Origin of the sequence: Streptomyces sp. NPDC096311 (assembly GCF_044763085.1) — a bacterium.
In the GTDB taxonomy this organism is placed as follows: Bacteria; Actinomycetota; Actinomycetes; order Streptomycetales; family Streptomycetaceae; genus Streptomyces.
Map to the genome: position 1 here is coordinate 54,607 of NZ_JBIWFN010000010.1, position 115,343 is coordinate 169,949.

The 115,343-nt window shown below is 69.6% G+C and carries 98 protein-coding genes and 9 pseudogenes (2 of these 107 only partly in view); 45 read left to right on the top strand and 62 right to left on the bottom strand.

Features of this window, described 5'->3' with window-relative positions:
• Positions 1 to 24: the beginning of a class I adenylate-forming enzyme family protein gene (locus tag ACIRA5_RS25255; protein WP_403693953.1), read on the bottom strand. It extends 1,521 nt beyond the left edge of the window; the window shows 24 of its 1,545 coding nt (coding positions 1-24); the start codon lies at positions 22 to 24; the stop codon falls past the left edge of the window.
• 253 nt (positions 25 to 277) lie between these two features.
• On the opposite strand from ACIRA5_RS25255, the gene ACIRA5_RS25260 reads away from it, so the two are divergent.
• From ACIRA5_RS25260 to ACIRA5_RS25285, 6 genes are all read left to right on the top strand, one after another.
• On the top strand, positions 278 to 1,492 hold the full coding sequence (locus ACIRA5_RS25260; protein WP_403693954.1) for a thiolase C-terminal domain-containing protein: 1,215 nt from the start codon (positions 278 to 280) through the stop codon (positions 1,490 to 1,492).
• A gap of 40 nt (positions 1,493 to 1,532) precedes the next feature.
• Complete coding sequence (locus ACIRA5_RS25265; protein ID WP_403693956.1) at positions 1,533 to 1,997, top strand: Zn-ribbon domain-containing OB-fold protein; 465 nt, start codon at positions 1,533 to 1,535, stop codon at positions 1,995 to 1,997.
• A gap of 22 nt (positions 1,998 to 2,019) precedes the next feature.
• The gene (locus ACIRA5_RS25270) at positions 2,020 to 3,666 is read left to right on the top strand and encodes a hydantoinase B/oxoprolinase family protein (RefSeq protein WP_403693958.1); all 1,647 of its coding nucleotides are present in this window, start codon (positions 2,020 to 2,022) and stop codon (positions 3,664 to 3,666) included.
• Between the two features lie 47 nt (positions 3,667 to 3,713).
• The gene (locus ACIRA5_RS25275) at positions 3,714 to 5,816 is read left to right on the top strand and encodes a hydantoinase/oxoprolinase family protein (protein ID WP_403693960.1); all 2,103 of its coding nucleotides are present in this window, start codon (positions 3,714 to 3,716) and stop codon (positions 5,814 to 5,816) included.
• Positions 5,813 to 6,697, top strand: a complete 885-nt coding sequence (locus ACIRA5_RS25280; protein WP_403693961.1) for an HpcH/HpaI aldolase/citrate lyase family protein — start codon at positions 5,813 to 5,815, stop codon at positions 6,695 to 6,697. Before ACIRA5_RS25275 ends, ACIRA5_RS25280 begins: the two co-directional genes overlap by 4 nt.
• A gap of 200 nt (positions 6,698 to 6,897) precedes the next feature.
• A complete protein-coding gene (locus tag ACIRA5_RS25285; RefSeq protein ID WP_403693962.1) occupies positions 6,898 to 7,638 on the top strand; it encodes a GntR family transcriptional regulator in 741 nt (246 codons plus the stop codon).
• 130 nt (positions 7,639 to 7,768) lie between these two features.
• Here ACIRA5_RS25285 and ACIRA5_RS25290 read toward each other — a convergent pair whose 3' ends face one another.
• A complete protein-coding gene (locus ACIRA5_RS25290) occupies positions 7,769 to 8,218 on the bottom strand; it encodes a nuclear transport factor 2 family protein (protein WP_403693964.1) in 450 nt (149 codons plus the stop codon).
• A 1,044-nt stretch (positions 8,219 to 9,262) separates the two neighbouring features.
• On the opposite strand from ACIRA5_RS25290, the gene ACIRA5_RS25295 reads away from it, so the two are divergent.
• Positions 9,263 to 10,225, top strand: a complete 963-nt coding sequence (locus tag ACIRA5_RS25295) for an amidohydrolase family protein (protein ID WP_403693965.1) — start codon at positions 9,263 to 9,265, stop codon at positions 10,223 to 10,225.
• A 161-nt stretch (positions 10,226 to 10,386) separates the two neighbouring features.
• Positions 10,387 to 11,442: an alpha/beta hydrolase family protein gene (locus ACIRA5_RS25300; protein ID WP_403693967.1), complete on the top strand. Its 1,056-nt coding sequence runs from the start codon at positions 10,387 to 10,389 to the stop codon at positions 11,440 to 11,442.
• Between the two features lie 106 nt (positions 11,443 to 11,548).
• On the opposite strand, the gene ACIRA5_RS25305 is transcribed toward ACIRA5_RS25300, so the two are convergent.
• Both ACIRA5_RS25305 and ACIRA5_RS25310 read right to left on the bottom strand, forming a co-directional pair.
• Entirely contained in the window at positions 11,549 to 13,786 is a 2,238-nt protein-coding gene (locus ACIRA5_RS25305) for an MMPL family transporter (RefSeq protein ID WP_403693969.1), read from the bottom strand.
• Between the two features lie 137 nt (positions 13,787 to 13,923).
• Positions 13,924 to 14,781, bottom strand: a complete 858-nt coding sequence (locus ACIRA5_RS25310) for an ABC transporter permease (protein ID WP_403693971.1) — start codon at positions 14,779 to 14,781, stop codon at positions 13,924 to 13,926.
• A 540-nt stretch (positions 14,782 to 15,321) separates the two neighbouring features.
• On the opposite strand from ACIRA5_RS25310, the gene ACIRA5_RS25315 reads away from it, so the two are divergent.
• From ACIRA5_RS25315 to ACIRA5_RS25345, 7 genes and pseudogenes are all read left to right on the top strand, one after another.
• Positions 15,322 to 15,966 carry a (2Fe-2S)-binding protein gene (locus ACIRA5_RS25315; RefSeq protein ID WP_403693972.1) on the top strand — a complete coding sequence of 215 codons (645 nt, stop codon included), beginning with the start codon at positions 15,322 to 15,324 and terminating at the stop codon, positions 15,964 to 15,966.
• A 10-nt stretch (positions 15,967 to 15,976) separates the two neighbouring features.
• Positions 15,977 to 16,888 (top strand): FAD binding domain-containing protein, encoded by a 912-nt coding sequence (locus tag ACIRA5_RS25320; RefSeq protein ID WP_403693973.1) that lies wholly within the window; start codon positions 15,977 to 15,979, stop codon positions 16,886 to 16,888.
• 32 nt (positions 16,889 to 16,920) lie between these two features.
• Positions 16,921 to 17,202, top strand: a pseudogene (locus ACIRA5_RS25325) (xanthine dehydrogenase family protein molybdopterin-binding subunit); the annotation flags it as partial.
• A gap of 9 nt (positions 17,203 to 17,211) precedes the next feature.
• A pseudogene (locus ACIRA5_RS25330) lies at positions 17,212 to 17,553 on the top strand (molybdopterin cofactor-binding domain-containing protein); the annotation flags it as partial.
• 73 nt (positions 17,554 to 17,626) lie between these two features.
• Positions 17,627 to 17,818 (top strand): annotated as a pseudogene (locus tag ACIRA5_RS25335) (XdhC family protein); the annotation flags it as partial.
• Positions 17,819 to 18,427: 609 nt separating this feature from the next.
• A complete protein-coding gene (locus ACIRA5_RS25340; protein WP_403693975.1) occupies positions 18,428 to 19,384 on the top strand; it encodes an SMP-30/gluconolactonase/LRE family protein in 957 nt (318 codons plus the stop codon).
• 214 nt (positions 19,385 to 19,598) lie between these two features.
• Positions 19,599 to 20,531 (top strand): sugar-binding transcriptional regulator, encoded by a 933-nt coding sequence (locus tag ACIRA5_RS25345; RefSeq protein WP_403693977.1) that lies wholly within the window; start codon positions 19,599 to 19,601, stop codon positions 20,529 to 20,531.
• Between the two features lie 61 nt (positions 20,532 to 20,592).
• On the opposite strand, the gene ACIRA5_RS25350 is transcribed toward ACIRA5_RS25345, so the two are convergent.
• The 5 genes from ACIRA5_RS25350 to ACIRA5_RS25370 all read right to left on the bottom strand — a co-directional run bounded on the left by ACIRA5_RS25350 (position 20,593) and on the right by ACIRA5_RS25370 (position 27,341).
• Entirely contained in the window at positions 20,593 to 21,612 is a 1,020-nt protein-coding gene (locus ACIRA5_RS25350) for a zinc-dependent alcohol dehydrogenase family protein (RefSeq protein ID WP_403693978.1), read from the bottom strand.
• Between the two features lie 353 nt (positions 21,613 to 21,965).
• A complete protein-coding gene (locus ACIRA5_RS25355) occupies positions 21,966 to 22,619 on the bottom strand; it encodes a transaldolase family protein (protein ID WP_403693980.1) in 654 nt (217 codons plus the stop codon).
• 216 nt (positions 22,620 to 22,835) lie between these two features.
• Positions 22,836 to 23,624 carry an SDR family oxidoreductase gene (locus tag ACIRA5_RS25360; RefSeq protein WP_403693982.1) on the bottom strand — a complete coding sequence of 263 codons (789 nt, stop codon included), beginning with the start codon at positions 23,622 to 23,624 and terminating at the stop codon, positions 22,836 to 22,838.
• A gap of 4 nt (positions 23,625 to 23,628) precedes the next feature.
• A complete protein-coding gene (gene xylB, locus ACIRA5_RS25365) occupies positions 23,629 to 25,185 on the bottom strand; it encodes a xylulokinase (protein ID WP_403693984.1) in 1,557 nt (518 codons plus the stop codon).
• A gap of 656 nt (positions 25,186 to 25,841) precedes the next feature.
• Positions 25,842 to 27,341, bottom strand: a complete 1,500-nt coding sequence (locus ACIRA5_RS25370; RefSeq protein ID WP_403693986.1) for an aldehyde dehydrogenase family protein — start codon at positions 27,339 to 27,341, stop codon at positions 25,842 to 25,844.
• 107 nt (positions 27,342 to 27,448) lie between these two features.
• On the opposite strand from ACIRA5_RS25370, the gene ACIRA5_RS25375 reads away from it, so the two are divergent.
• Complete coding sequence (locus ACIRA5_RS25375) at positions 27,449 to 28,048, top strand: TetR family transcriptional regulator (RefSeq protein WP_403693988.1); 600 nt, start codon at positions 27,449 to 27,451, stop codon at positions 28,046 to 28,048.
• 280 nt (positions 28,049 to 28,328) lie between these two features.
• Positions 28,329 to 29,153, top strand: a pseudogene (locus ACIRA5_RS25380) (enolase C-terminal domain-like protein); the annotation flags it as partial.
• Positions 29,154 to 29,178: 25 nt separating this feature from the next.
• Here the strand turns inward: ACIRA5_RS25380 and ACIRA5_RS25385 are convergent.
• From ACIRA5_RS25385 to ACIRA5_RS25415, 7 genes are all read right to left on the bottom strand, one after another.
• Positions 29,179 to 29,799, bottom strand: a complete 621-nt coding sequence (locus tag ACIRA5_RS25385; RefSeq protein ID WP_403693990.1) for an ATP-binding protein — start codon at positions 29,797 to 29,799, stop codon at positions 29,179 to 29,181.
• 365 nt (positions 29,800 to 30,164) lie between these two features.
• A complete protein-coding gene (locus tag ACIRA5_RS25390) occupies positions 30,165 to 30,590 on the bottom strand; it encodes a hypothetical protein (protein ID WP_403693992.1) in 426 nt (141 codons plus the stop codon).
• A 70-nt stretch (positions 30,591 to 30,660) separates the two neighbouring features.
• The gene (locus ACIRA5_RS25395; RefSeq protein WP_403693994.1) at positions 30,661 to 30,813 is read right to left on the bottom strand and encodes a response regulator transcription factor; all 153 of its coding nucleotides are present in this window, start codon (positions 30,811 to 30,813) and stop codon (positions 30,661 to 30,663) included.
• A gap of 100 nt (positions 30,814 to 30,913) precedes the next feature.
• Positions 30,914 to 31,759, bottom strand: a complete 846-nt coding sequence (locus ACIRA5_RS25400; protein WP_403693996.1) for a ketose-bisphosphate aldolase — start codon at positions 31,757 to 31,759, stop codon at positions 30,914 to 30,916.
• Between the two features lie 51 nt (positions 31,760 to 31,810).
• Complete coding sequence (locus ACIRA5_RS25405) at positions 31,811 to 32,752, bottom strand: 1-phosphofructokinase family hexose kinase (RefSeq protein WP_403693998.1); 942 nt, start codon at positions 32,750 to 32,752, stop codon at positions 31,811 to 31,813.
• Positions 32,749 to 33,564, bottom strand: coding sequence for a DeoR/GlpR family DNA-binding transcription regulator (locus tag ACIRA5_RS25410; protein ID WP_403694000.1), 816 nt, complete (start codon positions 33,562 to 33,564; stop codon positions 32,749 to 32,751). Before ACIRA5_RS25410 ends, ACIRA5_RS25405 begins: the two co-directional genes overlap by 4 nt.
• A gap of 160 nt (positions 33,565 to 33,724) precedes the next feature.
• Positions 33,725 to 35,131 (bottom strand): L-fuculokinase, encoded by a 1,407-nt coding sequence (locus ACIRA5_RS25415; RefSeq protein WP_403694002.1) that lies wholly within the window; start codon positions 35,129 to 35,131, stop codon positions 33,725 to 33,727.
• Between the two features lie 347 nt (positions 35,132 to 35,478).
• On the opposite strand from ACIRA5_RS25415, the gene ACIRA5_RS25420 reads away from it, so the two are divergent.
• The 5 genes from ACIRA5_RS25420 to ACIRA5_RS25440 are packed head-to-tail and all read left to right on the top strand — an operon-like array spanning position 35,479 to position 40,801.
• Positions 35,479 to 36,831, top strand: a complete 1,353-nt coding sequence (locus ACIRA5_RS25420) for an ABC transporter substrate-binding protein (RefSeq protein ID WP_403694004.1) — start codon at positions 35,479 to 35,481, stop codon at positions 36,829 to 36,831.
• Positions 36,832 to 36,878: 47 nt separating this feature from the next.
• Complete coding sequence (locus ACIRA5_RS25425; RefSeq protein WP_403694006.1) at positions 36,879 to 37,862, top strand: carbohydrate ABC transporter permease; 984 nt, start codon at positions 36,879 to 36,881, stop codon at positions 37,860 to 37,862.
• Complete coding sequence (locus tag ACIRA5_RS25430) at positions 37,859 to 38,740, top strand: carbohydrate ABC transporter permease (protein ID WP_403694008.1); 882 nt, start codon at positions 37,859 to 37,861, stop codon at positions 38,738 to 38,740. Before ACIRA5_RS25425 ends, ACIRA5_RS25430 begins: the two co-directional genes overlap by 4 nt.
• Positions 38,740 to 39,747, top strand: coding sequence for a zinc-dependent alcohol dehydrogenase family protein (locus tag ACIRA5_RS25435; protein ID WP_403694009.1), 1,008 nt, complete (start codon positions 38,740 to 38,742; stop codon positions 39,745 to 39,747). Before ACIRA5_RS25430 ends, ACIRA5_RS25435 begins: the two co-directional genes overlap by 1 nt.
• 25 nt (positions 39,748 to 39,772) lie before the next feature.
• On the top strand, positions 39,773 to 40,801 hold the full coding sequence (locus tag ACIRA5_RS25440; RefSeq protein WP_403694011.1) for a zinc-binding dehydrogenase: 1,029 nt from the start codon (positions 39,773 to 39,775) through the stop codon (positions 40,799 to 40,801).
• A gap of 967 nt (positions 40,802 to 41,768) precedes the next feature.
• Here ACIRA5_RS25440 and ACIRA5_RS25445 read toward each other — a convergent pair.
• From ACIRA5_RS25445 to ACIRA5_RS25485, 9 genes are all read right to left on the bottom strand, one after another.
• Entirely contained in the window at positions 41,769 to 43,094 is a 1,326-nt protein-coding gene (locus tag ACIRA5_RS25445) for an alpha-L-fucosidase (RefSeq protein WP_403694012.1), read from the bottom strand.
• 70 nt (positions 43,095 to 43,164) lie between these two features.
• Positions 43,165 to 44,205 carry a glycoside hydrolase family 43 protein gene (locus tag ACIRA5_RS25450; protein WP_403694014.1) on the bottom strand — a complete coding sequence of 347 codons (1,041 nt, stop codon included), beginning with the start codon at positions 44,203 to 44,205 and terminating at the stop codon, positions 43,165 to 43,167.
• A gap of 36 nt (positions 44,206 to 44,241) precedes the next feature.
• Positions 44,242 to 45,783: an alpha-N-arabinofuranosidase gene (locus ACIRA5_RS25455; RefSeq protein ID WP_403694015.1), complete on the bottom strand. Its 1,542-nt coding sequence runs from the start codon at positions 45,781 to 45,783 to the stop codon at positions 44,242 to 44,244.
• Positions 45,784 to 45,903: 120 nt separating this feature from the next.
• Positions 45,904 to 46,047 carry a hypothetical protein gene (locus ACIRA5_RS25460; protein ID WP_403694017.1) on the bottom strand — a complete coding sequence of 48 codons (144 nt, stop codon included), beginning with the start codon at positions 46,045 to 46,047 and terminating at the stop codon, positions 45,904 to 45,906.
• Positions 46,044 to 49,010, bottom strand: a complete 2,967-nt coding sequence (locus ACIRA5_RS25465; protein ID WP_403694019.1) for a glycoside hydrolase family 2 TIM barrel-domain containing protein — start codon at positions 49,008 to 49,010, stop codon at positions 46,044 to 46,046. The genes ACIRA5_RS25460 and ACIRA5_RS25465 overlap by 4 nt, the downstream gene beginning before the upstream one ends.
• A gap of 78 nt (positions 49,011 to 49,088) precedes the next feature.
• Positions 49,089 to 49,952 (bottom strand): carbohydrate ABC transporter permease, encoded by an 864-nt coding sequence (locus ACIRA5_RS25470; protein WP_403694021.1) that lies wholly within the window; start codon positions 49,950 to 49,952, stop codon positions 49,089 to 49,091.
• Complete coding sequence (locus tag ACIRA5_RS25475; RefSeq protein ID WP_403694023.1) at positions 49,949 to 50,791, bottom strand: carbohydrate ABC transporter permease; 843 nt, start codon at positions 50,789 to 50,791, stop codon at positions 49,949 to 49,951. The genes ACIRA5_RS25470 and ACIRA5_RS25475 overlap by 4 nt, the downstream gene beginning before the upstream one ends.
• A 194-nt stretch (positions 50,792 to 50,985) precedes the next feature.
• Entirely contained in the window at positions 50,986 to 52,350 is a 1,365-nt protein-coding gene (locus ACIRA5_RS25480; RefSeq protein WP_403694025.1) for an ABC transporter substrate-binding protein, read from the bottom strand.
• A 278-nt stretch (positions 52,351 to 52,628) separates the two neighbouring features.
• Positions 52,629 to 53,630: a LacI family DNA-binding transcriptional regulator gene (locus tag ACIRA5_RS25485; RefSeq protein ID WP_403694026.1), complete on the bottom strand. Its 1,002-nt coding sequence runs from the start codon at positions 53,628 to 53,630 to the stop codon at positions 52,629 to 52,631.
• Between the two features lie 807 nt (positions 53,631 to 54,437).
• On the opposite strand from ACIRA5_RS25485, the gene ACIRA5_RS25490 reads away from it, so the two are divergent.
• From ACIRA5_RS25490 to ACIRA5_RS25505, 4 genes are all read left to right on the top strand, one after another.
• Entirely contained in the window at positions 54,438 to 54,833 is a 396-nt protein-coding gene (locus tag ACIRA5_RS25490) for a hypothetical protein (RefSeq protein WP_403694027.1), read from the top strand.
• Positions 54,830 to 55,396, top strand: coding sequence for a TlpA family protein disulfide reductase (locus ACIRA5_RS25495; RefSeq protein ID WP_403694028.1), 567 nt, complete (start codon positions 54,830 to 54,832; stop codon positions 55,394 to 55,396). The genes ACIRA5_RS25490 and ACIRA5_RS25495 overlap by 4 nt, the downstream gene beginning before the upstream one ends.
• A gap of 66 nt (positions 55,397 to 55,462) precedes the next feature.
• The gene (locus ACIRA5_RS25500; RefSeq protein WP_403694030.1) at positions 55,463 to 57,907 is read left to right on the top strand and encodes a ricin-type beta-trefoil lectin domain protein; all 2,445 of its coding nucleotides are present in this window, start codon (positions 55,463 to 55,465) and stop codon (positions 57,905 to 57,907) included.
• A 128-nt stretch (positions 57,908 to 58,035) separates the two neighbouring features.
• Positions 58,036 to 59,514 (top strand): arabinofuranosidase catalytic domain-containing protein, encoded by a 1,479-nt coding sequence (locus ACIRA5_RS25505; protein ID WP_403694032.1) that lies wholly within the window; start codon positions 58,036 to 58,038, stop codon positions 59,512 to 59,514.
• Positions 59,515 to 59,571: 57 nt separating this feature from the next.
• On the opposite strand, the gene ACIRA5_RS25510 is transcribed toward ACIRA5_RS25505, so the two are convergent.
• Positions 59,572 to 59,931 carry an MMPL family transporter gene (locus ACIRA5_RS25510; RefSeq protein WP_403694033.1) on the bottom strand — a complete coding sequence of 120 codons (360 nt, stop codon included), beginning with the start codon at positions 59,929 to 59,931 and terminating at the stop codon, positions 59,572 to 59,574.
• Positions 59,932 to 60,313: 382 nt separating this feature from the next.
• Here ACIRA5_RS25510 and ACIRA5_RS25515 point away from each other — a divergent pair, with 382 nt between their 5' ends.
• Together ACIRA5_RS25515 and ACIRA5_RS25520 are read left to right on the top strand one after the other, a co-directional pair.
• Entirely contained in the window at positions 60,314 to 60,658 is a 345-nt protein-coding gene (locus ACIRA5_RS25515) for a hypothetical protein (RefSeq protein ID WP_403694034.1), read from the top strand.
• A 74-nt stretch (positions 60,659 to 60,732) separates the two neighbouring features.
• Positions 60,733 to 61,176, top strand: coding sequence for a tyrosine-type recombinase/integrase (locus ACIRA5_RS25520; protein ID WP_403694458.1), 444 nt, complete (start codon positions 60,733 to 60,735; stop codon positions 61,174 to 61,176).
• On the opposite strand, the gene ACIRA5_RS25525 is transcribed toward ACIRA5_RS25520, so the two are convergent.
• The 10 genes from ACIRA5_RS25525 to ACIRA5_RS25570 form a co-directional block, all read right to left on the bottom strand.
• The gene (locus ACIRA5_RS25525; protein WP_403694035.1) at positions 61,142 to 62,692 is read right to left on the bottom strand and encodes an NCS1 family nucleobase:cation symporter-1; all 1,551 of its coding nucleotides are present in this window, start codon (positions 62,690 to 62,692) and stop codon (positions 61,142 to 61,144) included. The two genes, ACIRA5_RS25520 and ACIRA5_RS25525, sit on opposite strands and share 35 nt — an antisense overlap.
• 145 nt (positions 62,693 to 62,837) lie before the next feature.
• Positions 62,838 to 63,116 carry a hypothetical protein gene (locus tag ACIRA5_RS25530; RefSeq protein ID WP_403694036.1) on the bottom strand — a complete coding sequence of 93 codons (279 nt, stop codon included), beginning with the start codon at positions 63,114 to 63,116 and terminating at the stop codon, positions 62,838 to 62,840.
• Between the two features lie 186 nt (positions 63,117 to 63,302).
• The gene (locus ACIRA5_RS25535; RefSeq protein WP_403694037.1) at positions 63,303 to 64,322 is read right to left on the bottom strand and encodes a TIGR03842 family LLM class F420-dependent oxidoreductase; all 1,020 of its coding nucleotides are present in this window, start codon (positions 64,320 to 64,322) and stop codon (positions 63,303 to 63,305) included.
• Between the two features lie 18 nt (positions 64,323 to 64,340).
• Complete coding sequence (gene hydA / locus ACIRA5_RS25540; RefSeq protein WP_351306761.1) at positions 64,341 to 65,744, bottom strand: dihydropyrimidinase; 1,404 nt, start codon at positions 65,742 to 65,744, stop codon at positions 64,341 to 64,343.
• Positions 65,745 to 65,898: 154 nt separating this feature from the next.
• On the bottom strand, positions 65,899 to 66,741 hold the full coding sequence (locus tag ACIRA5_RS25545) for a nitrilase-related carbon-nitrogen hydrolase (RefSeq protein ID WP_054230371.1): 843 nt from the start codon (positions 66,739 to 66,741) through the stop codon (positions 65,899 to 65,901).
• A 145-nt stretch (positions 66,742 to 66,886) separates the two neighbouring features.
• Positions 66,887 to 68,449, bottom strand: coding sequence for a PucR family transcriptional regulator (locus ACIRA5_RS25550; RefSeq protein WP_403694040.1), 1,563 nt, complete (start codon positions 68,447 to 68,449; stop codon positions 66,887 to 66,889).
• Between the two features lie 25 nt (positions 68,450 to 68,474).
• Positions 68,475 to 69,758 carry an aspartate aminotransferase family protein gene (locus ACIRA5_RS25555; RefSeq protein WP_403694042.1) on the bottom strand — a complete coding sequence of 428 codons (1,284 nt, stop codon included), beginning with the start codon at positions 69,756 to 69,758 and terminating at the stop codon, positions 68,475 to 68,477.
• Positions 69,755 to 70,597: a nitrilase-related carbon-nitrogen hydrolase gene (locus ACIRA5_RS25560; RefSeq protein WP_403694044.1), complete on the bottom strand. Its 843-nt coding sequence runs from the start codon at positions 70,595 to 70,597 to the stop codon at positions 69,755 to 69,757. The genes ACIRA5_RS25555 and ACIRA5_RS25560 overlap by 4 nt, the downstream gene beginning before the upstream one ends.
• A 300-nt stretch (positions 70,598 to 70,897) precedes the next feature.
• Positions 70,898 to 72,550 carry a hypothetical protein gene (locus tag ACIRA5_RS25565; protein WP_403694045.1) on the bottom strand — a complete coding sequence of 551 codons (1,653 nt, stop codon included), beginning with the start codon at positions 72,548 to 72,550 and terminating at the stop codon, positions 70,898 to 70,900.
• 56 nt (positions 72,551 to 72,606) lie between these two features.
• A complete protein-coding gene (locus tag ACIRA5_RS25570) occupies positions 72,607 to 72,879 on the bottom strand; it encodes a helix-turn-helix domain-containing protein (RefSeq protein WP_067362435.1) in 273 nt (90 codons plus the stop codon).
• 32 nt (positions 72,880 to 72,911) lie between these two features.
• On the opposite strand from ACIRA5_RS25570, the gene map reads away from it, so the two are divergent.
• Complete coding sequence (gene map / locus ACIRA5_RS25575; protein WP_403694046.1) at positions 72,912 to 73,679, top strand: type I methionyl aminopeptidase; 768 nt, start codon at positions 72,912 to 72,914, stop codon at positions 73,677 to 73,679.
• Positions 73,680 to 73,724: 45 nt separating this feature from the next.
• Here the strand turns inward: map and ggt are convergent, their stop codons facing one another.
• Positions 73,725 to 75,536, bottom strand: coding sequence for a gamma-glutamyltransferase (gene ggt / locus ACIRA5_RS25580; RefSeq protein ID WP_403694047.1), 1,812 nt, complete (start codon positions 75,534 to 75,536; stop codon positions 73,725 to 73,727).
• 104 nt (positions 75,537 to 75,640) lie between these two features.
• Here ggt and ACIRA5_RS25585 point away from each other — a divergent pair, with 104 nt between their 5' ends.
• Positions 75,641 to 76,399, top strand: coding sequence for a hypothetical protein (locus ACIRA5_RS25585; protein WP_403694048.1), 759 nt, complete (start codon positions 75,641 to 75,643; stop codon positions 76,397 to 76,399).
• Positions 76,400 to 76,534: 135 nt separating this feature from the next.
• On the top strand, positions 76,535 to 78,103 hold the full coding sequence (locus ACIRA5_RS25590) for a CocE/NonD family hydrolase (RefSeq protein WP_403694049.1): 1,569 nt from the start codon (positions 76,535 to 76,537) through the stop codon (positions 78,101 to 78,103).
• 51 nt (positions 78,104 to 78,154) lie between these two features.
• Here the strand turns inward: ACIRA5_RS25590 and ACIRA5_RS25595 are convergent, their stop codons facing one another.
• The 13 genes and pseudogenes from ACIRA5_RS25595 to ACIRA5_RS25655 all read right to left on the bottom strand — a co-directional run bounded on the left by ACIRA5_RS25595 (position 78,155) and on the right by ACIRA5_RS25655 (position 87,857).
• Positions 78,155 to 79,045 (bottom strand): amino acid ABC transporter permease, encoded by an 891-nt coding sequence (locus ACIRA5_RS25595; RefSeq protein WP_352044607.1) that lies wholly within the window; start codon positions 79,043 to 79,045, stop codon positions 78,155 to 78,157.
• Positions 79,042 to 79,686 (bottom strand): amino acid ABC transporter permease, encoded by a 645-nt coding sequence (locus ACIRA5_RS25600; protein WP_054230381.1) that lies wholly within the window; start codon positions 79,684 to 79,686, stop codon positions 79,042 to 79,044. Before ACIRA5_RS25600 ends, ACIRA5_RS25595 begins: the two co-directional genes overlap by 4 nt.
• Positions 79,687 to 79,697: 11 nt before the next feature.
• Positions 79,698 to 80,615: a glutamate ABC transporter substrate-binding protein gene (locus tag ACIRA5_RS25605; protein WP_403694051.1), complete on the bottom strand. Its 918-nt coding sequence runs from the start codon at positions 80,613 to 80,615 to the stop codon at positions 79,698 to 79,700.
• 16 nt (positions 80,616 to 80,631) lie between these two features.
• Positions 80,632 to 81,375: an amino acid ABC transporter ATP-binding protein gene (locus ACIRA5_RS25610; protein ID WP_352044605.1), complete on the bottom strand. Its 744-nt coding sequence runs from the start codon at positions 81,373 to 81,375 to the stop codon at positions 80,632 to 80,634.
• 140 nt (positions 81,376 to 81,515) lie between these two features.
• On the bottom strand, positions 81,516 to 81,956 hold the full coding sequence (locus ACIRA5_RS25615) for a DUF6278 family protein (protein ID WP_054230384.1): 441 nt from the start codon (positions 81,954 to 81,956) through the stop codon (positions 81,516 to 81,518).
• Between the two features lie 56 nt (positions 81,957 to 82,012).
• A complete protein-coding gene (locus ACIRA5_RS25620) occupies positions 82,013 to 82,792 on the bottom strand; it encodes an exodeoxyribonuclease III (protein WP_403694053.1) in 780 nt (259 codons plus the stop codon).
• Between the two features lie 70 nt (positions 82,793 to 82,862).
• The gene (locus ACIRA5_RS25625; RefSeq protein ID WP_352044604.1) at positions 82,863 to 83,498 is read right to left on the bottom strand and encodes an MBL fold metallo-hydrolase; all 636 of its coding nucleotides are present in this window, start codon (positions 83,496 to 83,498) and stop codon (positions 82,863 to 82,865) included.
• A gap of 70 nt (positions 83,499 to 83,568) precedes the next feature.
• On the bottom strand, positions 83,569 to 84,864 hold the full coding sequence (pcaC, locus tag ACIRA5_RS25630) for a 4-carboxymuconolactone decarboxylase (protein ID WP_403694461.1): 1,296 nt from the start codon (positions 84,862 to 84,864) through the stop codon (positions 83,569 to 83,571).
• Between the two features lie 32 nt (positions 84,865 to 84,896).
• Positions 84,897 to 85,058, bottom strand: coding sequence for a hypothetical protein (locus ACIRA5_RS25635; protein WP_403694498.1), 162 nt, complete (start codon positions 85,056 to 85,058; stop codon positions 84,897 to 84,899).
• 4 nt (positions 85,059 to 85,062) lie between these two features.
• Positions 85,063 to 85,341: pseudogene (locus tag ACIRA5_RS25640) on the bottom strand (permease); the annotation flags it as partial.
• A gap of 119 nt (positions 85,342 to 85,460) precedes the next feature.
• A complete protein-coding gene (locus tag ACIRA5_RS25645; protein WP_403694054.1) occupies positions 85,461 to 86,495 on the bottom strand; it encodes a hypothetical protein in 1,035 nt (344 codons plus the stop codon).
• Entirely contained in the window at positions 86,492 to 86,929 is a 438-nt protein-coding gene (locus tag ACIRA5_RS25650) for a hypothetical protein (RefSeq protein WP_403694055.1), read from the bottom strand. The genes ACIRA5_RS25645 and ACIRA5_RS25650 overlap by 4 nt, the downstream gene beginning before the upstream one ends.
• 229 nt (positions 86,930 to 87,158) lie before the next feature.
• Complete coding sequence (locus ACIRA5_RS25655) at positions 87,159 to 87,857, bottom strand: TetR/AcrR family transcriptional regulator (protein ID WP_403694056.1); 699 nt, start codon at positions 87,855 to 87,857, stop codon at positions 87,159 to 87,161.
• A gap of 121 nt (positions 87,858 to 87,978) precedes the next feature.
• On the opposite strand from ACIRA5_RS25655, the gene ACIRA5_RS25660 reads away from it, so the two are divergent.
• From ACIRA5_RS25660 to ACIRA5_RS25675, 4 genes are all read left to right on the top strand, one after another.
• The gene (locus ACIRA5_RS25660; RefSeq protein WP_403694058.1) at positions 87,979 to 88,674 is read left to right on the top strand and encodes a class I SAM-dependent methyltransferase; all 696 of its coding nucleotides are present in this window, start codon (positions 87,979 to 87,981) and stop codon (positions 88,672 to 88,674) included.
• Positions 88,675 to 88,758: 84 nt separating this feature from the next.
• A complete protein-coding gene (locus tag ACIRA5_RS25665) occupies positions 88,759 to 89,469 on the top strand; it encodes a DUF2218 domain-containing protein (protein WP_403694059.1) in 711 nt (236 codons plus the stop codon).
• Positions 89,470 to 89,592: 123 nt separating this feature from the next.
• Positions 89,593 to 90,408 (top strand): ATP-binding protein, encoded by an 816-nt coding sequence (locus ACIRA5_RS25670; RefSeq protein WP_403694060.1) that lies wholly within the window; start codon positions 89,593 to 89,595, stop codon positions 90,406 to 90,408.
• A 37-nt stretch (positions 90,409 to 90,445) separates the two neighbouring features.
• Positions 90,446 to 91,066 (top strand): DedA family protein, encoded by a 621-nt coding sequence (locus ACIRA5_RS25675; protein WP_403694062.1) that lies wholly within the window; start codon positions 90,446 to 90,448, stop codon positions 91,064 to 91,066.
• Positions 91,067 to 91,078: 12 nt separating this feature from the next.
• Here ACIRA5_RS25675 and ACIRA5_RS25680 read toward each other — a convergent pair whose 3' ends face one another.
• From ACIRA5_RS25680 to ACIRA5_RS25690, 3 genes are all read right to left on the bottom strand, one after another.
• A complete protein-coding gene (locus ACIRA5_RS25680) occupies positions 91,079 to 92,230 on the bottom strand; it encodes an MFS transporter (protein ID WP_403694463.1) in 1,152 nt (383 codons plus the stop codon).
• A gap of 26 nt (positions 92,231 to 92,256) precedes the next feature.
• Complete coding sequence (locus ACIRA5_RS25685; protein ID WP_403694064.1) at positions 92,257 to 92,823, bottom strand: Chromate resistance protein ChrB; 567 nt, start codon at positions 92,821 to 92,823, stop codon at positions 92,257 to 92,259.
• A gap of 93 nt (positions 92,824 to 92,916) precedes the next feature.
• Positions 92,917 to 93,075 carry a hypothetical protein gene (locus ACIRA5_RS25690; protein WP_403694066.1) on the bottom strand — a complete coding sequence of 53 codons (159 nt, stop codon included), beginning with the start codon at positions 93,073 to 93,075 and terminating at the stop codon, positions 92,917 to 92,919.
• 325 nt (positions 93,076 to 93,400) lie between these two features.
• Here ACIRA5_RS25690 and ACIRA5_RS25695 point away from each other — a divergent pair.
• Positions 93,401 to 93,667 (top strand): annotated as a pseudogene (locus ACIRA5_RS25695) (MFS transporter); the annotation flags it as partial.
• 121 nt (positions 93,668 to 93,788) lie between these two features.
• Here ACIRA5_RS25695 and ACIRA5_RS25700 read toward each other — a convergent pair.
• Complete coding sequence (locus tag ACIRA5_RS25700) at positions 93,789 to 93,998, bottom strand: DUF6243 family protein (protein ID WP_403694067.1); 210 nt, start codon at positions 93,996 to 93,998, stop codon at positions 93,789 to 93,791.
• 411 nt (positions 93,999 to 94,409) lie between these two features.
• Between ACIRA5_RS25700 and ACIRA5_RS25705 the strand changes: the two genes are divergently transcribed.
• The 3 genes from ACIRA5_RS25705 (at position 94,410) to ACIRA5_RS25715 (ending at position 98,901) form a co-directional block, all read left to right on the top strand.
• Positions 94,410 to 94,880, top strand: coding sequence for a transposase (locus tag ACIRA5_RS25705; protein WP_403694068.1), 471 nt, complete (start codon positions 94,410 to 94,412; stop codon positions 94,878 to 94,880).
• Positions 94,817 to 95,332: a hypothetical protein gene (locus ACIRA5_RS25710; protein WP_403694070.1), complete on the top strand. Its 516-nt coding sequence runs from the start codon at positions 94,817 to 94,819 to the stop codon at positions 95,330 to 95,332. Before ACIRA5_RS25705 ends, ACIRA5_RS25710 begins: the two co-directional genes overlap by 64 nt.
• A gap of 191 nt (positions 95,333 to 95,523) precedes the next feature.
• Entirely contained in the window at positions 95,524 to 98,901 is a 3,378-nt protein-coding gene (locus ACIRA5_RS25715; RefSeq protein WP_403694072.1) for a S8 family peptidase, read from the top strand.
• A gap of 143 nt (positions 98,902 to 99,044) precedes the next feature.
• Here the strand turns inward: ACIRA5_RS25715 and ACIRA5_RS25720 are convergent, their stop codons facing one another.
• Entirely contained in the window at positions 99,045 to 100,043 is a 999-nt protein-coding gene (locus ACIRA5_RS25720; protein ID WP_403694074.1) for a helix-turn-helix domain-containing protein, read from the bottom strand.
• A 198-nt stretch (positions 100,044 to 100,241) separates the two neighbouring features.
• Between ACIRA5_RS25720 and ACIRA5_RS25725 the strand changes: the two are divergent.
• The 3 genes and pseudogenes from ACIRA5_RS25725 to ACIRA5_RS25735 form a co-directional block, all read left to right on the top strand.
• Positions 100,242 to 100,717, top strand: a pseudogene (locus tag ACIRA5_RS25725) (SMI1/KNR4 family protein); the annotation flags it as partial.
• Between the two features lie 137 nt (positions 100,718 to 100,854).
• Positions 100,855 to 101,034, top strand: a complete 180-nt coding sequence (locus tag ACIRA5_RS25730) for a beta-propeller fold lactonase family protein (protein ID WP_403694075.1) — start codon at positions 100,855 to 100,857, stop codon at positions 101,032 to 101,034.
• A gap of 709 nt (positions 101,035 to 101,743) precedes the next feature.
• A complete protein-coding gene (locus tag ACIRA5_RS25735) occupies positions 101,744 to 102,964 on the top strand; it encodes a metallophosphoesterase (protein WP_403694077.1) in 1,221 nt (406 codons plus the stop codon).
• A gap of 166 nt (positions 102,965 to 103,130) precedes the next feature.
• On the opposite strand, the pseudogene ACIRA5_RS25740 reads toward ACIRA5_RS25735, so the two are convergent.
• From ACIRA5_RS25740 to ACIRA5_RS25760, 5 genes and pseudogenes are all read right to left on the bottom strand, one after another.
• Positions 103,131 to 103,451, bottom strand: a pseudogene (locus ACIRA5_RS25740) (DUF488 domain-containing protein); the annotation flags it as partial.
• A 92-nt stretch (positions 103,452 to 103,543) separates the two neighbouring features.
• Positions 103,544 to 107,257 (bottom strand): S8 family serine peptidase, encoded by a 3,714-nt coding sequence (locus ACIRA5_RS25745; protein ID WP_403694079.1) that lies wholly within the window; start codon positions 107,255 to 107,257, stop codon positions 103,544 to 103,546.
• Between the two features lie 773 nt (positions 107,258 to 108,030).
• Positions 108,031 to 108,461, bottom strand: a pseudogene (locus ACIRA5_RS25750) (transposase); the annotation flags it as partial.
• 9 nt (positions 108,462 to 108,470) lie between these two features.
• Positions 108,471 to 108,701, bottom strand: a complete 231-nt coding sequence (locus tag ACIRA5_RS25755) for a HEAT repeat domain-containing protein (RefSeq protein ID WP_403694080.1) — start codon at positions 108,699 to 108,701, stop codon at positions 108,471 to 108,473.
• A 199-nt stretch (positions 108,702 to 108,900) separates the two neighbouring features.
• Positions 108,901 to 111,834, bottom strand: coding sequence for a BTAD domain-containing putative transcriptional regulator (locus ACIRA5_RS25760; RefSeq protein ID WP_403694082.1), 2,934 nt, complete (start codon positions 111,832 to 111,834; stop codon positions 108,901 to 108,903).
• A gap of 155 nt (positions 111,835 to 111,989) precedes the next feature.
• Between ACIRA5_RS25760 and ACIRA5_RS25765 the strand changes: the two genes are divergently transcribed.
• The 3 genes from ACIRA5_RS25765 to ACIRA5_RS25775 all read left to right on the top strand — a co-directional run bounded on the left by ACIRA5_RS25765 (position 111,990) and on the right by ACIRA5_RS25775 (position 113,926).
• The gene (locus ACIRA5_RS25765; RefSeq protein ID WP_403694084.1) at positions 111,990 to 112,340 is read left to right on the top strand and encodes a hypothetical protein; all 351 of its coding nucleotides are present in this window, start codon (positions 111,990 to 111,992) and stop codon (positions 112,338 to 112,340) included.
• Between the two features lie 88 nt (positions 112,341 to 112,428).
• On the top strand, positions 112,429 to 113,349 hold the full coding sequence (locus tag ACIRA5_RS25770) for a hypothetical protein (protein ID WP_403694085.1): 921 nt from the start codon (positions 112,429 to 112,431) through the stop codon (positions 113,347 to 113,349).
• Positions 113,350 to 113,641: 292 nt separating this feature from the next.
• On the top strand, positions 113,642 to 113,926 hold the full coding sequence (locus ACIRA5_RS25775) for a transposase (RefSeq protein WP_403694087.1): 285 nt from the start codon (positions 113,642 to 113,644) through the stop codon (positions 113,924 to 113,926).
• A 393-nt stretch (positions 113,927 to 114,319) separates the two neighbouring features.
• Here ACIRA5_RS25775 and ACIRA5_RS25780 read toward each other — a convergent pair whose 3' ends face one another.
• Complete coding sequence (locus ACIRA5_RS25780; protein ID WP_403694089.1) at positions 114,320 to 114,475, bottom strand: hypothetical protein; 156 nt, start codon at positions 114,473 to 114,475, stop codon at positions 114,320 to 114,322.
• A gap of 261 nt (positions 114,476 to 114,736) precedes the next feature.
• Positions 114,737 to 115,343, bottom strand: partial view of a DUF3566 domain-containing protein gene (locus tag ACIRA5_RS25785; RefSeq protein WP_403694091.1) — the 3' portion only. It continues 164 nt past the right edge of the window; the window shows 607 of its 771 coding nt (coding positions 165-771); its start codon lies beyond the right edge, outside the window; the stop codon is at positions 114,737 to 114,739.

Below are 115,343 nucleotides of genomic sequence, written 5' to 3' on the forward strand. Positions count from 1 at the left end.
GTCAAGGAGCGTTTCAAGACCCATTCGCTCGGGCCTCCCTCAGTGGTCAGCAAGTGGCGCGGAACAATTTTGGATCCAATTTTAGGATGCCACACGCCCACCAAGATGAACAGAAAAATACTGTGAGCTGCAATTTTGCATGATCAGGAGCGTCCATACGACCTTTGACCTTGACGCGAACATCGAGCATTTGTAGCCTCATCAACACGATTGTGGATGTGACACTTGGATCCAATCAGCAGGCCACCCGCAACGCAGCGAGGAAGAGGAGCCAGCGATGGGCAGTGATGAGTACCGCGACAAGTTCGCGATCGTGGGGATCGGCCAGACGCCGACCACCCGGACCCATGGCGAGGGGAAGAGTGCCCAGCAGCTGGAGGCCTGGGGCGCCCGGCTGGCGATCGAGGACGCGGGCCTGAGGCGCGAGGACATCGACGGAGCCATCCACGTCGGCCCGCGGGGCAACGGAGTCGACGGCTACTCGCGCAAGATCGGCCTCCGGACGAACTTCTTCATCCCCATCTTCCGGGGCGGCGCCAGCACGATCGAGGCCATCCTGCTCGCCACCGAGGCGATCTCCACCGGCAACGCCACCAACGTACTGATCACCGTCGGTACGACCGCCTACTCGGACACTCACTCCGCGACCAAGGGCGAGGGAAACCAGATCATCCGCTGGTCGGTGGGCGGCGACTCGCAGACCGGTCTGGAGGAGCTCGGCTTCTACGCGGCACCGGGCGCGGCCACGGTCCACGGCTGGTGGGCCTCCCGCCACATGCACGAGTACGGCACCACGCCCGAGCAGCTGGGCGCGGTCGCGATGGCCGGGCGGGCCTGGGCCAACCTCAACCCGGAGGCCCGCTTCTACGAGAAGAAGCTGACCCTGGACGAGTACATGAACTCACGGATGGTCGTGCATCCGTACCGGCTCATGGACCACTGCGTCATGGCCGACGCCGGCGCCGCCTTCATCGTCACGTCCGCCGACCGGGCGAGCCACATGAGGAAGCAGCCGATCTACATCAAGGGCGTCGGTCTGGGCGACGGGGTGCGGGAGATCTGGTGGAACAAGACCAACTACACCCAGAGTGACGCCCGCCACGCCGGACAGGTCGCCATGCGGCAGGCCGGCATCAAGCTCTCCGACATCGACCTGGCGAACTTCTTCGACCCCTTCACGATCGAGATGATCTTCTGGGCCGAGGACTACGGCTGGTGCGAGAAGGGCGAGGGCGGGGCGTTCATCGAGTCGGGCGCCACCGCACCCGGCGGCTCGATCCCGATGCAGACCTACGGCGGCCTGCTCTCCGGCTACCACATCGGCGACATGGGCAACATCATCGAGTCGGTGCGCCAGCTGCGCGGCGAGCGCGGTGACAACCAGATCGAGGGTGCCGAGATCGCGATGGCCAACGGCAGCGGAGGCGAGTACGTGCTCCCCTACATGGCCCCGATCAACGGAACCGCCATCTTCGGCAACACCCTGTCCTGAACCCCGCCACCCCCGCAATCGGCCGTAGAGGAGACGCACCATGGCAACCGTACTGACCCAGAGCGAGGCCAAGCTCGGCGACTGGGTGCACCGGAAGATCCAGAACATCGATCCCGACCTGGCCCCCTTCTGGCAGGGCTTCAACGAGCACGAGTTCAAGCTGTGCCGCTGCTCGCGCTGCGGCAGCTGGTGGTTCCCGTACGCGGTCTGCGACCGGCACCCGGAGATCCCCGACTTCGACGTGATGGAGTGGGTGCCCAGCAGCGGCCGCGGCACCATCTTCGCGATGCTGGTCATCAACCAGGTCGTCGACATGGCGTTCGCCGGCGAGGTCCCCTACGCCATCACCATCGTCGCCCTGGACGAGGGCCCGCACTTCCCCGCCCGCATCATCGGCGACCCCAGCCAGGTCGCGATCGGCTCGCCGGTCGAGGTCGTCTTCCTCGACAGCGCCGAGTCCGGCCAGACGCTACCGCTGTTCCGGCTGCGCCAGGACGCGGCCTAGAGCGCGCGAGGAAGGCCGTCGAATGAGTGCCACCCCGAACACGCAGAACCCGGCGCCGGCCCGCACATCGAGCGACGCCCTGGAACCGGAGATCTTCCGCTACTCGGTCGCCTCGATCGGCGAGGAGCTGGAGATCAACATCACCCGGACCGCGTACTCCCCCCTGGTCTACGAGTGCAAGGACTACAGCGTCGGCTTCCTGACCCGGGACTTCCGGCTCTTCGCACAGTCGCAGGCCAGCATCCCGATCTTCGTGTCGGTGCTGGGGCGTCCGGTCCGTGACGCCGTGGAGATCATCGGCGAGGAGAACCTCGACCCGGGCGACGTCCTGGTCACCAACTTCTCCGACGTCACCGGCGAGCACATCAACAACACCATCCTCGCCTCACCGCTGTACGACGCCGAGGGCCTCGTCGGTTATGTGGCGATCCTCGTGCACTGGGCCGACCTGGGCGGGATGGTGCCGGGCGGCATCTCGTACGCCTCGCGCAGCGTCTTCCACGAGGGCACCCGCTACCGCGGTCTGCGCGTGATGCGGCGCGGGGAGATCGTGCCCGAGGTCCTGGCGACGATCCAGGCCAACACCTGGCAGAAGGAGGCCCTCACCGGCGACCTGATGTCACAGGTCGCGGCCTGCAAGCTGGCGACCCTGCGGTGGACCGAGCGGATCGCCTCGCGCTGGACGCCCCGGCAGGTCCGCGAGCTGATCGAGAACAGCCTGCTGGCCAGCGCGGCCTACGCGCGACGCCAGGTGGCCGCCTTCCCCGACGGCGCGTACGAGGCCACCAAGCCCTGGACCTTCCAGGCGGACGGGATCACGGTCGACCTGACCTCCACGATGCGGCTGACCATCGCCGGCGACCGCGTCACCGTCGACCTGTCGGGTCTGCCACCGCAGACGGTGCTGCCCATCAACTGCGGTGCCGACGGCGGCGGCGCGGCCTCCATCCGCGTCGCCTTCAAGCTCCTCTTCGGCCCCGACTGGCCGGTCGACGACGGCTTCTTCGAACCGCTGGACGTGGTGATCCCGGACGGGACGATCGCCAGTGCCGGGCCCAACGCGCCGATCTGCCAGTGGAACGCCATGGTCCCGCTGCTGATCGACCTGTTCCTGCACGCGATCGGACAGCAGCACCCCGACCTCGTGCCGGCCTCGCACTTCGCCTCCCAGGCGGCCGCCGGCATCCTCGGACAGCACCCCGACGGCACCCGGTGGATGGCCCACGCGGGCGACTTCTCCGGCGGTCTGGGCGCGGACCGGCACGCCGACGGGTTCGGGCCGGTGAAGAACCTCATGTTCGGCGACTTCCCCAGCGTCCCGATCGAGATGATCGAGAAGACCGCCCCCGTGGTCGTGCACAGCTTCCGGCTGCGCCGCGACTCGGGCGGGGCCGGACTGCACCGGGGCGGACCGGGCGTGGAACGCGTCACCGAACTGCTCGCCGACGCCGGCTACATCAACCTCGGCGAACAGACGCATCCGGCGCAGGGGCTGGCCGACGGGCAGCCGGGCGAGCTCGGCGGGGTCCACATCCTGCCCGCCGGCGAGACCGAGTGGCAGTCGCCCCCCGAGCGGGACTCCGACAAGCGGCTCTCCGCGGGCTCCCTGCTGCGCTTCCGCAGCGGCGGTGGCGGCGGCTGGGGAGCCCCGCCCGCGGCCGCCGGCTGACGGCCGTGCCAGACACCTCCCCGAACCGAGGCTGGAAGAGAGCCGAGATGGGATCTGACAAGCAATCAGGATCCGTCAGCCGCGTCGGTTGCGACATCGGTGGCACGTTCACCGATGTCGCGGCCGTCGACGAGGACGGACGGCTGGTCGTGGGCAAGCGACTGACCACACACGGAACCGAGTCCCAGGCGGTGCTCGCCGCCGTACGCGACACGGGCGTGGACCTCACACGCGATGGAACGATCGTCGCGCACGGGACGACACTCGTCATCAACGCACTGCTGGAGCGACGGGGTTCCGCCGTCGGCCTGGTCACCACCGAGGGGTTCTCCGACGTCCTCGACATCGCCCGCGCGAACCGGCAGGAGGGCTTCAACCTCCGCTTCGTACGCAACCCTCCTCTCGTGCCGCCGGAGCTGCGCTTCGAGATCCCGGAGCGGACCCGGGCCACCGGAGAGATCACGCGCCGGCCGACCGAGGCGGAACTCGACGCACTCGCCGAGAAACTCAGGACCGCGGGCGTCGAGGCGGTGGCCATCGCGCTGCTCAACGCGTACGTCGAGCCCGCGAACGAGACCTATGTCGCCGAGTACCTCACCCGCGTCCTGCCGGGCGTCCCGGTGACGACGTCGTCCTCGCTCAGCCGGCAGTGGCGGGAGTACGAGCGCTTCACGACCGCCACCGCCAACGCCTATGTCGCCCCGGTCGCCGACCGGTACCTGCGGCAGCTGCTGTCCGGGCTGGGCGAGGACGGGTTCGACGGCCAGTTCGTCGTGCTCGACTCCAGCGGGGGCGCGATGACGGTGGACGTCGCCACGCGCTTCCCGATCCGCGCCGTCGAGTCCGGTCCGGTCGCGGGCGTCATCGGTGCGCGGACGCTCGCGGCGGGCCTGGGCATCAAGAACTTCGTCGTGTTCGACATGGGCGGTACGACGACGAAGGTCTCGTTGGTGGAGGACGGTGACTACGCCACCATCGACCAGTACTGGGTCGGCGGCAGCTCGCGCGGCCTCCCCCTCCAGGTCAACACGGTCGACGTGGTCGAACTCCCCATCGGCGGCGGCTCGATCGCCTGGCTCGACGACGCCGGCCGGCTGCGCGTCGGCCCGCGCTCGGCGGGCTCGCAGCCCGGGCCGGCCTGCTACGGCCTGGGCGGCACCGAGCCCACGGTCACGGACGCCAACCTCTACTGCGGCCGCCTGGACAAGGACCACTTCGTCGGCTCGCTCACGCTCGACGTCGGCGCCGGGGCGGCGGCGATCGAGCGCCTGGCGGCCAAGGCGGGCATGACGCCGATGCGGCTGGCCCTGGGCATCCTGAAGCTGGCCAACCTCCAGATCGCCGCGGGCATCCGCCGCCAGACCCTCGAACGAGGGCGCGATCCGCAGGAGTTCGCGATCCTGGCGACGGGCGGCGCGGGGCCGATGCACGGCTGCGAGGCCGCCATGGAGGCGGATCTGGGCGAGGTCCTGGTCCCCCTCTACCCCGGTCACTACTCGGCCTTCGGCATGCTCGGCGCGAATCTGCGCCTCGACCGGCGCGAGGTCATGCTCGGCCTGCTCCGCGACGTCGATCCGGCGAGCCTGACCCAGACCCTGGAGCGGATCTCCGGCGAGTTGGCGAGCGAGCTGACGGGCGGCACCAGCGGAGTCTTCGACATCCACGTCCGGCACTCGCTGGCCATGCGCTACCGGGGCCAGGACCACACCGTCAAGATCGACGCCCCGTACGAGGGACAGAAGCCCCCCGCCGACGTGGCCGACCGGTTCCACCGCGCCTTCGAGGAGGAGTACGTCCGCCGCTACGGCCACCTGGACCCGTACTCCGACGTCGAGGTCGTCGAACTGGAGGTCGTGGCCGAGCGGGAACTGCCGCAGGTCGTCGCCGTGCACAAGGGCGGCACCGAAGGGACCACGGGTGAGATCGAGTCGCGCTGGGACGACAGCGAGGACCCGGTCGTCTCGAAGGTCGTGCCACGCGGCACGCTCACCGTCGGCGACCGCATCGAAGGCCCCGCAGTCGTATACGAAGAGGGGTCCACCACCGTCATCCCGCCGGCCGCGACGCTGGAGGTCGTCGAGGGCGGCACGCTGCGCATCCGTTTCGCCGGGTCGCGGGTGCTCGCCCCCGCGGAGGGAGAACAGCGATGACGAGGCTCAACAATTTCATCCGGGCCCTCGATGCGGGCACGTCGCAGGTGGTCGGCGTGCACGCCGAGAACAGCGACCATCACCGGATACGACGGCTCGGCGAATCGGATCTCGACTTCGTCTGGCTCGACATGGAGCATGTGGATTTCGATTTCCCGATGCTCGGCGAGAGCCTCCAATGGCTGATCAGCCGTCGTCATATCCGGAACACGGGTGATCCACTCGCCGGACCGACACCACTGGTAAGGGTCCCGACAAACGCGTCGGAGCACAATCAGTGGATTATCAAGCACGTACTGGATTACGGCGCCTTCGGGATTGTTCAGCCACGCGTCCAGACCGCCGACCAGGCCGCCTCGTTGGTCCGGTACAGCCGCTATCCGCAGGGGCTGGAAGGCTCAGGCCCCGAGGGTGAGCGCGGATTCTACGGCGGAACCGCCGCGCGTTATTGGGGCACGTCTCTGTCCGACTACGTGAAGCTGGCGGACCTGTGGCCGCTGAACCCTGACGGCGAGGTGATTCTGAAGCTGACCATCGAGGACCATGTCGGCGTCAAGAACATCGAGGACATCGTCAAGGTGCCGGGTATCGGTGCCCTGATCTTCGGGCAGGGCGACCTGAGCCTCTCCATGCTGGGGCGGCTGGATCCCAATCATCCGGACCTTCGCGAGTCGCAGGAGATCGTGCTGCGTGCCGCTCGGAAAGCAGGCGTGGCGGTCGGAACCACGGTCATTCCGCAGGCGACTCTCGCGGGCAGGCGCATCATGCCGGGCGACGGCTACGAGGAGGACGTCGCGCGGGAGTTCGAGCGCGGATTCCAGTTCGTACTCATCCCCGAGGACGAAAGGCCCAACGAAGTCACCTCGCCCGCCCGTCCGTAGCCGGCCGTGCGGGGCGACCCGGTGTGAGACGGCGCGGGACGCGCACGGGTGAAGTCCAGGGCGGTGCGGAGCCGTCCTGGACTCATTTGTTGCATATAGATGTCGTATCCAATCGTTGGATGACCCATGCTATCGTTTCCAGATCGTTCCCTCCCGCGTCTGGGGTGGGTCAAGGCCTAGTGACGAGTTGCGATGGAGATATGAGCGGGCATCGGGCCAACAAGGCCGCGGAGATTGCATCCATGCTGGAGAAGGCGATCGTCGGTGGCGATCTCGCCCCGGGTACCGTCCTGCGACAGGACCAGCTCTCCACAGAGCTCGGCGTGAGCCGGACGCCCATCCGCGAGGCCCTTCAGCAGGTGGCTGCCCTCGGTCTCGTCACCATCGAACCCAACCGCGGCGCGCGCGTGCGGATGCCCACCCGCGAGGAGGTCACCGAGCGCTGGCTGATCCGCTCCGAGCTGGAGGCGCTGGCCGGTGAGCTGGCCGTGGAGCGGATCACCCGGACCCAGCTCAAGGATCTTCGCGCGACCGCCCGCCAGGTGGCCAAACTGACAGAACAGATAGCGGCGAGTCAGAGCGACCGCGAACTGCAGTGGCTCGACAGCGAGTGGAACGCGGCCAACATGGCGTTCCACGACCTCATCCTCGAAGCGGCAGGCGCACCGCTGCTCGCGCGGACGGTGCGGTCGATGTACAACGTGGTGCGCAGTCCGCTCATGTGGACACCGGACTCCCGCCTCACGGAGCTGGCCCGCAAGGCCGACGAACAGCACAAGGCGATCGTCGAGGCGTTCGCGTCCAAGGACCCCGATGTGCGCGACCTTCTGCGTCGGCACATCCGCGACTCGCTCGACTTCGTCACCGAGTCGCTCTTCGACTCCAGCAGGCATCAGCCCCGGTTGCTGCCGCCGAACCTGGCCCAGCTCTCGGCGCGCTGAGCGCGAGTACGTTGCAGCGAATGCCCTCCTCCCGTTCCTGGTGCTCACCGGCTCGTTCTGCAACCAGGGAAGCCCTGGTCGCAGACCGAATGGCGAAACGATCCGACGAGCTAGTGCCGCTGACGCGGCACTAGCTCTCCATTTCCGCCAGGCGGGACTTGAGTCGCCACTTGCCGTCGTCACCCCGCACGAAATCGTCGGTGAGACGGCCGAAGGCGACATTTGCCGAACCCTTCTCCTCAGCGCCGAGGCGGATGAGGTAGGACGTCACCTTCGCGGTGTCGCCGGTGACGACGACGGATGGATTCGTGACGACGTTCTTGTGCCAGACCGCGGGCGCGTGGGTGTGACGGTCGAAGTAGGCACCGATCTCGTCCTGGCCGTGCACACGGACGTTGTATTCGGGGCGGGTGCGCACTTCGACGGCGTAATCGGCGTCGGACGTGAAGGAGCCCAGGAACAGGTCACGGTCCCCGTAGTCCATCGCCAGAGCCGTGCCGTTCATGGTGTCGACAATCGCTCGTTCGTCCTCAAGCCGGCGCAGACGCTCGGACAGCTGGGCAGGCGAAAGATCGGACATGGGTCCTCCTCGGACAATCGCGTGGGACGAACGTCGGTTTGCGGTCGACTTGTCGGCAGAGGTCGCGGCGGCGGCGCCGAGTCCGGTCACCGCGGCTGCGGTAAGCAGCAGTACCGCCATCCTTCTCAGCCGTCTGTTCCGTTTCTGTGTGGCCATGACTTTCCTCCGCTTCCCTTTCTCCACCGCTGCAGGCAGCAGCTCATACTCATGTCGACAAGGCGGCCGGTATGGGATGGCTCGTTTTCGATGACCGCAGCGCCGACAAGCGCCCCTCATGAACTCGCCGGGGCCGCACTCGCGTCCGCGACGGGATCAACTCCCAACGTCGGAAAATGCGATCGGCCGGCGCGGCTTCATGTCGCCCGCCCACGAGGAACACTGCGGAAAGCCCGCCAGAGCTGATCCGCAAGGCGACGTCCACCGCCTCGCGCACTCCACTCTATTCACTTCACGCTTGTAACCACAATAGCGCACGATCACTTCAACCTTGTAGCCATCCAAGGATCGCGAAGCGCCGCGGGGAGCCGCGCCGGCCGGATCACGGGCAGCCCGCGATGACGGCCAACTCCCTCCGGCAGGAAGCGTGTTGATGTGCCAGGCGGTCGACGATCCTGCCGACGGCAGCCGTCGGCATCGACGGGAACGATCACCTGGTGGCGAGGCCATCCATACGTCCCTGGTGGTACGGGATCTGGTACCCCGGCGGTATTCAGCGGCGGCTGATTAGTCCTGTGGTCCGTCGCGCCGGACACTCCTGCTGCCTACCCTGAGGGGATTCCGGCAGGCCGCACGAGGCCCACGGTTTGCCGTCTCTTACACGGGTCTCCGTATCTGTCGCCGAATCGAAAGAGCGGTATGGCCACCGAACTTCCCGAGCCAACCGATATTCCCTCCACTGAATCCGCACCGGATCCGTCCCGGCGCACGTTCCTCGCCGCGGCCGGCGCTGTCGGTGGTGCCGTGGCGGCCGGTGGTGTCGTCGCGGGACCGCCCGCGTTCGGCGCCGAGGACACATCGAAGGTTCCACCCGGCGCAGGAGGCAGGATGAGAGTCATCGGACTCGAAGAGCACTACATGTCCGAGGTCATCTGGGACGCGAACGGAGACCACCCGCTGAAGCGGCTGACCAGCCCGGAGACCCAGCGCAGGCTTCACGACCTCGACGGACAGCGGATCGCCGACATGGACGCCGCGGGCATCGACGTCCAGGTCCTGTCACAGACCGCGCCCGGACCCGAGAACCTGCCGGCGGACCTCGCCGTACGCCTGGCCGCCGAGGCCAACGACCGCGTGGCGCAGGCGGTGGCCGCTCATCCGGACCGTTTCGCGGGCTTCGCCACGCTGCCGATGTCCGATCCGCGGGCGGCCGCCGGGGAGCTTGAGCGTGCGGTGGACGAGCTCGGGTTCGTCGGCGCGCTGATCAACGGCAACATCGGCGGCCGGTACCTGGACGACGAATCCTTCTGGCCGGTGTTCGAACGCGCGGAGGCGCTCGGAGTGCCGATCTACCTGCACCCCAACATTCCGCCTCAGCCGGTGGTGGACGCCTGCTACGCGGGCTTCCCCGAGGCTGTCAGCCTGACGCTGGCCACTGGGGGGTGGGGATGGCACGTCGACACCGGGCTGCACTCGCTGCGACTGGTCATCGCAGGGGTCTTCGACCGGTTCCCACGCCTGCAGATCGTTATCGGGCACATGGGTGAGTCACTCCCGTCGATGATCTGGCGTGCGGATGCGACGCTGGGCCGGGTCGTGAACCTGGCACGGCCCTTCAAGGACCACTTCTACGACCACTTCCACATCACCACCAGCGGCTTCTTCGACCACGCCCCCTTCGCCTCCGCCCTGCAGACGTTCGGCGCGGACCGCATCCTGTTCTCCGTCGACTACCCCTTCAGCAGCAACACCCAGGCCCGCGCCTTCCTGGACGACCTGCCCGTCACCCCCACGGACCGGGCCAAGATCGCTCACGCCAACGCAGAGCGGCTGCTGAAACTGGGAGCGTGACCCGCGGTCCACCGTCGTCACGGACCACGTCGGACCCGCAGCGCCGTCCGGCCGGTCCACCGCCTCCAACTGCCGGTCCATGCCCACACGGCGGACCGAACCCCGGCCGGCGTGCAGGCATCCACCCAGAAATGTATCCATTATTCGGATACAATCGACGCATGCACCGACAACGCCTGATGGCAATCTTCGTCGGACTCCCGCTGGTGGTTGTGGTCGGCTGCACACGTAGCGACAACGGCGGCACCACTCGCGCCGGCGAGACGCCGACAAGGCGGCCCGCCAGCGCGGAGGCCAGCACATCCACCCCCGCGCCAACCTCCGCGCGCGTCGATCCCGTGTCCATTCCAGGGCTGATCAAGCGACCGCATCATGGATCCGATCTGCGACTCGGATCCGTCCTCGCCCGTAACGACGCCTACACCCGCTACGCCATCACGTACCGGTCCGACGGACTGACCATCTCCGGCATCATGAACATCCCCCGGGGCAAGGGGCCGTTCCCGGCCGTAGTCCTGGCGCACGGCTACATCGACCCGGCCACCTACACCACCGGCCAGGGAACGCCCCGGGAACAGGACCTCCTGGCCCGCCGCGGGTACGTCGTCCTGCACACCGACTACCGCAACCACGCGGGCTCCGGCAAAGACCCCGACAACGACGTGGACCTGCGCCTCGGCTACACACAGGACGTCATCGGAGCCGTGCTGGCCCTGCGCTCGTCCGGCCGTCCCGAGATCGACGGCAACCGCGTCGGTCTGCTGGGCCGGTCGGAGGGCGGGGGCGTGGTGTACAACACGCTCGTGGTGGCACCGGGGCTGGTGGACGCCGCGGTGGTCTACGCGCCGGTGAGTTCGCGCCCGGCGCAGAATGTCGAGCGCTTCCAGCGCCACCCGCAGCCCGGCTGGGGCCCGCCCGACCCGGTGGTCCGCGAGATCGACAAGAAGCACGGCACGCCCAGGGGGATTCCGGCCTTCTGGAAGGACGTCGCCCCCGTCACCTATGCCGACCGGATGACCGAGCCCCTGCTGATCCAGCACGGCACCGCCGACAACATCTGCCCCGTCGCCTGGTCGGAGCAGACCGCCGCCGCGTTCAGGGCCGCGGGCAAGGACGTCGAACTGCGCAAGTACCCCGGCGAGGGGCACACGTTCGGGCCCCGGTGGCGGGCCTCGATGGATGTGACGCTCGACTTCTTCGCCCAGCACCTGCATTGACCGCCGCGGCTCATCGCGTCCCACGCGCAGGAGTCGGACGCGCGAGGTCCGGCCGGCCCTTCGGCCGGCCGGATCTCGTTCCGCGCCCGGTGTAGGACCTGCCGGGTCAGACGGTGACCGGCTCCTCCTCCGGCGCACCCTGTCCCGCGGCCGCGGGTACGGCCTTGTTCAGGCGTTCGCCCTCGACGTCCACATTGGGCAGCGCCTTGTCGACCCACTTCGGCAGCCACCAGGCCCGCTCGCCGAGCAGGGCGAGGACGGCCGGGACGATGGCCATGCGCACCACGAAGGCGTCGAAGAGGACGGCGATGGCGAAGCTGAAGCCGAAGAGCTTGGTCATCCCGTCGGAGGAGGCGAGGAATCCGGCGAAGACGGAGATCATGATGACCGCGGCGGCCGTGACCACCTTCGCGCTGTGCCGGAAGCCGGTGACGATGGCATCGCCGGGGCTCGCGCCATGGACGTAGGCCTCACGCATGCGGGTGACCAGGAAGACCTCGTAGTCCATGGCCAGGCCGAAGACCACGCCGATCATGAAGATCGGCACCAGGCTCATGATCGGGGCGGTCTCCTCCACTCCGAACACCCCGGAGAGCCAGCCCCACTGGAAGACCGCGACGACCGCTCCGAGGGCCGCCAGCACCGAGAGCAGGAAGCCGAGGGCGGCCTTGAGCGGGACGAGGATCGAGCGGAACACCACGATCAGCAGAAGGAAGGCGAGTCCCACGACGACGATCAGGTAGGGGATCAGCGAGTCGCTCATCCGCTGCGAGAAGTCGATGTTCACCGCGGTCAGGCCGGTGACCAGGACACTGGCCCCGGTCTGGGAGGTGATGGAGGCGCCGCTCTGACGGATGGCCTTGACCAGCTCGGTGGTCTCCTCGGAGGACGGCCCGGACTTCGGTATGACGGTGATCACCGCGGTGTCGCCGGCCTTGTTGAAGGTGGCCGGGGCGACGGAGGCGACGTCGTCGAGTGCCCGCACGGCGGCGACGACCTCGCCGGCGGCGGCCTTCGGGTCGTCGCTCTTCTTGGCGTCGACCACGGTGATCAGCGGACCGTTGAAGCCGGGGCCGAAGCCGTCGGCCAGCAGATCGTAGGCGCGTCGTTGCGTGGTGGAGGTGGGCTGGGTGCCGTCGTCGCCGAGGCCCAGTTCCAGCGAGGTCATCGGTATGGCGACGACTCCGAGGCCCACGACACCGGCCAGCAGGACGGCGACCGGGCGGCGCAGGACGAACCGCACCCAGCGGGTGCCGATACCGGGCTTCTCGGCGCCGCCCGCGTTCGAGGCCTTCGCGGGGGCCTCACCGTTCTTGCGGGCCTTGCGGACCTTGCGGGGCAGCACCTTGTCACCCGCGATACCGAGCATCGCCGGGGTGAAGGTCAGGGCGACCAGGACCGTGAGGGCGACCGTGGCGGCCGCGGCGATGCCCATCTTGGTCAGCACCGGCACATTGACCACGGCCAGGCCGACCAGGGCGATGATGACGGTGAGACCGGCGAAGACGACCGCGGAACCCGCCGTGCCGACGGCTCGGCCGGCCGCCTCCTCGCGTTCGTGGCCTTCGGCCAGTTCACTTCGGTAGCGGGAGACGATGAACAGCGCGTAGTCGATGCCGACCGCCAGGCCCAGCATCATTCCCAGGGTGCTGCTCTGGGTTCCCAGGCCCACGGTGTTGGCCAGCGCGAAGAACCCGGCCAGTCCGATGCCGACGCTGAGGATGGCGCTCAGCAGCGGGAGTCCGGCCGCGACCAGCGAGCCGAAGGTGATGAACAGCACGAAGGCCGCGATCACCACACCGACGATCTCGGTCGCGCTGCTCGCCGGCCCCGCCGCAGCGGCGTCGCCGCCGACCTCCGCGACCAGGCCCGTGGCCCGTGCCTCGTCGACCGCCTTGAACAGGGCGTCCTTCGCCGGGTCGCCGAGTTCGTCGCCGCTGACCTTGTAGGAGACCGAGATGTACGCCGTCCTCCCGTCCCGGCTGACCGCCTGGGTGGTGTACGGGTCGTTGACCGTGGCGACCTCCGTGGAGCTGCTCTTGAGCTCCTCGACCAGCTTGCGCACCTCGGCCTTGTTCGCGGCGTCGGTCATCTTGCCGCCGTCCGGCGCCTCGAAGACCACGCGGGCGGTGGCGCCGTCCGAACTGGAGCCGGGGAAGCGCTCGTCGAGCAGGTCGAAGGCGCGCTGCACTTCAGAGCCCGGGATGGCGAAGCCGGAGTCCTTGGGAGAGGCGGCGGAGGCTGCGGCCGCACCCGACACCGCCAGGACCGCCACCCAGAAGAGGGGGACGAGGAAGCGTCGCCTGAAGGCAAATCGTCCTAGTTTGTAGAGATACACAGCCACGAAGACATACTCCGATCAAGTCGTGCATAGCCAAAGGGGTTGGTGAGGTTGTTCCGACGACATGAGCGGTGCGCGTCAGGTGATGAGGTGGAGCTGTGGGGACACCGGCAGGGGCGGCGACCCGGCCGGAGGCGAAATCAGGAGACGATGTCCTTCCTGCTGAACCCCCGGAAGGCGAGGGCGAAGAGCACCAGGGCGTACGCCACCGAGACCGAGGTGCCCTTGATCATTCCGGCCCACTCCAGCTGCGGCTGCGTCGCGTCCGCCCACGCGTACTGCCAGTGCGCGGGCAGGAACTCCCGCCAGGACCCGAGGGCTGTCACCGCGTCCAGCACATTGCCGACGACGGTCAGTCCCACCGCCCCGCCGACCGCGCCCAACGGCGCGTCCGTGACGGTGGAGAGCCAGAACGCCAGCCCGGCCGTGACGAGTTGGGAGAGGAAGACGAACGCGACGGCGATCGCGAGCCTGCCCACGGCGCCGGTCGGCGGCACCGAGCCACCCGCCGGGCTCTGCAACGGCTGCCAGCCGTAGGCGATGATGCCCACCACCAGTGACAGCAATGCCAGCAGCACGATCGCCGCCAGGCTGAAGGCCAGGGCCACCACGAGTTTGCTCCACAGCAGCCGCCGGCGGGGCACCGGCGCGGCGAGCAGATAGCGCAGGGACGACCAGTCCGCCTCGGAGGCGACCGTGTCGCCGAAGAACAGCGCCACCGGTACGACCAGCAGGAAGCCGGCCGAGGCGAACAGCGTCGCGGCGGCGAAGTTGGGCCCGGACACGGTCGTGGTGTCCATCAGATCGACCCGGTCCGCCTGTCCGGCGGTGCTGGTACCGGCGATCGCGAACGCGGCGACCAGAATCAGGGGGATGGCGGCGAGCACCACGGCCATCACCATCGTGCGGCGGCGCCTCAACTGCCGCACGGCCTCCACCCGCAGGGGAAGCGTACGGCCGGCCCGGTAGCCGGACGCAGTCTCCGTCGGCGCCGTCACGAGGTCCGTCCTCCGGCACGTGAACCGTGGCGCGACGACCGGCTCGACGGTCGCCCGGGCCGGTCGTCGCGGGTGGCTTCCAAGTTCATGCTTGAACCGTAAAAGCCGTGAGCAGGCAATTCCTGCGGCCTACAGGTGGATTTCGGGGACGCCTCAGGGTGTAGACCGACGCATCCATGTACCACTGACGGAGTACGGCGGAGCCCGGTCGGTGACCGCGGCCCGCCGAGCGGGGCGCGGTGCAGGCCGACGAGTCACGCCCACCGCGGTCGCGGGAACGGTGCTGCGGATGTGTGGCGGCAGACGAGCCTTGCATCACTACCCCCTTGGGGGTAGTGGCCCCACTCCCCAGTGGTAGCCGGTCACCGTCAGGTTCGTCCCGTGGACCCTCGCGCCGGGAGCGCCCTGCTCCGTAATGTGCGGACATGGTTCCCGGCCACGTAGCCGGCGCCGCGATCGTCGTACACCGACGACGCGGGTTGCGCCTACGGGCACGCCCACACATGGGCCCCTATCTGTCGCCGAAACGAGAGAGCGGGCATGTCTGCCGAACCCCCCGAGTCAACTGATTCTTCTCCTGCCAGGCCCGCGACGGCTCCGTCCCGGCGCACGTTCATCGCCACGACCGGCGTTGTCGGCGGTTCCGCGGCGGTGGGTGGCCTGGTGACGGCGTCGCCCGCGTTCGGCGCGGAACCGGCCGCCGCCCCGCAGGCCCCGCCGGGCAGCCGTCTTTCGCTGAGCGTCAACGGGAAGCGGTATACGGTCACCGTCGACAACCGGACCTCGCTGCTGGACCTGTTGCGCGAGCACCTGGGCCTGACCGGTTCCAAGAAGGGCTGCAACGCCGGTGCCTGCGGGGCCTGCACGGTCCTGGTCGACGGACGGCGCGTCAATTCCTGTCTGACGCTGGCGATACGACTGGAAGGGGCCGAGGTCACCACCGTCGAGGGCCTGGCCGACGGGGACCGACTCCATCCGCTGCAGCAGGCGTTCATCGACCAGGACGCCTTCCAGTGCGGGTACTGCACCCCCGGCCAGCTCATGTCCGGCGTCGGCTGCGTCCAGGAGGGACACACCGGCTCCGCGGAGGAGATCCGTGAGTGGATGAGCGGCAACATCTGCCGCTGCGGGGCCTACGTGAAGATCGTCAAGGCGGTCCAGCAGACCGCGCACGGCAGGGGATGAGGCGGCCACCATGTATCCCTTCTCCTTCACCAAGGTCTCCGACATCCCAGGCGCGCTGGCCGCCGGGCGGCGCGGCGGACGCTACATCGCCGGCGGCACCACGCTCGTCGACCTGATGCGGGAAACGGTCGAACGCCCCGGCGCCCTCGTGCGCATGGCGGAAGCCGCGGCTCATCCGAAGGTGCGCGCCCTGTATCCGGTCGTCTCGCAGGCGCTGGAACTGAGCGCATCGGCCCAGTTGCGCAACATGGCCACCATCGGCGGCAACATCATGCAGCGCACCCGCTGCACCTACTTCCGCGACGTGACCGCGGACTGCAACAAGCGTGAGCCGGGCTCGGGTTGCGCGGCGCTGGACGGCTACAACCGCACCCACGCGATCCTCGGCACCTCCGACCACTGCGTGGCCACCCATCCCTCCGACGCGGCGGTCGCCTTCGCCGCGCTGGAGGCGACCGTCGACCTGCTGGGTCCGGACGGGAAGGAACGCAGTGTGCCCTTCGCGGACTTCCTGCTGAAGCCGGGCAGCACCCCCGATCACGAACAGGCTCTGCGCCAGGGTGAGTTGATCACGGCGGTGGCGATCCCGGCCCATCCGCGCCCGCTGAAGTCCGGTTATCTGAAGGTGCGTGATCGTCAGTCGTACGAGTTCGCGCTGACCTCGGCGGCCGTCGCCCTGCACATCCGGGGCGGAGTGATCCGGGAGGCGAAGGTGGCCGCCGGCGGCGTGGGCACGGTGCCGTGGAAGCTGCCGGCCGTGGAGCGGCACCTCATCGGTGAACGGCCCTCCAAGTCCCTCTGGACACAGGCCGCCGAGCAGGCCGCCGACGGGGCCCGCCCTCTGGAGTACAACGGCTTCAAGGCCGAGTTGCTCAAACGCACCGTCGAACGTCAGCTGCGCATCGTGGGAGGTGCCGCATGAGTCCCCAGCCGCAGGCGGCCGTCGGTGCGCCGATGTCCCGGGTGGACGGGCGGCTGAAGGTCACCGGCCAGGCGACCTACGCCGTCGAGCACGACATCGAGGGTGTGGTGCACGCGGTCATCGTCGACAGCGGCATCGGCCGCGGCCGGATCACCGCCATCGACACCCGCTCCGCACTCGCCCAGCCCGGTGTCCTGAAGGTCATCAGTCACCTCAACGCGCCCACGCTGCCCTATCTGCCCAACCAGGACCTGAGCAACCCGCGGGGTGAGCGGCTGCACGTCTTCCAGGACGATCAGGTCCGTTTCCACGGTCAGCCGGTCGCGGGCCGGATCGTCAGCCCCAAACTCGCCGACAGCCAGGCCCACGGCGGGATGACCGGCGGTATCGGTCAGGCCCTGCTGGAGCACACGGTCACCGACCACCGCGACGGCCGGATCGTCAACGCCAACCTCGCCGACTACCTCGTCCCCGTCAACGCCGATGTCCCCGACCTGCGGGCGATCTACCTCGACCGCGAGGACGCGCACCTCACCCCCATCGGCGTCAAGGGCCTGGGGGAGGTGGTGATCGTCGGTGTGGCACCGGCGATCGCCAACGCGGTCTTCCACGCCACCGGGCGTCGTGTCCGCGAACTGCCCATCACGGCCGAGGCCCTTCTCTGAGCCTGGGCCGCCGCCGCGCACCTCCCCCGGCGCGGCGGCGGCCCGTCCTGCCCTCACTTCGGGAGACCCCGCCATGCTGAACATCGCGGACACGCTGCACCGTTGGTGCCACGAGGCCCGTCCCTTCGCCCTCGCCACCGTCGTGCAGGTGAGCGGCAGCGCACCCCTGCCACCCGGCACCGCACTCGCCGTGGACGCCGGCGGCAACGTGGTCGGCAGTGTGTCCGGAGGCTGCGTCGAGGGAGCCGTCTACGAGCTGTGCCGGCATTACAGACCCCGAGCGGCATGCCGATGACCGTCCACAGAAACTCCCCGGATGTTGGAGCGCGCTGGGTGACGGCAGGTTCACAACACGACGCACGTCACCGGCCACCACAGCCACTCTGACTTCAACCTTGTACTGAAGTTAGCAACTTTAACTTCAAGCAACAAGTGATCCAGCAGGTTTCTTACTTCACACTTGTAGTGTCGGCGAGCTGTCGGAGCGCACCGGCCACCCGCGTCCGGCCGCCTGCGCAACCGTGCCATCGAGTCTCCCCAACACGCCCCTGACCTGGCCTTCTTATTGGATCTCGGGCGCCTGCGGGGCGCCGCCGCACACCCGCCGAGACAGCCGATCGGCGCCTCGTTCACACGTCGTTGAGCGTCGGCCGCGCAACCGCGCCGACAACATCGGACAGTTGACGGCTCGCCGCCGGTATGTAGTCTGTGCCCAGATGACGCGCCGCTCACAACCGGCTCGTTCGCTCACCCGAGACCGTCTGGTCACAGCCGGCTCGTCCTCTCCTGCATGACGTTCCTCTCGGGGCCGCCGCCCTTCTCACGGCGCAAACGTCTGCGTTCTCTCCCAACCCACTTTCACGGAGGCTCTCCCATGCCCCGCACGTCCCCCGTCACGTCCCGCCGCGCCGTCCTGGGCGGCATGGCCGCCGCCGCGCTCACCGTGGCCGCCGCCGGTACGGCATCGGCCGGCACCGGCGCGGCCCACAACCGCACGAAGGGCTGGCCGGCCGAATTCCCGCTGCCCAACGGGTTCTTCCCCGAGAGCATCGCCATCGGCAGGAAGCCGTACGCCTACACGGGCTCGCTCAGCACCGGCGCCATCTACCGTGCGGACCTGCGCACCGGCAAGGGCAAGGTCATCTACCCGGGTGAGGTCGGCACTGTCGCCCTCGGCATGCAGCTGGACCACGACGGGCTGCTCTACTACGCCGCGGGCGGCGGCACGGCCCGGGTCCTCGACACCTCCACCGGCAAGCTCGTGAACAGCTTCGAACTGGCCCCCGCCAAGGGCCACATGATCAATGACGCCATCCTGCTGGGCGACCGGGTCTGGTTCACCGACTGGAGCGACGCCGCGCTCTACGGAGTGCCCCGTGGGCACCGCGGACGGGTGCGCAGGCTGCCGCTCAGCGGCGACTGGGTCCAGGTTCCCGACGTCCTCAACGCCAACGGCATCGTCTCCGCCCCGGACGGGCGTGGCGTGATCGTCGTCAGCAGCCAGCCCGGCAAGCTCTACCACATCGACCTGAGCACCGGGTACGCCACCAAGATCACCCTCAAGGGCGCGGACGACGTCGTCAACGGTGACGGCCTGCTCCGGGTGGGATGCCGGCTCTACGTCGTGCAGAACCGGAAGAACCTGGTCAGCGTGTTCGACCTCGACATGAGGGCGCGCAAGGCCACGCTGTGCAGGACCATAACCGACCCCCGGTTCGACGTCCCCACCGCCGTGGCCCGTTTCGACAACCGCCTCTACCTGGTCAACGCCCGCTTCAACACGGCCCCCACGCAGGACACGACGTACAACGCCGTCTCCGTCCGGCTCTGACACCCGGCTGGGGCCGCCCCGGTCGCAGACGGGGCGGCCCCGCCCTTGATCGCCACCCACCTCTTCCGCTCATATGTGAGCAGTATGCTCATACGTGAGGCCCTCGAACGTACACTGGGCCGCACGGAGGGCCGACGGACCTCCGCAGGAAGAGGAGGTGGCGTTGGTTTCTCAGCGTTCCGCGGGTTCGCAGGACCCCGCGGATGAGCATCGTGTGCGTCCGGCGGTGTCACTTGAGGCGGCGATCGTCGCGCGCCGGTACTACATCGACGGCATGCAGAAGAGGGAGATCGGCGACGAGCTCGGCCTCTCCCGGTTCAAGGTCGCACGCCTGCTGGACGACGCCCTGGCGAGCGGGATCGTCCGCATCTACGTGGACATGCCCGCCGACATCGACCTGCCGCTCGGCGAGGAACTCGCCCGCGCCTACGGCATCTCACGTGCCCTCGTGGTGCGCACGGTGCCGTCCGCACCCGAATCCACCGGCTCGCTCATCGGTACGGCGGGCGCCGACTACCTCAGGAGCATCCTCGACGGCAGGGACGTGCTCGGCATGTCATGGGGCGCCAGCCTCACCAGCGTCGTCAACGCGGTGACCGAGCTGCGGCCGGTGGACATCGTGCAGATGGTCGGCGGCGTGCGTGCCGCCGGACTCGATGTCAGCGGATCCGAGCTCGTGCGGCGCCTCACCGCCAAGTCCGGCGGCCGCGCGTTCCCGCTGCACGCGCCGCTGTTGGTCCGCTCGGCGCGGACGGCGGCCGCGCTGCGCTCCGATCCGAGCCTGTCGGACACCATCGCGCGCTTCGCCGACGTCACGGTCGCGCTCGTCGGCATCGGATCGTGGAATCCCCCCCGCTCGTCCCTCCATCAGGAGGTGACCGAGCCGGAACGGGCGGCCCTGCGGCGGGCGGGCGCGGAGGCCGACATCTGCGGCCTCGTGCTGGACGCCGACGGCAGCCCGGTGGAGTCGGAGCTCAATTCACGCACCATCGGGATCACCCTGGAGGAGCTCCGCAAGGTGCCGACGGTGCTGGCGGTGGCCAGCGGCGCCGACAAGGCGGGGGCCATCGCGGCGGCGTTGCGCAGCTCGCTCGTCTCGGTGCTCGTCACCGACAGCGACGCGGCCGCCGCCCTGCTCGACCGGTGACGGACGGCCGGAGCGACGGCCGGGCCTCGCGGGCCCGGCCGCGCCTGCCCACCGGCGCCGTTCAGAGGGTGATGACGACTTTGTGCGCCGCACCGCCGCGCACCGTCTCCAGCGCGAGGCCGTAGTCGTCGAGGGGGAAGCGATGCGTGATGAGGTCGTCGGTTCGCGCACGGCCCGAGCGCAGTGCGGCGAGGGCCGCCGGGAACGAGTCGATCTCCGCGAAGGATCCCTTGATCGTCAGCTCTCGCCTGAAGATCTCGTACGGCGAGACCTGGATACGGTCGTTCTCGTCCGCGACGCCGTAGAGGAGGGCGGTTCCGCCGTTGCGCGTCAGTGCCACCGTCGCCTCGCTCACCCTGGCGACGCCGGTGGCGTCGACGACGATGTCGTACCCACCGCCGCCGCTGAGTGCGAGCAGGTCGGCGACATCGCCCGCCAGCCGGCCGCGGTCCATCTCGTAGGTCGCGTCCACGCCCAGCGCCGTCGCGGTCTTCAGCTGGAAGTCCACCGGCGCGGCCACGGTCACATGAGCGGCACCGGAGCTGCCGAGGAGCTGAGCCAGCAGCAGCCCGGTCGGCCCGGCGCCGAGGACGAGGGCCTTGCTTCCGGGCGTGGGGCGCACCACGTCCACGCCGTGCATCGCGCACGCCGCCGGCTCGGTGAACACCGCGAGGTCGGGGTGCATGCCCTCGGCCGAGAAGACCGACTCGACGGGCGCGACGACGTACTCGGCGAACCCACCGGGACGGTTCGAGCCCATCCCTTTGATGTGTTCGCACATCAGCGGGCGGCCCTCGCGGCAGAACGGGCAGTTCCCGCAGCTCGTGTTGGGGTTGATGACCACCTGCTCTCCCAGCTGGAAGCCTTCCGCCCGGTGGCCCAGGCAGTCGACCACTCCGACGGTCTCATGGCCCGGGATCATGGGGTAGGCGGCCAGGAACTGGCCCTCGTGCAGATGGAGGTCCGTTCCGCACACCCCGGTCTGGGTGACCTTGACCCTGACCTCGCGAGGGCCCGGCTCCGGGGTGGGAACATCCCGGACGGCGAACTCACGGGGGGCGCTGTAGACGACTGCCTTCACTGGGTTTCTCCTCTGCGTGAATGGTGACGGGGCGGGTCGGCTCCGGGGCGGGTGCAGGTGTCGGCGGCGACGAGGGACGCCCCGCGCAGCAGACCGGTCAGCGCCTGGCCGTCCAGAGCCCGAAGCGTCTCGCGTCCGAGCAGGCCGTGCTGGTGCAGGTGGGCGAGGGCGCCGGACGCTGGCCAGCAGGGCCACCGGAACGTCAAGACGCCCCAGGCCGACGGCCACGTTGAGGCACGACCCGCCGGGGTGCGGCTCGTACGCGGCGGTGCCGTGGACGCTCGACGTCGGGGTGAGGTCGACGAGCGCGTCTCCCGCGACGACGACGGCCGGCACCGCGGCGGGTACGGCACTCACCTGGACGTCTCCCGCACCGCGTCCTCGAAGGTCGCCGCCGCTTCGGCGGTCAGCTCATCGGTGAAGAGCTGTTCGGCGACGATCGGCGCCATGGTGAAGCAGTCGACACCCTGACGGGCCAGGGTCACCATCGACGGCACGTCCGGGATGCTCGCCAGCAGCACCTTGGTGCGGCTTGCGGTGGCGGCGAGGACCTGGTGCATGGCCAGCACATCCGCGGGGCCGTCCCGTCCCTCGGCCGTGAGACGGCGCAGGTAGGGCGCGATGTAGGTGGCGCCCGCGGCCGCGGCGACCAGGGCCTGGCCGGGGTTGTACACGGCGGTCAGCAGGGTCGGGATCCCCTCGGCGACGAGCTGCGTACAGGCGGCCGTGCCGGCGCGGGTGGCGACGAGTTTGACCACCACCTCGTCACCGAGCCCGCGCAGTGCCCTGCCGCGTTCGACCAGCGTCGGCGTGTCCTGGCCCCAGGCCTGGAAGAACACCTCCCGGGCGCCGGCGGCGGTGGCCCAGCGGTAGATGTCCGGGATGTCGGCGACGCCGCGGGAGGCGCGCTGAAGGATCGTCGGGTTGGTGGTGAGACCGGTGAACACTCCGGTGGCCAGCAGCGCCTCGGCGGCATGTCGGTCGGCGGTGTCGACGTAAAGATGCACGAGCGGTGTACCTCATGAGTTGGTCGGACCAGGACCTGTCCGGCGGATCAAGTCGTAGGAAAGTGGCGGGGCTGATGGGTGCCGGTGAGCGGGGTGTGGTGCGTGCAGCTGCAAGGCGGAGGAGGGCGTCGAAGCGATGGGGGTCCCCGCGCCCTTAAGGCAGTGGGGGAGTGCGTGCCACACCCCGCGCCTGCGGCATGATCGGCCGGACAGGTCCTAGGAGAACCACATGCCGCCGTCGACCACGATCGACTGACCGGTGATGTAGGCGGCGTCGGGCGAGGCGAGGAAGGAGACCACGCCGGCGACGTCGGTCGGCGTTTCGAGCCGCCCGAGCGGGATGGCCTCGATCATCGCCTGCATCGCGGTACCGGTGGGCTGGCCGAGGCGACGGGTCATGGCGTCGTCGATGGAATCCCACATCGGCGTATGGACGACCCCGGGGCTGTAGACGTTGGCCGTGATGCCGTGCGGGGCGAGTTCCTGGGCGACGGACTGGGTGAGGCCCCGGACACCGAACTTCGACGCCGCGTATGCCCCCTGCCACTTCCCGCCCCGGTGGGAAGAGACCGAGGCGGCCCCGATGAGCCGTCCCCCGGTGCCCTGGTCGATCATCCGCCGGGCTGCCGCCCGGTAGCAGTGGAAGACCCCCGCGAGGTTCACCTCCATGGTCTGGCGCCACTGCTCGGGCGTGGTCTCCAGCAGCGGTGCGGTGATCGCGACCCCGGCGTTGGCGACCATGACGTCAATGCCTTCGTAGGCTTCGGCGTGCGCCGCGGCGGCAGCCTCGACATCCGACAGGACCGCCACGTCCACTACGGCGCAGCGAGCGGTGCCACCGGCCTGGACGATGTCGTGGACGACCTGATCGGCCGCGTCCTGGGCGGACGGCAGGTCGGTGACGGTGACGGCGAAGCCGTCCAGGGCGAGTCGCAGCGCGATCGCCCTGCCGATGCCGCGGGCGGCGCCGGTGACCATCGCGGACTTCGCGGTGGGCGCGCTCATGGGTTCACTCCCAGGTGGTGGTTGTGGTCGCATCTGCCAGTGCCTCTCCGGTGAGCGCGCGCAAGGTCGGCGCCAGTTCGCGGTAGGCGCGTCGGAACATCGCGAGGTGCGCGGTGTAGGCCGAAGGGCTCGTGGGCTCGACGACGTCGATCGTGCGGGGCTCGGCGGGAGCGAAGGCACCGTTCCCGCGGCCGATCCCCTCAGCGGCCAGCAGTGCCGCTCCGGTCGCGCTGTGCTCATCGACATCGGTCACGCGCACGGGTACGCCGATGACGTCCGCGAGGATCTGCCGCCACAAGGGGCTGCGCAGTCCGCCGCCGCCGGCGACGACGGAGCGCGGCACGGTTCCCGCCGCGCTCACGGTGTCCAGGCAGTCCGTCAGCGCGAACGCGACGCCCTCCATGACCGCGCGGGCCAGATGGCCGGCGCGGTGGTCAAGGGTGAGGCCGAGGAAGCAGCCGCGCGCCGCGGCATCCATATGAGGCGTGCGTTCACCGGCCAGATACGGCAGGAACAGCAGCCCTTCGGCGCCGGGCGGGACGGCCTCGGCCGCACGCGCCAACTGCCCCACGATGTCGTCCTTCACCAGGTGCGCGCTGTCCGGCTGTGCGTCGGGGAGTGGTGCTGTCATGGTGTCGGCCAGCCACTTCAGGGCCAGGCCCGCCGTGAGCGTGGCTCCCATGAGCAGGTAGCCGCCGCTGGCGGCACAGAGGGTGTGCACCCCGGCCGGCGGGTTGTCGGGCGGCGCGGTCGCGGCCTGGACCACGGTGCCTCCGCTGCTGATCGCTATGGAGGTGTCCCCCGGCCGGGTCAGACCGAGAGCGAGAGCCGAGGTGGCCTGATCACTGGCGCCCGCGACCACCGGTGTCCCGGCGCGAAGCCCGAGCGCGTCGGCGGCCGCGGCCGTGATCCCGCCGACCACGGTGGCGCTGTCCACGACCGGCGGCAGTTTGTCGAGGTCGACGCCGAGGGCGTCGGCCATGCGCGGCGACCACGCACGCCGCTGAATGTCGAACAGCAGGGTGCCGCAGGCATCGGAAGGCTCCGTGTGGACCTGGCCCGTCAGCAGGTACCGCAGATAGTCCTTCGGCAACAGTGCGCAGCGGCTGCCCGCATAGATCTCGGGTTCGTGCTGCCGTACCCATGCCAGGTTCGGCCCGAGCAGCCCGGTCGAGGCTGCTGTTCCCGTCACCGCGCGGACGGCGTCCGCCGCGAGCGCGGAGTCCAGCCCCCGCAGTTGGGGCACGCAGCGCCGGTCCGGCCAGATGATCGCCGGCCGGAGCACTGCGCCCAGCCCGTCCACGAGCACGAGCCCGTGCATCTGCCCCGTCACCCCGATGCCCGTGACGTCCTCCGGGCTGATGCGAGCGCTCCGGACGGCCGCGCGCACCGCACCGGCGACGGCGTCCCACCACGCACCGGGATCCTGCTCGCACCACCCCGCCCGCGGCGAGGACAGCTGGTAGGGACCGGATGCCGAGCCGAGCGGCTTGCCGGAGCCGTCGAGGAGCAGCGCGCGCACGCCGGACGTACCGAGATCCAGGCCGAGCCATATCGCCAACGCAGACTCCTCGTGCTCCTATGAGCAAAACTCGCTCGTATGCGTATCGTACGATGCGGTATCGAGCAGCGCGCAGTCAACACCCACGTCACACGACGAGGCGTCGCCCGGATCCGGTCACGCGGGGCGCTCGGCAGCGGTCGGCGAGACCACCCCGGGCGCCTGGGCGTCCCGGCGCGCCGGGCTGCGGGCAGGCCCGGCCGGAGCCGGCGGCGAAGGGAGCGCCGAAGGCGGAAGACCGGCCGGCTCGCGGAGCCACACGCCCGGTCTCACGGCGGCCATGACGCCCGATCCGCGTCCACGCCATCGAAGGCGGCTCGTGCGGGCGCCGCGGCCGGAGGCGGGGGCGGGGTCGTCGCCATGGCCGGGGGCGCCTTGTGAACATCAGACCGTGCCGGCGAGGCGCCCCGGGGCGTGGACGGTCAGCGGCGGGGGGGGGGCGCCCCCCCCCCCGGGGGGGGGGGCGCCGGGCCCCCCCCCCCCCGCGGGGGGCGGGGCGCGACGGCGTGGCGCGCCGCCGGGGGGGGGGCGCCGGCCCGGGCGGGGGGGGGGGGGGGGGGGGGGGGGGGGGGGGGGGGGGCGGGGGGGGGGGGGGCGCCCGCCCGGCCCCCCCCCCCCCCCCCCCCCCCCCCCCCCCCGCCCCTGTTGCGCGGTGCTCAGTCCGTGAGGAACGGCGGCCGGGTGAGCGCGGCGAAGACGGACTTGGTCTGCAGGTAGGGTTCCAGGCCCTCCGCACCCAGCTCGCGGCCCCAGCCGGACTGCTTGTAGCCGCCGGCGGGCAGGGAGTTGTCGAGAACGTAGTGGCAGTTCAGCCAGACGAAGCCGGCCTGGAGTTTCTTGGCGATGAGGTGGGACTTGCCGATGTCCTTGGTCCAGATCGCCGCGGCGAGTCCGTAGGTGGTGTCGTTGGCCATGGCGACCACCTCGTCGATGTCGTCGAAGGGGACAGCGGTCAGCACCGGGCCGAAGATCTCCTCCTTGAGGACGCGGGCGCCGGGGTTCGGGTCGGCCAGGATCGTGGGCTGTACGTAGTAGCCCTGGTCGCCGACTCGCTCGCCGCCGGTGATCAGCTCGGCGCCCTCCTCGATGCCGCTGGCGATGAGGGACATGACACGGTCGAGCTGCTTCTTCGACACGATCGGTCCGATCTGGGTCGTGGGATCGGAGCCGGGGCCCAGCTTCAGGCCCTTGGCGATCTCCGCGACACCGCCCACGACCTTGTCGAAGACCGAGCGCTGGACGTAGAGCCGGGAACCCGCGGCGCAGATCTGGCCGGAGTGCATGAAAATGGCGTTGGCCGCGCCCGCGATCGCGGCTTCGAGATCGGCGTCGTCGAAGACGATGACGGGAGACTTCCCGCCGAGCTCCAGAGTGACCTTCTTGAGGTTGCCGGCCGCCGCCTTGACGATCATCTTGCCGACCTCGGTCGACCCGGTGAACGCGATCTTCGCCACCTTGTCGTGCGCGGCCAGCGCGGCGCCCGCGGTCCCGCCGTACCCAGTCACGACGTTGATGACGCCCCTCGGGACGCCGGCTTCCTCGAAGAGTTCCGCCAGCCGCAGCGCGGTGAACGGTGTCTCCTCGGACGGCTTGACGACCACGGAGCAGCCGGCCGCCAGGGCGGGCCCCAGCTTCTGCACGGTCAGCGTGCTCGGCGCGTTCCACGGGATGATCAGCGCGCACACGCCGACCGGCTCGCGCAGCGTGTAGGCATGGAACTGCGCCTCGGGCGAGGAGATCTCACTCGTGACGCCGTACAGCTTGGTCGCCCAGCCCGCGTAGTAGCGGATCGTCTCGGCGGCGGTCATGAACAGGGCGTTCGCCATGGATATGACCATGCCGTTGTTCAGCGACTCCAGCGCGGCCAGCTCTGCCGCGTGGTGCTCGATGAAGTCGGCGGCGCGCAGCATGATCTTCTGCCGGGCGGCGCCGGACAGGCCCTGCCAGACCCGCTCGCCGAACGAACGCTCGGCAGCGGCGACGGCGCGGTCGACATCGGCCGACTCGCCGTACGGCGTCGTACCGATCGGTGCGCCGGTGCTCGGGTCGTAGACGTCGATCGTCCTGCCCGACAGCGCGGGAACCCGCTCTCCCCCGATCAACATCAGCTGGTCGCCCGCACCCCGGACGCCGGTTTCCTGGATCGTCATAGTCATTGCGCAGTCCCTTCGAGAGGAGTGACTTGAGGAAATTTACTGCACTGAGTGCAAGTTCGCAAAGAGTGCATGCTTGCATCGCGCGCAACGAAGGTATGATCAGATCCATGACGGACGAGGAGGCCGCCCCTGAGGGCCTGCGCGAGCGGAAGCGGCGGGAGACACGCCGGCGTATCGCCGAGGTCGGCATGCGGCTCTTCCTCGCCAACGGCTTCGACGCCACGACACTGGACATGATCGCGGCCGCCGCCGACGTCTCCCGCCGGACCTTCTTCCACTACTTCGACTCGAAGGACGCCGTTCTCGAAACCTGGGAAGGCGGCCTGGAGGACGCCCTGCGCACCGCACTCGGCGAACAACCACCCCTGGACACACCGTTGTCCGTCGTGCGCCAGGGGCTCGCCCGGCTGTCCGCTCGCTACGAGACGGATGAAGCGCTCGCCATCGACCGCCTGATGCGCTCCACCGAGACGCTGCGCTCCCGCAAGAAGGCCCATTACGAGCGCCAGGAACGGATCGTCGCCGCCGCCCTGGCGGAGCGGTGGCCGGACCCGGAGCGACAGCGGGCGCTCCGGCTCATCGCCATGGTCGGTATCGGCACACTGCGCCTCACCTTGGAGGCCTGGAGCGGCGCGGAATCTCGCGGTTCCCTTGCCGACCACCTGGATCAGGCATTCGTCGCAGTGCGCTCGGAGATGGCGCGGTGACCCGGCCCGGCGAACTCGCTCAGCCACCGCCCGCCGTCCGGCTGCGCCATGCGGCGGACAGCGGCGCCGGCCACGGCGGGGTCTCCATGACGAGGCCGGCTTCGGACAGTTGAGAGCGAGGCGTCACCGGCGGGCCACCGGTGAACTGCCGATGCGGATACGTTACGAACTTCGAGGCACCCCTAATCGCGGCGCGCGCCGGCGACCGCCTGGTCGTGGTGCCGGTCCGGTCGACCCGCGGACCTCCAGCGACGGCGCCAGGAGATGTGTCTCCCCCGGCCTGGCCATCCTGCAGCGGGCCGAACCCGGCCGCGCCGAACGCACCGCCTACCTCCTGGAGCACGGCTATCCGGCATACACCACCACCCCCGGCTGGCTCGGCTACGACGACACGAAGCTGGTACGGCGGGCCAAGGCGGCGGTCGCCGAGGGATTCGGCCAGATCAAACCGAGGGTCGGCGCCGCCCCCGAGGACGACCGGCGCCGCCTACGGCTGGCCCGCGAGGCGGTAGGACCGGACATCAGGATCGCCCTCGACGCCAACCAGGAGTGGGGAGTCCAGCAGGCCATCGACCGCACGGCCGCACTCGCACCCTACGACCCGTACTGGATCGAGGAACCCACCTCACCGGACGACATCCTCGGACACGCCGCCATCCGCAGAGCACTGGCACCCATCAAGGTGGCCACCGGCGAACACACCCACAACCAGGTGATGTTCAAGCAGCTCCTCCAGGCGGACGCACTCGACATCCTGCAACTCGACGCCGGCCGCACCGCCGGCGTCACCGAGAACGTCGCCATCCTCCTGCCGGCCGCCAATTTCGGCGTCCCGGTCTGCCCGCACGCCGACGGGGTCGGACTGTGCGAGATGGTGCAGCACCTGGCGATGTTCGACTTCGTGGCCGTCAGCACCACCACCGACAACCGCGTGACCGAGTACGTCGACCACCTGCACGAGCACTTCACCGACCCCGTACGGAACCATGAAGGCCGCTACCCCGCACCGACCGCCCCCGGCATCGGCGCCGAACTGCGCCCGGACTCCCTCGCGGCCCACCGCTACCCCGACGGCCCCGTCTGGAGCGGGCGGGCGACCCTCTGAGCCGCCGCACACTCTCGCCCCTCGGTCAGTCGCCCTGGAGCAGACCCGGGGATCGCATGGCGGGTCCCGGTGCGGACGGCGCGTTCGCCTCGGCCAGGCCCGGGAAGCCGAACCCGGCCGGATGGCGCTGCCGGCCGGCAGGGACGAGGCGCAGGCGGGCCCGGGTTCGCCAGCCGGACGGCTGCCGGCGTATATCGCACTCGTCCGAGAGCGCCTGCACGATGCCCAGCCCGCGGCCGTGCTCGCCGCTGGTGGACGGCGGGCGGCTCCAGGAGGGCCGTTCCACGTCCGCGCCACGGTCCGCGACGTCGATGTGGAGGGTGTGATCTCGCAGGGAGAGGAACACCGTGAGGTCGGATCGCCCGTGCTGGGCGGAGTTGTTCGCGAGTTCAGCGACGATGAGGACGCAGGAGTCGAGGTCGTCGTCCGCCAGTCCCCACTGCGCCAGCACGGCCGAGATGTAGCGCCGGACGTCACGGATCCGACTCGCGTCGGCCGGCACGGCGACGACGGCGTGACACGCCTCGGTCGCCGCGGAGGTGCGAGGTGCTGCCGGGGCCGGACGGCGATGCTGCCTGCCGAGAGGGTCACCGAGCGCCGTGGGGTGCGGGATGCCCGGCGCGGAGATTGCGCTGGTGGGGGTCATGGGAGGCGCTTCCCGGTCTGGGAGGGATGTGAACGCGCCGCCACCTGCAGAGGGGTGCGGGAAGCGACCGCGGGATGCCATTTCTGTGAACAGATGCACATAAAGTTGCCTTTAATTGGTTTTAAGTGTGTTTCGTTGGAGTGTCAAGGGGTTACCGGCGTAAAAATCGCCGAGGCCGTCGGGCGGCGTCCATGGAGGCGCCGCCCGACGGCTCGGGGATACATCGGATCCAGACCAGTACCAGGACGAGGAGAGCGGCCTCGGAGGCGACCGTGCTCAGGTGGCACCGCCCGATGTCGCGCAGGGGGGCGGTGTGCGCGTCATGGAGGCGCTGCTGGAGGTTGTTGCCGTCGCCTGCCAGTTCTTCACGAGACCGACGTCGGAGTCGTCGAACTTGTACCCCTCGCCCGGAACGGTCTGGCCCGGTGGGCCGCGTCGCTGAAGTAGCGGTAGGCCCTGGTGCTGGGCTGGTAGAAGACCTGGACGTAGAGGTCATGGCGCCTGATGACGAGGAACGCGTCGGTGAGGGACTGCGTGGTGCCCAGGCGGAGGGTGAAGTAGTTGTTGCTGACGTTGCCGGTGTCCGTGGGTCTGGTGGTCCACACCTGTGTCGGGCCCGAGCCGTAGATCTGCTGTTGCCTGGCCTGGTAGCGGACCGATTTGATCATGCTTCGGTAGGCGTTCGGCCCGCCGTCCAGCGTCCACAGGACGTCACCGCCCGTCGTGTTGGTCGCGTGCGCCTTGGTGACTCCGAACGGGCTCAGCAGCGCGAGGATCAGCCCGGCCGGCACCGCGCCGGCGAGGCGATGCGCGTCTGCGGCCGCGCGCTTCTTGGAGGACTTGTGTCGATGACGCCAGTGGTCACATCTGCTCCCTGGTGAGGCCGAGCTTCGCGCGGATGTTCTCGACATGACGGTCGACGGTGAGCGGCGACAGCACGAGCTCGGCGGCGATCCTCCGGTTGCTCAGACCTTCGGCGACCAGGCCCGCCACTTCGCCTTCCCGGCGTGTCAACGGGCAGGTGGGCGTCGCCGGGCGGACGGTGAGCCGAACCGGTGCGGGCGGCGGTCAGGGCTCAAGGCGGTACCGCCCGCACCGGGGTCTTGGGGGGTCTCTATACGGCGGGCACGGGGTGCAGGATGCCGAGAAGGCGGGTGACCTCGGCCGCCACGGCGTCGCGGCCGGCCCCGAGGTACTTGCGGGTGTCGACGGTGGCGGAATCCGCGGTGAGGTGGTCACGGACGGCGGAGGTGAAGGCGTTGTTGAGGTGCGTCGCTATGTTGATCTTGGTCATGCCGCGTGCCACCGCCTGGACCAGGTCGGCATCGGACACGCCGGAGGATCCGTGCAGGACCAGGGGGACGGGAACTGCTGAGTGCAGGGCTTCGATGAGGTCAAAGTCCAGGCGGGCGTCCCGGGTGAGCATCGCGTGGGAGGTGCCGACCGCCACGGCCAGGGCGTCCACGCCGGTGGCGGCGGCGTAGGCGGCGGCTTCGGCCGGGTCGGTGCGGGCACCCGGGGCGTGGACGCCGTCCTTGCCGCCGACCTCGCCGAGTTCGGCCTCGACCCAGACCCCGTGGCCGTGGCACAGACGGACGACGTCCGCGGTGGCCTGGACGTTGTCGGCGTAGTTGAGGGTGGAGGCGTCGAACATGACCGACTGCACGCCGAGCTCAAGTCCCTCCTGGACCAGGGGCAGGCGAGTGACGTGGTCGAGGTGGATGGCCACAGGTATGCGGGCGGCCTCGCCGGCGGCCAGTGCGGCCCGGGCGAGGGGAGCCAGCGCACCGTGGTACTTCACCGCATTCTCGCTGATCTGCAGGATGACCGGTGCATCCGCGGCTTCGGCACCGGTGATGATCGCCTCGATGTGCTCCAGCTGGATGATGTTGAAGGCGGCTGTCGCACAACCACGGGCCTGGGCGGTCGACACGATGTCGCCGGTACCGGTGAGGGGCATGATGTCCTTCCAGGGAAGTCAGGGGGAGGGATAGGGCGACGGTGCCCGATGTCAGTCGGCGCGCAGCTGGCGGTGCAGCTGGGGGCGGTCGTGGAAGACGAGCTTGAAGCTGTCCTCGTCGATGTCGGCTCCCAGCAGGGTGCCCGGCTGCTGAAGTGCGGTGGCCGCCCATGCCAGAGCCGTTCGCAGCGCCGTACCTCCCGAAGCGCCGCCCGCGAGGAACCCCGACAGCAGGGCGTCGCCTGCGCCGACTGCGCTCTGTGGGTTTTCGACGATCGCCTCGGCGTGCTGGACCAGGTCTTCTTCGACCAGGAGCGCGCCGTCCGCTCCCAGGCTGGCCAGGATGGTTCGGGCCCCTCGCTCTTGGAGGCGACGGGCTGCGTCGACGGCCTGGCCGACCGTGGTGACGGGCATGTCGGCCGCCTCCGCGAGTTCGTGCGCGTTCGGCTTGATCAGATCGGGGCCGGCGGGCAGCGCCGCCAGGAGCGGCGGTCCGGAGCTGTCGATCGCGATCCGCAGGCCGGCGTCGTGCGCTCGGTGGACCAGCCGGGCGTACAGGTCCGGGGAGGCACCGTGCGGGAGGCTTCCGGAGCCGACCAGCCAGGAGGCCTGCGACGCGGCTTTGAGCGTGGCGTCGAGCAGCGCCTCGACCTCGTCTGCCGACAGGGTCGGTCCGGGTTCGTTGACCTTGGTGACTTTGCCGTCGGGCTCCAGGAGGCTGACGTTGGTGCGGATGTTGCCTGCGATGGGCACGTTCACATGGTCGATGCCGGCCTCGTCCAGCATCTCTGCGAGACGTCTGCCGTTGGGCCCACCGATGGGCAGTACCGCGCGGGTGGCGATGCCGTGGGTACGCAGGGCGAGGGAGACGTTCACGCCCTTGCCGCTGGGCTCGCTCCAACCGGAGCTGGCGCGTTGCACGGCGCCGTGGGCCAGCCGCTCGACCACGAGGGTACGGTCGACGCTGGGGTTGAGGGTGAGAGTGACGATCACGTGCGGATCACCTGCTTGAGCCCAGCAGCCTCCAGACGGCGGGTGTCCGGTTCGGACAGGCCGTCGTCGGTGATGAGCAGGTCGATGTCGGAGAGGTTGCCGTACTTGAACAGGCTGGTGCGGTCGTGCTTGCTGTGATCGGCGAGCAGGATCCGGCGGCGCGCCGCAGCGAGCATGAGCCGTTTGACCGTGGCCTCGGACTCGTCCGGTGTGCTCAGCCCGCGTTCGCTGGAGATCGAGTTGGTGCCGAGGAAGGCCACGTCGACCCGAATCTCCGACAGGGCGCGGACGGCCCAGTTGTCGACCTCGGCGAAGGTACGGGCGCGCACCCGGCCACCGAGGGTGTGCACGCTCAGACGAGGGCGGTTGACCAGGGCGAGAGCGATGGTCAGGGTGTTGGTGAAGACCGTCAGCTCACGGTCGGCGGGGAACAGCTCGGCCAGCATGGTCGTGGTGGAACCGGCGTCTATGAAGACAGCCCCTTCGCGGGGCACCTCGGCCAGTGCCGCCTGGGCGATACGGCGCTTCTCCGCCTCGTTGCTGGTGCGGCTGGACACCGCCGGCTCGAACGCCAGATCCTCGACGGCGATCGCTCCGCCGTGCACACGGCGCAGCAGGCCCTGCCGTTCAAGGAACAGGAGGTCCTTGCGGATCGTCTCCGTGGACACGCGCAACTGCTCCGCCATGGCTCCGGCATCCAGGCGCCCCTGGCTGCGGACGGTCTGCACGAGAACCTGGTGGCGCTCCTCGGCGTAGTGCGCACGTCCCGAGGCACCGGAGGGCTCTCGGGCCGACATCGCGTCCGTGGTCATATAGGAGTCCTTCGTTTTCGGTTTCGGCGGCCGGCCCCTTGGTGAAGGGGACGACTTCGTCATGTCGGCACCTCGTCGTGCTGAGCCGGCATGAGGCCCGTGGGACCCACCGGATTGTGCCGGACGAACGCCCTGCCGCGGTCTGCCTGCGGTGGCCGGGTCATCGGGTGCTGCCAGGCATGGCGGTCGCGGTCAGGAGCCGATGTCCGACGGCTGGTTCCGCTGCTGTCACAGGCGCAGGCGGGAGATCCTCGGGGCCCGCGTAAAGTCCGGCGGCGCACCCGCCCAGCAGGGCGGCACCGCGGCCTCCGGCTTCCTGCACCTGAGCCACGGTCACATCCTTCCAGGCGGCCCCGCGCAGTTGGCGTACCGCTCTACTGCGCGTCCAGCCGCCGGACATGACCGTGCGCTGGTGCGCGCCGAGTACGGCGGACATGTCCGAGTCCATCTGGATCGCACGATCGGCGGCCGAGCGCAGAGCAGTGTGCCAGAGCTGGGCCGGACTGGCGTCCCGGCCGATGCCGCGCAGGACCACGTTGCCGTCGTCCTCCAGATCGGCGGTCAGCGAACCCGTGGGGCAGGCGAGCGCCCGCTCGTCGAAGTCGGCGAGTTCCGCGGAACCGAAGCCGAGCAACCGCTGGACGTTCTGCATCAGCAGCCCGCCACGCCGGTCACCGAGCACCGAAAGCCGCCCGGGCAGAACGTGGTGTCCCACCGTCACTCCGGCCTCCACAAGGCGCCGGACCGGATCGGGCGGCAGGGGTGCCGACACCGTGCGCACGAGAGCCTCCGCGGTACCGCACGAGTCGAGCTGATCGCCGTCGCGGACGGCGCCGGCTCCGACCGCGGCGGCGAGGTGGTCGTGCCCGGCAACGGTGAGAACGGCACCGGTCAGACGCGCGGGAGCCCAGGAGGCGTTCACGCGTCCCAGCGGGGATCCCGCTCGGACGAGCGAAGGCAGCAGTGAGGCGCGCGCCCCCGACCACTCCAGGGCCTCCGGCCACCACTCTCCGGTGTCCAGCCGCAGCCAGCCGGTACGAGAGGCGAGCGAGTACTCGCTCGCCTCCTCGCCGCCCAGCGCGCGGACCACCCACTCGGCGATGCCGAGCCTGCGAACGGCACCGGCCGAGTGGGAATGATGCTCGACCAGCCAACGATGCTTGGAGAGCGACCACTGCGAGATGACGGGCAGACCGGTGGCGCCGGTGAACTCGGTCTCTCCCAGCTCACGACCCATCCGCTCGGCCAGAGCGCGATCGCGGTCGTCGTGCCAGGCGATCACCGGGGCGAGCGGTTCACCCCGTTGGTCCAGCAGGACACCTGCTTCGCCCATGCTGGCCACGCCGACGGCCAGTACTTCACCGGGCGGCGCCTCGGCGAGGGCGGCCCCGGTGGCTGCGGCGACCGCATCCAGGATCGCAGCCGGATCAACCTCGACTCCCTCGTGCGTCACCTGCCAGGTCAGCGCGGCCTTTGCATTCGTGACCTCGCGGCCATCAGTGGTGCACACCGTGACCTTGCACGACGTGGTGCCGACGTCCACGCCTACTAGCAGAGCCTGTGACATGAGTGTCCCTCTCGATCTCACCCTCCGTGAGGTGAGTGCGCTTGCTTGTCATCAGTTGTTTTTAGTTGTGTTTACGTGGAGTGTCAATGGCCTCGGTGAAGTCGTTGCAGGCAGAAGGCATGTTCGCAGTGGAGGATACGGGCAGGCAACGATCCGAAAACTTCCCGTCAGCCCATTGACGCCCCACGTAAACGCAACTAAAAACAGGCTTTAACAAGTTCGACACACGTTGCTCCAAGCGAAATGTTGCGCAGCGTAACGATCAACCGGCCGGACGTCGACAGAGCGGAACCCCGCACGCCGCCGTCGTGGTCCTCCCTATCTCACGCAACAGAGGGGTCTCTCTCATGGCATCGCGCAGAATCGTCTTCGTGGCCGGCTCCGCGGCCGTCGCCCTGATCGCCACCGGTTGCGCCGGTGCCGGCGGCAGCTCCAGCAGCAGTGACGGCAAGTCCGTGAACGTCCTGATGGTCAACAACCCGCAGATGCTCGACCTGCAGAAGCTGACCGCGAAGTACTTCACGAAGCAGACCGGCATCAAGGTCAACTACACCGTGCTGCCCGAGAACGATGTCCGCGACAAGATCAGCCAGGAGTTCTCCAGCCAGGCCGGCACCTACGACGTCGCTTCGATCAGCAACTTCGAGGCCCCGATCTACGGCAAGAACGGCTGGCTCGCCCCGCTGGACGGCACCGTCGCCAAGGACGCCTCCTTCGATCAGAGCGACATCCTGGGTCCCATCGCGGCCGGGCTCAAGGGTTCGGACGGCAAGCTCTACGCCGAGCCCTTCTACGGCGAGTCGTCGTTCCTCATGTACCGCAAGGACGTCTTCCAGAAGGCGGGGCTGACCATGCCCGCCCACCCCACCTGGCAGCAGGTCGCCGACCTGGCCGCCAAGGCGGACGGCTCCGAGTCGGGAACGAAGGGCATCTGTCTGCGTGGCCAGCCGGGCTGGGGCCAGGTGTTCGCGCCTCTCACCACGGTCGTCAACACCATGGGCGGCACCTGGTTCACCAAGGACTGGAAGGCCCAGGTCAACGGCGAGGGCTTCACCAAGGCCACGAAGTTCTACGTCGACCTGGTCCGCAAGCACGGCGAGGCCGGCGCCCCGCAGGCCGGGTTCACCGAGTGCCTGAACAGCTTCACCCAGAGCAAGACGGCGATGTGGTACGACGCCACGTCGGCCGCCGGCTCGGTGGAGGCCACGGGCTCGCCCGTCGCGGGCAAGGTCGGCTACGTCCCGGCGCCGGTGGACCAGACCAAGAGCTCGGGCTGGCTGTACTCGTGGGCCTGGGCCGTCCAGAAGGCGTCGAAGCACCAGGACGCCGCCGCCAAGTTCATCGAATGGGCCTCCAGCAGGCAGTACGAGGAGCAGGTGGGCAAGGACCTCGGCTGGGCGAGGGTTCCGGCCGGCAAGCGGGCCTCGACGTACGAGAACGCCGACTACGTGAAGGCCGCGTCCGCCTTCGCCAAGCCCACCGTAGACGCGATCAACAGCGCGGACCCGAACAACCCCGGCGTGCAGCCGCGGCCCACCGTCGGTGTGCAGTTCGTCGACATCCCGGAGTTCCCGGACCTCGGCACCAAGGTGTCCCAGGAAGTCAGCGCGGCCATCGCCGGCCGTGAATCGGTGAGCTCGGCACTGGACAAGGGACAGAAGCTCGCCGAGGACGTCGCCTCGAAGTACCGCAAGGGCTGACTCCGGCGAGCGGAGATGAGCAAAAACGAGCGGAGAGACACTCCCCCATGACGAGCACATCCACCCATCGGACCTGGCAGTCCCGGGCACCGCGCCACACGGCGGGGCCCGGGTCCGCCCGGCAGCGCAGGCAGCCGTCGGCCAGGGCACGCGCCTGGGCCCGCCGCGGTCCGCTGCTGCCCGCGCTGATCTTCATGATCATCGTCACCCAGCTGCCCTTCGTGGCCACGCTGGTGATCTCCTTCATGAACTGGAACGCCCTGGCACCCGACGATCGCGGTTTCACGGGCTTCGGCAACTACACGCACGTCTTCAGCGATCCCGACCTGCGTAGCTCCGTCCTCACCACCATCTTGCTCACCGCCACGGTGGTCCTCATCAGTCTCGTCCTCGGGCTGGGGCTCGCCCTCCTGATGGACCGCCACTTCTTCGGCCGCGGGCTCGTGCGCACCCTGCTCATCGCGCCGTTCCTGGTGGTCCCGGTGGCCGCCGCCCTGGTCTGGAAGCACGCGCTGCTCAACCCCGTGTACGGCCTGTTCAACGGGGTTCTGACCTGGGTGTGGAAGCTCTTCGGCTCCAGCCACCCACCGCAGCCGGACTGGATCACCGAACACCCCCTGGGGTCCGTGTCGGCTTCCCTGATCTGGCAGTGGGCCCCCTTCATGATGCTGATCCTCCTCGCCGGCCTGCAGAGCCGCCCACTGGAGGCGATGGAGGCCGCCCGCGTCGACGGAGCGAACGCATGGCAGGCCTTCCGCTACATCACGCTGCCGCACCTGCGCAGGTATCTGGAGCTGGCCTCGTTGCTCGGAACGATCTACATCGTGCAGAACTTCGACGCCGTCTTCACCATCACCTCGGGCGGCCTGGGCACCGCCAACCTGCCCTACACCATCTACGAGAGCTTCTACCAGGCACACGACTACGGTCAGGCGTCCGCGGCCGGCGTCATCGTGGTGATCGGCAGCATCGTCGTCGCCACGCTCGCCCTGCGTCTGGTGTCCTCGCTGCTCAAGGAGGAGACGGCATGACCGCCAACGTCCTCGGGCGCCGGTCCGCCGGCCCCCGCACTCCCCAGACGGCCAAGGCCCGTCGCAACAACACTCTGTGGGGGCTGGTGGCCTGGGGGGCGGGAATCCTCTTCTTCCTGCCCATCGCCTGGATGGTGCTCACCTCGCTGCACAGCGAGACGGACGCCGCCACCAACCCGCCGTCCCTCGGTGCCCCTCTCACGCTGCAGGGTTACCGCGAGTTCTTCGGTTCCGCGACCGGAGCCAGTCCGTGGCCGGCGCTGCTGAACTCCGCCATGGCGAGCGTGTTCTCGACCCTGTTCGTGCTGGCTCTGGCGATCCCGGCCGCCTACGCCCTGTCGATCCGCCCGGTCCGCAAGTGGTCGGACGTGATGTTCTTCTTCCTCTCCACCAAGATGCTGCCCGCCGTCGCGGGGCTCCTCCCCATCTACCTGGCGGCCAAGAACCTCGGCATGCTGGACAACATCTGGCTCATGGTCATCCTCTACACCACGATGAACCTGCCGATCGCGGTGTGGATGATGCGCTCCTTCCTCGCCGAGATCCCCGTCGCGATCCTGGAGGCCGCCGCGATCGACGGCGCCGGCCTCCCGACCGTCTTCCGCCGCATCATCATTCCCCTGGCCGCCCCCGGTATCGCCGCCACATCGCTGATCTGCTTCATCTTCAGCTGGAACGAGATGCTGTTCGCCCGCGTCCTCACCGGGGTGCGCTCGACCACCGCACCTGTCTTCCTCACCAGTTTCGTCACCAGTCAGGGCCTGTTCCTGGCCAAGGTGTGCGCGGCCGCCGTGGCCGTCTCCCTGCCCGTGCTGATCGCCGGTTTCGCCGCCCAGGACCGCCTCGTCCAGGGCCTGTCGATGGGAGCCGTGAAGTAGTGAAAGCAGTCGTCATCACCGCACCCGGAAAACTCGAAGTGACCACCGTCGACGATCCGGCACCCGGTCCTCGTGAGGTGGTCGTCTCCGTGACGGCCTGCGGCCTGTGCGGCACCGACCTGCACATCCTGCAGGGCGAGTTCGCCCCGACTCTCCCCGTCATCCCCGGCCACGAGTTCGCCGGCGAGGTCGTGGCGACCGGGCGCGACGTCACCGAGATCGCCGTCGGAACACGCGTCGCCGTCGACCCGTCGCTGCCGTGCCACGAATGCCACTACTGCCGCCTCGGCAGGGAGAACCTGTGTGAACGCTGGGCCGCGATCGGCGTCACCCGCGCCGGGGCCGCCGCCGAGTTCGTCAGCGCCCCGGTCGCCAACTGCATACCGCTGCCCGACCATGTACGTACCGCCGATGCTGCTCTCGTCGAGCCGCTGTCCTGCGCCGTACGCGGCTACGACGTGCTCCGCAGCAATCTCGGCGCGCGCGTTCTCGTCTACGGCGCCGGAACCATGGGGCTGATGATGCTCGAACTCGCCAAGCGCACGGGCGCCGTCAGCGTTGATGTCGTCGACATCAACTCCGCACGGATTCAGACCGCACGAGAGCTGGGCTGCTCGGAAGCCGCGGAGACCGCCGACGCCATGGACCGCCCTCGCGGCTGGGACCTCGTCGTCGACGCCACCGGCAACGCCAAGGCCATCCAGGACGGCTTGGGCCGGGTGGCGAAGGGCGGCACGTACCTGCAGTTCGGCGTGGCCGACTATGCGGCCCGTGCCGTCATCGAGCCGTACCGGATCTACAACCAGGAAATCACCATCACTGGGTCCATGGCCGTCCTGCACAGCTTCGAGCGAGCCGCCGAACTGTTCGCCGCCGGAGTCATCGACCCGGACGTCTTCATCAGCGACCGCTACCCGCTCACGGACTACGCCGAGGCCCTCGCCCGTTTCCAGTCCGGACAAGGCCGGAAAATCCAAGTCCAGCCCGCTCTCGACACCGCTGTCTGACCGCGCAGAACGGAATCCCAACGCCATGACCGAATCGATGCGCCGAGTGGTCGTCCGCTCCATCGACGACATCCAGCTCGAGCAGGTGTCCGCGCCCGCTCCCGGAGACGACGAGCTCCTCGTCCGGTCCACTCTGGTGGGCATCTGCGGCTCCGACGTCCACGCGGCGCTCGGTGACCACCCCTTCATCGACCTGCCCTACCGGCCCGGCCACGAAGTCGTCGGCGCGGTCGTCGCCGCGGGACCAGGGGCGGAGGACTTCAAGCCAGGGGACCGCATCGTCGTCGAACCCAACCTCTACTGCGGCCAGTGCCCGCAATGCCTCGCCGGCCGCTACAACATCTGCGAGCAGCTGAAGGTCTTCGGCTGCCAGACCGCGGGCGCCATGGCCGATCTGTTCACCATCCCCGCCGACCGGGTCCACCGCCTGCCCGACGGCATGACCGACCGCCAGGCCGCGCTCATCGAGCCGCTCGCCACCCCGGTCCACGCCGTCGCCAAGGCCGGAGACCTCACGGGCCGCAGCGTCGCCGTCCTGGGCGCCGGTCCCATCGGCCTGCTCACCCTTATCGCGGCCCAGTACGCGGGGGCCGCCCGCACGGTCGTCACCGATCTGCAGCCCGGCAAGCTCGAACGCGCCCAGCGGCTGGGCGCGGACATCATCCTGCCGGCCGACGCCCCAGACCTCGTCGCCGACGCCCGCAAGGCGCTGGACGGTCCGATCGACGTGGTCTTCGACTGCGTCTCCCGCGCCCAGTCGATGGCGCAGGCCACCGAGCTCGTGGCCAAGGGCGGTCAGATCATCGTGGTCGGGGTCGGAGCACCGGGCGCCACCCCGATCCGCCTCGACCTGGTCCAGGACCGTGAGATCCGCATCGAGGGCACCTTGATGTACACCGCGGACGACTACAAGACCGCCATGGCCCTCATCTCATCCGGCGCCGTCGACACCAATGAGGTCATTACGGGCGTCTTCCCCTTGGCGGAAGCGGGCCAGGCCTTCGCGGCCGCCCTCGACCCGGACCAGGTCAAGGTCCTCGTGTCCGTCCCCTAGACCTGAACAACGGGCGCCCGACACAAGCCGACCACCGGCATTCAGGCCCTGGCCCTTCCTGGGCCAGGGCAGTCGACGGACACTCTCTACTCCGCTGAGCGCAAGGGAAGCCCATGAAGGTGCAATCGAATGCGCACAGCTTGCGCCCGGATCGCTTCCGGCATCTCGTCCAAGTAAATCCTCCAGAATGACGCTTTCGCTGTAGCCGTCTGCGGCCGTCTCGGGTGTGAACCGACCAGCAGCGCGCCTCCGTTGTCCGCGCTGGTGATGACCAACAGACAGGCCAGTGCTCTGACCAGCCCTTTTACGGAAGCACTTCCGCCTGAAGGAAGCCGCCTTGCGTGGCGGTCACACCCGTCAGGACCCTGAGTCCAACCACGGCACGCGGGGCGACGGCGCCCCGCCGACAGGGACGGGAACGCCGTGCCTCACATGGCCGCCTTCGCCAAAAACCAGTGGTACAGCTAGCACATCTTTCTGACGCGTAAATAGAACCTGGTCAGGGTGGGTGTGGGCGCGCTGGGTGCCCGGTGGCCGCGGAGGCAGTCAGAGGCAACGCCCTCTGCAACAGGCCTCTGGGGGACCTGAGTTGGCCGATGCAAATCAAAAGTAAACCACTCTGGCGGGGCTCTGTTTCGACCTCGGTCGAGCTGCGATGGGGACGCCTGCCTCCACTCGGGGCCAGGCATACGAAGGCCTCCAGGACGGCCATTCTGGAGACCCTTTCTGGCGCCGATGGAGGTCGGTTCCGGACGCCACGGGCTTGTGGGCCGGGGCGCAGACAGGGCTGGCCGGGCAGCCCAAAGGCGACGCCGGCCGGGTGCCGGTGTTGACGACGACGCCAGGCTCCAGGACCAGGAACTGGCTCAAGTTCGGACGATCCCGGCGACATCGAAGATCATGTCCCTGGGTGTGGTCGGACCGGCGGGCACACCGTCGACCCAGAAGCGCAGGCGTCGGCGCTCGCTCACCGTGCGGTGAAGCTGATCACGGTGGGCAGAGACGTCCCGAGGCCGCCGGATGTGACGTGGACGCCCTCCGATCCGGCTTCGGCCTGGACGGGACGGCCGTCCAGACGCTCCGCCGTGACCGGGTCCACAAGGCCCGGCTGAGTCTTCAGTACGACATGTCCCCTGGCCTCGTCAGGAACATCGGCCACGAAGGCGTAGACGTGGCGCTCGTCGCGGGTCCAACGGACCCACGGGGAGCCGTCCTGCGGCTCGACGGCACCGGGCTCCGGAGGTCTGGTGGCGTGCACGGCACGGGCGTGGGGGGCCATCCAGGACGCCATGCCCTCCAGGACGTCGCGCTGCTCCTGCGGCAGAGTGCCGTCGGCCTTCGGTCCGACGTTGAGCAGCAGGTTCCCGCCGCGCGAAGCGACGTCGACCAGCAGGCGGACGGCGCCCGTCGCAGTCAACAGGTGCTCGGGGCCTTCAACCTGGTTGTAGCCGAAGGAGAATCCGATTCCGCGGCAGTTCTGCCAGCAGGCGGCCGCTTCATTGCCCCGGCCCGACTCGTACTCGGTGGTAAAGAAGTCGACGTGAGCGCTGTCCCAGCGGTCGTTCACCACGCCCTCCGGCACGGTTGCGTAGTAGTGGGAGAAGAGCTCCGGCAGACTGGCCCAGCCGGCTCGGGGCCAGCCCATGTCGTTCCACAACATGTCCGGCCGGTGGCGGTCGATCAGGTCGAGGACCTGCCGGCGCGCGTAGGCGGCGTACGCGGCCTCGTGGGGCCGCCCGTCATCCATGCGATCCTCGTGGAGCACGGGGTCCCGGCGCCCGGCATACCAGTCGATACCGCCGGAGTAGTACACGCCGAACCGCAGGTCACGGGCCCGGACGGCGGCGGCGATGTCGTCGATCAGGTCTCGGCGCGGACCGCGGTGGACGGTGTTGCGGGTACCGGTACCCGGCGCGTCCCACAGGGCTATGCCATCGTGGTGCTTGGTCGTCGGAACGACGTAGCGTGCACCCGCCCGGGCGAACAGGTCCACCCAGTCCGCGGGGTCGAAGAGTTCGGCCTTCCACTCGTCGAGGAATTCATCGTAGGGACGTCCGCCGTGAACGGTGCGGTGATGCTCCTGGGCCGGGCTGCCCTCGATCCGGATCGTGTTCCAGTACCACTCGGCGTACGGGTTGTGCTTGAACCACACATCGGGGTCCACGACGCCGAGAGCGCCGGTGGGCTCAGCCCATGCCGGGACCGAGTACGCACCCCAGTGGACGAAGATGCCGAGTTTGGCTTCGGGGAACCAACCGGGGATCGGCCGGCCGGTCGGAGGGGAATCGCTCATGTGACGGGTCTCCCATGCATCGAATGTGTCTGCCGAGCGGGAACCTTCGCCCGGTCCGGGGCATTTCGGGTCAGGGCCGGGTTCGGACGGCGAGGTCGGCGCCGTCCGCCTCGGTGCCGTAGGCGCCGGTCAGCCGGTCATGCTCGGCTTTCGTGATCGGAAGCACGCAGCCGTGCCGGGGAGTGCGTGGCAGTGCGTAGTCGGAGCAGGGTCTCCAACGGCCTGAATCAAGGTCCTCGGTCTCGAAGGGGACGTAGCCGCGACCACCGAACTCGTCGATGAACAAGTACCACTTGTCTTCGGTGTTGGACTTGAAGACCGCCGGTCCCTCGCCGCGTTCGATCACGTCGGCACCGATGCCGGCCGAGACCGGTTCGTAGGGGGCCGCACACCATCGGTGTGACCGCTGGGCGGCGATGAGCTGTGTGTCGGGCGCATCGACGCCGGAAGGGCGCTCGTCCTTGACGAAACGGTGGTAGACGCCGTCATGGCGGATCACCGCGGCGTCGATGACGTCATGGCCGGGGTCGTACCAGACCTGGGCCGGACCAAAGGTGCGGAAGTCGGCGGTTGGGGCCCAGAGCATGACGTTGTGGGCCAGGCCGGTGCGTTCGGCGTCCGTCTCGGGCCACAGCCGCGACGCCCAGTAGATGACGTACATTCCGGACTCGTCATCCCCATGCGCCTTGGGTGCCCAGGCGTTGCCCGCAGTCCTCGGCGCGACCTCTGCCAGTCGGCCACCGGTCCACGTCACCAGGTCCGCCGAGTCCCACACAGCGATGTGCCGGCTGCCATGGCGCTGCGCCCGCTCCCATGCGTCGCCGTCCGCGTGTCGCGGGTACATCCGGAGATCGGTGGCGAGCAGGTGGAAGCCGGTCCCGAGCGGCGAGCGGACGACAAACGGGTCGCGCAGGCCACCGGTACCGAATGCAGAGGTGATGACAGGTCGTCCTCGGTTCAGCTCATGCCAACGCAGTGGGTCGTTGCCATGGCTGAGCGCGAAGCGGATCTGCTCGCCGTCGGGAGTGTCGTCGCCGGCGAAATACACCAATAGATAACCGGCATATCGGGTCTCGGAAGGAGCGTTCGTCCGGGGTGACGGCTGGGCCATGGGGTTCCTTGGATTGTTCTGTTCCGAGAGGTCCGGTCACGAGTGCGTCCGCGCATCCTGTGGACGCGTCAGACGGATCATGTTCCAGGAAAGGGGTTCGAGTTCGGCGCGGAGCACGCCACCGCTGAGTGTGGTGCCGGTGGCGGTGTGCGGGGTGACACGTTCGGGATCGTGGAGGGTGTTGCGGGCCTCGGGGTCGGCGTCGGCGAGCACCTCGTGCTCGGCAACGGCCAAGGCGTCGAAGCCGCGCAGTTCCACCTCCAGGGGCAGTGCGGACGTCTGGCCGCGGTTGACGGCGAAGACGGTGACCGCGCCCGTGGTGTCGTCGGTGACGGCGGTGGCGTGCAGCAGCGGCACGTTGCCGAACTGTGCCGTGGCGTAGGTGGGGCTTTCCGCTTCCACCCGCAGCACCCGCCCACGTGCGTGCCGGGCGGCCTGGGCGAAGGGGAAGAAGGTCGTCTGCCGCCAGGCCGGGCCTCCCGGCTCGGTCATGATCGGGGCGATGACGTTGACCATCTGCGCGAGCGAGGCAGCGGTGACCCGGTCGGCGTGGCGCAGGAGCGCGACGAGCAGGGAGCCGAGGACGACCGCGTCGGTGACGGTGTAGACGTCCTCCAGCAGGCGCGGTGCCTGTTGCCAGTCCTCCACCGGATGTGGATTGGGGCGGCTCTGGTACCAGACGTTCCACTCGTCGAAAGAGAGGTTGATCCGCTTCGTGGACTTCAGGCGCGCGCCCACATGGTCGCAGGTGGCGACGATGCTTTCGATGAAGTGCTCCATGTCGACGGCGGAGGCCAGGAAGGAGTCGCGGTCGCCCTCCTTCTCCTCGTAGTAGGCGTGCAGCGAGACGTAGTCGACCTGGTCGTAGGCCGCCTCCAGGACCGTGGACTCCCAAGAGGCGAAGGTGCTCATCGCCGAGGAGGAGCTGCCGCAGACGACGAGGTCCAAGTCGGGCTGGATCATCCTCATGGCGCGGGCCGTCTCGGTGGCGAGTCGGCCGTATTCCTCGGCGGTCTTGTGACCGATCTGCCAGGGGCCGTCCATCTCGTTGCCGAGACACCACATCCGGACGCCGTAGGGTTCCTTGCCGCCGTGGGAGACGCGCAGGTCGGACAGTTCGGTGCCGGCGGGGTGGTTGCAGTACTCCAGCAGCCTGACGGCGTCTTCCACCCCGCGGGTACCGAGGTTGACGGCCATCATGGGTTCCGTCCCCGCCTTGGCGCAGAAGTCCATGAACTCGCCGAGGCCGAAGTGGTTGCTCTCGGTCGTCTTCCACGCGAGGTCCAGCCGGGCCGGCCGCTGCTCGGGCGGACCGACGGTGTCCTCCCATCGGTAGCCGGAGACGAAGTTGCCGCCCGGGTACCGCACGGTGGTCACCCCCAGTTCCCGGATCAGTGCCAGGACGTCCTGGCGCAGGCCCTCACGGTCGGCGGCGGGGTGGCCGGGTTCGTGGAGGCCGGTGTAGACGCAGCGGCCCAGGTGCTCGACGAACGATCCGTAGAGGCGTGGATGGACCGTGCCCACGCCGAAGGCAGGGTCGAGGACGATCCGGGCGCCGGCGGTCTTCGGGGCTGACATGTCTGCCTTTCGTTCATGATGAGGTGGAAGCGATGGGCCGACGCCAGGCCTCCCCCCTTCCGGTTGCGGGAGGCCGAGCTGCAGCGTGCCGTGAGGCTGGTGTGCCTGGGCAAAAGGTCCTCACATGCGGTGGACCAGCGCTTCGGCTCGTACAGGGTCGTGATCGATGAGGACCGTCCGGCGCTGCTCGTGCAGGCGGATCGCGGCATGGTCGTCGCTGTGGTCTGTGTGCCTGCCGGACCAGGGTGTACGGGGTTTCGTCATGGGCGGAATCCGAGCGCGAGGGTGATGGGGCGGGCGTTCAGTTCGTACTGGGGCTGGACCCGGGGCCCGCACGATCCGCTGCCGATGCCGTGCTGGGCCGCGTCGAGGTTGACGTAGACCCGGTTGCGGGGCCGGAGATCGGTGGTGTGCCGGGCGGCGTCGAGATCCTCGCTGGTCCAGCGGCGCACGGTCAGGTCCGCGTAGGGGGCGGCCGTGACGGTCAGGCCATTGCCCCGGTCGTCGGACAGTCGGGCGCGCCGTACCTGGCGTCGGTTGCCGTTCTCCTGTGGGAAGGCGTACGGGGTCTGGAGCTCGTCGATGTCGGCGCGGTGCCGGCCGACTCGGACCGCGGCCGTGGTGTCGGCGTATGCCTCGCCCGGACCGAGTCCGAACCAGTCGACGGTCCGGATGTCGGCGGGCAGGGCGAGGCGGATGCCGATGCGGGGCAGCGGGCAGGGCCATGACCCGACCGGTGACGTGTCGAGGAGCAGCAGGAGCTGACTCGGGTCGTCCGCGTCGGCGGTCCAGACGTAGTCGGCGAGCATGGCGAAGTCGGCGCCGGCCGGAGCGGTGCGCGTGGTCACCCGGATCTCGGTGGACGTGGTCCGGACGGTGACGACGCGGTGTTCGAGCCGGTCCAGTCCTGCCTTGCGCCAGTCGTCGGCGACCGGTCCGCCGAAGGTGAGCAGGTCGTTGTCGGTCGGCGCCCGCCACAGATCCAGGGCCGGGCCTTCGACCTCGAGGTCACCGATGCGTCGCAGGGCTCCGGAAATGCTGTCGAACCGGGCGGGTCCAAGCTCCAGGGCCGGCTTCCCGGTGACCGGGGGCAGCAGGCGGGCCGGGCCCCCTGTGGCCGCACGGGCATGGCCCGCGATCTCGGCCTGCGCCCAGGCGATCTCATGGCCGGCCGGGGCCCATGGCTCGTCGGTGGCCAGTTCCGCGGTGACGGTCAGCCACCGCTCGACGTGATCCGCGCGGGGCAGCCGGCAGGCGGCGGTGAGTGCGTCGGGCCACGCCACCTCCACCGCGGCACCTGCCGGCAGGACCGGTACGTCGAGCCGGCCGTCCGCCTGGTGCCGCCCGTCGTCCTCGATCCGCCAACGAAAGCGCAGTCGCCCGGTGTCCCACGTATGGAACAGGTTGTGGACACGCACCGCGCGCTGGTCCGAATCGACGCTGATGCGGACGGGTTCGACGGTCTTCTGGTACTCCAGCAGGCCGGGCGAGGGTGTGCGGTCGGAGAAGACCAGTCCGTCGCAGACGAAGTTGCCGTCGTGGACGGGCTCTCCGAAGTCTCCGCCGTAGGCGATGTAGTCGCGGCCGTCGGCGGTCCGGCGGCGGATGCCGTGGTCGATCCACTCCCAGACGAACCCGCCGTGCATCCGCCGGTGGTTCTCGAAGATCTCCTGGTACTCGCGCAGCCCGCCGGGGCCGTTGCCCATCGCGTGGGCGTACTCGCACAGGATGAACGGCAGCCGTCTTCGTCTGGCGTCCAGGGCCGGGTCGCGGGTGACGGCATCCTGGCCGCGGGCGATCAGGCCCAGCTCGTCGTACTCCACGTACATGCGGCTGTAGACGTCCGTGTACCCGCAGTTGTCGTCGCCCTCGTAGTGGATGAGCCGCTCGGGGTCGCGGTCGCGCGCCCAGGCCGCCATCGCCTCCAGGTTGGCACCGTGGCCGGATTCGTTGCCGAGTGACCACATGACGACGCTGGGGTGGTTCTTGTCCCGCTCGACCATGCGGCGCATGCGGTCGAGGAACGCCTCGCGCCAGCGCGGGTCGTCGCTGGGGTTGCCCTGCCAGCCGACGAGGAAGAAGCCGTGGGTCTCCAGGTCGCACTCGTCGATCACCCACAGGCCGTACTCGTCGCACAGGTCGAGGAAGGCGGAGTCGGGCGGGTAATGACTGGTGCGTACGGCGTTGATGTTGTGGCGCTTCATGAGCAGCACGTCGGCCAGCATGTCGTCCTGGGTGAGGGTGCGCCCGGTGTCCGGGTGCCACTCGTGCCGGTTGACGCCGCGGAACAGCAGGGGCCGGCCGTTGGCGAGGATCAGGCCGCCTTCGACCTCGATCCGCCGGAACCCGATCCACAAAGGGATGCGCTCCCCGTCCGTCACCAGCTCGCCGTGGTGGAGCCTGGGCTGTTCCGCGGACCACGGCTCGACGCCGGGCACGGTGTGCGGGCCGGCCGGGTCGGCGTCGGCGATGCCGAGTTCGGGGACGAAGAGCCTGGCCGGGCTTCCGCTGGTGTCGATGGACAGCACGCCCGTGCCGGTGAGGTGGTCGTAGTCGGCGTGGACGTGGAAGTCCAGCAGGGATCCGTGCGGTCGGGACAGCAGGGTGACCGGCCGGAAGATGCCCGACAGCCACCACATGTCCTGGTCCTCCAGGTAGCTGCCGGCCGACCACTGGTGCACCCGGACGGCGAGGAGGTTGCGCCCGGGCCGCAACGCGCCGGTGACGTCGAACTCGGTGGGCAGCCGGCTGCCCTTGCCGTCACCGAGCAGGACGCCGTTGAGCCAGACCGCGAAGCAGGAGTCGACGCCCTCGAAGCGCAGTACGGTGCGCCCGTCCGGCCAGTTCTCGGGGCGGTCGAACGCGCGGCGGTACTCACCGGTCGGGTTGGCGTCCGGGACCTGCGGCGGGTCCAGCGGGAAGGGGTAGATCTGGTTGGTGTAGGCGGGAGACCCGAACCGGGGTGCGTCGGGAAGCCCGTCCAGCTGCCAGCTCGACGGTACGGCAATGGTCTCCCAGCTGCTGTCGTCGAAGTCCGGCTTCTCGAAGCCTTCCGTGGTCCGTGGCAGATCCGGGGCCAGGTGAAAACGCCATCGGCCGGTCAGGTCGAGCAGCGACGCGTCGGAGGTGAACGCGGCCCGGGCCGGTTGCCGGCCGTTGCCGGGCGAGAAGCTCTCGACGTAGGCGTGGGGGGTGGAGTCGTTCACGGACTCGCTGATGGGCGGCAAGGATCATCCTTGGGTCGTGGACTGGGACGCGGGCGGTCCAGCAGCCCGTAGAAGCGCACAACGCCGGAAAGGCGGGGCTCAGCCCTTGAGGCCGGAGGTGGCGACGCCCCGGGCGAAGGAGCGCTGGGCGACGAAGAACAGCACCAGGACGGGCAGGACATAGAAGATCGTTCCTGCGGCCAGGACGTTCTTGAGCACGATGCCGTTCTCGCTGTAGCCGGCGGCCATGGCCACGCCGAGGGTGGTGTTGTCGCCCTGGAGGAAGATGCTCGGGGTGATGAAGTCGCCCCACACCCAGGTGAAGGAGAGGATGAACGAGGTGGCGATCACCGGCCTGACCAGCGGCAGGAAGATCTGAACGAAGATGCGGAAGTACCCGCAGCCGTCCAGGATCGCGGCCTCTTCCAGTTCGCGGGGCAGACCGGCGAACGCCTGCCGGAAGAGGAAGACGTTGAACGGCGAGGACGCCAGCCCCCACAGCACCCACGGCCAGTAGGTGTTGATCAGGTCCAACCTGGTGAAGATCACATAGGTCGGGATGACGGTGAGGATCTGCGGCACCATCGTGGTCGCCAGCATGATCGTGAACAGGGGCCCCCGTCCGCGACCGCGTAGTCGGGCGAAACCGAAGCCGACCAGGGAGCTCGACGCGGTGACCAGCACCGCGGAGATACCGGCGAGGAAGATGGTGTTGCCGGTGTAGCGCGCGAAGTCGATCATCGTGAGGGCGGAGTGGAAGTTCCCCCACTCCGGGTGCTGCGGCAGGAGGTGCACGTGGACGCTGGAGTTCTCGGCGCCGCTCTTGAGCGCGTACAGCGTGTTCCATACCAAAGGGGCGAGGAACAGCACGGACAGCGTAATGAGGACGCCGTACAGCAGTAGCCGGCTGCGCCGCCGGGCGAGGGCGTTGCGGTTGGCCAGGGTCACCTTGGGAGTCGTCACTGCTCTGCTCCGTCCTGGTCGACTTCGTAGTAGACCCACCGTGCGCTGGAGCGCATCACCAGCACCGTGACAGCCAGGATGACCAGGAAGAGGATCCACAGCAGGGCGGCGCCGTAGCCGAATTTCTGGTAACTGAAGAATTGGGCGTACACATTGACCATGTAGAGGTGGTTGCCCTGCGGGACGCCGGTGTCGACGGCGCCGCCGGCGTTGCCGCCGGTCGCCGGGGCCATCAGCAGGGGCTGGACGAGGGTCTGCAGCGTGCCGATCAGGCTGAGCACCAGCTGGAAGAAGATCATCGGGCTGAGCAGCGGCAGCGTGATGTGCCAGAACCGGCGCCATGGGCCGGCTCCGTCCATCGAGGCGGCTTCCAGCAGCTCGGCCGGAATGGCCTGCAGCCCCGCCAGGAAGACGACCATGCCTCCGCCGAGTCCCCACAGGGAGAGCAGGACGAGGATCAGGAAGGCGTGCGGGTCGATCAGCCAGGAGACCGCGTCGATCCCGAACCAGGAGAGGATGCCGTTGATCAGCCCGGTGTCGCGGTCGAACATCAGCTTGAACATCAGCGCGGTGGCCACGATGGGCACCACCGACGGCAGGTAGAAGATGGTGCGGAAGACGCCGACCGCGCGAATGCGCTGGTTGAGAAGTACCGCGAAGGCCAGACCGCCGGCCAGACTGAGCGGTACGACGATCACCGCGTACAGTCCGGTGCGGCGCAGGCTGGCCCACACGAGCGGATCGTGCAGGGCGGTGGTGTAGTTCTGCCAGCCCACCCAGCTCCAGTTGCCCGACAGCCCGTCGAAGTTGGTGAAGCTCAGCAGCAGGGCGTACACCATCGGTACGGCTGTGAGTGCGAGGCAGCCGATGATCCATGGTGAGACGAACGCGTAGAATTTCCAGGTGGGATAGCGCTTCCAACCTCGGCCACGGGACCGTGGGGTTCGAGCCGGGGCCGTCGGGTGGCGCCCGGCGGTCGTCCCTTCCTGTGCGAGCACTGACATGTTCCTGCTTCCTGTGTGCGGGCCCGGTGTCAGGCGCCGAGCTGCTGCTTGCCCTGCTGAACGATCCCGTCCACGGCCGTCTGCAGCTTGCGGATCGCGGCGTCCAGTGACGTCTGGCCCTTCATGGCCGACTCGATGTTGGTGGTGATCGCGGCCTCGACGGCTGTGAAGTTCGCGTAGGGGGAGAACTGCAGGACGGTGAGGTTCTTCAGGTTGTCCATCTGCACCTGGTAGTGCTGCTTGTCGAACGCCGTGGTGTGCGGCAGCAGGGAGCGGAAGTGCTTGACCGCGGGCAGGCCGGCCCCGGCCTTGAAGTGGGCCTCGGCCGGTGCGCCGCCCCGCCAGAACTCCAGGAACTTGAAGGCGAGGTCCTTGTGCGCGGCCTTCTTCGGGATCCACACGCCGGTGCCGGTCATACAGGCGTCCACCCGGGTCGATCCCATCTGGGGCGCGGGCAGGAATTCCGACGCGGCGGCGATGCGAGCACGATTCGCGCCGGCGTCGGCGCCGTTGATCTCCCCGCCGAACCAGTAGCCGTAGGAGACGATGGCGATGCGGCCGGCGTCGTACAGCGGACCCTGCCAGTCGGTGGTCGGATCCAGGGGTCCCGGGCCGACCCGGGCCTTGCCCCAGTCCACGTACCACTGCAGGGCCTTGCGCGCTTCCGGGGTGGTGAAGTCGGCCTTGGTGAAGTCGTCGTTCCACAGGGAGCCGCCCTGCTGGGAGACCATCTGCATCAGGTGGGCCTGGTTGACGAAGTTCCACACCGGGTCGAAGCCGTAGACGTCGACCTTTCCGCCCTTGCGGACGGTCAGCCGCTTGCCGAGGTCCAGCAGTTCGTCGTAGCTGACGGTGTCGGTGGCCTTGAGGTGGGGGACCTTGGCCTTGTCGAACAGATCCTTGTTGAACCACAGCATGGCGTCCTGCGAGAAGTCGCTGGGGAAGCCGTAGAGGGAGCCCTTGCCCTGCCGCTTGCCGTCGAAGCGGTAGATGCCGACGACCGGGTCGAGGTCTGCCGCCTTGAAGACGGAGCTCTTGGCGAAGTACGGGTCGAGGTTCTCCACCAGGCCCCGGGCGATGAGGTTGGGCATCTCCGAGGCGCCGTTGGTGCGCACCAGGTCCGGGGGGTTGCCCGCGGTGATGGACGCGTTCAGCTTGACCTGGTCGTACTTCGAGACCACGACCTTGCAGTCGTTCTGCTGCTCGAACACGGCGAGCTGCTTGCCGAGCTCGGTGTCCACACTGTCGACCATGACATGGAGCGTCGGGTGGGAATCGCTGCCCGAAGACCCCGAACCGCAGGCGCTGAGCACGCCGCCGCCCAGGATGGCGCCGCCGCCGACGGCGGCGGATCTGCCGAGGAAGCCTCTGCGGGAGAGGGGGTACTGGTGCATGAGAAGAACTCCTTGCGGGTAGCTGGCATTGCCCCGAGCCCGGCGTCGTCGGGTGAACGAGTGCGGTTGTCCCACGCGGGGCGACAGGGGGAAGGCGGACGGCTGCGAGAAACTTCAGGCACGGCAGGTGACCGGCGAGGGCAGCGGACGGCCCGGCACGGACCAGCCGAGGGGCGCGGAGGAAGGTTTCTGCGAGGCGGTCCGGCCGGCGGGGAGGCAACCGAAGGCCGGACCGTCCCGGGTCTTGCGGCAACAGCGGGACGGCTGCCGGGAGAGGCTCAGCCGGCCGGTGGCGCGCACGTCGCGCGCACCACGACCTCCGGACTGAGCAGGGAGACATCGGGGGGAACGGGCTGCTTGTCACGGATCGCGTTGAGCAGCAGTCCGGTGGCGTCGCGGGCCATGCGCCGCTTGGGCAGGCTCACGGTGGTCAGGGGCGGATGGGCGTGCGCGGCCTGCGGAATGTCGTCGATGCCGATGACCGCGACGTCCTCCGGGACCCGTAGGCCCTGATGACGCAGTGCCTCGGTGACGCCGAGCGCGATGGCGTCGGTCGAAGTCAGCACGCAACTGGGCTTGTTGCCCGAGCCGAGCGCACGCAGCATGGCGGCGTACCCGGATTCGGAGGTTGCCTCAGGAGCCGCCAGCACCGAGTCGTCCGGCACGGTGACACCCACTTCCGCGAACGCCCGGCGCATGCCCTGAACGCGGATCTGGTGCGCCGGAAGGTCGGCGATCACCACGGGCCGCCGGTGGCCGAGCTTGTGCATGTGGCGGCCGGCCAGGTAGCCCGCCTTCTCGTAGTCCACGGTGACGACGGGGAGACCGCCCGGTGGAGTGGTCTCCCAAGCGCAGAGAACCACGGGTACTCCCATGCGCTCCAGCAGCGGCACGTCGCCGAGATCCCGGTCCTCCGCCACCAGCACCGCGTCCACGGACCTGCTGGAAAGGCTGGCGAGGTGGCGCCTGGCCCGCTCCCCGTCGCCCCGGGTGGTCGCGAGCAGCAGATGGTAACCGTGCATCTCGAGCAGGGTCTCCACCTCCTCCACCACGGCCGAGTAGAACGGGTTGGCCACGGTGGGCACGATGAAGCCGACCGTCATGGTGGTACCGGTGGCCAGACCCCTCGCGACGAGGTTCGGCTGGTAGCCGAGTTCCGCGATCGCGGCCTCCACCTTGGCCTTGGTGCGAGGACTGACGACCGCTCGGCCGCGGACGACGTTGGAGACCGTCTGCTTGGTCACCCCGGCGCGCCGGGCGACGTCATCCATCGTGACCATGGGCTCACCTCCCTTCCCTTTGACCGGTAAAACCTTGGCGGCGAGTGGAAAGTAGCCAGGCCGCTCCAGAGAAGTCAAGAGGGATGAAGAGGATCTGTTGAGCGACTCGACGGGCCGCAAACCCGGCATTGTCAGATGTCTTGACGGTGACGACACGCAAAGTTAGCGTCCGTCCCGAACTTCATTTGACCGATAAAAACGGTCGGAGTCCAACGACCCCATCCCCTCACCACCAGCGCAGCTGTCGTTACATCGACGCCGGGGCTCTCGGCCGGCCTACCCACGCCGTCACGCCGTCCTGTCCCCACCTCCGGGCCTGACCGAGAGGGAAATGGTCATGCCACCGGCCAACCAACCACCCACCCACCGAAGCCCAGGCGCCCGGAAGAGCGGCGGAGACCGAGCACATCGTGGTTGCTGTCGACCGTCCTCGCCGTCGGACCGGCGGGTACGGCCGGGGGAAGCACCGCGGTGCCCTGCACGCCCGGTCCGGACCGGCCACCCTGACCGTCCGACCTGGGGATCACCGTCGCAGAGAGCGCGGTCCGCGCCGCCGTCGAACCCGGCCTCCGCTGGTGCAACCCCCTCCAGCGCAACGCTGACAGCTCGATCGCCGCCCGGCAGCGGCACCCCCGCAACGTACAGGTACACCCGGCTCGGAACAGCACTCATCTCGCACCCTGGCGTACCGGCGGTGCCCCTGCCGCGGGGTCCCCGGCTTCGCACCGGCCCTCGCAGCCTTTTTCCTGATGCCCGGCGCGCCCGCCATCGGACGGCCCGCCCGACCGCATTCCCCAGGAGTCGCGCATGACGACCGCCATGCCGAGAATCGGCAGCCCCTCCCCCGACGTGAACGACCGCCCCTGGACAAGACCGCCCTGTCGACCGGCCGGCGCGTCGAAGCGTTCCTCGACCGCCTCACCCCGGAGGGAGGGGCCGAGCAGTCGGGCAGCGTCCGGCAGGACCTCGACCCCGACCGCCTGGCTGCGGCCCTTGGCACAGGCGGCCGACGTCCATGCCTTCCGCCTCGCCTTCACCTGTCTTGAAGGCAGAATCATCGGCGAGCCCGGCGAGGTCCGGCTGCACGGCGGCCGCTCCGGCGAGGCACACGCCCCCGTGCCGCTCCGGCTCGTGGGAAAGCCGCGGTACGAATCGTTCCTGCACCGCCGCTGCGCGCCCTTCGGCATCGAGCGTGCCGGATGATCCGCATCCTCCTGCCGCGCGGGCGGCGTCTCGTCCTCACGATCGTCAGCTGTCTGGCCGTCCTCGCCACCGGCGCCGGAGCGGCAGCACTCCACCACCGCGGTACCCGCCCCGCGGCGACGAGCGCTTCCCGGCCGGGCCTGATCGCGGTCCGCACCGGCGATGCCTACCCGCTCGCGGCCGGCCGCGGACGGCTCACCCTGGTGTCCTTCCTGACCGTCCAGCCCGACACCGCCGCGTCGCCCTCGCGCAGTCAGGCCGTGGTGCTCACCAGCCTGGCCACGCAGTACGGCGCCCGCGGGCTGCGCGTGGCGATCGTCGCCGCCGACCCCGCCTCCGTGCCGCAGGAGACCCTGCTCAACACCTCGTACGACTGGGGCCTGGAGTCCGTCGCTCTGCTGCAGGATCCCCGTCACCGCGCAGCCCGGAAGTACGCGGTGACCGCGTCCCCGACTTCCTTCCTCATCGGCGGCACCGGCCAGGTGCTTGCCCGCTGGGACGGCTACCTGCTGACCGCGAAGGCCGCAGCGGCCATCACGTCCCACCTCGACTCCCGCTCGTAGCAATCGCAGCACGCGCAGCGGTGAGACCATCCCCACCCGTCTCCAGGAGTGATTGTGCAAAGACGCATGTCATCGCTGTTCCGCGGCTGGCGAAGAGCCTTCGCTGTCACCGCGTCCGTGCTGGCTCTCGGCACCGCCCAGTTGGTGGCCACCGCAGGACCCGCCACCGCCGCGACCACCACCTACTACGTGGACTGCTCGGCAAGCACCAACGGCTCCGGCACCCAGGCCAGCCCCTGGAACGCCACCTCCCCCGTCAACGCCGCCACCTTCCAGGCCGGCGACTCGATCCTCTTCAAGCGCGGCACCACCTGCTCCGGTTCCCTGGCCCCGCAGGGCTCGGGCAGCAGCAGCGCGACCATCACCGTGGACGCCTACGGCACGGGAGCCCGCCCGGTCATCGCCGCGGGCAGTACCGCAAGCGCCGCGTTCAAGCTCTCCGACCAGAGCTACTGGGACATCCAGAACCTGGAGATCACCGGCGGGGTGAGCTACGGCGTCTTCGTCACCGGCAGCACCGCCGGGGCGACCCTCGACCACATCCACCTGACCAACCTCGACGTGCACGGCGCCACAGCCACCACCTCCACCCGCGGTGACTCCGGCGAGGTGTACGTCTATCCCACCGGCAATCAAGAGGTCATCGACGACGTCCTGATCGACGGTGTCACCGCGCACGACTCCAACGTCTCCGAAGGCATCTTCGTCGGCGGCACCTGCGGCGCCTTCTCCCCCTGCTCCACCACCTTCGGCGCCCCCGGCACCATCCCCATCGGGCAGAACATCACCATCACGAACTCGTCGAGCTACAACATCGCGGCCGACGGCATCCTGCTGACGATGGCGCAGAACAGCAGCATCGAGCACAGCACCGCCTACAACTCGGGCTCCTGCAGCTCGTGCACCAGCACGCCCAGCGGGCTGTGGGAGTGGTACTGCCAGACCTGCACCTTGCAGTACAACGAGGCGTACGACAACCACACCTACAACGCGAACGACGGCGGCGCGTTCGACATCGACAACTACAACTCGAACAACACGCTGCAGTACAACTACGGGCACGACAACGACGGCTACTGCCTGGCCGTGTACGACAGCGGCGGGTACAAGGACACCAACAACATCTTCCGCTACAACGTCTGCGCCAACAACGTACGCAAGGCAGCGGCACGCTGGGGTGACGTCTACATCACCAACAACGTGCAGAGCATGCAGATCTACAACAACACGTTCTACGCGAACCCCGCGAACAGCGCGCAGTTCCTGGGCGTGGAGGGCGGCATCAGCGGATACTTCCGGAACAACGTCGTCTACTCGACCAACGCGAACCTGCTCAAGAGCAGCACGCCGGGCTTTGTCGACGACAACAACGTCTACTACGTGACCACCGGAGCCACCCCCACCTTCAACCTCACCGGGACGTCCTACAGCGGGCTCGCCGCCTACCAGTCGGGGACCGGCCAGGAAGAGCACTCCGTGGTCGCGGACCCACTGCTGAACACTCCGACGTACCACGGGACCGGCATGTCGCTCACGGCCGACACGCTCCAGGCCGGATCGCCCGCGTACAACCTGGGCGTGAATGTCTGCCAGGGCAACCCCAGCTGCTCCATGGGCTCCACCGACTATTTCGGCAACCCCGTCACCACCGGCGGCGTCCACAACGCCGGCGCCTTCGACGCCGCCGCCCCCCACACTCCGCCGAACAACACCGGCTTCGAGAGCGGCAGCTGCTCCTCGTGGCACTGCTACGGGGGCGGCTCGGCCGTCACCGGCAACGCCCGCACGGGCAGCTACGCCGTCCGGCTGCCCCAGAACATCGACGCCGGCGCCGAGCAGACCATCACCGGACTCTCCCCCAACACCACGTACATCCTGCGCGGTTTCGGGAAGGCCGGCGTGTCCGGGCAGTGCGTCTACCTGGGCGCCAAGCAGTACGACGGCACCAGCAACCAGGTCTCGACCTGTCTGGGCAGCACCACCTACACGGGCGGCTCGGTCACCTTCACCACCGGCGCGAGCAACACCAGCGCGGTCGTGTACTTCTACAGCCCGTCGGCCAACTCCGCGGCCGGCTACGGGGACGACCTCTCCCTGAGCGCCACCCCGGCCCCGCACACCTACGGTTCGCTGCAGAACACCGCGTCGACGACCTGCCTCGATGTCCCCGGCGCCACCCACACCACGGGCACCCAGCTCGACATCTGGACCTGCGGGTGGGGCGCCAACGGGCGGTGGACGAAGGGTTCCAACCATTCGCTGCAGGTCTACGCGCCCACCGCGCTCTGCCTGGACGTGCAGAACGGCGCCACCACCTCCGGCTCGGCCGTGATCATCAACACCTGCTCCGGCAGCACCAGCCAGCAGTGGACCTTCAACTCCAACGGCACCATCACCGGAACAGCGTCCGGTCTGTGCCTGGGCCCAGCGGGCGGCGGAACAGCCAACGGCACCAAGACGCAGATCCAGACCTGCTCCGGAGCAGGCAGCCAGAAGTGGACCATGGTGTGACCGCGTAGCCGCGCAGCCCGCACAGCCCGCACAGCACCACCATCCGCTCCAGCCCAAAGACGCCCGGTCACCTCGCGACCAGGGCGACCGAACCAACTCTCGTTCGATCACAGTGGAGGAGTTCACCCGTGGGTGCTCGAAAGTGGAGACTCAAAGCCAGGAGAACGATCCTGGCCTTCGGCACGGTCGCCGCACTGGCCATCAGCGGCGTGATCAGCACGCCCATGGCATCACAGGCCGCCACGCAGGAACCCTGCGACATCTATGCCGCCGGTGGCACCCCGTGCGTGGCCGCGCACAGTACCACCAGGGCGCTGTACAGCTCGTACGACGGAGCGCTTTACCAGGTCAGTCGCGCGTCGGACAACACCACGATGGACATCGGCCCGGTGAGCCCGGGCAGTTACGCCAACGCCGCCGCGCAGGACTCCTTCTGCGCCGCCACCACCTGCCTCATCACCGTCATCTACGACCAGTCCGGGCGGGGCAACGACCTCACCCAGGCGCCCGGGGGCGGCGCGGCCGGCGGCCCGGACAACCTCGCCAACGCCGCCATCGCGCCCGTAACGGTCGCCGGCCACAAGGTGTACGGCGTCTACGTGGCGGCGGGCACCGGCTATCGCAACAACAACACCTCGGGCATCGCGACCGGCGACCAGCCGGAGGGCGAGTACGCGATCTTCGACGGCACGCGCTACAACAGCGGCTGCTGCTTCGACTACGGCAACGCCGAAACGGACAACACTGACGACGGCAACGGCACCATGGAGGCCATCTACTTCGGCAGCAACACGTCCTGGGGCCGCGGCGGCGGCACCGGACCCTGGATCATGGCCGACATGGAGAACGGCCTGTTCTCCGGCGTGAACGCCGGCACCAACTCCAACGACCCGACGATCAACTACCGGTACACCACCGCCCTGCTCAAGGGCGGGCCGAACCAGTGGGCGATCCGCGGCGGCAACGCACAGTCCGGCGGCCTGTCCACCTTCTACAACGGAGTGCGTCCCAATCCAGCGGGCTACAACCCGATGAAGAAGCAGGGCGCCATCGTCCTCGGCATCGGCGGCGACAACAGCAAGGCCGGCGTAGGCACCTTCTACGAAGGCGTGATGACCTCGGGCTACCCCTCCGACGCCACCGAGGACTCCGTGCAGGCCAACATCACCGCCACCGGCTACAGCACTCTTGCGACCGGCTGGACGAAGATCGGCAACGTCACCAGTGGCCTCGTGGTCGACGGCGGTGGGAACGTCGCCGCCGGCTCCGCGGTCAAGCAGTGGAACAACATCGCCAGCGCCAACCTGCAGTGGCATTTCATCGATCTGGGGAACGGGTACTACGAGATCGTCAACGACACGAACGGCCTGGTCATCGACAGCGGGGGCAACACCACGCGCGGGTCGTCTCCCATCGAGGAACCATGGAGTGGCAGCGACAACCAGGAATGGCAGGTCAAAAGCGTCGGTAGCGGCAACTACCAGATCATCAACCGCGGCACCAGCCTCTGCCTGGACGGTGGCGGTGCCACCACCGCGGGGTCCGCGCTGAAGATGTGGTCGGTCGGCCCCAGCAACAACCTGCAGTGGACCATCACCTCGGTCTGAGCCCAACTCTTCCGGTGCCGGTCCGCCCGCCCGACCGGGCGGCCAGCACCGCACGGCTCAGTTTGTGGCGATGGCGGGCTGTCGGTCACCGTCCGTGTGGTCGAGGTGTTCTTCGAGTCTGTCGCCTTCAACGTCGGGATCGGGGACGAGGCGACCATACCAGCGCGGGTGGTACCAGATCCTGGCGCCGACGAGGGCCATGACGGCGGGGACCAGGGTGAGGCGGACCACGAGGGCGTCGACCAGGACTCCGACGGTGAAGCTGAAGCCGATGGCCTTGAGCGTGGGGTCGGGGTCGAGCAGGACGGCCACGAAGATCGAGGCCATCCTGGTCGCCATCGCCAACTCGGGCGTCCAGACCACCACTGGCCCGGACTTCGTCCACGGCCTGCGCACCGCGCGATTCACCGCCGCCACCCTCACCCTCCTCGGCGTCGGAATCGCTATCACTCTGCGCCGACCCACCCCCACCCCAACACCCGCCGCGACCAGCACGAAGCAGCGGACGGAATCCGGCATCTCCGCCTGAGTCAAAGATTTCGCCGATCGCCCCACCCACCGCGGGGGCGATCGGCGACGTCCGGCAATCGGCCACGACCGGCCCCGGCTGTGACGGGACGCGGTAGTTGGAACCCGGATCAGCTGGTGACCTGCTGGTTCGAGCCACGCGGGTAACGCTTGCCCAGGTCAGAGACGGCGAAGGGCCCTGTCGACCGCCCTGTTCAACCTGGAAGCGACGCTCTTCCACTGCGAGTTGACCGACCAGCTCCCGTGTCGTCACTCGCCGGACCGGGCCGACATGCGGGCCCGGGAGTGGGCCCGTGTCCCGGCAGGGCTGGCGGACACGATGCAGCACCACCTGCAGCAGATCGCCGGAACAATGCGGCCGGGCACCGTGAAGAAGGCCGAGCTGACGCTGCGGGAGTTCGCCCTCCTGGTCGCCGCGGAAGACACGGACGTCAGCTTTGTTGCCGAGCTCAAACGGCGGCACGTCGAACGCTACCGGCAGTGGCTGCTGGAGCGGCCGGCTGCCCGCGGCGGACCGCTGCACCGGCACACCGTCCGCGACCGCCCCAGCAAACTCCGCGGCTTCCTCCGCCGCCTGGATGGTGGGACGCCGCCGACCGGCCGCCCCGCCAGCTGATCTTCGGCAGCGACTTCCCGATCGCGGACGAACCACTGCCCCGTTTCCTGGACGACGCCGCGGCCGCCGAACTGCTGGCAGCCGCCCGCCAGGATCCCGATCCGTTCGCCCGGCTGGCCATCGAGATCCTCGCCCGCACCGGGATGCGCCGCAGCGAGATGCTCGGCGTCACCATCGACGCGGTCATGCAGATCGGCTCCGCCTACTGGCTCCGCGTCCCGGTCGGCAAGATGCACACCGACCGCTACGTCCCCCTGCATCCGCAGCTCAAGAGGCTGCTCGACGACTGGCTGCTGCACCGGCCCGAGGGCCTGCGGAGGACACCTCGTGGGTGTACTTCCGAGTGCATCAGAATCCGAGATGTCTCCTCTGGAACGGCACTCGACCACGGCTGTACGCCGGGTACTGTCGCGCTCCAAAGTGCGGGAGCCGGCCGACGTCGCGCCCTGCCGTGCGTGGCGTGTTCGTCGGCCGGTCCGCGGTTCAGCTGTCCTGGTTCTGCCTGCTGCCGAGGCTGAGCAGGGTGTAGACCAGCAGGGCGGAGGCCAGGCCGACGGCCCAGCCGTAATCGGCCAGGGGCTTGAGGAACGGAATGACGCCGTCGGCGGGGAAGGGGCCCTGCTTGACGCCCTTGACCACGGTCGAGTACGAGCCGCCGACGGCCAGGACACCGCCGATCACGAAGGCGGCCACCGCGCGCAGGTTCCAGCCGCCGGTGTACCAGTAGCGGCCGTCGGACTGGTACAACTCCCCCAGCGCCAGGCGCGTACGGCGCATGATCCAGTAGTCGGCGATGAGGATGCCGGACACGGTGCCGAGCAGACCGCCGACGAAGCCGAGCCAGGTGAAGATGTACACGTGCGGGTTGGCGATCAGCTTCCACGGCATGATCAGGATGCCGACCACGCCGGTGATCAGCGCTCCGGTGCGGAAGCTGATCAGTCGCGGCAGCAGGTGCGACAGGTCGTACGCCGGGGAGACGACATTGGCGGCGATGTTCACCGACAAGGTCGCCACCATCACGATCAGCAGCGCGAACAAGGCTCCGACCGTGTTGCTCATCTTCGCACTCAGCGCGATCGGATCCCAGATCGGCGCCCCGTAGACGGCCTGGGAGCCGGACGTGACCAGCACCGACAGGATCGCGAACAGCGTCATCGTGGTCGGCAGGCCCAGGGCCTGGCCCCACAGCTGGGCGCGCTGACTGCCGCCGAAGCGAGTGAAGTCGGGGATGTTCAGCGACAGCGTGGACCAGAAGCCGATCATGCCCATCAGAGAGGGGAAGAACACCTTCCAGAACCCGCTGCCCCAGCCCAGGCGCGAGGGCTGGTCCAGCAGCGGACCGAAGCCGCCCGCCTTGGCCGCCATGAACCCCAGCAGCACCAGCGCGCCGACGATCACCAGCGGCGCCGCCCAGTTCTCCACCCTGCGCAGCGTCTCCATGCCGCGGGTGATGATGGCGACCTCAACCAGCCAGAACACCACGAACGACAGCCACTGCGTCCACGGCGTGCCCGATATCGCGCCGGCGTTCAGCCAGCCGTGACCGAACAGCTTGCCGGCCAGCAGGAAGATGCCCTCTCCACCGATCCAGGTCTGGATGCCGAACCAGCAGCACGCCACCGCCGCCCGCACCATCGCCGGCAGGTTCGCCCCGCGCACCCCGAACGACGCCCGCGCGAACACCGGGAACGGGATCCCGTACTTGGTGCCGGCATGACCGGTCAGCAGCATCGGCACCAGCACGATCACGTTCGCCAGCGCGATCGTCAGCACCGCCTGCTTCCAGTCCATCCCCAGCGCCACCAGCCCCGACGCCAGCGTCCACGACGGAATACAATGCGCCATTCCCACCCAAAGGGCGAGATAGTTGTAAGTCCCCCAAGTCCGGCGCGCGATCGGCACCGGCACCAGGTCCTCGTTGGCGAAACGCGAATCATCCAGCACCGCCGGATCGGACAAGGCGACCCGGCCGTCCGGATACGCATGCTCTACAACGGCCGGATCGGCCGGGGTTCTTCCACTGGAGGACATCGGGACCACCTCGTATCGCGAAGGCTCATCTGGGGATGCGGACTCCGGGAAGCTCAACTCACTCCCGGGAGTACGACGAACGATGGACGAGCCGACCAGCCGCGCGAGCAGACGCACCGCCGCCGTGGGTCGACCCACCCCGGTATCAACCGCGCACAGCGGACACATGCTCGCGCGACCAGCGCGACCGGTGACGAAAACGCTGGTCAGCGCCCTGCCACGCCGTATGTGTTCTCTCGTGCGCGACCCACAGCGCCGAGAAGTTGTACGTGGTCCAGGTGCGCTTCTCGACCGGGACCGGCAGCAGGTCCTCGTTGGCGTAGGGGCCGCTGGGCGCGGGCGCGCCAGGCGCGATCTCCACCCGGCCGTCGGTGAGCGTGACTTGAGCGACGGGCGGGCCCTCGCTGGGGACGGTCTCGGTCATGGGCAGGCCAATCAAGTGAGGAGTGACGGGAGAGGCCGTGCGGGTGACGCCGTGGGGGGTTGTGCGGGTGCGGTGGTGCGGTGATCCCCTTCCCGGGACGGAGGGAAGGGGACGTATGGGGAGGGGGAGCGGTGGCCGCAGTAGGGCCGGGGGGCGGCCGGAGGCCGGCCGCCCGGAGCGGGCTTGTCAGCCGTTGACGGCCGGGATGACCTTCGACCCGTACGCGTCGATCACGGCCTCCTGCGCGTCGTGCATGTCGTACACCGCGAACTGGTCCACGCCCAGGGCGCGCAGCGCCTTCAGCTTCTCGATGTGCTGCTCGGCCGTGCCGATCAGGCAGAACCGGTCGACGATCTCGTCCGGCACGAACTTGGTGTCGGGGTTGTCGCTGCGCCCGTGGTGGGAGTAGTCGTAGCCCTCGCGGGCCTTGATGTAGTCGGTGAGTTCCTCGGGTACGGCGGCGGAGTGCTCGCCGTACTTGGAGACCAGGTCGGCCACGTGGTTGCCGACCATGCCGCCGAACCAGCGGCACTGTTCACGCGCGTGGGCGAGGGCCTCCGGCGAGTCGTCCTCGGTGATGTACGCGGGCGCGGCCACGCAGATCTTCACCTCGGCGGGGTCACGCCCGGCCTCGACGGCCGCGTCCTTCACGGCCTTGACCATGTACTCGGTGAGATAGAGGTCGGCGAGCTGGAGGATGAACCCGTCGGCCTCCTCGCCGGTCATCTTCAGGGCCTTGGGACCGTACGCGGCCATCCAGACCGGGAGTTCGGCACCCGGCTTGACCCAGGGGAACTTGACGACGGTGCCGCCGAGGTCGGCCTCCTCGCCTCGGCCGAGGGCGCGGATGACCTTCATCGCGCCGCTGATGCGGGCGAGCGTGTTGGGCTTGCGTCCGGCGACGCGCATCGCCGAGTCGCCGCGCCCGATGCCGCACACCGTGCGGTTGCCGTACATGTCGTTGAGCGTCGCGAAGGTGGAGGCGGTGACCTCCCAGGTGCGGGTGCCCGGGTTGGTGACCATCGGGCCGACCGTCAGCTTCTCGGTGTTCGCGAGAATCTGACTGTAGATCACAAAGGGTTCCTGCCACAGGACGGCCGAGTCGAAGGTCCAGCCGTACGTGAAGCCGTTGCCCTCGGCGCGCTTCATCAGGTCGATGACGCGGGAGGCCGGGGGGTCGGTCTGCAGGACGAGTCCGAAGTCCATGGCGCCACTCCTAGTCGCTCAGAGAAGGTACTGACAGGTGGAACGGGGGGTGTAGACGCCGTGCCCCGCGCGTCCGGTGAACTCCCGCTCGGTGATGACCGGTTCGCCGCGCGAGAGCACGGTCTCGACCTGTCCGGTGACGCGCTTGCCCTCGTAGGCCGAGTAGTCGACGTTCATGTGGTGGGTCTCGACCGACATGACCTGCTCGGCTCGCGGGTCGTAGATGACGATGTCGGCGTCGGCGCCCGGCGCGATGGTGCCCTTCTTCGGGTACAGGCCGAACATCCGGGCCGGGGTGGCGCAGGCGATCTCGATCCAGCGGCGGCGCGAGATGTGCCCGTCGACGACGGCCTGGTGGAGCAGGTCCATGCGGTTCTCGACGCCCGGAAGGCCGTTGGGGATCTTCGAGAAGTCGCCCCGGCCGAGCTCCTTCTGGCCCACGAAGCAGAAGGGGCAGTGGTCCGTCGACACGACCTGGAGGTCGTTGGTACGCAGGCCCCGCCACAGGGCGGCCTGGTGCTCCTTGGGCCGAAGGGGCGTGCTGCACACGTACTTCGAGCCTTCGAAGTCCGGTTCCGCGAGGTTGTCGGTCGACAGGAACAGGTACTGCGGGCAGGTCTCGCCGAAGACGTTCAGGCCCTCGTCACGCGCCCGTGCGATCTCGGCGACCGCCTCCTGCGCCGAGACGTGCACGACGTAGAGCGGAGCGCCCGCGACCTGGGCGAGTTTGATGGCGCGGTGGGTGGCCTCCGCCTCCAGGAGCGCCTTGCGCACCTCGCCGTGGAAGCGCGGGTCGGTCTCGCCGCGCGCCAGCGCCTGTTCCACGAGGACGTCGATCGCAATGCCGTTCTCCGCGTGCATCATGATCAGGCCGCCGTTCTCGGCGGAGCGCTGCATGGCGCGCAGGATCTGGCCGTCGTCGCTGTAGAAGACGCCGGGGTAGGCCATGAACTGCTTGAAGGAGGTGACGCCCTCCTGGACCAGCAGGTCCATCTCCTTGAGCGTCTCCTGGTTGACGTCGGAGACGATCATGTGGAAGGCGTAGTCGATGGCGCAGTTGCCGTCGGCCTTGGCGTTCCACGCGTCGAGGCCCTCGCGCAGTGAGCGGCCGACGCTCTGCACCGCGAAGTCGACGATGGTGGTGGTGCCGCCCCAGGCCGCGGCCCGGGTGCCCGTCTCGAAGGTGTCCGAGGCGAAGGTGCCGCCGAAGGGCAGCTCCATGTGGGTGTGGGCGTCGACGCCGCCCGGGATGACGTACTTGCCGGTGGCGTCGATGGTCTTCTCGGCCGTCCACGACTCGGCCGCCGGGGTGCCGGTCGCGGCGAGGGCGACGACCCGGCCGTCCTCGATCAGGACGTCGGCGTGGATCTCGTCGGACGCGGTGATGACGAGGCCATTACGGATGACGGTACGGCTGCTCATGCTCCCTCTCTCCTGCCGTGCGCTGGATGCGGTGCGCTGAAAACTGCGGGTCACTCGTGGCTGGTCGCGCCCACGCGGCGGAGCCGCGCCATGCCACGGCCCCGCGCCCCGTCCGGGGCGCGGGACACCCGGCGGACTCCAGGGCCCCGCCGGGCTACGGCGCGGTCAGCGGCTCGTACGCGTCGGGGCGGCGGTCCCGGTAGAACTGCCAGCGGTCGCGCACCTCGCGCAGCTTGGCCATGTCGAGGTCGCGGACGACGAGTTCGGTCTCCTTGTCGCTGGCCACCTCCCCGACGAACTGGGCCTCCGGGTCGACGAAGTACGACGTTCCGTAGAAGTCGTTGTCGCCCAGTTCCTCCACGCCCACGCGGTTGATGGCGCCCACGAAGTACTCGTTGGCGACGGCCGCCGCCGGCTGCTCCAGCTGCCAGATGTAGGAGGACAGTCCGCGCGAGGTGGCCGACGGGTTGAACACGATCTCGGCGCCCGCGAGACCCAGCGCACGCCAGCCCTCCGGGAAGTGCCGGTCGTAGCAGATGTAGACGCCGATCCTGCCGACGGCGGTGTCGAAGACCGGCCAGCCGGCGTTGCCGGGACGGAAGTAGAACTTCTCCCAGAAGCCCTCGACCTGCGGGATGTGGTGCTTGCGGTACTTGCCGAGGTACGAGCCGTCCGCGTCGATCACGGCGGCCGTGTTGTAGAGGACGCCGGGCTGCTCCTCCTCGTACATCGGCAGCACGAGGACGATGCCCAGTTCCTTGGCCAGGGCCTGGAAGCGCCGGACGATCGGGCCTTCGGGGATCTGCTCGGCGTACTCGTAGAACGCCTTGTCCTGGACCTGGCAGAAGTAGGGCCCGTAGAAGAGCTCCTGGAAGCACAGCACCTGTGCGCCCTGTGCGGCGGCGTCGCGGGCCGCCTGCTCGTGGACCTGGATCATCGACTCCTTGTCGCCGGTCCAGGCAGTCTGGAAGACGGCGGCGCGGATCACTCTGCTCATCGGGACCTCCGGTCGCTCGGTGTGCGAGGAGCCTAGGAAGCCCGGACTGCTGGATTGAGTTGCACCGTGTCACGTCTGAGGCGCTGTGCCGTTCCACGGTGTCACCCCCGCGTTGTCCCATGTTTCACCTGAGCCGTCCCGTGTTTCACCGTTGTTGCGCGTCGTGTGCGAGCAGTGCGATGTGTACGGAGGCGGCCTGCTCGAAGTCGTCGAGGTCGACGCCGAGCCGGGCCTCGATGGCCTCCAGCCGGCGGTAGAGCGCGGGCCTGCTGACGTGGTGGAGCTGCGCGGTGCGGGACTTGTTGCGGCCGGTCGCGAGGTAGGTCCGCAGCACGGGCAGCAGCTCCGACTCGGCATCGGCCCCGCACAGCAGCCCGTCCAACTCCCGTTCGGCGAACGACTGGACGTTCGGATCGTCACGCAACAGCCGTATCAGACCGCGCAGATGGACGTCACGCAGCCGTACGAGCACCGGCTGGTCCTGGTCGGCGGGTGCGTCGGCGGCGGCCTCGGCGACGTGCAGGGCCTCGCGCAGACCGCCGGGCACGTCGTCCCAGGCGGTACGGGGCGAGGCCGCCGCCACGGTCGTACGGGTGCCGGTCTCATGGCGCAGCCGCAGCGCGAAGTGGGCGGCCAGCGCCTCCGCGTCCTGGTCGCGGGCGAGGCTGAGCAGCACGGCGGTAGCCCCGTCGGCGAGCTCGGCGACCAGTCCGGGGAGCCCCAACAGACGCAGTACGCGGTCGAGTTGGGCCGGGTCGCCGTCCCGTACCACCAGCGGCACGAAGGCCCGCCTGTTGACCGGCAGCCCGGCCGCCCTGGCCCGCGGGAGCAGCTGCCGCGCCGGTACGACCCCGCTCACCAGGTCCGTCAGCAGGCTCTGCGCGGACTCCTCCTCCCAGGTGTGCACGGAGCCACCCAGCATCCGGTGCAGGACCAGAGCCTCGGCGGCACGGTCCGCGAGCAGCCGTCCGGTGGCGGCGTCGCCCCGGTAGCCGCACAGCACGATGCGGCCCCATCTCTCGCCGCGCCCGCCCAGCTCGGCGCGGATCCAGCCGTCGCCCGTGCTGCCGCCCGCCTGCCGGGCGATGCGCTCCCAGTCGCGCAGCACGTCGTCCACCGCGGACCGCTCCCCCGCCGTGGCCAGGACGCGGTGGGCGAGGTTGGTGACGACGACCGGGCACGCGGCGTGCACGGCGATCTCGTCGAGCATCCGTTGCAGGGGCGCGCCCGTGGTGATGAGCCCGGTGAGCGCGGTCCGTACGGCCTCCGAGAGGCTCACCGCCGCGAACTTGCTGCGCACGAGCCGGGACTGGACCTCCTCCGTCAGCTCGGCGAACGGGAACGGCCGATGGAGGACCACCATGGGCAGCCCGCAGCGCTCGGCGGCCCGGCGCATCACGTCCGGCGGGGTCGGGAAGGCCCGGCCGAGCCCGAGGACGACGGCCGCGGCCTCCGCGCGGTGCAGCGAACGGATGTACTCGGCCTGCGCGTCCGGGTCGCCGGCGAGCAGGACCCCGGTGGTGAGCACCATTTCCCCGCCGCTGAGCATCACGCCCACGTCGGCGGCCTCGGCGACGTGCACCCAGCGCACGGACCGGTCGAGGTGGCCCGCGCCGGCCACCACCTCGGGCTCTCCGGCGAGCACCCGGTCCAGGGCGAGGACCTGGCGTACCGACAGGGCGGGTTCCAAGGTGGTGGCGGTGGTCATGGCACGTTCCCTTGCTCAGAACTTCTTACTGGATACACCTCAGCGCGTGCTCGAGAATCGCCGCGCCCTCCTCCGCCTCCGCGACGGTGAGGGAGAGCGGCGGTGCGACGCGCAGCACACTGGTGTTGTGACCGCCGCCCTTGCCGATCAACAGGCCGTCCCGGCGGGCCGCTTCGAGCACGGCTGCGGCGCCTTCGGGGTACGCCTCGTCGGTGCCGGGCTTGACCAGCTCGACGCCGATCATCAACCCGCGCCCGCGCACCTCCCGTACGTAGTCGAGCGGCACGGAGATCGCCCGCAGCCGCTCGCCGAGCAGACCGCCCACGCGCCGGGCGTTGCCCTGGAGGTCGTGTTCGAGGAGGTACGTGAGGTTCGCCAGGCCCGCCGCCATCGTGATCGGTGAGCCGCCGAAGGTCGAGATGGAGTTGGAGTCGAGGCAGTTCATGATCTCGGCGCGCGCGACGACGCCGCCGATGGACATGCCGTTGCCGATGCCCTTGGCGAAGGTGAGCAGGTCCGGCGGGCCCGCGGCGGCGTGCGCCTGCCAGCCCCAGAAGTGCTCGCCGGTGCGGCCCCAGCCGGTCTGCACCTCGTCGGCGATCCAGAGGATGCCGTGCTGGTCCAGGACCTCGCGGAAGGCCGCGTACAGGCCGTCGGGCGGCGCGGTGAAGCCGCCGACGCCCTGGATGGGTTCGGCGATGAGGGCGGCGGGCGGGCGGACGTGACCGAGCAGGTCCTTCAGGTCGTCGACGCAGGCCGCGATGAACTCCGCGTCGCCGAGACCGGCGTACGGGCCGCGGGTGCGGACGCCGCCGTGGACGTACAGCGTCTGGAGGGGCGAGAGGGAGGTCGGTGACCAGCCCTTGTTGCCGGTGATGCCGACCGCGCTGAAGGAGCGGCCGTGGTAGCTGTTGCGCATCGCCAGGATCTGGTTGCTCTGCCGGTAGGCGGTGGCGAGCAGCAGGGCCGTGTCGTTGGCCTCGGTGCCGGAGGTGGTGAAGAAGACGCGGGCGTCGGGGATGCCGGACAGCTGGGCGATCCGCTCGGCGAGCTCGACCATCGGCCGGTTGAGGTAGAGCGTGGAGGTGTGGATGATCCGCCCGGCCTGCTCGCTGACGGCCTTGGTGACCTCGGGCAGGGCGTGCGCGGTCATCGTCGTCAGGATGCCGCCGAAGAAGTCGAGGTACTTGTTGCCCTGGGCGTCCCAGACGTGGCGGCCCTCGCCGTGGGTGATCTCGATCGGGTCCTCGTAGTAGAGGGCCAGCCAGTCGGGCAGGACGGCCTTGTGGCGCGTGTAGAGGTCGCTCACGGCTGCACCAGCCCCTCGTAGGCGTCGGGCCGCCGGTCGCGGTAGAACGCCCACTGCTGCCGGACCTCCTCGATCAGGTCGAAGTCGAGGTCGCGGACGATCAGCTCCTCGGTCTTGTCACTGGCCGTCTCCCCCACGAACTGTCCGCGCGGGTCGACGAAGTAGGAAGTTCCGTAGAAGTCGTTGTCGCCGTACTCCTCCTGCCCGACCCGGTTGATCGCGGCGATGAAGTACTCGTTGGCGACGGCCGCGGCGGGCTGTTCCAGCTGCCAGAGGTAGGCGGAGAGGCCGCGGGAGGTGGCGGAGGGGTTGTAGACGAGCTGGGCGCCGTTCAGGCCGAGCTGCCGCCAGCCCTCGGGGAAGTGCCGGTCGTAGCAGATGTACACGCCGATCCTGCCCACCGCGGTGTCGAAGACGGGCCAGCCCAGGTTGCCCGGTTTGAAGTAGTACTTCTCCCAGAAGCCCTTCACCTGCGGGATGTGGTGCTTGCGGTACTTGCCGAGGTAGGTGCCGTCGGCGTCGATCACGGCCGCGGTGTTGAAGTAGAAGCCGGACTGCTCGACCTCGAACACGGGCACGACGATGACCATGCCGGTCTCGCGCGCGAGCTCCCGCATACGAGTGACGGTGGGCCCGTCGGGCACCGGCTCCGCCCAGCCGTAGTGCTCGGGTTCCTGGACCTGGCAGAAGTAGGGGGCGTTGAAGACTTCCTGGAATCCGATCACCTTCGCGCCCTGCCGGGCCGCCTCGCGGGCGTGCTCCTCGTGCTTGGCGACCATGGATGCGGTGTCGCCGGTCCAGGTGGCCTGGACCAGAGCGGCGCGTACGACGTTGGCCATGAGCTGCTCCTTCGACGAGACGTCAGAGAGCTTCTACGCCCGTAGACAAAGGCGGTAGAGGCTCGAAAGTAAGCCCAGCGGACAGCCTTGCCAAGACCATCGCCGTTAACCCGCTGAGTCGATCACGTTTCGCACCCCTGTGGGTGATCTGTCGATCCGGTGGGCGAGGGCTCGACGGGCTCGGGGATGCCTTCCCGGATCGCTCGGGCGGCGAAACCGGCCGCGCTCCCCGGCCGTGCAGCGGCTCCCCGCTCAGGCCGTGAGGCCGCCCCCCTCAGGCAGGCCGTGAAGCCGCCCGCCTCAGGCGGTGAAGCCAGCCACCCTCAGCGCGTGCACCAGGTCCCAGTGGCGCTCCTCCGAGACGCCCTTGGCGGCCGCCAGCAGCAGCGGCACGAGGCGTCCCGGGTCCGCCTCCGCGCTGCGGGCCGCCTCCTCCGGGGTGCGGACGCGGACGTACGCGTCGAGCAGCGCCCGGATCTCGCGCTGCCGCCCCTCGTCGGCCAGGCTCAGCACGGCGGTCCCGATCTCGGGAGCGGGGCGGGCGACGCCCTGGCGCAGCATCTGCCGGCCGTCGGCGCTGCGGCCCGCCGCGACGAGCGCGTCCGCGGCGCCGACCAGCCGGTCCGCGGGGAGCGAGGCGGCCTCCCACAGCAGGGTGGCCCAGTCCGCGTCGAGGCCCGCCCGGTGCAGTTCGGCGGCGAGCAGCGGGAAGCGGGCGGCGGGCCAGTGGGCGGCCTCCACGAGCACGGCGTGCGCCTCGCCGCTGCGGCCCTCGCGGCGCAGCCGGGTCAGGGTCTGGACGGTCTCGGCGGTGGCCCGCCGCGCGTCCTCGTCCAACGCCTCGGCGCGCGGCTGCGCGGGCTCCTGGGCGGCACCCGCGAAACGGGCTCCACGGGGGCTACGGCCGCTCGGCGCGGCCGGGGTGTACACGGGCGGCGCCGCCGTCTCCGGGACGGCCACAGGGGCCGCCTCGGCCTCCACCATCCCGGCGAAGCGGGCGCTGCCGCGGGGGCGCCGTTTGGAGCGCTGCTTGGGGACGGGGGCGGTGCTCGGAGTGGGGGCGGGGCCCGGGCTGGGGGCGGGGGCGGGGCTGGGGGCGGGGGCGGGGCTGGGGGCGGGGGCGGGGCTGGGAGTGATGCCGGTACCGGTACTGGGACTAGTACCAGTACCGGCATTGGTACCGGTACCGGAGCCGGCCTGGTCGTACGAGGCGATACGGGCGGCTGCCCAGTCGCTTCGGGCGGAACGGGCGGCCGCCGGATCGTACGGCCCGGAACCGGGGGTCGCCAGGTCGCTCGGCGCCATGGGAGCGGGGGCGGGGAGGGGGACGGGCCCGGAGTGGTCGGGCCGCGTCTCGAGCGCGCGCCGGTCGGCCGGCTCCGTGACCCGGACGACGTCCCCGTCCCCCGAAAAGTCGAACGCGCCCGATACGTGGGTACGCAGGGCGCGGTGGTCCAGGTTCTCCATCCGGTGGCGGAGTTCGACACATCGGGCGGTGGCCCGTTCGTGATCGTCGTGGGCCCAGGCCAGGTCGAGCCGCACGGTGTCGGCCTCCTCCTGGGTGGTGGCCGCGTGCAGTTGCCGGCTCAGTTCGGTCTGACGCTCCGCGGCGTAGCGCTGTTCGCGGAGCATGACGTCGAGACGGTCACCGAGGGCGTCCCGGCCGCCGGGCCGGCCGTCGTAGGCGGTGAGCGAGGCGCCGTGCAGGGAACGGGCACGCTGGGCTTCCTGGGCCGCGATCTGGGGGCCCTGCTCCGCGGCGAGGTCCTGGAGGAGCGCCTCCACGACGTCCCACGGGGGCACTTCCCAGCCGTCCAGACAGGCCCGCATGCCGTCGGGGTCGCGCTGCCAGAACACTGCGCACCAGCCGCCGTCCTGATCGAGCCGTTTCATCAGCCCGCTCAGGTAACTCGCGAACTCCCGTACCTGACCCGGGAGTTGTTCCACAGCCATCACACAACTCCCCGCCCGACTGGAGTACTCCGGTCCGGTAGAAAACACCCTTCGTGTTACGGGACGGCTACAGGGAGTTTTCGGACTGGACGCAGAGTCCTGTGATCAATGTCGTCCATGGACAGTCCGAGCGCCCGCGCCAGCGCCGCCACGGTGAAGAAGGCGGGGGTGGGGGCCCGTCCGGTCTCGATCTTGCGCAGGGTCTCGGCCGAGATCCCGGCGGTCGCCGCGACCTCCACCATGCTGCGGCCACCGCGGGCCTCGCGCAGCAACTGCCCGAGACGCTCGCCGCGTTCGCGCTCTTCGGGGGTCAGGGGGTTACGCACCATGACCCCATTCTAATACCGGTATAGTAATTGGCATGGTGGAACTCAAGACGGACACGTCGATCGACGAGATGTACGAAGCGGGTCAGGTCGTGGGCCGGGCGCTCACGGCGGTGCGCAAGGTGGCGGACGTGGGGGTCTCGTTGCTGGAGCTGGACGAGGTCGCCCACCAGGTGCTGCGCGACGCGGGCGCCGGCTCGCCCTTCCTCGGCTACCGGCCCTCGTTCGCACCCACCCCCTTCCCCGCGGTCATCTGCGGCTCGGTGAACGACGCGATCGTGCACGGCATCCCGACCGGTTACCGGTTGCGGGACGGCGACCTGGTCTCCATCGACTTCGGGGCCGAACTGGGCGGCTGGGTCGGCGACTCGGCGATCAGCTTCATCGTGGGCGAGCCGCGCGTGGCCGACGTGCGGCTCGTGGAGACCGCCGAGCGGGCCCTCGCGGCGGGCATCGAGGCGGCGGTCGTCGGCAACCGGATCGGGGACATCGCGCACGCCGTCGGCACGGTGTGCCGCGCGGCGGGGTATGGCATCCCGGACGGCTTCGGAGGCCACGGCGTGGGCCGCCGCATGCACGAGGACCCGTCCGTCCCGAACGAGGGCCGCGCGGGCCGCGGCCTCCCCCTGCGCCACGGCATGGTGCTCGCGATCGAGCCCATGCTCATCGGCGGCGGCACCGACGGCTTCCACGCGGCCCCCGACGGCTGGACGCTGCGCACCGACGACGGCTCCCGTGCGGCCCACACGGAACACACGGTGGCCATCACCCGGACGGGCCCACGCATCCTCACGGCACGCTGATCGCCACCGGCGCACCGACGTCGACGAGCGCGAGGACACCGCTCGCTACGACGCCGGTCGCACCACCATCGCCGAGCCTCCACCGCGCCGTACCGTCTCGGCTGCCGCCAGCCACTGGCCGTCGGGGAGGCGTTGGACACCCGTCGCGGCGCCGATCTCGGGGTTGAGCTTGAAGGAGTGCCCGAGGGCTTCGAGCCGGGTCCGTAGGGCGCTGTCGTACAGGCCGGGTTCGAGTTCGGTCTGGGCCGCGTTGCGCTGGCTGGCGCGCGGGGCGGCGATGGCGTCCACCAGCGGCAGCCCCCGGTCCAGGAACTCCGTCAGGGTCTGCAGGACGGTGGTGATGATGGTCGCGCCACCGGGCGAACCGAGCGCCACCACGGGCTGGTTGTGCCGGTCCAGGACGATCGTCGGGGAGATCGACGAGCGCGGGCGCTTACCGGGGCCGGGCAGGTTCGGGTCGTGGACGGCCGGGTTGGCCGGGGTGAAGGAGAAGTCCGTCAGCTCGTTGTTGAGGAGGAATCCGCGCCCCGGGACGGTGATTCCGCTGCCGCCGGTCTGTTCGATGGTGAGCGTGTAGGAGACGACGTTGCCCCACTTGTCGGCCACCGTGAGATGGGTGGTGTTCTCGCCCTCGTACGTCGTCGGGGCGGCCGTTCCCCCGGTGGAGCAGGCCGCCGGACGGCGCGGGTCGCCCGGTGCGAGCGGGCTCGTCAGGACCGCGTCGTCCTTGATCAGGCAGGCGCGCGCATCGGCGTACTTCTGCGAGAGGAGTTCCTTGGTGGGGACGTCCTCGAAGGCGGGGTCGCCCACCCAGCGCCCCCGGTCCGCGAACGCGATCCGGCTGGCCTCGAGGTAGTGGTGCAGGTACTGGACCTCACTCGCCTTCGAAAGGTCCGTCTTCTCAAGGATGTTGAGGGCCTCGCCGACGGTGGTGCCGCCGGAGGAGGACGGGGCGATGGAGTAGACCTTCTTGCCTCGGTACGACGTCTCCGTCGGCGCCTGTCGCTTCGCCCGGTAGGCCGCCAGGTCCTTCGACGACAGCTTGCCCGGGCGGGCGTTGTAGCCCGAAGCCGGGTCCACCGGGGGCTTGTTCACGGTGGCGACGATGTCCTCGCCGAGGTCGCCGTGGTAGATCGCGCCGACGCCCTTCTTGCCCAACTCCTCGTATGTGCGGGCGAGATCGGGGTTGGTGAAGGTCGATCCGACCACGGGGAGCGAGCCGCCGGGCAGGAACAGCTTCGCGGTGTCGGGGAAGTTCTCGAAGCGCGCCTGGTTGGACTCGGTCTGCGAGCGGAAGGTCGCGTCGACCGTGAACCCGTCGCGCGCGATCCGCTCGGCGGGCTTCAGCACGCTCCCGAGCCGCTTGCTGCCCCAGCTGTCCAGCGCCGTCTGCCAGGTCGCGGGCGTGCCCGGCGTGCCCACGCTCAGCCCGCTGGTGACGGCGTCCGCGAAGGCGAGCGGCTGGCCGTTCTCCAGGAACAGCCCCGAGTCGGCGGTCAGGGGCGCGGTCTCACGGCCGTCGATCGTGTGCACCGTACGGGACTTGGCGTCGTAGTAGACGAAGTAGCCGCCCCCGCCGACGCCGGAGGAGTACGGCTCGGTGACGCCGAGGGCCGCCGCGGTGGCGACCGCCGCGTCCACCGCGTTGCCGCCCTTCTTCAGGACCTCGATCCCGGCGGCGGAGGCGTCGGCGTCGACGCTGGCCACGGCACCGCCGTAGCCGACGGCGACCGGCGCCTTCGCCGGGGTGGCACGGGAGGAGGCCGTCCCGGCGGTGGGTGGCGCCGCCGCGCCGACCGACACCACCGCGGCCGAAACCGCCAAGACCGCCAGATTCCGCGCAACAGGGCGACGCATCCGTACCTCCAGTCAACAGCCGTCCGCGCAGCGTAACTTCACCGCACCCCTCCCGTCAGGACCCCCTCGAACACCGGTCCGCACTCCCGATACCATGCGCGCCCATGAATGACGACGTGCGCAACATCGTCCTCGGCGTGGTCGCCGCCGCCATCAGTGCCGCGCTCGGCTGGCTCGCCCGCACCTACCTCTGGAAGCGCAGACTCCGGCGCAAACAGGCGTTCTTCGGGCTGCCCGACAACTCCGAGTCGCTTCTCGTGGTGAACCGCGAGGCGGGCGGCCCGGAACTCACGGTGATGCGCTTCGACGTGTTCGCGCTCCTCGAACTCGCCGCGCTGATCAAGGACTGCGGCGCGCACGCCCAGGTCGTCGCGCACGACGCCGCGCAGCAGGGGTTCGGGGAGCGGACCGAGTTCTGCGTGGGCGGGCCGTCGTCCAACCGGCGGATGGCCGCGCACCTGCACTCCCTGCTGCCGGGCATCCAGGTGAACACCGACGCCGAACCGGGCCCGGACCGCGGCGCCTTCCAGATCGGCAGCGAGCGCTACCTCGTGGAGTCGGGAAAGGTCGAGTACGTGATCCTCGCCCGGCTGATCGCGGGACAGGAGCGCGGGACGCGGCCCGTCTTCCTCTTCTGCGGGCAGCGCGCGATCACCAACCAGGCGGCGACCCGCTATCTCGCCCGCAACCACGAACGGCTGGCACGCAAGCACGGCGGCAACTCCTTCGTCCTGCTGCTGAAGGTGGTGAACTCGCACGCGTACGGGCCCGATGTCGTCGAGCTCGTCGCGGATGTGACCCGGGCCGCCCAGACCCCGCTGCCCACACCGGCGCCGGCTCGCAACTCCCACCGCGCCTCGTAGATTTCACCTCGCCTCGTAGATTTCACGGCCCTCTAACAATCTTTACCCGTGCGTAACTTACCGACGGGTTACTTCCGGTAAGGCAACGAGGTTACCGTCGGGTCACATTCTACTGACACGAGTGAGGAGTGGCCCGTGGGACACCATCGTCATGCCCTGCGCACGTCCGCCGTCGGTGCCGTATCCGCAGCCCTGATCGCCGGTACCGCCCTCGGGCTCGCCCCCACCGCCCAGGCGGCCTCAGCCTCCGTCCGCTTCGTCGACATCGCCGGAGACGGCGGCACGGTCCTCAAGGCCAATGTCGTCACCCCCGCGGGCGCCGACGGCAGCCGCACGTACCCGCTCCTCGTCATGCCGACGAGCTGGGGCCTGCCCCAGGTCGAGTACCTCGCACAGGCCCAGAAGCTCGCCGACTCCGGCTATGTGGTGCTCACGTACAACGTGCGCGGCTTCTGGCAGTCCGGCGGCGAGATAGAAGTGGCGGGACCGCCGGACGTGGCCGATGCCTCCAAGGTGATCGACTGGGCACTGGCGAACACCCCGGCCGACGCACAGAAGGTCGGCATGGCGGGCGTCTCCTACGGCGCCGGGATCAGCCTGCTCGCCGCCGCGCACGACAAGAGGATCAAGGCGGTCTCCGCCATGAGCGGCTGGGCCGACCTCATCGACTCGATCTACTCGGGCCGCACCCAGCACTCCCAGGCCACCGCCCTGCTCGGCGTCGCGGGGACCATCACCGGGCGCCCGAGCGCCGAACTCCAGCAGACGCTCAAGGACTTCTTCGCCTCGAACCTGTCGAAGGAGCAGGAGATGATCGCCTGGGGGAAGAAACGTTCCCCCGAGACCTACGTCGACCAGCTCAACAAGAACGGCGCGGCCGTCTTCATGGCCAACGGCTGGGGCGACACGATCTTCCCGCCCAACCAGTACGCCAGGTTCTACGAGGAGTTGACCGGCCCCAAGCGCCTGGAGTTCCGCCCCGGCGACCACGCCACCGCCGAGGTGACCGGTCTGTTCGGGCTCCCCAACGACGTGTGGACGGACACCGGCCGCTGGTTCGACCACTACCTCAGGGGCGTCGACAACGGCATCGACCGTGAGCAGCCCGTCCAGCTCAAGCCCCGCACCACGGGCGCCTACGAGGGCTACCCCGACTGGAAGTCGGTCGGCGCGACCAGGAAGAAGATCGCCCTCGCGGGCACCACCACGATCCACACCAACGTCGACTCGGGCGCGGACGGCGGGATCATCTTCCTCTCCAGCATCCTCGACCAGATCGCCCAGGTCCCCCCGATGGCGTCGATCCCGCTGCTGCCGCGCCGCTGGGCGGCCGTCTGGCAGTCGGAGAAATACGCGAGCGTCCAGCAAGTGCGCGGAACGACCACGCTGCACACCACGCTCACTCCGACCAAGGAGAGCGGCACCCTCGTCGCCTACCTCTACGACGTGGGTCCGCTCGGCCTCGGCAAGCTGGTCAGCAACGCGCCGTACACCTTCCACGGGCAGACGCCCGGAGAGCCGTTCGGCGTCGACCTGGAGCTGTACTCCACGGCCTACGACGTCCCGGCAGGGCATCGGCTCGCCCTGGTCGTCGACACGGTCGACCCGCTCTACATCGAGCACAACCCGTCCGGCGCGCAGCTGACCTTCTCCTCACCGGCGAACGACCCGTCCTACGTGTCCGTTCCCCTGCGCGAGCAGTGATCTCCGGCTGCTGGCGCCGGCCGGGTCTGGCCCTGTGAGCTGCTGCTCCCCCTACAGTCGCGGGGCTGTGGGGGGACCCCCACCCGGCAGCAGCGTCCCTGGTTCGGCCGGTGCCACGTTCACGGCCTCGGTCTTGGGACTGCGCTGCTCCCGCCGGGACACCCACTGGGCGAACCAGGAGAGCAGCATGCACATCCCGATGTAGATCGGCGAGATCACCATCACCACGGGGATGAACGGCAAATCGTAGTCGAGGTTCGAGGCGATCAGTTTCCCGGCGTGGAGAAACTCCTCGTAGGTGATGAGATATCCGAGCGAGGTGTCCTTCAGGGCCACCACGAGTTGGCTGATGATGGCGGGCAGCATGGCCCGCACGGCCTGCGGGACGAGGACGTAGGTCATGACCTGGGTCTTGCGCATGCCGAGCGCGAACGCGGCCTCCCGTTGGCCGCGTTCGACGGAGTTGACGCCGGAGCGGAAGACCTCGGCGAGCACCGAGCCGTTGTAGAGGGTCAGCCCCGCGACCAGCGCGGGCAGCGGCTGCACCTTCAGCGCCACGAAGATGAAGAAGATCATCACCAGTACGGGCATGGCGCGGAAGAACTCGACGACCAGCGCGGAGATCCAGCGCACCGGACGGTGGTCGGACAGGCGTCCTGTCGCGAGCACGGTGCCCAGCGCCAGCGAGAGCACCGCGGCCATCGCGAAGGCCTTCAGCGTGTTGCCCAGTCCCCGCAGCAGCAGTTCCTGGATGCCCTTGTACTCGAACGGCATCCACTTGGTGTAGGTGAACTGGTCGGTGTCGAAGAGGAGATAGAGGATCCAGCCGACCAGCGCGAGGATCAGGGCGGTGGAAACGGCCGCGTAGAGCCGGTGCCGCTGACGGGTCCGGGGTCCGGGAACGTCGTACAGGGCGGTCGATTCGGGGGCGGTGGTGGTCATCGGGCGACTCCCCAGCGCTGTTCGAGGTAGTTGAAGATCGCGCTGATGGTGAGGGTGATGATCAGATAGCCGACGGCGATCCAGACGAAGGTCCAGACGATGTTGTAGCCGAGCTCGCTCAGCGTCTTGTAGGTCCCGAGCAGTTCGTTGACGCTGAACGCCCCGGCGATCGCCGAGTTCTTGGCGAGGGCGATGAGCGTGGAGCCGATGGGCGGGATCACGGACCGGAACGCCTGCGGCAGGACGACCACGGACAGCGTCTGGCTGAAGGTCATGCCGAGGCTGCGGGCCGCCTCACCCTGTCCCTTGGGCACGGTGTTGATGCCCGAGCGCAGCGCCTCGCAGATGAACGCGGAGGTGTAGCAGCCGAGCGCCAGGACCGCGAACACCTTGAAGGGCAGCACGAGTCCGAACCGGGGCAGCCCGAGCAGCACGGCGAAGAACAGCAGGGTCAGCGGGGTGTTGCGCAGCACGGTCACCCACACCGTGCCGAAGGCCCGCAGGGAGCCGACCGGCGCGACCCGGAACGACGCCATCAGGAAGCCGAGCACGAGGGCCAGCACGCTCGCGTAGACGGTGAGTTCGACCGTGCCGAGGAATCCCTGGGCGAAGGTGTGGAAGTTGTCGATCAGTACGTTCACATCGGCCTCGCTCAGCTCGCCGGGTAGCGGTCGATGGCGGGCGGGGTGGGCGCCGGCACTCCGGAGAGCCCCAGCGTCGCCTCGTACGCCCTCTTCCAGTCGCCGTTCTTCTCGCGGGCCTCCAACGCGTCGTCGAGCGCGAACCGCAGCGCGTTGTCGTCGCGCGGCACGCCGATGCCGTACGGCTCCTTCGAGAACGGCTTGCCGACGACCTTGAGTTCGTCGGGCACCTTCGCCGCGTAGCCGATCAGGATCGCGTCGTCGGTGGTGACGGCGTCGACCTGGTAGGTGAGCAGGTTGTCCACGCAGACCGAGTAGGTGTCGTAGGCGACGAGCGTCGCCTTCGGATAGTCGGTCTGGATGCGCTGGTACGGCGTCGAACCGGCCGCCGAGCAGACGCGTTTGCCGGCGAGGTCCTGGGGGCCGCGGATGTCCTTCTCGTTCTTGCGTACGAGCAGCGACTGACCTGCCATGTAGTAGGGGCCCGCGAAGCCGACGAGTTTCTTGCGGTTGTCGTTGATGGTGTAGGTGCCGACGTAGAAGTCGATCTGACCGTTCTGCAGGGCGGTTTCGCGGTTGGCCGAGGCGATCGTCTTGAAACGGATGGTGCTCGGGTCGAAGCCGAGCGAGGCCGACATCATCCTGGCGATCTCGATGTCGAAGCCGGAGTAGGTGCCGCTCGCCGGGTCCTTCTCGCCCAGGTACGGCTGGTCCTCCTTGACGCCGATGTTGAGGTAGCCGCGCTTTCTGGCCCTCTCCCAAGTGGGCGAGGAGGGGAGCTCGAAGCCCTCCGCCACCTGGTAGTGGGGCAGTTTGCCGGCGGCCGGTCCCTTGACGGGCGGGCTGCCCTCCTTGCCGCAGGCGGCCGTCAGCAGCGCGACGCACACGAGGGCGGCCACGGCGAGGCGCATACGTGTCGTACGGATCATGGTCGTACTCCCCCGCCTAGTGCTTGAGGATCTTGGAGAGGAAGTCCTTGGCGCGGTCGCTGCGCGGGTTGGTGAAGAACTCCTCGGGGGTGCGGTCCTCGACGACGCGGCCGTCGGCCATGAACACGACGCGGTTGGCCGCGGAGCGTGCGAAACCCATCTCGTGGGTGACGACGACCATGGTCATGCCGTCGCGCGCGAGCTGCCGCATGACTTCGAGGACCTCGTTGATCATCTCGGGGTCGAGTGCCGAGGTCGGCTCGTCGAACAGCAGGGCCTTGGGGTCCATGGCGAGGGCGCGGGCGATGGCCACGCGCTGCTGCTGGCCGCCGGAGAGCTGCGCCGGGTATTTCGGGGCCTGGGAGGCGAGGCCCACGCGGTCCAGGAGTTCGAGGGAGCGCCGGTCCGCCTCCTCCTTCTTGCGGCCACGGACCTTGATCTGGGCCAGTGAGACGTTCTGCAGGATCGTCTTGTGGGCGAAGAGGTTGAAGGACTGGAAGACCATCCCGACCTCGGCGCGGAGCCTGGCGAGCGCCTTGCCCTCGTCCGGCAGCGGCTGCCCTTCGAGCCTGATGGCGCCGGACTCGATGGTCTCCAGCCGGTTGATCGCCCTGCACAGGGTCGACTTGCCCGACCCCGAGGGGCCGATGACCACGACCACCTCCCCCTTGCCGACGGTGAGGTTGATGTCCTGGAGGACATGCAACGCGCCGAAGTGCTTGTTCACGTCCTGCAGTTCGATCAGAGGATCGACAGCCATGCCCGGCCCTACCCACTCTCAGCTGTGTCGCAGAAGCCGCAAACTATCCGGGCAGGGTGACCCCCCATACGCGACACGCACTTTTCGGGCATTAGCCGTATTTATGAATTTTCTGGTTTACGGCGTCCTGGCGAGACGGGCTACCCCTCCGCCACCTCGGCGTACAGCTGGGAGAGTTCGGGGGCTCCGCTGGACGCCCAGGTGTGGCCGGAGGCGACGACATCGATCTCCCGGCCGGAGGCCAGCCGCACCGCCGGGTGGCCGTTGGGCCAGACCTCCCAGCGGGCGCCGGGCACCGTGCGCACGATGACCGAGCCGAGATAGAGCCCCGCGTCGTTGCCGAGCCATGGCAGGCTCTCCTCGTCGTCGCGCCAGCGCGGCAGCAGCTGGTCCAGCGCTTCCAACGAGGCGACGGAGTCGTCGAGTTCGACGCCCGCTTGGTGGGCCTGCGAGCGCAGCAGCTCGCACTCGGAGAGGAGTTCGGCGACGCCCTCGGAGTCGTGATCACCGTCGGAGAACACCGCGACGCCGAAGGCGGGACCGTGCTTCTTGCGCCAGGTGCCCAGGAAAGGGATGTTCATACGCCCAGCGTGACATTCACACTCCGGGTCGCACCACAGGCGCGCCCCGGGGGCACTCACACGTCGAGGTCCACCACGACCGGCGCGTGGTCCGACGCGCCCTTGCCCTTGCGCTCCTCGCGGTCCACATAGGAGTCGGTGACCGCCTTGGCGAACGGCTCGTTGCCGTAGACCAGGTCGATGCGCATGCCGCGGTTCTTGGGGAAGCCGAGCTGACGGTAGTCCCAGTACGTGAACGGGTGGTCGTACTTCAGGGGCCGCGGGACCACGTCCGACAGGCCCGACTCGCGCAGCGCGGCGAGGGCCGCCCGCTCGGCCGGGGTGACGTGGGTGGCCCCCTCGAAGAGGGAGACGTCCCAGACGTCGTCGTCCGTCGGTGCCACGTTGTAGTCGCCCAGCACGGCGAAGGGACGGCTGCCCGCCGCGTCACCCGCGACCGCGGCCTTGAGGGCCTCGAACCACTGGATCTTGTAGGCGTAGTGGGGGTGGTCCACCTCGCGTCCGTTCGGCACGTACACCGACCAGACGCGGACCGGGCCGCAGGTCGCGGAGACGGCCCGGGGCTCCTCCACACCCTCGTAACCGGGGTCGCCGGGCAGCCCCTTGACCACGTCCTCCAGGCCGACGCGGGAGAGCACCGCCACGCCGTTCCACCGCCCGGTCGCGTGGACCGCCGCCTCGTAGCCCAGCTCGCGCAGCTCGTCGACGGGGAACTGCTCCGCGGCGACCTTGGCCTCCTGGAGGCACAGCACGTCCGTGCCGCTGCTCTCCAGCCAGGCCAGCAGCCTCGGGAGGCGAGCGGTGATCGAGTTCACGTTCCAGGTCGCGATGCGCATGCCTCACAACCTACCGGGCGGGTACGACAGCGGGTCGCCGTGACCGCCCGGCGCACCCGCCCTCGGGTGCTCAGACGTCCGCCGACGCCCCCGGCGCGAGCCGCAGGTGCTCGGAGCCGCCCAGGGAGCCGATCTGGTGGTCGTAGATCGGGCGTGCGAGGTCCGTCAGGAGCGCGTCGTGGATGTCGTACGCGCGCTGCGGCTTCACCTCGCGGACGTAGTCGATGACCTCGGCGATCTTGTTCCACGGGGCCATGACCGGGAGCATCAGCGTCTCGACCGGCTGCTCGGGAACGGTGAGGGCGTCGCCCGGGTGGAAGACGCGGCCACCGTCGATGAGATAGCCGACGTTCGTGATGCGCGGGATGTCCGGGTGGATCACGGCGTGCAGTTCGCCGTGCACCTGGACGTCGAAGCCCGCGGCGGTGAACGTGTCGCCGTGACCGACGGTGTGCACACGGCCCGGGAAGGCCGCGGAGATCTTCTCCGCGACCGACTTCAGGGTCCAGATCTCGGCCGCCGGGTTGGACTCCAGGCCCGCCCGCAGCCGGTCCTCGTTGAAGTGGTCGAGGTGCTCGTGCGTGACCAGGATCGCTTCCGCGCCGACGGCCGCGTCCTCCTCGGAGAAGGTCCCCGGGTCGATGACGAGCACACGCCCGTCCTTCTCGAGACGGATGCAGGCATGCGACTTCTTCGTGAGCTTCATGGGTCCATCCTCCCCCTCCCGGTGCCACGCAGGGCCCCCGAGACAGGTGCTCCCACTACCAGGCTCAAGATCACTCCTGGGGGGTGGTCTCCTCCCGGATGACCTGCTGCGCCACCTTGAAGGCGCTGTTCGCGGCCGGGACACCGCAGTAGACGGCCGCCTGGAGCAGCACCTCCTTGATCTCGTCCGGAGTGAGGCCGTTACGGAGGGCGGCGCGGGTGTGGAAGGCCAGCTCGTCGAGGTGACCGCCCGCGACCAGCGCGGTCAGCGTGACACAGCTGCGCGAGCGCCGGTCGAGGCCCGGCCGGTCCCAGATCTCGCCCCACGCGTAGCGCGTGATGAACTCCTGGAAGTCCCCGGAGAACTCGTCCGCCGAGGCCAGCGCCCGGTCCACATGCGCGTCGCCCAGCACCTCGCGGCGCACCTTGATCCCGGCGTCGTAGGGGTCCGGCCTGCCCAGGACCGCGGGCCGGACGACGGGCGGGGCGATCTCGGCGACGGGGCCGACCGGCGGGGGTGCCGCGAGCACCGGCTTGACCGGGGCCGCCGGAATGGCCATCTGGCCTGTGGTCGAGTCGTAGGCGGGCTGCCAGGCGGTGGAGAAGTGCCGTACCAGCAGGTCGGTGACCGCTGCCGGCTGCTCCACGGGCACCAGGTGCGAGGCTCCGGGGACGACGGCGAGGCGGGCGTCCGGTATCCCCGCGACCAGCGTGCGGGCCTCGGCGGGTCCGGTGACCTGGTCGTCCGAGCCGACGAGGACGAGGGTGGGGACGCCGATGCGGCCCAGTTCGACGCGCACGTCGAACGCGGCGAGCGCCTCGCAGGCCGCGATGTAGCAGCCGGGGTCGGTGGTGCGCACCATCTGCACGGCCCACTCGGTGATCGCGGGCTGCGCGGCGGCGAAGCCGCTCGTGAACCATCGCTCGGGCGAGGATCGCGCGATCGGGTCAAGACCGTTGCTGCGCACGATCACCCCGCGCTGGCGGAACTCGTCGGCCGATCCGAAGCGGGGCGAGGCGGCGATCACGGCGAGCGAGGCGATCCGCTCCGGGTGCCGCAGGGCCAGCTCGATACCGATGGCCCCGCTGAACGCGCAGCCCGCGTAACCGAAGCGCTGCACGCCGAGCCCGTCCAGGGTGGCGAGCAGCCGCCCCGCGAGTTCGCTCACGGAACCCGCCGGGTAGGCCGGTGCGCCGCCGTGGCCCGGCAGGTCGAACCGGAAGATCCGCCAGTTCTTGGACAGCTCCGGTATCTGCCGGTCCCACATGTGCCAGGTGGTACCCAGTGAGGGACCGAGGATCAGGACCGGGGCGTCTTCTGGCCCGTCAAAGCGGTATTGGAGGGTGTTCTTCGGTGTCTCACTCACCCGCCTGACCCTCTCATCTGTCACGACAGCCCCTATGAGCGGGGTCCTGGCTGTAGCTGTCCGACCAGGTGGAAGACCTCCCGGGCCGCGTAGCGTTTGAGGCAGCGGACGATTTCGCGCCGAGTCCTGCCCTCGTTGATCCGGCGCTCGTAGTAGTCCGGGGTGCGCGGGTCGACCCGCAGGCGGGTGAACACGATAGGCGATCTCGAAGGCCATCGCGGCGGTGAAAATTCGCGCCCTTGCGGAACAGCGAGCGGGCCAGCGCGACCGCCGCGTACGAGCAGGATGACGACGCCGCGCCCAGGCCCGCGGCGACGGCGAGGGTGCGGGGCCGGTCATCGCCCAGGAGCGAGACCCCAGTGAACTTGTGGACCACGGCCTGAACGACAGCAGACAGGGCGAAGCCCAGAATCAGGGCCCAGTGATCTCCCAGGTCATCGACCCGGCAATCGACAGTGCGTGCAGTACGACGTGCATCTGTGAAGCCTTCCTCCATCAGGGTGCGGGCCGCCGCACACGGACACGCTCTCTTTGGGTGCGTGTCCGTGTGCGGCGGGGTGCGGGGCGCCGCCGTGTTGGCGGGGCCCCGCCGGGGTTCAGCCGACGCGCAGGGTCAGGGCGGCGGTGTGGAGCTTGCCGCCGGTCTGGAACTGCAGGAACAGCCGCCAGTTGCCGGAGGTGGGCAGTTGGGCGTGGAAGGACAGGTCCGGGCCGCCGTGGTCGCCGGTCACCTTGGTGGTCGGGTGGAGGTGGGCGAACGCGGCGTCGCCTTCGTGGAAGGCGGTCAGGTGGGCGTAGGTGTCCAGGTAGGGCTCAAGGTCGGTGACGGCCTTTCCGTCTTTGGCGATCGAGACGATCAGCGGGTGTGCCATGCCCGCCATGGGCTCGCCCTTGACAGTGACGGTGTACCCGTCGGCCTGCGTGCTGGTGGCCGGTGCGGGCAGCGGGGTCTTCGCGGTGTCGCCGGGCACCGTGACGGTGCGCGAGAGCACGAAGTCCTTGGCCTTGCCCGTTCCGGTGTTCGGGGTGAAGGAGGCGAACATGCGCCAGGAGCCCGGAGTGAGGGAGGACAGGTCCGCACTCCAGGTGCCGCCGGCGGCCATGGTCGGGTGGACGTGCTGGAATCCGGTCAGGTCGGAGCGGATCGCGTAGAAGTGCATCCGCTTGGTCTGGTCGAGGGCGAAGCCGGTGACCGGCTTGCCGTCCGGGCCAGTCACCGTGAACCGATAGGCGGTCTGCTTGCCGGACGGCAGGGTCGCGTCCTTGGAGGTGAGGCGGTAGCCGTCCTGGGTGTCGGACAGGCCGTTGCCGGAGGCCATGTGGTCCATGCCGGGCATGTCACCCATTGCTTGCGACGCGCTGGGCGAGGAGGACGCGGAGGACTTGCTGCCGTGGTCCATGCCCGGCATGGATGAGGAGTCGCTGGAGGAGCCGCAGGCGGCCAGGGCCAGTGCGAGAGCCGCTGCAGCACCGGCCGCGGCTATCGCGCGGCGGCCCGCAATGAGACGGGAAGAGGAGATCATCGAAGCGGGGGTCTTTCCGGGTGGGCGCACCACACCGGTGGCGCGCGGAGAGGGCAGGGCACGGTGCCGGTCCCGGCCGGTGGCCGGGCCTCGGCGTGTGCCTGTCACGTCCGCGCGATGCACGCCTTCAGCAGGTGATCTCTTCCGCCGGCCGGAGGCCCGCGCAGCCCGCTCCCGCCCAGTGCCCGCAGTCGGACCGGCGTCGATGCGGCCGGAACCGTGACGGCGGCCATGGAGAGGAGGCCGGGCGCCGGCAGGGGGATCCGCTCGTGGGCCGGGGTCGCCATGCACAGCGCCCCGGGCATCCCGGCAGCCCCGGCGGCCTGGAGGGCCGGGCCTGGATGATGCGTGGCGGGCGCGTGAGCCGTGGTCATCGGGGAGGCGTCGTGGCCGGTGGGCATCGGTGCGGGTGCGGGCATGGAGCCGTGGCAGCCCTCGGCGGCACTCGCCGGGGAGCCGTGCATGAGGAACAGGCCGAACAGCACCGCGCACACGGCCAGCAGCCGGGCGATGCCCCACCTGCCCGCATGTCCGCTGCCCACGTTGCGTTCCCTTTCTTCCTCACCCTTCGGCGCGCCGCCTGCGGTCGCCCACCCTCACCATACCCGGGCGGGGTATCAACCGGTTCCGCGGCCGGGGAGCTGGCGAGGTGACATAAGGGCAATGAGATGATCTTTAAGTCCTGACGGGCGAGCCAGCAGCCAGACGAGACCCCTCCCCACAGCGGGGGTGCGCCTGCGGTCACCAGTCAGGATCGCGTCGTGATTCCGCTCAGGTATCGGTCGATTGACGAGCGTGGGCGGTATGGCGCCACGGGCCATGCGGCGGGCTAGACGATGAGCCGCCCGCCGCGGCGACGCGTTGAGGAGGCTGGTTGGCTCCGGTGGCATCGGGCACCGGCGGCGAGGGACGCAAGCCGGCCAACGTGACTGTGACCAGCCGGTCAACGGCAGCCTTGGAGGGCAGGCTGCCGGCGGCGCCCAGGGCGTGCAGGCAGTAGGTCGCAAGCTCGCCGGGGGCGACGTCATCGCGGATGTCTCCGGCCTGCGCGGCTTCGGTGATGAGGTCCCGCACGAGGGCGTTCAGGTGCTGCTCGGCGTGGGCGAGGTGCTCGCCCCGGTGCACCAGCGCCGCGAGTTCGGTGTGCTGGGGGCGCTCGTGGGTGATGTCCGCGTAGGCGTGGAGGACGGCTTCGAGTTGTTCGCCGGGGGCGCCTGCCTGGTCGCGGATGCGGGCGAGGTGCTCGAGATGCGCGGTCACGTGGCGTTCGTGCCACGCGGCCAGGATCGACTCGACGTCCGGGAAGTACTTGTACAGCGTTGCCCGGCCGATGCCGGTCTCCTTCGCGATCTGCGACATCGTCACTGACGCCAGTCCGTGCTCGGCCACCAGCGCCGCGGTGGTCTCCAAGGTCGCTTCGCGGACCGTGCGGCGGTGCTCGGCGATCGTCTCATTCCACAGCTTCGGCACCTGTGCAGCGTACGCGATGACGATAGTCAGACACTCTGGATTGACATAGACAGAGTGTCTCGATAAAGCTGAGGGTGTCGCGGAGATCCGTCCTTCCACGCGACGGAGAGGAGTGCTTCTCATGGCACAGCCCGCTGACGAACCGACCGCCGATCCCGAGTTTCGCGACGTCGACACCGCCCGGCCCGCCCCGCACCACGGCCCCGGCCGCCAGGGCGCGGCCGACGCCGGTTTCCGGCACGAGGAGCTGTACACGAACCCGCCGCCGTGGGACATAGGCCGCCCCCAGCCCGCCTTCCTCGCCTTCGCCGACGCAGGGCTCCTGCACGGCCGGGTGCTGGATGTGGGCTGCGGCACCGGCGAGCACACGCTCATGGCCGCACGGCTCGGACTGGAGTCCACCGGCATCGACCTCGCCACCAACGCCCTGGATCTTGCGACGAAGAAGGCGGAAGAACGCGGCGTGATGGCGCGGTTCCTGCGCCACGACGCCCGGCGCCTGGCCGACCTCGGCGAGCGGTTCGATGTCGTCCTGGACTCCCTGGTCTTCCACGGCTTCCGCGGCGAGGAGCGTCCGGCCTACGTAGAGAGCCTGCGCGCCGCGGTGAAACCCGGCGGGCGCTACTTCATGCTCTGCTTCCGCGACGAGCCGCCGACCCCATCCGGGCGGGTGCACCGGCTGACACCAGACGAGATCCGCACGGCGTTCGCCGACGGGTGGCGGATCGACGCCATCGAACCCATCACGATCGACAGCGCCCTACCCGCCTACACCAACGGCATCCGCGGCTGGCGCACCACTCTCACCAGGGACTGAAAACCTCCGCAAGGCTCCCACCCGTGCGCGAAACCTGTCAGTGCCCACGCCGACGGAGCCCCCTGCGGTCCAGAAAGGAAGGTCATGCCGACCGCCGAAGCCCACATTCCCACCGAGCGTGCCAGCCGGTACCTCGTGCAATTCTGCCGCCACCTCGGACAGATGAGCCGAATACGTCACCAGCCGCCCGCCCGCCACGGCAGTGGTGACATGCCACCGACGGTGCGGGACGTCGACTACTCCGACACGCGCGGCGTGATTCGCTTCGATGAGGGCCAGTTCACCCTGCAGGCCACCTCGGACACACTGAGCCTGCGCGTCGATGCCGACGACGAGGACACTCTCCAGCGACTCCAAAACGGCATCACCGCACGCCTTGAGAAGATCGGCCGACGCGACCAGCTGACAGTGACCTGGCAGCGGCGCCAAACGCCTCCAGGCCCACCCGGCGAAGGAGCCGGCCCAGCCTCCGCTCCCGAAACCGGGACTGCAAAGCGCCCGGGCCGCGGCACGACCATAGGACTGATCGCGGTCGGCGCCGTCGTCGTCGCCGTGCACCTGGGTCTGAGCGGAGCCGCACTGGCCGCCTCGACATGGACCGGCTGGGCCGTCAACGCAGTCTTGGCGATCATCCTGCTGAAGGTCGTGTTCGTGGCCGTCCACGTTGTACTGGGCCGCTTCGCCATCCGCCACGGCAAGTCGTTCCGGCCCCGATGGACCTTGCGGCACCCGCACAAGTCCATAGCCGCGACTCCACAGACAGCTGACATCGCGCCGGGCAAGGAGTGCACCTGACCGTTCTGGACGTTCCCGGCGCCCGGTTCCACTACGAGACGCGCTGGCGGCCCCTGCTGCTCATGCCGACGATCGGACAGATCGTGGCGAGTCAGCCCCCACCTCCGGCGATCAGGCACATTGGTGGAGAGCTTTGGCGAGCTCGCGGTTGGCCGTTCACGCAGAAGCAAGGGCCTCGCCGACGGCGCCCAGAACCTGCGCCTGGACGTGACCGGCGACCGCGACGACGAGATCACCCGGCTCGGCCACACCCTCAACCACATGCTCGACCGCCTGGAAGCCGCTGCGGAACGCGAGCGCCGGTTCGTCGCGGACGCCAGCCACGAACTGCGCACCCCGCTCACCCTGATGCGGGCCGAACTCGACGTCGCCCTGTACCGCTCACGCTCCGCCGGCGAACTCACCGAGACCCTGCGCTCGGTGGACACCGAGGTCCAGCGACTGATCCACCTCTCCAACGCGCTGCTGGAACTGGAGGAACTCGGCAGCAGCGACCACATAAGCCGGGCTCCCGTACGCCTGACCGACCTCATCGAGGCCGCAGTCGCCCCCCATCTGCGCACCGCCGAACGGACCGGGCGGGTCCTGACCGTCGAGGCGCCCGACACGGCCGTCGACGTCGACACCCGCTGGCTGCAACCCGCCCTCGGCAACCTGCTCGACAACGCCCTGCGCCACGGCACCGGGGCCGTCCGCCTCACGGCCACCGTCCACGAGGGCAGGCTGCGCCGGTGCGTCACGGACGAGGGAACTGGCTTCCCCCCGGAGTTCCTGCCCCGGGCGTTCGACCGGTTCGCCCGCGCCGAGGCCAGCCGCACCGGCAAGGGGTCCGGCCTGGGGCTCGCATTCGTCCAGGCGGTGGCCATCGCCCACGGCGGCACGGCCCACGCCGAGAACACCGGGCGCGGATCCTGCGTCATCCTCGCCCTGCCCTGCTGACCGGCACGCGGACTCGTCGGCCGCGTACGGTGGGGGCATGGCGCCGCCTCTTCCGGGCCCGCTGGCTCACCTGGCCCCGCTGCTCACCCACTACGGCTACTGGGCCGTCGGTGCCGTGGTCCTCGTGGAGGACTTCGGAGTCCCCGCGCCGGGAGAGACCATCCTGATCGCCGCGGGGATCTACGCGGGGGCCGGGCAGCTGAACATCGTGACCGTGGCGGTCATCGCGTTCGCCGCCGCCGTCGTAGGGGACAATGTCGGCTATCTGATCGGCCACACCGGTGGACGAGCCTTCGTGCACCGGTGGGGCCGATATGTGTTCCTGACCCCTGAGCGCTTCCAGGCGGCGGAGGAGTTCTTCAGCCGCCATGGCGGCAAGATCGTCACCGTCGCCCGCTTCGTCGAAGGACTGCGCCAGGTCAACGGCATCATCGCGGGCACCAGCGGCATGCCCTGGCGCCGTTTCCTGGTCTTCAACGCCCTCGGCGCCGCACTGTGGGTCGGCCTGTGGGCGAGCCTGGCCTATGTGGCGGGCACCCACATTACCGCCATCTACGACGAGATCAGCCGCTACCAGCTCTACGCACTCATCGCCCTCGGCGCCCTGGTCGCCGCACTCGTCCTCCGGCACCTGCTGCGCCGCCGACACCAGGACTGACCCAGAGACCCGTCACCTTCCCGACTCGGGCTCGGGTACAACCGACGCCGCGCGACGGCGAACGAGCGCGACCACCGCGCCCAGCCCTATCAGGAACGCGAGCGCCCCATAGCCGTAGGTGAGCGTGGCGAGCGAGGCGACGGCGGCGACGAGCAGCGGTCCGCCCGCGTCGCCGAGTTCGCGGCCGAGTTCGGCGGCGCCCATGGTCTGGCCGAGGCGCTCCGCAGGCGTGCTCGCGGCCAGCGCGGCGAAGCCGAGCGGCGTGATCAGCCCCGTACCGGCTCCGATCAGAACGGCCCCGACGAGGATGCCGATCAGTCCCGGCAGCATCGCGCAGGCCAGCCCCACCGCGGTGACCGACAGCCCCGCGGCCAGACCGGTCCGAGTGGTCAGGCGCCCGTCGTCCAGCGCGCGTCCGGCACGCGGCTGGACCAGCGCGGCGGTCGCGGCGAGCAACGACACGGCGGCGCCGGTGGCGACGGCGCCCAGCCCGGCGGCGCGGCCGGAGACCGGCAGGAAACCGACCCCGACCGACAGCGCCGCGGTCGCCGCCGCGAGCCCGGCGGTCGGGGCGAGGAACACCGGGTCGGCCAAACGGCGGGCGAGGTCGAGGACCGTCTGCCGGGCCTTGGGCAGCGGCGGTACGGCGGGGACGGCGAGCCCGGCCCAGACGGCGACCACCACGCCCAGCACCGCGAGGACGGCGAACAACAGCCTCAGACCGCCGGTCCACACCAGGACCCCGCCCAGCAGCGGGCCGAGGGTGTAGCCGATGGACTTGTGGAAGCCGTAACTGCCGAAGGCTCGCCCGTGCTTGGCGGCCGGGTTGAGCCGAGCGACCAGCGCGGAGGCGGACGGCGAGAAGGCGGAGGCCGCGGCTCCCTGCCCGAGGCGTGCGGCCCAGAGCCAGCCGGGGCTGTCGGCGAGGACGTACAGCGCGGACGCGACGGCGAAGGCCCCGAGCCCGCCGAGCAGCACCGGGCGGGCGCCGATCCGGTCGGCGAGGGTGCCGAACACCGGCTTCAGCAGCACCTCGGCACCGTCGTACAGGGCGAGCAGTCCGCCCAGCACCAGCAGCGAGATGACCGCGTCACCGCCGAGGCTCGCGGCGATGCCGTGCGCCCCGAAGGCGGTGGTGAACCCCGCCGCGTACAGCGGCCACATCTGCCGGGCCGGGGCGGACCGCGCGGTCACTGCTGCCCCTCCGGAGCCTGGTGCAGAGCTGCGAAGACCCGCTCGGCGTAGTCCTCGCAGGCGGCGGTGGACTGCTTGAGCCGTTCGCCGGCCTCGGCCGCCTCCGGAGCGCCGAACACATCGCGCACGGTCAGGTCACGGTGCCAGCGCCGCAGCCGCTCCAGCGACTGCTCCTCTTCCTCCAGCTCGGCCAGCGTGAACTTGGCGATCCGGATCTCCTTGGCCAGTTCCGCCTCGAACTTGCCGCAGTCCGCGAGGAACTCCGCCCAGTCCGCGGACCGCGCGGCGGTGAACATCGCCTGGAAGCGGGCCGCGTCCTCGGGCCCGCGTCCGGACGCGTTCAGGGCTACCGCCTGTCCGCCCGCCTGTTCCGTGAGCGCGATCGCCCGGCCCACGCCGTCGGCGAAGACCGGCACGTCCGGAACGGCCCACACGCCCTGACCGAGCGAGAGCGCACCGATCTTGCGCAGCTCCCGCCAGACCGCCACCCGGTGCCGCGACGGCTCCGCAGGCACCTTGACCACGAGAACGAGCCACTGACCCGTTGGTTGCTTGCTGGACACAGAAGGAAATGTAACGCCCGTTACCTGCAATTGAGTAGCGGTGACTGGAACAGAAGCAGGTACGACAGTGCCGATCGCCCGACCGCCCGGCCGTCAGGCGAACTGGGCGATGCTGGCGACCCCGGCCACCAGGCAGTACACGGCGAACGGGGTGAGGGTGCGGGTAGTGAAGTACCGGGACAGGAAGCACACGGCGGCGTACGCGGCGATCGCGGCGGTGACCGCAAAACGTTCGATGATCACCCCAGGCACAGCGCAACGCACCTGTGCGAAACCCTGATCGACTGGCCCGTCGGCCAGATCACCCGGCCCCCGCGATGGGGTGCGGCTCAAAGGTCTCCCCATGACCGCGACGAGGTCGAGCGCAGTGATCCGCGCGTACGTCGCTCCCTGCCTCTTCGCCGTCCCCCGCTCTCGTACTGCCGGGCCGCGTTGGGCCGGTCGCGGACCGTCTCGGACACCTTCGCCGTACTCGAGTGGCCGGGGGCGGGCCCCACGCCAGCGCCCAGAACATCGCCGTCGGCACCTGCCGCGGGCGCGGTCGACGTCAGCGAGGGCGGCCTGACGCTGGCCAGCGTCAGGCGAGGGCTTCCAGCTCCCGGTGCTGCTGCGGATCGCGCTCTCCGACGTACCGGCGGACCGGGCGGGGGTGGGCAGCGGGGTGATGGTGACCGCGCAGCAGTTCTCGCTGGCCGTGGGGGTGGCGACGCTCGGCACGCTCTTCCTGGCGGTGTCGCCCGGGCTGGGCACAGGCAACGCGCTGGTGGTGACGCTGCTGGTGCAGCTCGGGGTGGTGGCGGTGACGGGGCTGCTGAATCTGCGGCTGCCCCGGTTGGTCGGCTGAGACGCGGGAGCTCGGCCGAGAGCTGAGCGGGGCAGGCCGCGCCCGGTACGGCAGCAGGGCCCGGACCACGTGTCGCGGTCCGGGCCCTGCCCCGTGCGGTGCCACCTGCGGCGGCGGTGCGTCAGCTCTGTGCGGTGTCGTCGCCCGTCTGCCCGGCGCCCTCGGCTGCGCGTGCCTTCTCGCGCATCTTGCGCACCAGCTCCGCCTTCTGGTCGGCGGCACCCTGGCGGTCGAGGTTGCGGTGCGGACCGTTGTTCTGCCGTTCGGCGCGGGACAGCTTCTTGCGCTGGCCGCCGCCCATGCCCACGGGGTTGTTGATGTTCTTGCTCACGGGTTCTCCCGGAATGATGTGAAGTGATCTACGGATTCATCGGTGGGGGACGGGCGCGGCTACGTCGAAGGACGTCAGCAGGGGCCCATCACGCTCTCACTCGTAAATCGGCGTCTGGAAGAACATGACCAACACGTTACCCGGTCCCGTCGGCTCCGCACACCAAGTTCTTCGCCGTCCCGGCGTCGGCCGCGGCGACGCGGTAGGCAGGTTCGCGGGCGCTGTCTTTCGCTCGGCGCTGGCCGCTGCGGCCACTTTCGGGTATGCGTCGAGCAGCGCTCGTGCCGCAGCCGCACGCGCTGCCTTACGAGCTTGACTCTGTCGAGGATCTTGGAGTTCTTCGGTGCGCCAGCATGATCAGCGGGCACGCTCGGGCTGTTTCGAAGACCGATGCAGTTGTCGAGGTGTCCGTTGTCGCTCCGTCCCCGTTCCGGTGAGCAAGTCCCGTCTCTGACCGCGCAGATCGCGCGGGCGAGCAATCCGGACGGTACGACGGCGATGTGGGTGAGAGACCGCCTCGACGGACTGTGGCGCGACGAGGACTTCGCCGGCTGGTACCCACGCGACAGACGCACCGGCATCTCGCCCGCCCAACCGGCCACTGTCTGCGTGCTGCAGTCCCTGCTGGGTCTGTCGGACCGGCAGGCGGCTGAGGCGGTCCGCTGCCGCATCGACTTCAAGTACGCCATGGCCCTGGAGCTGGACGATCCCGGTTTCCACCACAGCGTGCTGGCCGACTTCCGCAACGTCTCGCCGCAGGCGACCGCCCCGACCGCCTCCTCGACCTCGCGCCGGCCCGTCTCAAGGCGGCCGGGCTGGTGCGCGAGCGCACCACGCAGCGCACCGACTCCACCCATGTCCTGGCAGCGGTGCGTGACCTGACCCGGCTGGAACTGGTCACCGAGGCCGTCCGCGCCGTGCTGGAGGAAGTGGCCCGCACCGCTGATCACCTGCTGACCGGACGGGCCGATGAGGACTGGAGGCGCCGCTACGGCCGTCCGGTCCGTCTGGGCAAGAACCCCACCCGGCCCAAGACCAGGATCCTCGCCGTCGGCGACGACGCGTGTCGACTGTTGGAACACCTCCACAGGCAGGGATCGGGCTACCGGCCTGGGCCTCAGGCCGAGGCTTTGCGGCAGATCGTCGTGCAGCACTACTACCGTGACGCGGCCGGCCGCCTGCGCTGGCGCACCGCCGACGACGGCGGCCTGCCGCCCTCCGCCTCGGCGATCGTCTCGCCCTACGAGACCACGGCGCGCTACGTCCGCCATGGGCACATCATGTGGGCAGTCGAAGGGCTTCCGGTCGAACCGGCAAGGAAAGACTGTGCGTGATCTCCGGCGGCCGCGGCGTGGCACCACCCGGGGAGCGGCTCGCCCGGTTCGCCCATGAGCCGCCAACCTGCCCACTTTTGCCCTCTTCATGAAGTATCGGGGTTGACGTAAAGGTGACTTGACGCCTGGTGGACAGGGCAAACTGCTGACCTCGGCACCGGACGGCACCACGCTGTCCTCCCATGAGAGACATGAACAACAGGTGGCGCCGCGCGGTCCGCCCGCCCCGGCCTCGGCTTACGGCGGTGGCCGCCGCCCTCGTGGCGCTCGTGGCCGGTCTGACCGCCGCCCCCGGCGCCGCTCAGGACCTCGGCCCGCACACCGGGCGAACGGAAGCCGCCGCGCAGACCGGAGCGGCCCGGTCGCCGATCATCTCCCGGCATCAGCTCACCCTGATCACCGGCGACCGCGTCACGCTGGAGACGGACACCTCGGGCAAGCAGAGTGTGTCGGTCGAGCCCGCCGAGGGCCGCGAACGAGTCGCGTTCATCAAGCGCCAGGCCGGTCGCGACTGGACGGTCATACCCGCCGACACGCTCCCGCTGCTCGCAACGGGCCGCCTCGACAAGGCGCTGTTCAACGTCTCCGCCCTGGTCCGGGGCAAGTACGCGCGGCGGTCGAGCCTGCCGCTGATCGTCGAGTACGCCGGGGACGCGGGCACCGCCCGGCGACAGCTGACCGCCGCCGGCGCCGACACCGTCCGCCCCATCGGCGGGACCCCCTTCGCGACCCTCGGCGAACACCGCGCGGACGCCGCCGGGTTCTGGAAGGGCATCGCCCCCGGCCGGGCGGACGCCACGTCCTTCGGAGCGGGTGTGCGCCGGGTCTGGCTGGACGGCCACTCCAGGATCCAGCTCGACAGCACGGTGCCGCGCATCGGCGCCCCGCACGCCTGGGAGAAGGGCTACACCGGCACCGGCGTCAAGGTCGCCGTGCTCGACACCGGTTACGACCCCGACCACCCGGACCTCAAGGGCCTCGTCACCGAGTCCGCGAACTTCACCACCGAGCCGAACACCGACGACCTGAACGGTCACGGCACCCATGTGACCTCCACGGTCGCCGGTTCCGGCGCCGCCTCCGACGGCAAGTACAAGGGCGTGGCACCCGGTGTGCAGATCCTGTCCGGCAAGGTGTGCACCGTCGACGGCAACTGCGACAACTCGGACATCGTCGAGGGACTGGCCTGGGCCGCCCAGCACGGCGCCAAGGTGATCAACCTCAGCCTGGGCGACACGGACACACCGGAGACCGACGCCCTCGAGGCCATGGTCGACACCGTGACCCGTGACGACGGCACGCTGGTCGTGGCCGCGGCCGGCAACAGCGGTCCCGGCAAGGTCTCCTCGCCCGCCTCCGACGACCGGGCGCTGGCCGTCGGCGCGGCCGAGGAGGACGACGACCTCGCCGCCTTCAGCTCGGTCGGCCCGCGGGTGGGCGACTCCGGCCTCAAGCCCGACATCATCGCCCCCGGCGTCAACGTCGTCGCCGCGAGGGTGGGCGGCACCACCGCCGACGACGGCTATGTCGCGATGAGCGGTACGTCCATGGCCACGCCCCATGTGACCGGAGCCGCCACCATCCTGTTCCAGCAGCACCCCGACTGGACGGCGGAGCAGGTCAAGCGCCAGTTGATGCAGTCGGCGACCGGCGCCAAGGAGCACGGCGCCTACTTCCAGGGCGCCGGACGTGTCGACGTCGCCCGGGCGGTCGACCAGGACGTCACCGCCGACACCGACGCACTGGACTTCGGGCTGATCCGCTGGACGGATGGCAAGCGGCCTCCGGTGACCAAGAGCATCACCTACCGCAACCCGGGCGCCGCGCCGGTCACCCTTCAGCTGAAGGACAACCCGAGCAGTGGGAAGAAGGACGTGGCCGCCCCCGCCGGGCTGTTCCGGCTCAGCGCCGACACGGTCACCGTGCCCGCGCACGGAACCGCGGCCGTCACCCTGACCGCGACCCCGGAAGCCACCACGACGTACGCCGCCTACAGCGGTGTGGTGATCGCGAGCACCGCGGACGACCAGGTTTCGGTGCGCGTCCCGTTCGGCATGGACGTCGAGCAGCCGTCCTACGACCTGCGCATCGGCATGAAGAGCCGCACGGGCGCCGCCCCCGACAACGCCTACCTGCTGGTCAACTCGGCCGACGGCAAGGCGTACGAGGTCGAGGCGCTCGGCAAGAGCAGCACGGTGGTGCGACTGCCGAAGGACACCTACTCGGTGAGCGGCTTCTTCTTCGACGCCTCCTTCACCGAGGGCACCATCGTCGGCGTGCCGGAGGTCGAGATGAAGGCCGACCGGCAGGTGACCATCGACGCCCGGAAGGCGAAGCCCGTCACGGTGTCGGCGCCGAGCCGCTCGGCGCGCATCATGTCGGCCGAGATCGGCACGATCAGCATGGCCGACCAGCTGCTCTCGGTCACCATGAACAACGCGATCGGCACCGACCACATCGACGGCGTGTACGCGGTGCCGACGGCCCGCTACAAGGACTCGAAGTTCACGTACCTCGTCACCAGCGTCTGGGGCGACCCGGCCGGCGCGGACGGGAATCCCTCCTCCATCTACTACCTCACGCGACCCGTGCACGGCGCCATCCCGGCGGATCCTGCCTACCACCCCCGCAAGTCGGAGCTGGCCAGGGTGAACACCACGTTCGCCGCCACCACGCCGGGGACCACGGCCATGCGTATCGTGTGGACGTACGTCGACAACATCCGTTTCAGCGGACGGGCGTTGGAGGGGATCCCGGTCCCGGCCCGGCGCGTCGACTACTTCTCGGCGGCAGACGGCCTGCGCTGGCAGACGGCCTTCGACCAGAACAGCTTCCTCGACCCGAACGCGCACGGGCAGAGCTACCTGAGCGACCTGCACGGCTACCACGCCGGTTCCCAGGTCGAGGAGCGCTGGAACGGCGGGATCCAGGCCGTGGGCCTCTCGTCCCAGATGGCCGCCTTCCGCGAGGGCGACACGATGTTCCGGCCCTTCCAGTCGGCCGCGAACGGCAACCTCGACCTGGTGGCCGACACCACGTCCGGCCTGCCCGAGGTGAAGCTGTGGCGCAACGGCGAGCTGGTCTCCCAGGACTGGAGCATGAGCGACGTCCCGGCCGACGCCACCCTCGCCGACTACCGTCTGACGGTCGAGCACGACCGTGACATGGCCCCCAGCTCCGTCTCCACGAGTGTGCGGGCGGAGTGGCGGTTCCGGTCGCAGACCACGGCGACCCGGCAGGCGCTGCCGCTGTACGCGGTCCGTATGTCGCCGAAGTTGGACGAGTGGAACCGGGCCGAGGCCGGCCGTGGTCTCGACATCCCGGTCCTGATCCAGCGGACGGCCGGTGCCCCGGCGTCGCCCGTCCGCGTCTTCACCACCGAGGTCTCCTTCGACGAGGGGAAGACCTGGCAGTCGGTGCGGGTCAAGGGCTCCGGCATGGAGCGCACCGTGACCGTGGAGCACCCGCGGCGCGCCGCGGGTGGCTCGGTCAGCCTGCGCGTCCACGTCGAGGACGCGGCGGGCAACTCCTTCAAGGAGACCGTCATCAAGGGCTACCTGCTCAAGTAGCCGCCTTCGCGGAGTAGCCACGTCCTCGAGTAACTGCTTCCGCGAGTAGCACAGCCCGGCCGCAGTGGCCGGACGGACGGGGACAGGGCCCGCCGGACACGTCCGGTGGGCCCTGTTCGTGTGCGTTGTGGCGTCCGCCGTGCTCAGAGCCAGTCGCGGCGGGCCGCGTGCCAGCCCAGCTGCATACGGGTCGCGACGCCCGCCAGGCTCATCAGGCCCTGGATGCGCCGCTGGACGGTGCGCTTGCTGACCCGCAGCTGTCCGGCTATCGCCTCGTCCGTCATGCCGGCGACCATCAGGGAGAGCAGGTGCCGGTCCTCCCCGACCGGCGAGGCGGCATCCGTGGTGCCGGCGCCGCCGATCTGGCCCTCCTCGGTCACCCGGAGCGGGGCACCGATCTCCCAGTGGTGTTCGAACAGGGCGATGAGCGCGTCCAGCAGGCTGCTCTCCCGCACCACCGCGGCCCGCAGTTCCCGGGGGTTGCGGGACGTGCCCGAGGCGGCCAGCGGCAGGATGGCCACCGAGCGGTCGGCGATCGCCATCCGCAGCGGCAGCAGAGGCACCGCCCGGGCGACCTCTCCGGCGCACACGCCCTTGACGACGTAGTCCACCGAGTCGGGGTCGTCGAAGTACGCCTGCTCGTACAGGGCCCTGTAGAGCACGCCCCGGTCCAGCGCGTCGAACTCCTCCTGATTGCTCTCCGGGGACATGGCCACGTACTGGGCCTTCACGAACCACATCATCTCCCGGCCGGCGCCGTGCTGGAGCTGGCGCAGATGCTGGCGCAGTGCCGCCGCGCCGGTGATGATCTCGACGGCCTCGCCCGTGTTCCGGGCCCATGCGCTGCGGCGGTGTGTCTCCGCAAGTTCGTAGACGGCGGCCCGGGTCTGTTCCAGGGCGTCGAAGTGGCGTTGGAGCCGTGGCATGAGGGCCACCTGCGGCGGCACGGCCGTGAACCATTCGGGACTGTCCTCGACCGCCGACGCCAGGCCCTTGTGCTCCAGCGCGCGCAGCAGCAGCCGCGCGGCCACGACGTCGAGGGCCGAGCGGCCGGAGATGTCCTGAGCGGACGCCGTCCCGGTGGCGACCAGAAGGCGGTACACCTCGCTCTCGTCGGCCGTCAGGCCCACCGTCTCCAGCATGTCGCCACCTTTCTCACCGTCCGGCCGCCTCCGCCCGGGTTTCCGCGGGAGGAACTCAGTCGTCCCGGCTGATGATTCCACCAGCCCCTGCGACCAGGCACCACGACGGTTGTCGCCGGCGATCTGGTTCACCGTGACGGGACGGTGCCGTCAGCATCCGGTGGACCCCGGGCGGGGCCGCTCGAGTGTCACAGACTGTGGAGCTTCGCCTTCGACGGCTACCCTGCCCCGTTCGACCGGCGGCGGTTCGTCTCCCCGGCCGCCGCCGCCAGCGCGGGCACCCGTGCGGTGGTGGTGTGGAGCGGCCTGAGGACATGGCACGGTGAACCGTTCTTCCACCTTTCGGTGGCGCGAGACGGTGCCGAGCAGTACGCGTTCACCTACGCGGACGGAGAGGTCCGGTCAAGCGGGGAGATACCGCAGGCGCTGGCCCCGAGCCGGTTCTTCGGTGACCTGGAGGACGGCGCCGAGGAGGAACGTTCGCTGCTGGAAGCGGTGGCCGGGGAGTTCGGTGCCATCTGCCGCGTCATGCCATCACGAACGGGCGGCTGCACACATTCACCACCCGTTCATGGACGCGGCCGCCGAGAGACGGCGAGACGTACGCGGTGATCCGCATGCACCGGGCAGCCGCGCGCCGGCGGACGGGGGAGTACGGGCCGGGGAGCAGGTAGAGACCGGCCAGGCTGCGCACATTCTCCATACGGTGAGAGTCGAGAGCACGTAGACCTGGGATGTCGGAGGACGATCACCGGCTACCGGATCGACCGCCCGACCGGGATGCTCTCCGTCATCGGCCACCAGCCACGGCGTGAGCGGTCCGACCAACTTCGTCATCGACCCCAGTGGACGAGGGCTCTACGTCAACAACAGCACAGCCGACAGCATCGCCCAGTTCGCCGTCGGGCCCGAGAGGGGCGAGCTGACGCCCGCCGGCGGGACGACTCCCGTCCCCGTCCCCCTGATGATGGCGCTGCGCCACCAGGACTGAAACGGCAGTACCCGACGTCAGCTGCTCGGACCCTCGCAAACGAAAGCCGCTTAAGCCCTTGCCTTAACCAGCATGCCGGAGGTTCTCGGCCTCCCTCCGGTGTCCAGCCATGGTCTGGGCTATTTGCGTCGGCCTGGGGCGTCGGGGTCAGCTGTCCGATGTGGGTTTCGATGGCGCTCGCTTCGATCAGGAACGGCCGGTCGAACTGCCAGAAGATCTCCGTCACATCGCGTGCCTGGGTCTCGAACAGGCACGCGGTCCGCAGGGCGAGCTTGGGTACTGCGCTCACGCGCGTGCGGCCGTCGAGGGCCGCTGCGGCGGCGTACTGTCGGCCGGTCAGAGGCTTGGGAGAGGGCAGGTTCCACGCCCGTCCCCCATGACGCCTCGCTGTCGGCCAGCATCACGAGTGCCCGCGCGAGATCCGGCAGGTAGTGCAGGGCGTGCGGTTGGTCGAGCTTGCCCGGCCAGAACATGCGCCTCCCGGCGACCGCCCGCGCGAACAGGGGTGTTCCCGGGGACCGAGATCAGCCCCCCCCGGGGGCCGAGGCCGTAGTCGTCGGCACCCCAGCCGCCGCAGCGGAGTCTTGCCGCCCGGCAAAGACCCCTTCGCTGCATGGGGCTGCCCACCATGAACACCCCGTCCGACCGGCCCGAAGACGGCCGGATACAGTGCGCGCGACGGCAGCCCGGTTGCTTGAGAAGGGGAAGCGTGACCGACACCAGCGAAACCCGATCCGCCGACAGTGCAGCGCACGAGACCCAGCGGAGCCGACTGCACGGCCTGATGCGCTACCTCCCCCTGGTCGCCCCCGTCCTGCTGTGGGCCGTGCCCTGCTGGGTGCTGCTGCACACCGGCCAGCACTGGCCACTCCCCGTCACGCTGGCCGGCACCGCCCTGTTCGCCCTCGGCCTGATCGGCATGCCGCTCGCGATGGTGCGCGGCCACGGCCGACGCCAGCAGGACTGGGCGGCGATCATCGGGGACACCCTGCTGGGCACCATCTGGGTCCTGTTCACCTGGTCCGTTCTGCTCGGCGTCCTGCTGCGGCTCGCCCTGACCGTGACCGGCGTCGGCGACAGCCAGGACCGGGCCCGGATCGTCACCTGGGCGGTCCTCGGCGCAGCCGCCGTGCTGCTCGCCTGGGGGTACGCCGAGGCCCGCCGGGTACCACGGGTACGCCGCCTGGACGTGCAACTTCCGCGCCTGGGGGCCGGGTTGGACGGCATCCGCGTCGTCCTCATCACCGACACCCACTACGGCCCACTCGACCGCGCCCGCTGGTCGGCGCGGGTCTGCGAGACGGTGAACACTCTGCAGGCCGACCTGGTCTGCCACGCCGGAGACATCGCGGACGGCACGGCCGAACGCCGCCGCGCCCAGGCCGCCCCACTCGGCACCGTGCGGGCCACCCGGGCCCGGGTCTACGTCACCGGCAACCACGAGTACTACAGCGAGGCCCAGGGCTGGGTCGACCTCATGGACGAGCTGGGCTGGGAGCCACTGCGCAACCGCCATCTGCTGCTCGAACGCGGTGGCGACACCCTCGTGGTCGCCGGCGTGGACGACGTCACCGCCGAGTCCTCCGGCCTGGCAGGCCACCGCGCCCACCTCGCCGGAGCCCTGCACGGCGCCGACCCCGACCACCCCGTCCTGCTCCTGGCCCACCAGCCCAAGTTCGTCGACCGGGCGGCAGCCGACGGCGTCGACCTCCAACTCTCCGGCCACACCCACGGCGGCCAGATCTGGCCCTTCCACCACCTGGTCCGCGTCGACCAGCCCGCCCTCGCCGGCCTCAGCCGCCACGGCACCCGCACCCTCCTCTACACCAGCCGCGGCACCGGCTTCTGGGGCCCGCCGTTCCGCATCTTCGCCCCCAGCGAGATCACCCTGCTCGTACTCCGCTCCCCACGCCTACCCACCCTGCCGTAGCACTGGGCGGACCAACACATCCGCTTGGAGCAGTCCCCGAACCGAGGGGTACGGCGTCGACAGATGGCCAGGCCCGTCTCGCCGAGGACGAGATCCGGACCATGCGAAGAACCTGCTGCCGCGCAGTCCGCCAGGCCCGCCGGATGACGGAGCAACGATCGGCGCCGAGCCACTGGGCGAGCACGGCGGCCTCACTGTGGCCGAGGTCCTTGGTGGCGGTGAGCAAGGTGACCTTGTCGTGGGCGGCGAGATCACGCAGGTGCTGCGCGGCTGGCCGGTGATCGGCGACCTCCAGTTCGCCGATGTAGCGATTCCGGAACTCCGCGAAGCGCTCCTGGTCGTGATGGTGCCAGTGGCGCAGGTCCGCCGACGGCGCCACGTCGCGGAGCCATTCGTCCAGGTGGGCCCGTTCCTTGCTCATTCCGCGGGGCCACAGGCGGTCCACGAGCACTCGCTTGCCGTTCCGCGACGAGGTGTCCTCGTAGATCCTCTGACACCTGGGAACGCCGCGTGGGTGGGGCCGCCGGCTGCGGTCCCACCCAGGCGGTGCTGTCCCAGGTGACCTCCCGGGGTGTGACGTCAGCGCAGGCCGAAGGCCCGGGTGATCGTCTGCGAGACGGTGTTGCCCGCGCTGTCCCGGGCGCCGACCCGGAGGGTGACGAAGTCGGCGGACCGCGGCGCGCGCAGGTTCGTCCGCCATCCGTCATCGCGCCGGCTCAGGTCGGTCCGCTGCCAGGTCGCACCGTCGTCGTACGACACCTCGACGGTCGGCTTTGCGATGGTGGCGGTGGTGCCCGGCAGGTGCGAGGCGGTCACCGTCAGGCCGGCGTGCCGGTCGGCACGGCCGGACCTGTCGGTGTCCACGCCGTAGTCGAGCTGGATGAGCGGCAGGGACACCGCCGCATCGCTGCCGGTGACCGCGGAGGTGAAGTCCCACTCGGTCAGCGTGTGCGTCGAGTACGGGTCGGCCCAGGTGCCGCGGTCGTTGTCGAGGACCAGCCGGTAGGGCAGGCGCTCGGCGCCGAGGCCGGGAACCTGCAGGTACTCGGCGTTGCCCCAGTCGAGCTGCTGGTCGCCCTGGTAGAGCGACATCCAGTCCTTGACGTCGAAGTTCGCGCCGGCCTCGCCGACGTGGCCGGACCCCGAGTCACCCCAGCCGGGCGCGGTGATGTACATCGTGTCGAGGTAGCGCACCGGCTGGTAGTTGATCGGGCCCATACGGGGCCGCTGGATCGGACCGAACCAGCTGACCTTGCCGGTCTTGCGCGCCAGGTAGTTCAGCGGGTCGATCGAGTGCTGCCCGGTCTCGCCCTGGATGAATGCGTCGTCAAGCCACGTGGTGCCGGCGGTGACCCAGTCGGTGCGCTCGCCCTGGGCGGGCGCGGTGAGCTGGTTGCCGACGGCCCAGCCGCGCCAGACGTCCGGACGGAACTCCATCGCCTTGCCCTGCCGGTAGTTCCGGAAGGAGACGTTCACCCGGCTGAGGTCCTTGGGCTCCTCACGCCAGGTCGGGTCCGCCGGAACGGCGCCCGTCCAGTGGTGCACGACGTCGTAGACGTAGTCGGTCGTGGGGTGCGAGGTGACCTTCAGCGAGACCGCGCCGTGCCGAAGTTGGCCGAGCAGGTCGGCGCCCTGGTCGGCGTTGAGCGTCGCCACCGTCACCGGGGCCGGGCTCTCCGGACTCCAGGGGTTCTCGTCCCAGGGCTGCAGGCGGCCGACGCCGTCGTTGACGACCAGCAGCAGCCGGGCCCCGGCGGCCGCGGCGGCCTCCGCCTGGGCCTTGATCCCTTCCGTGCCGGCGCCGCGCACCACGACGGCCTTGCCGCGCACGTTCTGCCGCGCGAGCTCCTCGGCCGTGCCGTCACCGGCGAAGACCGCCGTCAGGTTCCGGGTACCGGCGGGCAGCGGCGTGGCCGCGCGCTTGACCAGCGGGTCCTTGAAGGTCGTCGACTTCGTGCTCACGGTCAGCGCGGGCTGCTCGAGGCGGAAGCGGGCGCCGGTCTCGAACTCGCCGTCGGTGACCTTCTTGCCGGTCGGGAGCGCCCAGATGCTGTCGTACGACGGGTCCGGCAGCATCGACGTCTCCACCAGGCTGTCGGTGAAGGACCGGTGGGCGTCCAGGCGCGGTGCGACGGCGGTGGTCTGCTGCGGCACGCGCGCCAGGATCCGGCGTGCCTTGCGGCCGTCCAGGGTGACGGTACGGTCCTGGTCCAGCTTCACGTCGTTGAAGGCGAGCAGCACCATGCCGCGCGAGTGCGGGCCTTCGGCGCCCTGCACGTCACCGGTGAGCCAGCCGCTGTAGCTGCCGACGGGCAGCCGCGCCGTGCCGGTGCCGGACGCGTCGAGGTCCATCACCGTGAAGAGGTGCTCGGCGGTCAGGACGACCCGGCCCTCCAGCGGCTTGCCCGAACGGTCCTTGGCGACCACGGTCAGATTCTGCCGCTGGCCCTCGCGGGCCGCGCCGATCAGGGTCCGGGCGCGGACCGCTCCGCTGCCGTCCGTACCGGTGATCATGGCGCTGACCGACTGGTCGCCGCCCAGCTTGTCCAGATCCGCCGTCAGGGTGACCGTGGCGGTGCCGTGGGCGGGCACGGTGACGTGGCCGGCGGAGAGGCTGAACAACCCTGCCGGGACGGTGCCGTTGACCGCCAGGTTGAGGTTGGCCGGTGCGTCGCCGACGTTGGTGTACGTCACCGTCTGGACGTCGGTCTGCCCCGGCTTCGGCGGCCACGTGTAAAAGCCGGAGTAGGCGCTCGTGGTGGCGAAGACCGTGGTGTGCACGGCCGCCAGCGCGTCGAGCCGGCCGGCGCCCGCCTGGTACGGGGTGTACGCCGGGGTTGCCTTGGCGCTGCTGACCAGCGCCTCCTTGAGCTGGGTGCCCGTCCAGTCGGGGTGCTCTGAGGCGAGGAGCGCGGCGGCACCGGCGACGTGCGGCGTCGCCATCGACGTGCCGCTCATCGTGGTGTAGTAGCCGGAGCCGCGCTTGTAGTGCGAGCGCGCCGCGACGATGTCGACGCCGGGCGCGGTGATCTCCGGCTTCAGCCCGCCGTCGCCGTCACGCGGGCCCTGGCTGGAGAAGTCGGCGAGCGTGTCGGTGGAGTCGACGGCGCCGACGGTCAGCGCGGAGTCTGCGGCACCGGGGCTGCTGATGGAGTGCGGGCCACCGTTGCCCGCCGCGATCACGAACAACGCGCCCGTGTCGTGGCTGAGTTCGTCGACGGCCTGGCTCATCGGGTCGGTCTTGTCACCGCTGCCGCCCAGGCTCATGCTGATGATCCTGGCCTTCTGGTCGCGGGCGGCCCACTCCATGCCCGCGATGATCCAGGATTCCTGGCCGCTGCCCTCGGAGTTGAGCACCTTGCCGACGGCCAGCCGGGCGCCGGAGGCGACACCCCGCTCCTTGCCGTCGGAGGCACTGCCCGTGCCGACGATGGTCGAGGCGACGTGCGTGCCGTGGCCGTTGTAGTCGGCGATGTCGTCCTCGCCGGGGACGAAGCTGGCGCTGTCGGACACCTGCCCGACCAGGTCCGGGTGTTCGGTGTCCGCGCCGCTGTCGAGCATCGCGACCTTCACGCCCTGGCCGGTGTCGCCCTCCGCCCATACCTTCTGCGCGCCGATCTGGGCGGTGGAGTCGGCCAGGTCGGCCTTCACCTTGCCGTCGAGCCACACGTTGGCGACGCCGCCCGCGAAGGACGGCTTCGCGGACCGGGCCGCCGCGCCGGAACCTCCGGTGAGCGAGGACCAGAACTCCGGTGCCTGCTGGTGATTCTGCGCGAGGGCCGCGCCCTGGATGCTGTCCAGGCGGCGGACGTCGGTCGAGCCGGCCATCTTCGCCCGGGTGCGGGACTTGGCGGCGGCTCCGGTGTAGCGCACGATCAGCGGCAGCCGGGAGCTGTGCGCGTCGTCGTAGCCCTCGGCGATCAGCCGCGTCACGTTGAAGAGCTGCTTGTCGAGCTTCCCGGCGCTCACGTACGGCAGCGCGGAGTCGGGGTAGACGTAAGTGGCGCCGTCCAGGACAGCACGGTGGAAGCCGGTGGTGGCTCCGCTCGCGGCCTGGAAGGAGTGCACGACGGTGCCGTCGGCGGCGGTCCCGATGGTGACCTTGTCACCCGTGATCAGGGTGACGGTGTGCGTGCCGGCATCGCCGGGGGTTTGGTGTCCAGCGTCGTTGTGCGACACCTCACCGGCGGAGTACGCGGACACAGCGGCAGTCGCCGGTATGACGCCGAGTGTGAGCGCGGCCGCCACGGCGAGGGCGATCGGCCCGGGCCGGGGGATGGGAACCTTGGGCAAGGAAGACTCCTGAGACGCGGCGAAGAGCGAAAGATCACTGGATCCTCCGGCCTCCCCTGCCGTCGTTCAAGGGGTCGCACACGTCGCTCTTGTGCCATGGCACAGTTACGCCACGCGCAGACGGGGTCGTCGGCCACCGCGCGTCCAGGGGGGCGGACCGCCCTATGAATTCGGCGTGTCGTGGGACGGAGCAACGGGCCTGTGGGGCATCCTGGTCGGCGGCTTGGCGCATGCCCTCCGCCGGGGCGGACGCCAGGTGCGGCGGGCCCGCGCTCTCACGTCATCGATGGGTGATGGGCCTTCCCGCGGGGGGCCGACAGCCCCACAGCCGGTACCCACTCCCCGTCACTCAGCGCGTGCCCTCGCCCACCCGCACTGGTTGCGTCAACTGCGGATCCGCTGGATGTCCGCGACGACGTCCACGACGCCTTCCTGACCGTCGGCTGCGCGCTCATACGCTGACCGTGCCCTTTCGTCAGCGAGTAGATCCTCGCCTGGTCAGAGGGCATCTTCCCGCAATTTGTTGACGGCCGCAGAGCTCATGAAACGATCTTGGCGATGGGGTCGTGGCATCGCGCTTTGCCGTCAGGCTTCGAAGTCTCGGGCGGCCTCCTCACGTTCGCACACGGTCACCGCCCTCTGGTTGCCGGGCCCGGCACCGTCGAGGGGTTCGCCGGTTGCCGGGCCCGGCACCGTCGAGGGGTTCGCGCAATTCCACACAGCATCGACCCGGGCAGGGAGCGGGCATCTGTCGAATCCGTGTCGAAGTCCGCTTACCGGGGCGCCCAGTTGCGGAATCGGCGCAAGCGTTCAACCTGTGGACGATGCTCTACTCGCAACGCGCCTTCACACAGCGGCCAACACAATGAGCCGAGTTGTCGGTGGGTGATGAGGCAGCAGGCGAGTTTGAGGAACGCTTCGTGGATGTCGGCTCTGCGTTCCCAACGGGTGCGTAGGCGGCGGAAGCCGTGCAACCAGGCGAAGGTGCGCTCGACCACCCACCGGTAGGTGCCCAGTCCGGTGCCGCGGCGGGTTCCGCGGCGGGCGATGACGGTCACGATGCCGCGGGCGCGGACCTGGTCGCGGTAGATGTCGTGGTCGTAGCCCCGGTCGGCGAACAGCGAGTCCGGCTTGCGGCGCGGCCGACCCGGCCGCGGACCGGCGGGATCGCGTCGAGCAAGGGGATCAGCTGGGTGACGTCGTTGTGCGGGCGTCAGCCCGGGTCCTTCGCGGCACGGTGCCGTACTTCCTCGTCGCTGTCCCGGCTGGACCGCTCGACCAGTTCGTCAGTCGGCTTCGGGCCGTCCAGGGCCAGTTGGCGCATCCGCGGGTTCGGGTCATCGGCGTACCGGAGCAGGGCGGTGCGGGGGAAGTTCGGATGACCGTGCGGGCGATCGGGCGTGCTGAGGCTGCCGGTCCACCACTGCCAAACCCTCAGCAGCATGTCCGCGGGTGCGTCATCGCAGGATTCCGCGAGGAAGAGCTGTACGACACGGTCCTCATCGCGCGCGAGGAGTTCGACAACACCTCAAGTTGACAGCGCCCACGGACCGGATCGGCTGGCATCACCGGCTCGATCCGGTCCCGCATCACATCAGTGATTACTGATCGGGCAGACATCTCCGATCAGGGACATGGCCACCTCACGGCGACGATGGTCGCGCCGGAGCTTTCGTCTGGTTGATGTCGCCGATCATCTTCCACAGCCGCAGCGCCCGCCCTCGGTGCTGGTGCGCCAGGTGGTGAACGCCGGCGGCGGCGTCCAGATCGCCGATCAGTTGCCAGCATGTGGCCTCGTCCTGGCGGTCGCCGTGCCGGTGGAACAGGCCCGCCGCGCGCTCCAACGCCGGGCTCGCCCGGTCCCGGTCGTCTTGACCGGCGTACACGCGGCCGACTTCCAGCAGCGTGTACGCGGCACACCGCTCGTCGGCCAGTTTCTCGAAGGTGGCCAACGCCTGCCACAGGCAGCGCAGCGCCTCGTCCGCATCACCGCGCCGATCGTGCAACCGGCTGAACCGCCGCAGCACGACGGCCACGCGATGCTCGTCATCAAGCGCCCTGGCCACGCGCAAGGCTCCGGTGAACCAGGACTCCGCCTCTTCGAGTCGACCCTGCATGAGTCGCATCACGGCCATGGAGCAGGACAGCTGCGCTTCGATGTGCCGGTCGCCTTCACCGACCGCGATGGCCAGCGCTTGCTCGACACGTTCGAGTGCTTCGTCGTCACGGCCCTGCACCCGGCTGACCGTACTGAGCATCGCCACCGACAACGCCTCGCCGCGCTTGTCCCCGCTGTCCCGGCACAGCTCGATGGAGGACTCCAGGGCGCGGGTGGCTCGGTCGAATTCGTCTTGGTAGATGTGCAGCTGGCCAAGTCCGCGTAGCAGCACCGATGCCCCGCGCGCGTTGCCGGCGGCCTCGGCCGCGTCCAACGCGAGTCGGTGCCCGTGCTGCCAGTCCTGATACAGACACCGGTGGTCGTAGTAGGTCGCCGTGCCGGCCGCCAGCTCCCAGGCCAACTCGTCCAGGCCCCAGTCCACGGCCAGTTTCACCGCGCCGAGCAGGTTGTCGCGTTCCGCGTCGAACCAGCCGAACGGATCGGCCATCAGCCGGTCCACGACCGCATCGGGCAGCGATCGGCGCGGTGCCGAACCGGGCGCGGCGGCCAGCAGCCCGCCCGGCAGCCGATCGGTGCCGCGCCCCATCAGCTCAAGCCAAACGGACAGCACCCGGATGATCGCGTCCCGCTTGTCCTCCGTCGGCAGCGGGGCGGCGATCTCCACGGCACAGGTCCTGATCAGGTCGTGCAACCGATAGCGCGGCTCGCCGAGCGCGTCGGTGGCGGTCAGCCGAACCAGGCTGGCGTCGACGAGGGTGTCCAGCACCTCCTCGCCGTCCGAGCGGTCCAGCAGCGGGCCGACCACCCAGCCGGGCAGGGTGTAGGCGCCGAGCAGACCCAGCAGACTCAGCGCGCGCACCGCGTCGGCCGGCAGCAGCCGTAGGCTCAGCTCTACGCTGGCTCGCACGCTGAGGTCCCCGATCCTCAGCTCGGCCAGCCGCCGGGACTCATCCTCGATGCGTTCCCGCAGCACCCTCAGCGACCAAGCCGGGCGGCCCGTGAGCTTGCCGCTGGCGATCCGGATCGCCAGCGGCAAGCTGCCGCAGCAGTCGAGGATCGCCTCGGCCTCCCCCGGTTCCCGCTCGACCCGCCGCCGCCCGACAATTCCCGTGAACAACTCCCGCGCCTCTGCCGGGCTCAGCACGTCCAGGTCGATGTGCCGAGCGCCGGGAAGTTGCGTCAGCAGAGTGCGGCTGGTGATCAACACGGCACATCCGTCGGCCGCGGGCAGTAAGGGCAGCACCTGATCGACGTGACCGGCATCGTCCAGCACCACCAGCATGCGACGGTCCACCAGCAACGACCGGTAGAGCGCGGCCCGCTCGGCCAGGCCGTTCGGGATCGCGCTGCCGGCGATCGAGAGCGCGCGCAGTGCCTCGGCCAGCATCAGCCCCGGGTCCCGCGGCTCATCCGATGTCGCCGCGAGGTTGAGGTAGAGCTGGCCGTCGGGGAAGGCGGCGCTCGCCAGCCGCGCAGCGTGCGTCACCAGGCAGGACTTGCCGACACCAGGACCGCCCACGATGACGGCCACCGGGGCCCGGTTCGGCGCCGAACCGTCGAGCAGTCCGGCGATCTCGGCCAGTGCCTCGGCCCGGCCCACGAAGTCGGATACGTCGAGGGGCAGTTGACGCACGGGCATCGCCATGGCCGACCCGGCGGCCGGCGCGTCAGGGCTCTCCGGTGCTATGTCTAAGGGCCTGCTTGCCGGGACCGGAGCCGTCAGGGCGGGATCCGCGGTGAGGATGCGCTGATGCAGCGCCTGGAGCGGCGGGGTGGGATCGACGCCGAGTTCGTCGGCCAGTGTCCGGCGCAGCCGCTCGTACACCTGCAGCGCCTCGCCTTGTCTTCGACACCGGTAGAGGGCGACTACCAGGTGTTCGGCGACCTGCTCGTCGTAGGGGTGCTCGCGGAGCAGAGCGGTCAGTTCATCGATGACCTCTCGATGGCGCCCCAGGTCGAGTTCGATGGCCAGGCACTGTTGGTGCGTGGCCGCGCGTTTCTCGTTCAGCCGTGCCGCATCGATCTCCAGGGTTTGGCTGGAAGTGTCGACCAGGGCGTTTCCGCGCCAGCAGGCGAGCGCCCGCCGCAGCGCGACTGCTCTCTCGAACGGGGCCGTGTGCTGTTCGGCGAGGTGTCGCTCGTGGTCGAACTCCAGCAGGTCGAGTTGATCTCGAGCCAGGTGGATCTCGTAGCCGCCGCGCCGCGTGCTGATCAAGGAGCCGGGTGCTCCGCAGGCCACGAGGTTGCGGCGCAGCCCGGAGACGGCGTCCTGGACCTGGCGGACCGCGGTGGCGGGCGTGTTCGTGTCCCACATCACGGCGACGAGCCGTTCCATGGCGACGATGTTGTTGGCGTCGATCAGCAGTGCTGCCAGCATCTTGGCCTGCCGCGCCCCGTTCAACCGAACCTCGCGTCCGGTGATCTGGGCGCATAACGGCCCCAGCACGCCGAATCTCATGTATCCCCCCGGCACGTGAAAATTGACACCGCCCCCCGGCTGACCTCGCATTAGGACGAATCTAGGACGGCCGACGGGCCCTCATCCGTAGCGTCAACGTAGCGGGGCTCACCGAAAGGCGGGATGTTCCCGCGGGATCCAGAAGGAGAAGTGTCTTGAACTTGCGTAGGAAGTTCCTCGCTGGCGCCTTTGCTGGAACCGTAGTACTCGCAGGCGTCGCGGCAGCCACTCCGGCCGGCGCGATCGCCAACGTCGGCTGCAACAACAACACCCTGCATGAGTGGAGCCACACCCACGACTACTGCTATGCAGGCGTCGGTGACGGCTGGGCAAACATCTCAGAGGTGTATGCAACGAGCTCGGGGAACAGCGGGAGCGTGACCGACATCAGCGTGCACGGGGTCAACTACAACGTCCCCTTGAGCGCGGGGATGAGCGTCAACTACGAGCAGCGCTACGGAACCTGGGGGAACGTGTACGGGGTTCACATCAAGTACATCCCGTAGCGGATCGCTGCCGGCGGGAGCCTCTGGCGACCGCCGGCAGCGGTGTCCACGACGTGCTGTGTTACGGGACCTGCTGAGATGAGCCAAGATGAGAAACACGGGTAGAGCAGCTGTCGGGCTCGTAGCACTGCTGCTGACTGCCGGGTGCTCAAGCCAGACACCCCGGTCCCCTGCGCCGGCACTGGGGCCGATCCCGGAGATAACCTCGGTCGACGCCATCAGTTTGCCGATCGATTCCTACATACCCACCTCGGCCCAGATCCTGGCGTTGCAGAAGGCCACTGACGTGGCGTCGGCGCATTGTATGCACAGCTATGGACTGCCGTATCACCCGCCGATCATGGAGGGGTTCGCCGACTTCGCCCGGCAGAACAAGGTACGCACTGCCCTGTACGGTTTCTTCGACCTTTCCACGGCCCGCAGCAAGGGATACGACACGCAGCTCGGCAGTCCTGACGGCACGTCCAACGAAGTGCCCTACACCATGACGGAGATGGGTGTGCTCCGCGGACAGAGCGCCTCCGGAACCACTGTGGCCACGTTCAAGGACAAGAAGGTCCCCGTCGGCGGATGCCGTCAGCAGGGCATCGACGCTATCGGAGGCCCACCTCCGATACCTGCCGCCGAAGCGCTTCCGGAGGGAGGCCCCAAGATTCCCTCGGATCATCCACACATGAAGGTGGTCAATGCACGCTGGGCGGCCTGCATGAAAGGCAAAGGGTTCATGTACCCCAACCCTTGGGCGGCATACAGCAGTCCGAAGTGGAGAGCATCTGCGGCTGGGTCACCCCCTCGACACACCGCTCACACATCAGAGGAAATCGCAACTGCCACAGCTGATGTGGAGTGCAAGCTGTCTACCAACTTGGTCGGCGTTGCCGTAGCCGTTGAGATCGCCTACGACCGTCAATACATTGAGGCTCATACGGCTCAACTTGCCAAATTCAAGCAGCGGCTTGGCGACCAACTGCGCGCGGCCGCACGACTGACAGGCTCCAGCTCGGCTTGACTCTGTCGGGAATCTTGGAGTTTCTCGGTGCGGCAGCATGATCGACCGGCATGCCCGGGGCTGTTCCGAAGGTCGATGCAGTTGTCGAGGTGTTCGTTGTCCGTACGTCCCCGCTCCGGTGAGCACGTCTCGTCTCTGACTGCGCAGATCGCGCAGGCGAGCAACCCGGGCGGTACGACGGCGATGTGGGTGAGAGACCACCTCGACGGGCTCTGGCGTGACGAGGACTTCGCTGACTGGTACCCGCGCGACGGGCGCCCCGGCCTCTCACCCGCTCAGCTCGCCACCGTCTGTGCAGTTCCTGCTCGGCCTGTCCGACCGGCAGGCAGCCGAAGCTGTCCGTTGCCGCATCGACTTCGAGTACGGCCTGTCCATGGAGCTGGACGATCCGGGCTTCCGCCACAGCGTGTTGGCCGACTTCCGCGAGCGCCTCGCGCGGGACGAGTGCCCCGACCGTCTTCTCAATCTGGCGCTCTCCCGCCTCGTTGAGGTCGGCCTCAAGGAGGCGGCCTCGCACGCGAGCGCACTACGCAGTGGACCGACTCCACCCTTGTTCTGGCCGCGGTGCGCGACCTGACGCGGCTGGAACTGGTCACTGAGGCGGTCCGTGCCACGCTGGAAGAAGTGGCCCGCGCCGCCGGGCATCTGCTGGGCGGCCTGGTCGACGAGGACCGGGGCGCCTCTATGGCCGTCCGGTCCGCCTGGGCAAGAACCCCACCCGGCCCAAGACCCGGATCCGCGCCGCCGGTGACGACGCCTGCCGGGTGCTGGAACGCCTCCACCGGAACGGCCCGCAGGCCGGGGCCCTGCGGCAGATCGTCGTGCAGAACTACTACCGCGACGCGGCGGGCCGCCTATGCTGGCGCACCGCCGACCACGGCGGGCTGCCGCCCTCTTCCTCGGCGGTCGTCTCGCCCTACGACATCACGGCACGCTATGCCCGTCACGACAGCCCCTATCCCGGACCTCGTCAGCCGGAGGAATGCTCATTCGATGTCGGCTGGTCCGGCGTATCTTCCTCCGGAGGTGGCGCCGACGATGGAGGGAACAGAAGGTTCTCCATGGCGTCCAGCATGAACATCAGCAGCAGGAGCATCTCCGGCACGAGCAGAGCTATCACGACCACGGTGCCTCCCGACGAAGTCGGTGATCACGGGTACGGTGCGGCTGCAACAGGTACAGGCTCAGCGTGGACCGAATGGGGGAACGCCGCACGCTGAACTCGGGGGCGTTAGGCCGTTCGGGCGACCCCCCTGTACGGACACTTATGGGGAGATCAAAGGTCTACCGGCGCGATCGTCACCGCAGGCAGGGAGCGGGACCTTGAAATGGCGTGACCCGTGGCACGGCGTGACCCGTGACATGGCGTGACCCGTGTTTCAGCAGGTCAGCTGGTTTCGTCGGTCTCTGCGGGCTTGTTGAGGTCGCCGCTTGCGCGTGAGTTTCGGTTCCGCCACAGGCGGCGTGCTGAACTGATGGCCTCGAGCAGCACCGCGCTCAGCACGCGGAGACGTCCCGGTGCGCGACCGCGGGGGCCGACCGTGTCGGCGGCTTCGGCACCGCTGGTGGCGTTCGTGGATCCCAGGCGTGTACGCAGACGCTGTCGGACGCGAGCGCGGAGTTGGTCCAACAGCAGGGCCGCGGCACCGGTCTGTGCCGGTTCGGTGACATCGTCGGCCAGTGTCAGCTGGACGCCGCCGAGGTATTGCGAGGACATGTTGTAGAGGTAGGCGCTCAGGGTTGCCAGGGCCGTGCCCAGGATGACTTCCAGCACGACGACGGCGGTGGTGATGGTCAGTCCCCGTCTCAGGGACGGCCACGGTTGCGGGTCTATCGCGCTCAACGTGCTCCATATGACGGCCATGGTGACGACCACACACGCTCCGAGACTTACCAGGACCAGAAAGCTCGTTGCCATGACCGACCAGGGATCAGCTTGGGTCATGCGCAGCCGTGCCATCTGCCGGCCAGGTCCGCAGCACGCCGCCCGTGGC

Coding starts and splice junctions, on each gene's coding strand:
- ACIRA5_RS25610 (WP_352044605.1), bottom strand. CDS start 81,375: ATGGCTGTCGATCCTCTGATCGAACTGCAGGACGTGAACAAGCACTTC.
- ACIRA5_RS25460 (WP_403694017.1), bottom strand. CDS start 46,047: ATGACGAAACCCCGTACACCCTGGTCCGGCAGGCACACAGACCACAGC.
- ACIRA5_RS25455 (WP_403694015.1), bottom strand. CDS start 45,783: ATGTCAGCCCCGAAGACCGCCGGCGCCCGGATCGTCCTCGACCCTGCC.
- ACIRA5_RS25260 (WP_403693954.1), top strand. CDS start 278: ATGGGCAGTGATGAGTACCGCGACAAGTTCGCGATCGTGGGGATCGGC.
- ACIRA5_RS25340 (WP_403693975.1), top strand. CDS start 18,428: ATGCCCCGCACGTCCCCCGTCACGTCCCGCCGCGCCGTCCTGGGCGGC.
- map (WP_403694046.1), top strand. CDS start 72,912: ATGGTGGAACTCAAGACGGACACGTCGATCGACGAGATGTACGAAGCG.
- ACIRA5_RS25490 (WP_403694027.1), top strand. CDS start 54,438: ATGACGACCGCCATGCCGAGAATCGGCAGCCCCTCCCCCGACGTGAAC.
- ACIRA5_RS25545 (WP_054230371.1), bottom strand. CDS start 66,741: ATGAGCAGAGTGATCCGCGCCGCCGTCTTCCAGACTGCCTGGACCGGC.
- ACIRA5_RS25385 (WP_403693990.1), bottom strand. CDS start 29,799: ATGACCCCCACCAGCGCAATCTCCGCGCCGGGCATCCCGCACCCCACG.
- ACIRA5_RS25715 (WP_403694072.1), top strand. CDS start 95,524: ATGAACAACAGGTGGCGCCGCGCGGTCCGCCCGCCCCGGCCTCGGCTT.
- ACIRA5_RS25535 (WP_403694037.1), bottom strand. CDS start 64,322: ATGGACTTCGGACTCGTCCTGCAGACCGACCCCCCGGCCTCCCGCGTC.
- ACIRA5_RS25595 (WP_352044607.1), bottom strand. CDS start 79,045: ATGACCACCACCGCCCCCGAATCGACCGCCCTGTACGACGTTCCCGGA.
- ACIRA5_RS25275 (WP_403693960.1), top strand. CDS start 3,714: ATGGGATCTGACAAGCAATCAGGATCCGTCAGCCGCGTCGGTTGCGAC.
- ggt (WP_403694047.1), bottom strand. CDS start 75,536: ATGCGTCGCCCTGTTGCGCGGAATCTGGCGGTCTTGGCGGTTTCGGCC.
- ACIRA5_RS25560 (WP_403694044.1), bottom strand. CDS start 70,597: ATGGCCAACGTCGTACGCGCCGCTCTGGTCCAGGCCACCTGGACCGGC.
- ACIRA5_RS25445 (WP_403694012.1), bottom strand. CDS start 43,094: ATGAGCGATTCCCCTCCGACCGGCCGGCCGATCCCCGGTTGGTTCCCC.
- ACIRA5_RS25585 (WP_403694048.1), top strand. CDS start 75,641: ATGAATGACGACGTGCGCAACATCGTCCTCGGCGTGGTCGCCGCCGCC.
- ACIRA5_RS25565 (WP_403694045.1), bottom strand. CDS start 72,550: ATGGCTGTGGAACAACTCCCGGGTCAGGTACGGGAGTTCGCGAGTTAC.
- ACIRA5_RS25515 (WP_403694034.1), top strand. CDS start 60,314: ATGCGGGCCCGGGAGTGGGCCCGTGTCCCGGCAGGGCTGGCGGACACG.
- ACIRA5_RS25315 (WP_403693972.1), top strand. CDS start 15,322: ATGTCTGCCGAACCCCCCGAGTCAACTGATTCTTCTCCTGCCAGGCCC.
- ACIRA5_RS25370 (WP_403693986.1), bottom strand. CDS start 27,341: ATGACTATGACGATCCAGGAAACCGGCGTCCGGGGTGCGGGCGACCAG.
- ACIRA5_RS25625 (WP_352044604.1), bottom strand. CDS start 83,498: ATGAAGCTCACGAAGAAGTCGCATGCCTGCATCCGTCTCGAGAAGGAC.
- ACIRA5_RS25360 (WP_403693982.1), bottom strand. CDS start 23,624: ATGAGCGCGCCCACCGCGAAGTCCGCGATGGTCACCGGCGCCGCCCGC.
- ACIRA5_RS25760 (WP_403694082.1), bottom strand. CDS start 111,834: ATGAGATTCGGCGTGCTGGGGCCGTTATGCGCCCAGATCACCGGACGC.
- ACIRA5_RS25550 (WP_403694040.1), bottom strand. CDS start 68,449: ATGACCACCGCCACCACCTTGGAACCCGCCCTGTCGGTACGCCAGGTC.
- ACIRA5_RS25675 (WP_403694062.1), top strand. CDS start 90,446: ATGGCGCCGCCTCTTCCGGGCCCGCTGGCTCACCTGGCCCCGCTGCTC.
- ACIRA5_RS25485 (WP_403694026.1), bottom strand. CDS start 53,630: ATGGTCACGATGGATGACGTCGCCCGGCGCGCCGGGGTGACCAAGCAG.
- ACIRA5_RS25430 (WP_403694008.1), top strand. CDS start 37,859: ATGACCGCCAACGTCCTCGGGCGCCGGTCCGCCGGCCCCCGCACTCCC.
- ACIRA5_RS25665 (WP_403694059.1), top strand. CDS start 88,759: ATGCCGACCGCCGAAGCCCACATTCCCACCGAGCGTGCCAGCCGGTAC.
- ACIRA5_RS25500 (WP_403694030.1), top strand. CDS start 55,463: ATGTCATCGCTGTTCCGCGGCTGGCGAAGAGCCTTCGCTGTCACCGCG.
- ACIRA5_RS25525 (WP_403694035.1), bottom strand. CDS start 62,692: ATGTCCTCCAGTGGAAGAACCCCGGCCGATCCGGCCGTTGTAGAGCAT.
- ACIRA5_RS25440 (WP_403694011.1), top strand. CDS start 39,773: ATGACCGAATCGATGCGCCGAGTGGTCGTCCGCTCCATCGACGACATC.
- hydA (WP_351306761.1), bottom strand. CDS start 65,744: ATGAGCAGCCGTACCGTCATCCGTAATGGCCTCGTCATCACCGCGTCC.
- ACIRA5_RS25320 (WP_403693973.1), top strand. CDS start 15,977: ATGTATCCCTTCTCCTTCACCAAGGTCTCCGACATCCCAGGCGCGCTG.
- ACIRA5_RS25410 (WP_403694000.1), bottom strand. CDS start 33,564: ATGACCACGGACGCGATGTCGGCCCGAGAGCCCTCCGGTGCCTCGGGA.
- ACIRA5_RS25620 (WP_403694053.1), bottom strand. CDS start 82,792: ATGCGCATCGCGACCTGGAACGTGAACTCGATCACCGCTCGCCTCCCG.
- ACIRA5_RS25570 (WP_067362435.1), bottom strand. CDS start 72,879: ATGGTGCGTAACCCCCTGACCCCCGAAGAGCGCGAACGCGGCGAGCGT.
- ACIRA5_RS25415 (WP_403694002.1), bottom strand. CDS start 35,131: ATGTCACAGGCTCTGCTAGTAGGCGTGGACGTCGGCACCACGTCGTGC.
- ACIRA5_RS25425 (WP_403694006.1), top strand. CDS start 36,879: ATGACGAGCACATCCACCCATCGGACCTGGCAGTCCCGGGCACCGCGC.
- ACIRA5_RS25420 (WP_403694004.1), top strand. CDS start 35,479: ATGGCATCGCGCAGAATCGTCTTCGTGGCCGGCTCCGCGGCCGTCGCC.
- ACIRA5_RS25615 (WP_054230384.1), bottom strand. CDS start 81,956: ATGAACATCCCTTTCCTGGGCACCTGGCGCAAGAAGCACGGTCCCGCC.
- ACIRA5_RS25375 (WP_403693988.1), top strand. CDS start 27,449: ATGACGGACGAGGAGGCCGCCCCTGAGGGCCTGCGCGAGCGGAAGCGG.
- ACIRA5_RS25295 (WP_403693965.1), top strand. CDS start 9,263: ATGAGAGTCATCGGACTCGAAGAGCACTACATGTCCGAGGTCATCTGG.
- ACIRA5_RS25495 (WP_403694028.1), top strand. CDS start 54,830: ATGATCCGCATCCTCCTGCCGCGCGGGCGGCGTCTCGTCCTCACGATC.
- ACIRA5_RS25480 (WP_403694025.1), bottom strand. CDS start 52,350: ATGCACCAGTACCCCCTCTCCCGCAGAGGCTTCCTCGGCAGATCCGCC.
- ACIRA5_RS25280 (WP_403693961.1), top strand. CDS start 5,813: ATGACGAGGCTCAACAATTTCATCCGGGCCCTCGATGCGGGCACGTCG.
- ACIRA5_RS25530 (WP_403694036.1), bottom strand. CDS start 63,116: ATGACCGAGACCGTCCCCAGCGAGGGCCCGCCCGTCGCTCAAGTCACG.
- ACIRA5_RS25285 (WP_403693962.1), top strand. CDS start 6,898: ATGAGCGGGCATCGGGCCAACAAGGCCGCGGAGATTGCATCCATGCTG.
- ACIRA5_RS25265 (WP_403693956.1), top strand. CDS start 1,533: ATGGCAACCGTACTGACCCAGAGCGAGGCCAAGCTCGGCGACTGGGTG.
- ACIRA5_RS25605 (WP_403694051.1), bottom strand. CDS start 80,615: ATGATCCGTACGACACGTATGCGCCTCGCCGTGGCCGCCCTCGTGTGC.
- ACIRA5_RS25300 (WP_403693967.1), top strand. CDS start 10,387: ATGCACCGACAACGCCTGATGGCAATCTTCGTCGGACTCCCGCTGGTG.
- ACIRA5_RS25720 (WP_403694074.1), bottom strand. CDS start 100,043: ATGCTGGAGACGGTGGGCCTGACGGCCGACGAGAGCGAGGTGTACCGC.
- ACIRA5_RS25680 (WP_403694463.1), bottom strand. CDS start 92,230: ATGTGGCCGCTGTACGCGGCGGGGTTCACCACCGCCTTCGGGGCGCAC.
- ACIRA5_RS25400 (WP_403693996.1), bottom strand. CDS start 31,759: ATGCCCCTCACCGGTACCGGCGACATCGTGTCGACCGCCCAGGCCCGT.
- ACIRA5_RS25450 (WP_403694014.1), bottom strand. CDS start 44,205: ATGGCCCAGCCGTCACCCCGGACGAACGCTCCTTCCGAGACCCGATAT.
- ACIRA5_RS25755 (WP_403694080.1), bottom strand. CDS start 108,701: ATGCTGCTGAGGGTTTGGCAGTGGTGGACCGGCAGCCTCAGCACGCCC.
- ACIRA5_RS25475 (WP_403694023.1), bottom strand. CDS start 50,791: ATGGTGTACGCCCTGCTGCTGAGCTTCACCAACTTCGACGGGCTGTCG.
- ACIRA5_RS25290 (WP_403693964.1), bottom strand. CDS start 8,218: ATGTCCGATCTTTCGCCTGCCCAGCTGTCCGAGCGTCTGCGCCGGCTT.
- ACIRA5_RS25270 (WP_403693958.1), top strand. CDS start 2,020: ATGAGTGCCACCCCGAACACGCAGAACCCGGCGCCGGCCCGCACATCG.
- ACIRA5_RS25660 (WP_403694058.1), top strand. CDS start 87,979: ATGGCACAGCCCGCTGACGAACCGACCGCCGATCCCGAGTTTCGCGAC.
- ACIRA5_RS25770 (WP_403694085.1), top strand. CDS start 112,429: ATGAGAAACACGGGTAGAGCAGCTGTCGGGCTCGTAGCACTGCTGCTG.